Source organism: Paraburkholderia sp. GAS32, from assembly GCF_050434225.1.
Classification (GTDB): domain Bacteria; phylum Pseudomonadota; class Gammaproteobacteria; order Burkholderiales; family Burkholderiaceae; genus Paraburkholderia; species Paraburkholderia madseniana.
The window spans coordinates 1-113,054 of sequence record NZ_JBNPVS010000018.1; the positions used below are offsets into that span (position 1 = coordinate 1).

Sequence of the window (113,054 nt, forward strand, 5' to 3'; positions counted from 1 at the left end):
CTTGACCCCGCCATACGCTCTAGCAAGGAGATGCGGAAGAAATTGATCGACGCTTTGTAAGCGGCCTTGACAACTTCCTGCTCATAGAAGGGGGCATAGGCCCGAGCGGGCAGAAACGCGTCTACCACCTGCCGCATCTGCAGCCAAAGGAGGAGTTCACATGCAAGAGTTTGAGCGTATCAAGGTCCTGTTCGTTGCCGGGTTTGGACCAATCGTCCGCGATAAAATCGCGGGCCGAAACTTGTACGGTGAGACGTTCAACATCTCATTCAAGGAGGAGCCGGGCGGTTATCTGCATACTGAGGCTCTGAAAGGAGTTCAGAGTTTTGCCTTGTGGCCGCTCGAGCAGGCGGCACAGTCCTGCTTTGGCAAAGATTCCTGGCCGGACAACACGCCCGTTCCCCAGGCATGGCTCGAATTTGATGTCGAGGACGTTGAAGGAGCAACCGCGGAACTGGAATCGCGAGGCTATCGAATTCTCATCAAGAACAAGAAGGAACCCTGGGGTCAGACGGTCACACGATTTCTTTCTCCGGAAGGACTGCTGGTTGGCCTAACAATTACTCCGTCGATGCGGCACTCGTGAATATCACGGGGACCCGTGGTTTCCAGATGTCCGTTTGACCCGAACCAGGGGTGACGATGGAAGTGCCGTGTTGCGGATACTAACCGCTGGATAATTCGGCTGATGGAGCCGCAAGCCTGGTGCATGTGGTCACCCAAACGAATGGGTGCGTTAATTTTCTGAGCCTGTGGCTCCACGACTTAAGATAATGCTATTGCTGCCGCGACCGGTTTCGATAGTGACGACGCGCGTGGGTCTGCTCATGCACCAGCACCGCCGGTTGGGTCCGGACGGAGTGGCGTCTGCAGGAGCGGCGACGGCCCCCACATCTCGACCTTGAAATTGGTCGCGAAGGTCCGTAGTTCTTGCTCCAGCGCGCGCCATGGCCCGTCTGCGAACGTCGCCCAGTCGATTGTGGACCTCCAGCAGGTGGTCGTTCGAATCTGCGGGGCGCCCAGCATATTCCGGTTCGCGCGAAGTTCGACCAGACCTGGCTGCTGCACAATCGTTTCCGCCGCCTTCCTGGCCCATTCGGCGTAAGACTCCAGATTCACGCCTAGCTGCAGGTCGTACGTATTCGTCACCTCTATCATGGACGTCTCCTCACCGATGGAGTTGGGTTCCGGCAGGTACATGTCCACTGCCAGTTCGCCGGTATGGCAATGCGCCGCGTCTCTGATACTGCCTTCGTTCGCCCCAGCGGGTCAAGCAGCGCTTCCATGACAAAACATCGAACTTGCTCTCGGAGACGGCCGGAAACGGGACGCTTGGCTTCTCGTCGATTGATACGGACACGCTCGCATCCGCCCACGGGGGCAAGCCGCGGACGGCTGTCGTTCTGCTCGCTCATCTCGTTCTCTTTCGTCGTCGTGGCCGCGCTAGCTCGGCAGGTACGCCTGAAAGCCGCAAATCGCGCGGCACCGATGCCGCAGCGAGGATGAAAACCAATGCATCGCGCTGCTTACTGCCAGCCACAGACATCGTAGTGCTTTTCCGTCACGAGCCTAAGCAATCAGCCTACGTGCCATGGCCCGAGCTGATTAAGGAGTGTGAGCACCTGATGAAACCTACCGAGCATCTGCCGGTCCGCTACGAGGTAAAGGCGTTTCCCGAAGAAGTGCTTTTTCAGGCATGGTGTACTCGCTTCGATAAGGTTTGAAAAGGAAAGCACGCTCCTTAAACGTCCGGGATACACGGCATAAGGACACCGAGGCTAAACCGCAGGCAAAGCAGGCGGCGCAGAGACAGAAGTCAGATGCGCCGCCGGCAAGACGAAAGATGCCGATATCACCAAAACCGAAGCACCACGGAGGTACCGAAGCTCCAATTCGCGAGCGACCTGACCTTGGAATGGCCGCATGCCGGCAATTCTGAAAGGTCTTACTGGACAGTCTTCGTTGACATGCTGCTGTCTTCGTGGCGCATAGTGGACATGCTCATGCCACTCGTGGTGTCCGCGCTCTTGCTCATGTCGCCAGGAACCCGGTTCCACGGGCTCGAGACGGGCTCGCCGTGGTACGTCATCCCAGCGGTTGCGGCACCGTGAGCACCGCCGCTGCCATTTCCACCGTTGCCATTCCCGCCAGCCTGCGCAAACGTCGCGGCGCACGCGCAGAGTGACGCGACAGCGACACGCGCGAACAGAGCCCTCATCGTCAACTTGTCCATGGTATTTCTCCTGTGATGTCGACCCGTGCGTTAGCAGCGCCGAAGTCTCATATACCGCTAAAGTCTGACTGATTGCGCAGCGGCGGAGCGCAAGCAGCTACTCCCATCTGAACAGGGCAGACATTTGCTGCGTCCAGATGCGAGACATGTGAGTCAGTCGTGACTCAGCGCCGAAAATGACAACGCTGCGCTGAATTCGCACTTCTTGTCGTGCGCATTTGCCCTTTTACTTCGGCATCAGTACCTTATCGACCACCATGATGACGCCGTTGCTCTGGGTGACGTCGTAGGTCGATATGTCGGCAGTGTGGCCACTGGCATCCATTACTACGATGTTGTGCGGGCCGTTTTCACTGAACGTCAGAAGCTCTCCATTGACTGTCTTCAGTTCCGCCTTGCCGCCACCGGCCTTGATAGCCTGGTCGAGCTTGCGGAAGTCATAACGTCCAGGAACAACGTGGTATGTCAGGATGCTGGTCAACGTCGCCTTGTTTTCAGGCTTCACGAGCGTGTCGACTGTGCCAGCCGGCAGCGCGGCAAACGCCTCGTTCGTTGGTGCAAAAACCGTAAACGGTCCTGGGCTCTTTAACGTATCGACGAGGCCCGCGGCTTTGACTGCAGCGACGAGCGTGGTGTGGTCAGCCGAGTTGACCGCGTTGTCCACGATGTCCTTGCTCGGATACATCGCCTGACCACCGACCATGACCGTGTCGCTGGCCGCAAAGGCGCCAGAGACGGCTGCTGACAGTGCGACAGCGACGAACATAGGCTTGCATTTCATGGTGCACTCCCCAGAGTTGCCACGCGTAATTGCACGGCTCTGACCGCATATACGGGGAATACTCGCGCCTGGATTCAAAAACGGTCTGCATCCCGACGATGTAGCCTGATGTGTCCCTGCCTTGGGCCCGTCTTCGGGGGAAATTGCATCGACAAAGCTGATCGATCACGGTGCACGACTTGAAGACGCGGATGCGTTGACGAGCAACGCACGGCGGTGCCGTGCTTCCGGACCTTAAGCGGGGCGACCGGCCAGCAACCGCTTCGCGGTGTATGAAAGAACGCGCTCATCACGCTGATTCAACACGTCGATGCGGCTCGTCACGACTGCACGATTGTTTTTGGATGTGGGTTTCACTTCCTCGACTTCCACTATCCCATAGATCGAATCGTTGACGAGAACCGGACCGTGAGCCTTTAACGTCAGATCCAGAAGTGCCAGACCGGTGCCTTGTATCATCGTCTGGAATAACAGTCCTTCGATCAGGCCGCTCGTCAGCGCAGCGGGGACCGCACGGCCACGCATGGCGCCGTGCTCGTAGTCCGCGTCGATGAAAATGGCCTCGAGCATGCCGGTCACCGAGATGAAATTGACAAGGTCGGTTTCGGTTACCGTGCGACGATACGTGCGAAAGCGCTGACCGGCCTGAATCTCCTGCCAGTAGAAACCACGCCCCAGCAGTTGGGCGTCTTGTAGGGAACTCATATTTACTCCGGATGGGTAAGTGACTGTCGATCCCGCCCGCAGTCGGTTCTGCGGGCGATTGTCGGTTGACGGGACGTCGCGTTCGAATAGCAATAACTTTGCTATCGGGGAAGCTGTACTAGAACCTGACGCGCAAGCCAGCGGTAACGGCGAGCTGGTATTTCGAATTGGAGCCCGTTGGACCGCCCACGCTGTCGATCGTTGCGGTCAGGGCATCGCCCAGGGCCTTCTGATAGACCGCGGCGACATACGTTGTCGTAGTTTTGCTAAGCAGGTATTGCGCCCCCAGGTTTATCTGCGCCCAACGAGGGTGGGTCCCATCAGTAATGTTAGCTATTTTCGAGGCACCACCTACCTTTCCGTCGCTGTAAATGAATGCGACGCCAGCAAGAAAGGCCGGGGTAATCTGGTACTTTGTGTTGGCCTCATAGTTCGAAAGAGAAAAGCTCGAATGGTCGACGTACCGCAATTTGGCCACTGTATATGCGAACCCCAGCGTCGCTGCGTCCAACTGGTATGCCACGCCTGCGCCGGTGACGTCCTGGGTCTTGACCGGACGTGCATAGAAGATATCGGTGACGCTCGTGTAATCGCCGACGATGGCGCCGCCAGTATTGCTTCCTCCCGTACCCCCGGCCGAAGGGCTTGAGAGGTGCAGGTGACCAGCTCCCAGCGTTACAGGTCCCGCTGCGTAGCTCGCGCCGACGCTCCATGCGCTATTGTTTGAGAAGCCGGTGCCAGCTGAACCGGCAGCCTGATTGCTGAAGGCGTATAACCCTCCGAAGGCCAGCCCACGATAGGTGGGACTGGTGTACTTGACGGAGTTGTTGATGCGGAAGGTGGTGTAGAGATTGTCGATGTCACCGACGTGCGCGCCATATTGAGTCGCCCATTGTCTGGAAGAAACAAAAGGTCCGACGAAGTCGACGACCGAGTCGTACTGTCTCCCGAAGGTCGCGGTCCCCAGATCCTTGTTGACCAGTCCAACATATGCCTGGCGGCCGAATAAACGTGAACCTTGCAATAGCGTGCCGCTGGCGACGCTGAAGCCGTTCTCGAGCACGAAGATGGCGGAATTGCCGCCACCCAGATCCTCGACCCCGCGAAAGCCCCATCGGGACGGGGCACCGACACCGGATGTTTCCTGTATTTTGCGGGCACCGATGGCTCCGGGCCGGCTGGCCACGTTGTTCACATAACCGATACCTGCATCAACCAGACCGTAGAGCGTCACGCTGCTTTGCGCGCAGGCCGATGCGCTAGCCAGTCCGCTGGTCGCAAGAAAAATCGCCTTCCTCAATTCCATGTATTTCCCCATCGAAGCGTTATAGGTAAATATTGATTCAGCAATGTGCCGTTGGTCTCCTGGCGACCTGAGCGGCGGAACGGCTCACTTCAAAAACCCGCGGTGCTGGCATTTCACTGCCTGACACCGCGCACAAATCGAGGCAGCACCCGGACGGCCCTTCAGATCACCAAGTTTTCGCGTAATGCCGCGATTCGTTCATCGTCATAGCCCAGGACGACGCGCAGAACGTCAGTTGTATGTTCGCCAAGCTGAGGCGGGTGGATGAGCGCCTGAGGCGGCGTTGCGCTCATGTTGATCGGGTTGCGCACCACCTTCACGGTGCCGCCGGATGGGTGGGGCAGGTCGAGTTGCAGTCCGCGCGCCACCACCTGCTCGTTCTCGAATACCTCGCCGAGATCGTTGATTGGGCCGCAGGGCACGCTGGCAGCTTCGAGTGCAGCGATCCATTCATGCTTTCCGCGTACGCGGACCATCTCCGCGAGAATCGGCACCAGGGTCTCGCGATTGCGCACGCGCGCCGGATTGGTGGCGAAGCGCTCGTCGTCGGCCAGTTCCAGCCGGCCGCCGGCTTCGACAAATTTCCGGAACTGCCCGTCGTTGCCGACCGCGACGATGATCCAGCCATCGCTGGTCTGGAAGGTCTGGTAGGGCACGATGTTCGGATGCGCGTTGCCCCAGCGCACCGGCGGCTGGCCGCTGGCGAGGAAGTTCGAGCTAACGTTCGCGAGCATGGCGACCTGCACGTCGAGCAGCGCCATGTCGATGTACTGGCCTTCGCCGGTACGGTCGCGATGGGTGAGGGCAGTCAGCACGGCGACGCTTGAGTACATACCCGTCATCAGGTCTGTGATCGCCACCCCTGCCTTTTGAGGGCCGCCGCCAGGCAAGCCGTCACGCTCCCCGGTGATGCTCATGAAGCCGCCTATTCCCTGGATGATGAAGTCGTAGCCCGCACGCTGCGCATAGGGTCCAGTCTGGCCAAATCCGGTCACCGAGCAATAGATGATGTCCGGCTTGATTTCTTTCAGCGAGGCGTAGTCGAGGCCATATTTCTTCAACTGGCCGACCTTGTAGTTCTCCAGCACCACGTCGCTGTGGGCGACCAGCTCGCGGACAATGCGCTGCCCTTCGGGCGTCGCGATATCCACGGTCACCGAGCGCTTGTTGCGGTTCGCGGCGAGATAGTAGGCTGCCTCGCGCGTATCTGCGCCGTCCGGCGTCTTCAGGTACGGAGGGCCCCAGTGACGCGTGTCGTCGCCGACTTCGGGTCGTTCGATCTTGATGACGTCGGCGCCGAAATCGGCGAGCGTCTGTGCGCACCACGGACCGGCCAGCACGCGGGTGAGATCCAGCACACGGATATGATTGAGAGCGCCCATAATTGGTAAAAATATAGTCGTTTAGTAATGCTATTAATTTGGTATGAAGCGTTGCGCAGCGAGTGTCAAGTGCCCGGGCACGGAAGCCGATTTCTGGACTTAAAGGGTTACGCCGGGTTGGCTAAAATCCGGCGCAACGATCGGTTCGCTACGGGGTAGTACGGTCGCGGGCGGCAGCATCATCCCTCACTGGAAAGGAGAGGCTGATTCTTACGGGAAGCAATAGGCAAGATCACAACGAGCATGACCGCGGCCAATGCTTGCATGCACGCAGCGGTGACAAAGCCACTTGTATAGGTGCCGGTAGCTTCCCGTACGTACCCGGTAAGCCACGGCGTCAGAAAACCTGCGAGGTTCGCAACCGAACTGATGAAGGCCACTCCGACCGTGGCCCCACTAGCCTTCAGGTACCGCATCGGAATCTGCCAGAAAAGAGAGATGCCGGCACCTGTGCCTGCGAGCGCGAGGGCGAGCGTCACAAAGGTGGCGGTGCGACTGCTGTGCCACACGAGTACCAGCAGAAGCAGGCTCGCGACGCTCACCACAGAGGCAATCGAGCAGTGGTAGCGGAGGTCACCATGACGGCTCGCGTATGTGCAGAATGCAATGTTGCCGACAGCGCCAAGAATACAGATGGCCGCGATAGCGTTGCCGATCGCTGTGTAGCCACCAAATCCCGCATCCCGCAGAATGGTCGGAATGAAGAAGCTCAGCGCCGTATTGGCACTGAGGATGCAAAAATAGACGGCAACCAGTACCCAGACAACCGGATTGGCAAGCAGCGGTCGCTGGTGGTTCACTTCCGCAGAGGCGCGTTTGCGGTCGCGAGCGAGGTCGGCCCCGATGAGCAGCCGTTCTTCAGGGGACAGCCAGGACGCTGTCTCCGGCCCATCGGAGAGGACAAATAGTACGAGGCAGCCCAGCAGCAGGGTGGGGGCTGCCTGCACCAGAAACATCCAGCGCCAGCCCGCGAGGGACAACACGCCGCTCATATGTTGCAGCACGAAGCCGCCGGACAGGCCTACGGCGACAGTCGAACAAATAGCGGCCGAATGGAAAATGCTGAAGTTTCGGGTTCTCCGTTTCGTTGGAAACCATAGATTCAGATAGAGAATTACGCCCGGATAGAAGCCAGCCTCGAACGCGCCCAGCAGGAACCGCAGAAAGTAGAAGAGCGGCGCGCTACGGACGAACATCATTGCAATGCTGGTGAGTCCCCAACCGATGGCAATCACGGAGATCGTTCGTCTTGCACCGAGCCTTTGCTGAACTGTCGTGCTGGGTATGCCGAACACCACATAACCGAGGAAGAACAGTCCCGCACCGAAGCCGTACACCGTTTCACTGAAGTGCAGATCGGAAAGCATCTGCAATTTCGCGAACGCGACATTGGCACGATCGACCCACGCGAGCAGCCATAGCAGGAAGAGAAGTGGAATGATTCTCCATTCCGAAGCCGAATAGGCGCGTCGTAGCGTGATTTCGGATGCGTCGCTCAAGGCGTTCGTATCGGCGTCATAGAGCGAGTTCATGAAGTGTCTCCTTGGTGATATGCCCGGATCTGTTTGGCCGGTGTCATGACAGTTTCAGTGCGGGAGCGGGCGTTGTTGCCCGCGTTTCCGCGATGGTGCAGCAACGGCTTCTACACCACCGTTCGCGCGGGCAGTACTGCTCCGCGGTTCTCTCCGAACCCGATGCGCGCAAATCCGGGCCGCTCACACCAACCCTTCATGACGACCGCATCGCCGTCCTCCAGGAAGCCGCGCGTTTCGCCATTGCCCAGAGCGACGGGTGTCTTTCCTGCGGCAGTGAGTTCGATCAAGGCGCCAGCCTCAGCGGCCGTTGGTCCCGAGATCGTGCCGCTACCGAGCAGGTCACCGCTCTGCAGATTGCAGCCACCAATGGTGTGATGCGCGACCATTTGCGCGATCGTCCAGTACTGGTGACGGAAGCTCGTGTGCGACAGCCGTGCGGCAGGTGCCTGACTTGCACGCTGCCGCTCGGACTCCAGCCATACCTCGAGTTGGATGTCGATACTCCCTTCGCTGCGGTTGGCGGGCGCATCGAGATACGTCAGCGGTTGAGGCTCGTCTGCGGGCCGCTCCCACGCATGACGAAACGGCGCCAGCGCTTCCATGGTGACGATCCACGGAGAGATTGTGGTAGCGAAATTCTTCGCGAGAAACGGCCCCAAAGGTGTCGATTCCCACATCTGTATGTCGCGAGCGGACCAGTCGTTCAGCAGGCAAAGGCCGAACACATGTTGTTCGGCACTCGTGACGGGAATCGGCTCACCCTGCTGGTTGCCAACGCCGATGAAGATTCCCAGTTCGAGCTCATAGTCCAACCGCGCACACGCGGATACCTCAGGCACGCTGTGCCCCGCAGCAAGTCGTTGTCCAAGCGGTCGCCGGACTTCCTCGCCGGATATTCCAATGCTCGAGACACGTCCGTGATAGGCGATAGGCATCCACTGAAAGTTTGGCGACAGTACCGGGTCAGGGCGCAGCAGCTTGACGATGTTGCGGGCATGGTCGATCGACGTATAGAAATCGGTGTAGTCGCCGATGCGGGCTGGCAAGCTGTATTCGACCAGCGCCTGCGGAACGAGACACCGGCGCAGCACGTCGGTATCAGGCGTCGCCGACACGTTTCCCGCTGGCGCTTCGAAAAGCGCGAAGGCGGCGTGCCTCAAGGCTCGCCATGCGCCCGGGCCCATGGCGAAGAACTCGTTGAGCGAAGGTTGCGTGCAGGCGATGGCCGCCTGCATGGCGAGGCCGCTGAGGCAGCGTTCGCGAAGGAGGGCGGCCAGGTCGATGACCTGGTCTCCCAGCGCGATACCTGCGCGAAACGCCTCCGACTCTCCCTTGCGGCGAAAGATCGCGTAGGGGAGATTCTGCAGCGGAAAGTCGCAGTGAGGCTCATTGGCCGATGCAAGCCAGCTCTTGACAGCCGCATCGTGCGTACGGTCAAGGTTCATCGAATTCACCCCGCAGGCTCCGGCGGCTAAGCAGCACACGGCGTTGACGCAGTTCCTCGATCAAAGCGGGATCGACGTCGCGCTCGGCGAGTAACTCGACGTTGTGTTCGCCCTGGAAAGCAGGGACGCCAGGCGGCGGCAAGGTTGCGCTACTGAAGCGCCATGGCACGCCCGGCATGCGCATCGTGCCGCCCGAGCGATCGTCCACCTGGACAATCGCGCCCCAGTCTTGCGCCCACTCAGATTCCGCGAGGTCATTCGTGCTGCGGACCACACCGACAGCGAGGCCTTGTTCGCTCACCTGCGCCTGAAGTTCCTCCAGGTCGGTGAAGGTGAGAATCCAGGCGCGGACTTCGCTCAGCAGGGCATCGAGGTTCAGGCGGCGCAGTGGCGCGGTCGCAAAGCGCGGGTCGAGCAGCAGATCCGTTCGACGCATCATGGAGCAGTAGCGGACGAACATCGGCGAGTAGATGGGACTCGCGGCGATGGTCAACTGACGTCCGTCCGGTAGCTTGAAGATATGGGATTCAGGCGCGCTCAGCGCCGGTGGCTCGCCCTGTGTGTCAATCCCGGACAGTTGCGCGCCAGCGCGCTCGTTGACCGCGAGCATGGTCGCGGCCATCGCGACATCGACGTGCTGTCCTTCCCCGGTGCGGTTGCGATGCTGGATTGCGGCGAGCACCGCAATTGCGGCATGCAGGCCGGTGTAGACATCCGCATGGCTGCAGGCATCGTTCTTGAGTTCAGAAAGCGATTCGCCGTAGTGCTGTTGCAGAATGTCGGTCAAGCCGGTTTCCGCTTGCACCGTCGGGGCAAACGCGGGTCGGTTGCGCCACGGCCCGGTCTGTCCATAGCCGCTGATGGAAACGTAGACGACTCCCGGATTAAACTCGCGAACCTGCTCATAGCCAAGACCGAAGCGGTTGAGCGTGCCGGGGCGAAAATTCTCAACGATGACGTCGGCGTCGCGGCACATGTCGATCACGATTTCGCGTGCTTCGGGCCAGTTCAGGTCGATGCTGAGATTGCGCTTACCCGCATTCTGCTGCGCATAGTAGACCGACATCCCGTCAATGTGAGGCACGCCTCCGCGGCCCGAGTCGCCACCGGGCGGTTCGATCTTGGTCACGTCGGCGCCGAGATCGCGCAGTGTTTTGGTACACAGCGGGCCCGCGAGCACGCGTGTGAAGTCGATGACTTTCAGCCCGTCGAGTGGTGCGTTCATGATCAGTTCCCCTCGAATACTGCGGAGCCCGGACCGGTCTTCGCGAAGGACTGCAGACCGCGCTTCTGGTCGGCGCTTGCCCACATCATGTTGTTCACCTCGGTCTGCTGTGCATCGGCACCTTCGATGCCACGGCGCGCCGAAAGATTCGCCAATTTCTTGATACCGCCCAGGGCGACCGTGGGGCCGGCTGCAAGCTGGCGGGCCCATGACATCGACACATTCGGCAATTCGGCCTCGGCGACGACGAGGTTGATGGCACCCCAGCGTTCGAGTGCTGCCGGATCGTGACGCCGGCCGAACATTGCCATTTCTTTGGCGCGTGCCACGCCCACACGCTGCACGACTCTCTGAACGCCGCCGAGCAGCGGCAACAGACCGAGAGACGCTTCAGCCATACCGAAGAAAGCCGTGTCGGCCGCCAGGATCATGTCGCAGGTCAATGCCAGTTCGAAGCCACCGCCGAGCGCACCGCCATGCACGGCCGCTACCACAGGGATGCGGATATTCTCGAGGGCATCGAGCAGCGCCTCGAGGTTAGTCTGATCGCGGCGTCGCCCGCCCGCTGCGAATGCTGTCACGTCCGCGCCCGCGCAGAAGTGGCGCATGCCGCTACGCAGGAGAATCGATCGGCACCCTTCCTCGACGGCTCTGCTGTATGCGGCGAGCAGTTCCTGAATAAAGATATCGTCGAGCAGGTTGTGGGGCGGTTTTGCCATGGTGACGACGCCGACGGCGCCGTCTTTTTCAAAGAGAACGATGCTCATGTCTTATCCTGCGTGTTGGTCCGATGGGTTGCCGGACGAATTGTTACGAAGACTGTAAAAAATATAGGAATGCGAAATACAAGGTATATGCCTACCTTGAGAGCGTGTCAGGCCAGGCCGGTTTGCCGTTTTCAACGATCTGGCTGTGCGTTCCGCGCCTACGCCGCGCAAAAACTGTCCATGCCTTGTGCCGTGCGAATCAATGACTTGATCCTAACACTGATAAGTTGGTTTAAAATTAGGGTATTCCCGATGCTGGGGGAGAGGAGAGTGCGATTAGCATGTGCGCCGGGATATCGGCAAGCGGCGTGCGAGGCGTGTTGCGAAGCAGATTTGTACTTTTAATAGTCTGACCACTTTCATGGTGCCATCGTGAATTCAAAAGCATCGACTGACGTGTCCGTGCCATATCACCACGGAAATCTGCGTAATGCACTGATTGCAGAGGGGCGTCGCGCTTTGGAGGAGATAGGCGTGCACGAACTCAGTCTGCGTTACCTGGCACGTAAAGCAGGTGTGTCGGAGGCGGCGCCTTCTCACCATTTCGCCGGCAAGGAAGGCCTGCTGGCTGCCATTGCAGCAGATGGCTTTCGCGATATTGCGGCGCTGCGCGCCACAATAGCGGCATCCGACGAGACGGCGCTTTCGAAGGCATATCGGATGATGAGGGTCTATGTCGAGTTTGCCCAGCGCTATAACGGGTTATTCGAATTGATGGTCGGTCCTCGGATCGTCGCGCGCGATTCTTACCCGGAGCTCAGCACGGAGATCACGAAGTCGTTCCGGCTTTTCGCTTCGTCTGTTGAGCAATTTGCGTTGGAAAAGCAATGGGAAGAGCAATCGCTGACGCTCGTCACCCATGCTGCCTGGAGCGTGGAGCACGGACTCGCGACGCTGATCCTCTCAGATCGCATGCCTCGATCCGATAAACCGCTTTCAATCGATCAGGTGGTGGAGTTTTCAATCAGCATGTTCCTCAGTGCGGTTGCGGCAGGCGCATCGAGTCTCGAAGAGGTCATTCGGCAACTCCCCGACTCGGAGACCGCGCCAAAGTGGGGGCTGAAGTCTGACCTGTGAATATGGCTCGGGGGAGCAGCTATAGTGGGTCGATGTTCGGTGATTCTTCCCAAACCACTTCCGTGCTCCAGTTGCGAATCAGTCTACGGGGCGTCAGCCCGCCGGTCTGGCGGCGCCTGCTGGTTCCCGAGCAGATTACGATCGCGCAACTGCATCATGTGATGCAGCTCGCCATGGGCTGGAACGACGCACATCTGCACCAGTTCGTCATTCGCTGCTGGCGTTACGGCGGGCATCCCGACGGCGCGCTGCAGTTCTTTGACGGTCCAGACACCCTGTCACTGGCTATGCGCACACAACAAAGTGTGCTCGCAGATCTCGCCATAAGCCTCGAGCTATCTGCAGCTCGCAGATTCAGTTCCAATGCGGCATAGTATTAGAGTTAGTGATACTGACTTGTGACATGCTGTTTTCCTGAAGTCGTCACCATACACTGGTTTCCAAGGTGCAGTCTGATTGAGCACCAGAACGAGACAGGAGACGATTGTGAACAAACAGGTGTTGCTGGAGGATTTACCGCTCCGCCCCTTTCACATAGGGGTGGCTTTCAGCGGAACAGGCGGGCAGTTCAGCGATGGTTTTGTGCTGGGGATTATCGGCATTGCCGTCAGCATGGCTGCCGGTCCGTTACATCTCAATGCCGTCTGGATGGGGTTGCTTGGAGCGGCGTCGCTGGCGGGGCTCTTCTTCGGCAGCATGCTGGCAGGCCCGATTGCGGACAAGTACGGCCGCCGGACGATTTTTGCGTTCGACATGCTGCTCTTCGCGGTCGTCTCGGCCGCTCAATATTTCGTGACGTCACCCGCACAGTTGCTGGTGTTGCGCCTCGTGCTCGGGTTCATCCTCGGCGCCGACTATGTGGTCAGCAAATCCCTTGTGACGGAGTACTCGCCGCGCCGCTATCGCGGACGTCTGCTTAGCGTGCTCGCTGCGGCGTGGGCAGCGGGGTATGTCGGTGCCTATCTTGCCGGCTTCGCCATGCGGGACATCGGCCCTGACGCATGGCGGCTCATGCTTGCCGCGAGCGGAATTCCGGCCCTGCTGATTCTTCCGTTCCGCCTCATCGTGCCTGAGTCGCCGATGTGGCTCATGAAACGTGGACGTGGCGACGAAGCGCTTGCGATCATCCGTCGCAAGTTCGGCCCTGACGTCATGCTTTCTAAGCCGGCTGGTGCGTCTCAACAGCATCGCGGTGCCTGGTCGGAGCTGTTCTCGCCGCGTTGGCGCAAGAACACCATCGTTGGCTGCGTCTTCTACACGTGCCAGGTCATTCCGTATTTCGCGTTGGGCACGTTTTCGCCGAAGGTTCTCGAGGCGCTGCAAGTAAAAGACAAGTTCGTGGGCGGCCTCGTCTACAACATCCTGCTCTTTGCCGGCGCCGTGATTGGCCTGTTGCTCATCGATAAGCTCTCCCGTCGCACGTTCCTCATCGGGACCTTCTACTTTGCGGCGCTTGCTTTGGCTGTGCTCGCCTATGCCAGCTTTGGACCCATCGGCACGATGCTGGCGTTCGGCCTCTTCGCATGCATTCTCTCGGCTGCGGCGAACCTCGAATTTGTCTATCCGCCCGAACTCTTCCCGACGCACCTTCGAGCATCTGGCGTTGGCCTCGCGGTCGCCGCGAGCCGCTTCGGTTCAGCCATCAGCACGTTTCTGCTGCCGCTCGCCGTTCAGCACGTCGGCATTCACGCTTCATTGGGTGTCTGTGTCGCGGTGCTGCTTTTCGGCGGAGTCTTCTGTCACATGCTGGCGCCCGAAACAGGTGGGGAAAGCCTCGCGGACGTAAAGTCCGACTCCGCAACCGATGACCAACCGATAGCTGAAGAGCGACATGACGCATCCATCGCTGCCTCAGCGTTGGGTAGCAGCAAGCCACGCATCTGATGCCCTTTGGAAGGCAGCGGCCCGGACGCGTGAACATAAGCCAGTACGCTTTTATCAGGACACGCCATGTCGCCGAACAAACCAATCGATATGCATGCGGTACAGGTCTTTGTCGCCGTGGCGGAAGCGGGAAGTATGTCTTCGGCGGCAACCAGGTTGGGCATATCTCAATCAGGCGTGTCGCAAATCATTCGGCAACTCGAAGAAGAACTGGGCGTCGTGCTGGTGAACCGCACGACCCGGCCGCTGGCGCTAACACCCTTTGGCATCGCACTTCGGAACCGGGGCACCGTGTTAAGCGAAGAGATTGCCAATCTGAAGGCACAGGTAGTCGAAGCCGGACGAGGCATCAAACCGGACTTGCGTATCGGACTGGTCGATTCGTTTGCGTCGACTTGCGGCTCGGTTTTCACCAAGAACCTGCTGGGGAAAGTGTCGCAGTTGTCGATACGTACCGGTTTGAGTCCCCAGCAGGGTGAAGCGCTTCTGCGCCGCGACCTGGACCTGATCGTCACGAGCGACCCGCTGGCTGACGCCAATGACGTGGTCCGGTACCGACTCTTCTCGGAGCGCTACCTTGTTATCACGCCGAGGGAGCTAAGAAAGCCTGTGCGAACCATCGAGGATGTACGCGCGCTTGGCAGCAGCTTACCCATCGTCCGGTTCAATCGCACATCACAGGTTGGATTGCAGATCGAGCGGTATTTGCGGCGGATTGAAGTACGGCTTCCAAACCGGCTTGAACTGGACAATGCCGATGCTTTGACCTCGATGGTTGCGGAAGGAATTGGATGGGCCATCACCTCGCCGATGTGTCTTCTTCAGGGTGTCACGCATGCGGGCAACGTTGCGACCCATGTGGTTGAAAAGTTGGGTCTCGAGCGCTCTCTTTATCTGGTAGCGCGCCGGGACGAATACAACGCTTTTTTTGATGATGCGTGCGAGACAGCGCGCGAAGTAATTGAAACATCATTCATGCCGAGGCTGAAAGCTCTCGGCGGAGAAATAGAGAAACTTATTACCGTTGGCGAAAGGAATTCTTATGAATAAGCTTACTCAAGGTGAACAGCGAGTTGAACGTGACTATGTCGGCGAGGTCACCATTCCCGCTAACAGGCTGTACGGCGTGAACACGGTTCGTGGCGTTGAGAACCTCACGGTTTCATCCCTGAATATCGCTCACTTCCCGCAGTTTCGCGACGCTTTCGCCCGGGTCAAGTGGGCGGCAGCTTTGGCCAACCGCGACAACGAAGTACTCACCAAAGAGCAATGTGAGGCTATCGTCAAAGCTTGCCAGGAAGTCATCGAGGGGCACTTCGACTCTTCGCTCGTGGTCGACCTGATGGAAGGGTCGGGCGGGACGTCCACCAACATGAACTTCAACGAGGTCATCGCCAATCGCGCCCAGCAGCTATTGGGTCACGCTGCCGGAAACTACGAATTGATTCATCCAAATGACCACGTCAACCAGTCCCAATCCACCAACGACGCCTATCCAGCGGCGTTGAAAATTGCGACATACGCTATGCTCGAACCGTTAATCAAAGAGGTCACGCAGCTTGCAGCTCTCTTTGATAGCAAAGCCGCCGAGTTCGCCGACGTGCTGCATCTGGGCCGCACCTGCCTGCAGGACGCCCAGCCGATGCGTCTGGGCCAACTATTCGGAGGCTATGCGTCTCTGACAGCCCGTTTGGCAGAGGAACTCGTGGCAGTCCGCGACAAGCTCCGAACACTGCCTCTGGGGGGCACCGCGATTGGCACCGGCTTCGGTGCTCCCGCGGGTTATCGTGCCGCCGTGTACACGCACCTTGGCAGCATCACAGGCGTGGAATACCAGGCACCGGGAAATTCGTTCGATGCAATGCAGAACATGGATGTGTTCTCGCGCGTTTCGGCTGAGCTTCGTACCTGTGCTGTATCCCTCGCAAAAATCGCATCTGACCTGACAGTCCTGTCCTCGGGCCCTGTCGGCGGCCTCGGAGAGTTGAAGCTGCCGGAAGCGCAGGCCGGGTCGTCCATCATGCCGGGCAAGGTCAACCCTGTCCTGCCGATGGCAATCATTCAGCTAAGTTTTGCGGTTGTTGGAAATGACGTTGCAGTTGCGCAGGCCGTGCAGTACGGCGAACTGGAAATCAACCATTTTGAGCCCGTGGTCGCGTCGCGCGTTTTCGACAGCATTGCGCTGCTCACAAACGGCATTCAGCGTTTCTCGCAGAAGTGCGTCAAGGGCATCAAGGCGGATGTTGCGCGTAACGAGCAGCATTTGATGGAATCCATGGCAGTTGCCACGGCACTGGTTCCGAAGATTGGCTACGCCCGAGTCAGCAAACTTGCGCGCCAATCCGTGGCTGAAGGTCGCTCTTTGATTTCGATTCTGGACGAGTCCGGAGTGCTTTCCACGCAAGACACCATCACGGCAATCCGCAACGCGTCGTATCCGGTGTTTGACGCATAAGCGTTCGCTGCGAGCGAGGAGCGAGCAGACCTGGAGCCATTCCGGGTCTGCTCGCCCTTGACTCTATATGAACGGCAGCATGCCAGCAAATGACGAGCTACTGAACTGCGGTCGAAAGACAAGACGCGCTAAAACTTCTCTATCCAGGGTCGCAGTTCAACCTCCCATGTCCACGCACTACGATGCTGGCGATGGATATGGAGGTATTCCTTGGCGATGGCGTCAGGGTCCAACCATTTGTCCTCATGGCTGGCATCGTCCGCTTGAGGACGGCTGCTCGCAATGCCGCCGTCGATGACGAAATGCGCGACATGAATATTTTTCGGAGCGAGTTCTCGCGCCATACATTGGGCCATCCCTCGCAACGCGAATTTGCCCATCGCAAATGGCGTCGAACCAGGCAGCCCTTTCACACTTGCCGTAGCGCCGGTCAGGAGGATGGTGCCGCTGCCGCGCGCCAGCATTCGAACGGCTGCGGCCTGGGCGACTAGAAAGCCACCGACGGCGGTCACTTTAAGCGCGTCCTCAAGTTTCTCTGGGTCGATGTCTTCGACTGCCGCGCGGTAGCGGCCACTCGCGTTGTACACAACGAGGTCGGGCGCGCCGAATGCGTCTTCTACGCGGTCAAAAAGTGCGGTGACATCGTCCGGTTGACTGGCGTCGCAACGTAAGGGCAGAGCGCCCGTCTCGCCGACGAGGTCCGTCAGCTTGCTGGTATCGCGGGCAGCGAGCGCAACCTGCATGCCCTCTGCTGCGAACAGTCGCGCGAGCGAAGCACTCAATCCCTTTCCTGCGCCCACAATCAAAGCGGTCTCAGTTCGACTCACGGTTCCTCCGGATTCAACAGGGACTGGAACTGCCACGTATGAGCGAAGTTAGCAATTCCAGCGTGTGTGACTGCATCCGTATCCACACACCCTAACTTTTTAGCGGGGTGGGGTGCGGGATGCACGCTTCGTCATATTGTCTGCCGGCAACATGCCCGGCAAGGCCTCCACAAAGAAATCCGCTTGCAATGCGGCCCCAGCCTGCACGTCGTACTGTGCAAAGTCGCGCACACCGGCGGCCAGCAGAACTTCGTCGTCGAGGAAGAAGTTTCCTGTGCACTCTTTGGCCGGGCGCGTCACGATGTAGTGGGCCGCGTCAGCGACTATCTCAGGCGTGCGACATGCTGCAATCATGTCCTTGCCGCCAATTTCATTTTGCACAGCAGCGGTCGCGATCGCTGTTCGAGGCCATAGCGAATTGACGGCGACACCCCGGTCTTTGAACTCGCCGGCAAGCGCCAGGGTGAACAGGCTCATTGTGTATTTGGCAATGGTGTATGCCGGAAAATCGCTAAACCATTTTGCGTCCTGGACCAACGGAGGTGACAGCGTGAGGATGTGCGGGTTCGGCGCATTGAGGAGGTGCGGCAGGCACGCTTGCGCGCATACGAACGTACCTCTGCCATTGACCCCATGCATCAGGTCGTACCGTTTGACGGGTGTGTCCAGCGTGCCTGTCAGTCGAATGGCGCTGGCATTGTTCACGAGGATATCGATGCCGCCGAACAAAGCAACGGCCTCGGCGACTGCCGCCTTCACGCGTTCTTCGTCGCGAATATCCACCACCAGCGGGAGCGCCTTGCCGCCGGCAGCTTCAACAGCCGCAGCCGCCGTGTGAATCGTGCCTTCGAGACGCGGGTCTGGCTCCGCGGTCTTGGCGCAAATCACGACATTGGCGCCGTCGCGTGCGGCTCTGAGTGCAATCGCGAGTCCGATGCCGCGACTGCCACCGGACATGAATAGTGTCTTGCCAGCAAGGCTCATGGTCGTCTCCTGATGATTTACAGCAGCATACGCTTCTGCCGTCATCGGCGCGCAGGGGAGCGCTGCAGCCTACGCGTCGCCGCAAACCTCCTCCAGCATAGGGATCCCCGCCAATCCGCGATGGGCTTTAGCGAGCGCCATTGTCTGGCATTTTGCAATTGTGATTTCACGCTATCGGTCTAGAAAAAAGATAGGCCAGATCTAAACTCCTATCGAAACTGTAGCGAGGTGAAGAAATGTTGAAGCTTATCGAAGGTGCGGTGTTGCTAGGTGCGCTGATGCTGTATTTGGTGCCCGCAATGATTGCAGACGCCAGAGACCGCGAAGACGCCTTTGCGGTGACCATGGTGAACATCCTGCTTGGATGGACCGTTATCGGTTGGTTCGCGGCGCTGATATGGGCGCGGCATCCGGTCAGCGATCGTCGTTTGAAGCAGTTCGCAAAACGGGCACAACGGGCGGTTGCACGAGTCACGATAGATGCCATAGTTGCTCGCGCTGAAGGCCGTGCTGGGTCAATTCCCTTGTTCAACCCGCGTTTGGTGCCGGTAGTGGCGCGCATCGCAGCAAGCAGCCGTTACCAACACAGAAGTTAGTCGGTGACGTGGGCCGAGCGTGAATGGACCGTGCTGACATTCGAGAGGTGGGCGCCGTATTGCGCCCGGCTTTCAGACTTGCTTGTTGATTGACCGGGGCGTCGACGCTCTAGTCAATCGAAGAAATTTTTCTGGAGATTGAAATGGATATGCCTGTTACCGAGGAGCAAGTTCGTACGCTTGCGTTCTATCTGTGGGAGAAAGAGGGAAGTCCCGAGGGACGTTCCCAGGAATATTGGGCAAAGGCACGGCAACAGCTAGGCGCAGATCGCGTGCTGGCAGAATCGGATTGAGATGTTAGTTCGGTGTGACCAGAGCACCTAAGCGGAGGTCCACGTGCTCGGAACGTTGACGCTGTTCCACGTATTCAACCGGAAGGGAGGATAATTGGACGCGTCATCGAGCGCATCGTGAGACCGAGCGAAAGGAGCGACGACGTGCGAAATCAATCTACCGAATGGTCGAGCAACGACGTCCCGGCTGGTGACCGCACAGACGCCTGGCAGTCGGTGCTCAGTCACAGCTACAGGGAGTGGCAAGTCCCTCATCGTCTGCCTGCTACGTTCTACGCCCACGTCAAACATCATGATTTCGCGGGAGCCGGGATTGTCGAGACGGTATGCGACCCTTGCAAGGGTCAACGCACGCGAGGGCAAGTTCGCCACGATGATGAACTGTATGTCGGAGTGCAACTCACCACGGGTGGGCGCGAACGATTCAGGATTGGCGATTCAGGCGTGGAGGTCGCGTCCGGCGATGTAGTCGTCTGGACGACTGACCAGTCCATCGAGTTCGAAGTTCTCGAGCGCCTGCATAAGGTGACGCTGATGATTCCATGGTCGGTTATGCGGGAGCGGCTACCGGAACGCAAGCAGCCGCCGACAGGAGGCAAAATCGAAAGCCGCACAGGCGTCGGTTCATTGCTGGCTGTGCACCTGCTGGCCCTTTCAAATGAAATCGCAACACTCGACGAAAGCGTTCAGGGTTCCGTCAGCAGGTCTACGCTCGAACTGCTGGGTATCGCGCTATCCGGCCAGCAACCGTCAGCAACGTTCGACGCCAGCGCGGCGATGCTCAGACGTGTGCAGGACTTCATCCTGCAACATCTGCACGAAGACGACCTGAACCCGACCCGGATTGCCGAGGCAAATCACATTTCGCTGCGTTACCTGCACATGCTGTTTCAGCGTAGCGACATGACCGTTTCCGGGTGGGTTCTGGACAGGCGACTGCACGCCTGCAAGCAGGCGCTGACGGACCCGGCCTACAACCGGCAACGCATCTCGGAGATAGCGTTCCGCTGGGGTTTCAATTCAACCAGCCATTTCTGCCGTGCGTTCAAGGAGAAGTACGGCGCCTCGCCGGGTGATGTTCGCAGGACTGTGGGCGTTGGTTCGTTGGACGAGTTGACATGACAAACGCGGACCGGAGCTAGCCTTTTCGCTCAATCCGCGTGCCTGTTGTTGCCTGCATGCACTTACACGTAATGCCCCGAACGCTCCAGAACTTCGATTTTGTAGCCATCGGGGTCCTGAATGAAAAAGAACCGGGCGAGCATCTCTTCGCCGCGCTTGAATTCCTTCACGGGCGTGGGATGGATACCGAGCTGCGTCATGCGCTCATGCTCATTTTCAAGCTCTGGAACGGCTACAGCGATGTGCCCATAGCCGTCACCATGCGTGTATGCCGGCTCGCGGCCTTTGTTCCACGTCAGCTCAATCTCGAAGTCATTCTCTTCGTTGCGAAGATAGACCAGCGAGAAGTCGGGGAACTCAAGGCGGTGACTTGTCGACAACCCGAGCGCGTCCTGATAGAACTGCAGCGAACGCTCAAGGTCGTGGACCCGCACCATGGCGTGAATGATTTTGGCCAATTTTTACTCCTTTGTTGCGTAATGCGCGACGCAGTTGCCGAGCTGCGCCGCGAGCGTTCAGTTAAACCGGGAAGCGACAGAGCGTCTCACCGCCGTCGATGCGGATGTGGTCACGGACGAGGTCACCGATAAGTCACGCATGAGTCAGGCCGAAAAAGACGTGAACGTCTGAACCGCAATTTTCCCGTCTCTAACGTAAAGGGTGTCTGTTGCGAGTGTGACCCACGGCTTTGCCTCCCAGGCGAGGTACGCTACGTTGCCGATTGTGCTCATGCTTGTAATCTTGAACGCCGGCCAGAACGCTGGGTCTGCACCGTCAAGAAATGCCTTGAAGAAGCTCGCGATCTCGTCGCGACCACGGAAGGTCCTGTCCGGCGTAACGATGGCGGAGCTGTCGTCGTAATCCTTGAGAATCTCCTCAACGCCTTGAGCGAACGCACCGAGATGATGGTCCAGAACCTGCCTGGTTGCTGTTTCTGCCTGTTCAGAGAGATTTGACATGTCGAGTATCCACGAGAGGAGCAACGGGATGTATCGGTAACGATGGTCGTTGCCGATACATGACGTAGACAGCAGTCCCTTCAGCCCGCGTATGCACGTTGGGCTTCGTCCCAGGTCACCACGACGATCGGCGTGCCATCTTCCTTGATGAAGGATAGTGGTCCCAGGAACGTCATGTAGAACTCGCTGTCGACCGGGAACGCGGTTTTGTCGTGACGAGCATTGGCAGACTCGTAACCGTACGCCGGTGCGACGACCGTGTCGCCGCCGTGCTCGCTACCACCGCGGACGTCCATGCGGCCCTTCGTCAGCAAATATTCGCCCGGCCCGACGTGAAAATGCGCGTTGAAGGACGAGCCTGCGGGGCAATCAAAAATTGCGGTCCATGCACCCATTTCGGGGGAGGCGTGAAGCATCTTCCAGCGGATTCCTCCTTGCGAGAGCGCATCCGGGAAGGGCTTCCACGGAATCTCATCGATTTGAACCGCTTCTTCGCGAACCTTTGGTTTGATGTCCATCGTCGTCTCCAGATTTCGCCAAACCGAATTCGAGTTCGGCGTGGTTTGTGGGTGAATCAACGATATCGCAGGAGAGCGCCGGAGGATTGCACGGTAGTGCAAGACGAGTTGCCTGCCAGCGCACCGGAGGACTCAGAACGCGTCTTATCGGTTTAATTACAACGCGCTTCACGTCCGCCTTCTCGACGACTGCAACAGCAATGTCGTCCTCGACGCAGGATTTTTCGTTGTGTGCAAAAATCGGCGCGCGCGGCCTACGTCCATACGGTTTACGGCCCGTAACAAGGACAGTTGGCCGCATCGATAAAGGTGACGAGGAGTAGACAATTGATTCAGCGTATCTCCGCTTTTTTCACTCAGGTGGTGCATCGGGTGTTGCCCGATCCCCTGATTTTTGCCATTTTGCTTACCGGCGTTACCTTCGCGCTCGCGCTTGGTTTGACGCCGAAAGCGCCTGCCGACCTCGTGATGCTATGGGGCTCCGGATTCTGGAACCTGCTCGCATTTTCGATGCAGATGGCGATGATTCTTGTAACGGGACATGCGCTGGCCAGCTCGGGACCCGTCAAGCGAGTGCTTGTCGCGCTAGCGAGCTCTGCCCGGACGCCCGGGCAAGGGGTGATGTTGGTGGCGTTTGTGGGCGCCGTTGCCTGCGCCATCAACTGGGGATTCGGTCTCGTTCTGGGTGCGATGCTTGCACGAGAGGTCGCCCGACGCGTCAAGGGAACCGACTATCGGCTGCTCGTGGCGAGTGCCTACATGGGTTTCCTGACCTGGCATGGTGGCTTGTCTGGCTCTGTGCCGCTCGTTGCCGCCACCAAGGGCAATCCGATGGAGAAGACCGTCGGTCTGATTCCGGTTTCGCACACCATCTTTACGGGCTACAACGCGTTTATCACCATCGGCCTCATTATTCTTTTGCCAATACTGGCAAGACTCATGATGCCGAAACCCGAAGACGTGGTCACGGTAGACCCGGCGCTATTGCTGGACCCGCCGAGTGTAGAACGCAAGCTTGCTCCCGACGCGACGTTCGCTGAGCGAATGGAAGAAAGCCGTGTACTGGCCATCCTCGTGGCAGCACTCTGCGCCGTCTTCCTCGTCATCCGGTTCATCAACAAAGGCTTCGCACTGGATATCGACACCGTCAACCTGGTGTTCCTCGCAGCGGGCATCGTTCTTCACAAGACCCCTATGGCGTATGCACGCGCGGTAGCGGCGGCAGCGAAGGGCGCGTCCGGCATCATGATTCAGTTTCCGTTTTATGCCGGTATCCAGGCGCTGATGGACCACTCGGGCCTGGCGGGCGTCATCACGAAGTGGTTTGTCGATATCGCCAACGTTCACACGTTCCCGCTGCTCGCGTTCCTCAGCTCGGCACTGATCAACTTTGCCGTGCCATCCGGTGGTGGTCATTGGGTCGTGCAGGGCCCATTTGTTATGCCGGCCGCGCAAGCGCTCGGCGCAGACCTTGGCAAATCTGCGATGGCGATTGCTTACGGTGAGGCGTGGACAAATATGGCGCAACCGTTCTGGGCTCTTCCGGCGCTTGCCATTGCAGGGTTAGGCGTTCGTGACATCATGGGCTACTGCGTCACCGCGCTTCTGTTCTCGGGCGTTATTTTTGTGGCCGGCATGTACCTGTTCTGACAAAAGGCGGCCCGTCTCGATGTGAGGGGGACCGCCACACCGTACGTCTACCCGTGGCTATCGACCCACGCTCGTGCCCAGTCAAGTCCGGCATGCTGGGCTTGCTCTTCGGTATCGAAATAGCCAAGGACGCCGGATGCTTCAACGAGCTTGTTGTTTCGAGTGATCGTGCCGCTCGCCGCGTACCGTTCCGGCTGGAGCACGCCTTCCTGCTGCAGGATGGCGTGCCCCCACACGCTATAGCCGTTGTAGCTCTCCAATTCCATCAGCGAGTGACCTCAGCCGACATGCCGCGAGAATCAACCCGAAGCACATTTCCTTCGGGCGTGAACTGGCGCGGAATCTCCGACATATCGGGTTCGTCTGTCGGCGCGGTTTTCTGTATGTGGCTTTGCTTCGCCAGGAGCCTGGGTGCGGATGTCGGCGTGCGCCGCGCATGCACATCCACCGCGTGAGCAACGACGGGTCGATGAACCGCGAGCTTGCGTGCAGCACCGACCCTATGGGGAGCGGTTGCACGGGCCTCCGGTGGATTCCAGACTTCAGTGTAGCTAGCCGCGTACACGGCCGGCGTGAGCGTCGCCATCAGTACGGCCAATGCAATACTTTTCACGCTTTCTCCTTGTCTGCTTTCCGTTGCAGCCACTCTTTGCAACCAAGCCCCTGTCCGACGCAGCCGCCATCGCAGCCGGGACAATAATGCCGGTCTCGTATGTCAGCGCTGACGTGCCAGACATTGTCGTTCGCTGGACTTGCTGTGCCTACAGCGGTGCCGTTTTCGCAGGCATAGAAGGCTGGCTCCCCAGATTTTCCGCGGCTGACTGCATCGTCAATCGCCTTGTCGCCAAAGGCTGAGCGCAATTCTGCGATGAAGGCGGCCATCTCGGGCATTGGATGGACGGGCCTGCGAACGCGTACATCCATGGGTCACCCTCGATTAAAAGTGCCAGTTCGTTGCTGTGAAATTGCGCCTGCGGTACTGTATAAATATACAGGTTTTTCGTGCGCCGTGTCCACCGGTACCGTTCCGGGACGCATGCTGCGCTATACTCATCCGATGGAAACGAACCCGATCTTGCTGAACCTGTATCGTTGGTGGCACGCCTGACCCAGGCGGCCCGTTTTCACACGTACATCTACAACGTGATGCCGCCAGTCCTGGCGGCATTTTTGTTTTTGCGCGCGCATGACTGGTGGTGTCCCCAAACACTGAGCTCACCATGTCACAGGCGAAACAACCCGTTATCCTCACCGGCGACCGCACAACCGGTCCCTTGCACCTCGGTCACTACATCGGCTCGCTGCGCACCCGCGTGCAGCTTCAAAACGAAGCGCAGCAGTTTTTGCTTCTCGCCGATGCGCAGGCGATGACGGACAACGTCGGCCGCCACCAGAAGGTGACCGACAACGTCATCGAAGTCGCGCTGGACTATCTGGCTGTCGGCATCGACCCTGCCAAATCAACTATCGTCATCCAATCGCAGGTGCCCGAACTCGCGGAACTGACGCAGTATCTGCTCAATCTCGTGACCGTTGCGCGCCTCGAACGCAACCCGACCATCAAGGCGGAAATCGTGCTCCGCGGGTTCGAGCGGGATATCCCCGCCGGCTTCCTGACGTATCCGGTCAGCCAGGCCGCCGACATCACTGCGTTCAAGGCGACGCGCGTGCCGGTCGGTGACGACCAGTTGCCGATGATTGAACAAACCAACGAACTGGTGCGCCGTTTCAACAGCACGGTCGACAAGCCGGTGCTGGTCGAATGCGAAGCGGTGCTTTCGCACGTCGCGCGGCTGCCGGGCATCGATGGAAAAACCAAGATGAGCAAGTCACTGGGTAACGCCATTACGCTGGGTGCGAGCCCGGACGAAATCACCAAGGCCGTGAACAACATGTACACCGACCCTAACCATCTGCGCGTCAACGACCCGGGCCAGGTTGAAGGCAACGTTGTGTTCGCGTTTCTGGATGCGTTCGAACCGGACGTGCCGATGGTCGACGAACTCAAAGCACATTACCGCCGTGGTGGGCTGGGCGACAGCGTGGTCAAGCGCGCACTCAACGATCGGCTGCAGGTGATGCTCGCACCCATTCGGGAACGACGCCGCGAGTTGGCGACCGACCGCGCCGAGGTGCTGAACGTTCTGCGTCGCGGAACCATGCGCGCTCGGGAAGTGGCGGGTGCGACGGTATCAGAGGTGAAGGGTGCGCTTGGTTTGAATTACTTTCAGAACTCACAGTAGAAGATCAGCAAGCCGCGCAGCTGTAACCCGGCGCAGACCGGGCGTCGCGCGGTCGTCCTAGTCCAGTCATAGCTTTGGCGGGGCAACGTGATGTATTGTCACATTCAGTTGATATACAGGACGGGCAATCCTCGAAGGAGATTGATTTGACCGTTCGAAAATCAACGTTGTACGTCGAGAGTGCAACAAAGCATCCATTTGAGAGCTGCTTCGTCGACCTTGGCGGGCACTCCGCAGAGCGGGCCCTCACTGCGCTCACTGCCGCAGTCAATGCGGCTCAACGTGAAATGAATGCTTTTGACTGGATTGCAGACGCGCTTCCCGGCGCGACGCTCAAACCGGCCCTGGCATTCGGCACAGTTGGCGAACTGTATCGGTCATACACGAGACCCGCCGAGCTGGGACGCCTGAAAGGCGTGTTGCGGTCCTGACCAGGGCATTCCAATATGTCCCGCATTCGAACGTAGGCGTCTATAGTGGAGTCATCGCCCCGCCAGGGGCGAGCTTCCTTTTCAGGACCGACGCATTGGACGGGGGACGGCACTATGCCTGCTGATTCTGGTTTGGCTTACGACCCGCAGGGACAAACGCCTGGGTCATTGCTGACGCTGGTTGGATATCTCGAACTCTCGCTGGATGAGGGAGAATGCGTCGTCATGATGCGCCGCGGTACAGACGTCTGCGCTGTCTACATCGGCGACCCAGCGGACGAGGACAACGAGTTGACTGGTCACGGAACTATTGCAGTGGGCGTGGCTGATGAGATTCTCGAACTGACTCACGCCGGCTTGAACCGGATAACGGTCGGCGACCAGACGTACCGGTTCGTTCGAAGCTTCACCCACATCGCAGACGTCGGAGCAGTGATATTTGCGCCAGCGTAGGCTTGTGAGCAACCTCTCTTCCTGCCTTTGCGGCATCGCGCGCCGGCTTTGCCAGCGCGTCCGCTTTCATCCCCGGAAGCCCGGTCCCGAACCACTCCACTGTCCTTTGGAGATGGGTGACATACGAACGCATCTGTCACGGCGTGGTCTCACCTGTCAACGGTGAATGTTCCACCGCAAACCAATCTTAATCAGGCCCCGATGCGTTCGACTTTCACTAAATGGCTGTTCATCGTCTACGTTCTCGGTAGCGGGACACTTTATTCAATGGCCATACTGCTCCTGTTCCCTTTCGTCGGCAGAGCTGGACGATACTGGTTGGCAAAACAATGGTGTCGTGCACTGGTGGCGGTGATGCGCTGGCTGCCGGGAGTCTCATGTTCGATAGAAGGGCTTGAACATATCCCTGAAGGGCCGGCGATACTACTGTGCCGTCACGAATCGACCTGGGAGACACTCGCATTTCTTGCGCTCTTTCCACGGCGCATCAGTTTTGTTTTCAAGGACGAGCTTCTTCGCATTCCGTTTTTTGGATGGGTGCTGCGTGGCCTTGACATGGTTAGCCTGAACCGCGGCTCCGCTCGACAGGCTCATCAGGCTGTGACGCAGGAAAGCGCTGAGAGGCTGGCGAAGGGGGATGTCATCGTCATTTTCCCGGAGGGGACCCGGGTGCCACACGATGCGCCGTTGAGAATGACATCGGGAGGCGTTCGATTGGCTTGCGCGACTGGCGTGCCTGCTGTTCCGGTGGTTCTCAACGCGGGCAAAGTCTGGCCGGCGAAAGGCTGGCCCAGCGGCCGCGGACAAATTCGTGTGGTTGTCGGCCCGGCATTCTCTCCTCGGGACCTGTCACAGCAGGAACTGGGGCGAGCCGTCCACGAGTGGATGAAAGACGAACTGCTGCGGCTTTGATACCGTTCCAGTCGTCGTCACACTCGCGCAGTCGCGGCGCTGCTGTTTGCATGCTGCTGTTTGCATGTTTTCACATGCGAACCAAAGCGACCTATCCTTAAGGGACCGCGAGCAATAGTCTCCCGTTTCCTTTCTTCCGGAGGAGGTGCGTCATGTCGATGTCTGCCACTCTTGAGGAGTGCCTGCGCAGCAAGGGCTCCCAGTACGAAATCGTGCATCATCCGCACAGCCATTCCAGCATCGAAACCGCGGCGGCGGCGCATATTCCCGGCGATCGCCTCGCCAAAACCGTGTTGTTTGAAGACGAACACGGCTATGTGGCGGCTGTGCTGCCATCGACCTACGCCGTGCGGCTGTCCGAGCTTTGGGCACAGACCGGACGCCACCTCCTGCTGGCCAAAGAGGTCGATCTGCGGGAGCTGTTCAAGGATTGCGACGTCGGAGCGCTTCCGCCAGTGTGTACTGCCTATGGCATGTACACCTATCTTGACGAGAGCCTCGCCCGTCAGCCGGACGTCTATTTCGAGGCCGGCGATCACGAAGCGCTGATTCACATGGACACGGATCAATTCCTTGATCTGATGGACCGGGCCGAGCGGACACGCTTCGCTCGTCGCATGGCGGGCACGCCGAGTTGAACGGCGCCCGTCGGGTGCGGCAAGGCTTGCGCAGCGCAGCATAAAGCGCGCTGCGTTACCGAACCTTTGCGCGAGGCAGATCATGCAACGCAGCGACGCGGTCCTGAAGCAGGTGATGGCAGCCTTCGAACGTGAATCACACCTGAAGCTCCGGAATCATCCCATTCATATGAGCTTCGACGACGGCGCCCTGACCGTGGCGGGCGAGGTGCCGGATATCGCATCCAAGAAACGCCTTCTTCAGTTGACCCAGATGCACTGCGATGGAACGCGTCTGGTCGACCAACTGCGTGTTACCGCCAACCCGGCGGTCGGTGATGGCGAGCTACGCACGCGTCTTTGCGAACGGCTGGCGCAGACGGTGGAGTTTCGCAACTGCGTGATCTGTGCGCGCGTCAAGGGCCAGCTGGAAGTGCTGCACGGCACCATGGACGAGGCGGGCAACGACGGCAGCGGCGTCGTCGAAGTGACGGTCGAGGACGGTGTCGTGACCTTGACGGGCCAGGTGGGCAGCCTGTCCCACAGGCGCCTCGCGAGTGTGATTGCCTGGTGGGTCGGCGGCTGCCGCGACGTGGTGAACCTGCTGGAGTTGGTGCCCGCCGAAGCCGACGGTGACGATGAGATTTCCGAGGCTTTGCACCTGGTGCTCGAAACCGATCCGCGTGTGCGCGCCGGGCAGATCACCATCAATGTGGAAAATCACAGGATCACGCTAGCAGGTTGGGTGGCGACCGAAGCAGAAAGACGGCAGGCGGAACAGGACGCCTGGTGTCTGGATGCGATCGATGGCGTCGTCAATCGTATTCAGGTGGGGGCCTGATCTGACTGCAGGCTCGTTTTGTAATCCGGACGTTACTGCTTTCCATAGAACGGCGGGCGTGACGGGAAATGAGTGCGCGCAAGATTTTGTCGGGCGTTGCGATGGTTGCGTTGTCCGTGGGATGCCTCGCTGCTGACGCGGCGAGTTCGTGTTCTCCGGCGTTCTCCGAGGTCGATGTCAAAAACGGCCTCAAAGTACAGGTGGATTGCGGACTCCCCGGTCAAACCCTCAATCGCCTGACCATCCAGTTGAATCGCGTGGTGAAGGGCGCCAAACTCTCCGACGCCCAGACGGTCTCGCTCGCGAGCGCAACCAACGTGATACTAGGCGTGGCGTATGCGCAATCGGGCCGTGTTGGGCGCAAGACCGATACCGCGTTCTCCAACGTCAAACCGCTAGTCGAGCGCCTTGCCGGGCAAATCAGGGCGCAGCCCGACGTAGATCTCGCGGCCGAAGCCCGGCAATGGGCCGCACGTTATGAGAATCTGCTGCGCAGATTCTCGATCGCACGAAGTCCCGATCCTCTTGAATTGCACATCGACGAAGCGCTAGCGCGCTTTGATCTGGAGAGTGCATCTCAGTTGCTGCCCCAACTGCTTGCCGAACAACAGGGAACCCCGCAGGTGTTCGCGGCGCGTTCTTATGAGGCTGGCGAGATTGAATTGCTGCGCTTCGCTCCGCAGAATGCCCTGCCGCATCTGGAAAAGGCCTACGCGTTGCAACCGGAAGATAGCAGCGTGGCGACCGCGCTTGCCGACACTTTGCAAGAGCAACGCGAGTTTGAACGTGCGGAACCGATTTACCGCACGCTGTTGTCGCGCTATCAGTTGCTGGCGCGGGAGAAGCCTGCCGCCTACCAGCCCCAGATTGCGCGCACGTTCGGCAAGCTTGGCAACCTCTACGTTGGGCTGCAACGACCCAAGGAAGCGGAGGCCGCCTATCTGCGGGCGCTGGAGACCTATTGGCTGCTGGCGAAACAGAACCCGGTGGCTTACGGGCCCGCTGTGGCACAAACGTTCGACAACCTCGGCGTGCTATATCGCGATACACAGCGCCTGCAGGAAGCGGCGGATGCTTATCGCGAAGCACTGGACATCGATCGTGCGTTGGCCTATCGCGACCCCGCGACCTACAAACCCGATATGGCGACGACGCTCAACGACCTCGGCATCCTGTACGGCGCCACACAACGTATGAGCGATGCGGAGCAGGCGTATCGCGAGGCGCTGAGCATCCAGCGGGTTCTGGTGCGGAGCAATCCCGCAGCCTACCGCCCGGCACTCGCTCGTACGTTCAACAATCTCGGGAACCTTTATAGCGCGATGCAGCAACTCCGCGAAGCCGAGCATGCCTACAAGGAAGCGCTAACGATCCGGCAGCAGCTTGCCCGGGAGAGTCCGGCACTCTATCGGCCCGATGTCGCGCGCACGCTGACCAATCTTGGCGCGCTCTATCGCGCCACACAACGGCCGAAGGAGGCGCAGCAAGCTTATCAGCAGGCCTTGCAGATCTATCGTGCGCTCGCGGGGGAAACCCCGACTGTCTACCAGCCGGACGAAGCGCGGACGTTGAACAATCTAGGTGTCCTTTTCAGTCACAGCGGGCGCCCACGCGAGGCTGAAGACGCTTACCGGAACGCGCTGGACCTTTACCGGACTCTGTCGCGAGATGCCCCGGCGGCCTACCGTCAGGATGAAGCGCGGACACTCGGTAACCTGAGCGCACTTTTGAGCCAGACTCAACGACCGCTTGAGGCCGAGGAGATCCGGCGTGAAGCAGCCCGTCTTCTCGACACAACGGAAGCGCCGTAGATCGCACCCACAATATAAAACGCGATCAGTGTGTGCATGACGAGCACCGCAGCGGCGAGCCAGCTCATGAGTTATCTTTGGCTATTCACGGAGGTCATTCGAAAGACTGAGATGCCCTCCATAGGGTCCAGTGTTTCGCGCCAGGGGGCACGCTCAAGCAAGCGGATCGTGTCTTCATAACCTACGGCCCAGCGTCGCTCGATGCCACTCGACGAAAAATCGATATCCCTGTTCAAATCGTTGTTATCGAATGCCGGCGCGTCGAGTTCCAATACTTGCATCGTCGTGCCACAGCCCCAGCCGAGTAGCGCCTGAACCTCCGGCGTATTGCGTTTCTCTTCGGGGATGTGTTGGCTGAGTTCGCGAATCACGTGACGCAGCCGGTGGATCTGCTTCTGTCGATCGAGGTGGCTTTCCGCGCGACTCGAGTACTGAATGTCACGCTGCCGGCTCATGACTTGCAGGATGGACTCGGGCTCCGGGCCGCTTGATGGCCACAACTGCACCGAAAAAATCACCGAGCTGTTCCGCGGCCGATCATCGAGCACGGCTTCTAGCGGCGTGTTCGAGTAGATGCCGCCGTCCCAGTACGATTCGCCTTCCAGTCGCACCGAAGGGAAGCCGGGTGGAAAAGCGGCGGATGCCATCACGTGCTCGACGTCCATCGGCGCGTCGCGATTGGTGAAATACCGCATACGTCCGCTGCAGACATTGACCGTGCCGACTGTCAGCCGCGTCGCCTTGCGATTCAGGCAGTCGAAATCGATCAGCGAAGACAGGGTTTCACGCAGTGGCTCGGTCGAATAGAATGCCGCCCGCTCCGGTCCAACGCGCGCCTGAATATTCGCCCATGACCCGGGTTGCGGGGTGAAGAACGACGGCACGCCTTGCGTGACGATTGCCAGGTCGCGCGACCAGTTGGCGAGCCCTGGCAACAGCCAGCTTGCCGCATCGACGCCACGGCGCGCCACGCCGTTCCAGAACTGGGTTAATCGCGCAATGCGGTTCTCGGGCAGATTGCCCGCGATGATCGCGCCGTTTATCGCACCGATCGACGTGCCGATCACCCAGTCGGGTTTGACCTTGCGGTCATGCATTGCCTGATAGACACCAGCCTGATACGCGCCGAGCGCACCGCCTCCCTGAAACACGAGGACCACTTGTCCGGGAATGTCTGGGGCGGCCTCCGACTGGCCTGCCGCATTAGCGTTGCGTTTGCCGTGTGTCTTGTTGCCCATTGCAGGTCTCCCGGACAAATGCTGCGGTGCCGGTGATTTTGCCACGGGTGAGGGCGGCCTGGCGCTGCGGTTTTCCCTTTTTACTGTCGTGGGGAGCTTGCGGGCGGCTTCAGGATTCTGCCGCCTGAAAGGCATGAACCTTTATTGTCCGGGCGTGACGGACTGGACCCGATTGCGTCCCGCACGTTTCGCGCCGTAGAGCGCTGCGTCCGCCGCCTGCACGAGTGCGTTGGGCGTGCTCAGCGTGCTCTGCGCGTTCTGCTCGTTCGTCGCGCACCCCGCACTGATGGTGACCTGACCGCCGGGTATTGGCGCCGTCAGGCCCAACTGCATGATGGCGAGCCGGGCCTGCTCGGCAATGACCGATGCTTCTTCCGATCCCGTGTTGGGTAACACCACGGCGAACTCTTCACCGCCGTAACGGGCGACGAAATCGCTCGACCGGCGTGCTATTCCTGCCAGCGCTTTCGCAATTGCGCTGAGGCAAGCGTCGCCGCGAAGATGGCCGAAGGCGTCGTTGTAATCCTTGAAATTGTCGACATCGATCATGACGAGCGAGAGCGGCTGACCGTTGCGTGTCGCACGGTCGAATTCCCTGCGAAACTGGTCTTCAAAGTAGCTACGGTTATAAATGCGCGTCAGGGCGTCGCGTGTGGACGAGTGCAGCAGGGAAGCGTGCGCCTCGGACAGTTCGCGGTAGAGCACGGTCACTTCCCAGACCAGCACGCATACCAGCACGCCGGGAGCCAGCATGCTGAAGATCCGCGCGACGTACCAGCCAAGGGTGAACTGGGCCATGCTCAATAGATTCAGACTGGCGTCCGCTAGGGAGGCGAGCAGGGCAATGGTGACCCATAGATCGAGCACGGTCCGCAGGCGTCCTTTGAACAGGACCACGGCGATCGCTAGAGCGTCAAGCAGGCAGATGACGAGTCCGGTTCGGCCACCTAAAAGCGCGTTCGTCTCGGAAGCCGCATGAAAAGGCGCGGACAGATTCGCATGAATGGCAAAGACGCCAAGCGCTGCGGCAAGCGCAGTGGGAACACCGAGTAACGCCCACGTCCAGAAATCGATGTGAGGCAGCCCGATCGGCTTGCTCGGGAGGCGGTCGCGTATGAGCGCTGCCAGGATGACGAGCAGCGGAAATCCTGCATGCCAGAAAACCCACATCCACGCCGCGCTCTGAGGCCCGGCGCCGAACAGTCCGGTGCGCGTGAAAACGCCAGGGAACATCAGCAGCTGCAAAGCGACGGTAATCGCCGTGAACGCGTACGCGCCGCCTAGCGCGCCGAGCATCGGCTGTTGCGTCACGCTAAAGCGGGCGCCGAGAAGAAACGCGGCGATTCCCGACGTGGTGAACACCGTGAGCGCACACATCGGCATGAAGGGCGTGATTGCCGGCAACGGCTGGTGCGCACGCTGACCCGCAATCGCGAATGTGAGCAGAACGAGCAACGCACATGTACCTGCAAAAACGGCCTGTTTGCGCGTTGCCGGCCCTATAAGCAAGCTGTCCATTCTGACCCGTTTGGTTGGTGTTCTGGTCGCCTCAGTGCATTGGTATCGCCAAAGGCACGACGCATATGCCGTGCCCGACGATACATCGCGGAGTTTGCCATGAACCGCGTCGATGCTTTACCGGCAAGGCGCGATGGAGCGTCGCAGCCGTTAAGAACCTATTGTCCTACAGATCGGCCCCGATAATCGAGTCGTCAGCGTTCGCGATAGTGCCCGGCCATATGGTCGACGAAAGCTCGCACCTTGGGCGCGACATACCGCGTTTGCGGGTAAAGGGCGTAATAGTGGCGCATGCCGAGAGAGTAGCCGGGCAGCAGGTGGACGAGGCGGCCGCGAGCCAGATCGGTCTGAACGGTATGCCGCGTGAACGCGGCGATGCCCACACCTGCCAGTGCAGCGGAGTAAAGCGCGGAGCCGTCAAGGTCTGGCTACGGTCCGATCCGTTCTCCGAAAACCATTCCACAAAAGCTTGTTTGCGATTCCGTATCCAGGTCGCTAGATTCATTAGTATCGCAATGAATCGACGGAGGTCGCATGGTCACACTTTCAGCGACGCTAATCTGGAGCGGACTGCGGCATCCCGTGCGAAGCCTGCAGAAGCAATTGTCAAAACGCGCGCCTGTTACGTCTGAGCAATCCTCCGACGTGAGCGCTGCCGCGACCTATACGTCCCCATCGCCCGAACGACTCGAACGCATTGCGGCTTACGCGCGCTGCGGCTATTTCCATATGGAATACACCGCTGGCATGTTTGTCGTGCCGCTCGAGATCCCACGGGAATAACGCGCGTGCCGGCGGTGGCGCGGCAAATCCGCGGCGCACGGACCTAGCCTGGTTGCTTCAAGCCGGAGCATCCGAACCGATGCTTCTTTAGAAATGACAATTAATTGGTTCGGCTTCGGCTGGCTCTCTTTCATAGTGTCTCCTGATGGCTATAGGCGGTTGCAATCGCAGATGGCTTTGACCAGCGCGTACTGATTCGCGCCATATTGAAGGAGACGTCATGACGCTTGAACTCGCAGAAGGACCCACCCACGCGCTGCTTGAAGCCGCCCGTTCGAGAGCCGCGGAAGCCGGTTTGCCCTATGCCGGTGGCCTGTCGCCACAGGATGCGTGGGCACTCGTCCAGGCAGGCGACGCCGTGCTGGTGGACGTGCGCACCGCCGAAGAACGCAAATTCGTCGGACTAGTACCGGACAGCCTGCATGTCGCGTGGGCGACGGGCACGAGCCTGACGCGCAATCCGCGCTTCGTGCGTGAACTGGAAGCGAAAGCCGGCAAGGACGCCCTCGTGCTGCTGCTGTGCCGCAGCGGCAACCGCTCGGCACTGGCCGCCGAGGCCGCGGCGAAAGCCGGCTTCACGCAGGTATTCAATGTTCTGGAAGGCTTTGAAGGGGAGCTGGACGGCGCGCAACGGCGCGGCGCCAGCAATGGTTGGCGCTTTCATGGGCTGCCATGGATTCAGGACTGACAGCCTGATCGTTCACACTGCACTTTACGGGGAGTAACCGCTGTGGCTGTGTTTGATGTCGATGAAATTGTTCACGCGCTTCAGACGGTCCGCCAGCAATGGCGCGAAGTGCAGAAGCGCTCGCTCGAGCCGGGCGGGCGCGAATTGCCAGGGCGCGAAGCGCTCTCGGAGATCATCGAGACGCTGAAGGGCGTGCTTTTTCCGATGCGGCTCGGACCACCCGATCTGCGTCAGGAAAGCGAAAATTTCTACGTCGGCCATGCGCTCGACGCCGCGCTGCATGCATTGCTGAGTCAGGCGCGTCTGGAGTTTCACTACCGCAGCCGCCATCAACCGCCGCCCGCCGCCACGATCGAGGCGCAGGCCGGCGTCGCGGTGCGCGCTTTCGCGGCGCGCTTGCCGGCGATACGCAGCTTGCTCGATAGCGACGTATTAGCCGCGTTTCACGGCGATCCGGCGGCGGGCAGCGTGGATGAAGTCCTGCTGTGCTACCCCGGCGTGCTGGCAATGATCCACCATCGGCTCGCGCATGAGTTGTATGGGTTGGGGCTGCCGCTGCTGGCGCGCATCATCGCCGAGCTCGCGCATGCGCAGACCGGTATCGACATTCATCCTGGGGCGCGGATCGGCGCGGGGTTCTTCATCGATCATGGGACGGGCGTGGTGATCGGCGAAACGGCCATCATCGGCGAACGCGTGCGGGTCTATCAGGCCGTCACGCTGGGCGCGAAGCGTTTTCCGCGCGACGCACAGGGACATCTGGAAAAGGGCCATGCACGGCATCCGATCGTCGAGGACGACGTCGTGATTTACGCGGGCGCCACCATTCTTGGACGCGTCACGCTCGGGCAGGGCGCGGTAATCGGCGGCAATGTGTGGGTCACGCAAGACGTTGCGCCCGGTTCGCACGTGACGCAGGCCGTGTCGCGCAACGAAGGCACCGGCGCCGCCGCGGTCCGCGAGCGGCCGCCGCGCGATCAGGCAGTCGCGGAGCCCGCCACGGCCGGGTCGGCTCGATGAGCGTGCTCGTCAGGGACTTCGGCGCCGCGGTGCGGCGCTTTCGTGAGGCGTCCGGCTGGTCGCAGGAGCAATTGGCCGAGCACGCCGGACTCAACCGGTCTTATGTCGGCGAGATCGAGCGCGGTTCTGCGATCGCGTCGATTGTCACGCTCGACAAGCTGGCCCGTGCTTTCAACGTGCCGGTCGAACGCCTGCTCAGCCATTCGTCCGATGGCGTGAGCGTTGCCGCACGCCCGCATTCCACACTCATCGATCCTGCGTCCGCCCGTTAGACCGCTGCGTTGCCGTCTATAGCATGTTGAACGGCCAGGGGCGTCTTCCCATAATCACTTTCGTTCATAAGCTTTCCTGTTTTTCTTCTATCAATCCTGGAGCTTCAGATGACAGCAACAGTCGGCGGCCTGACGGCGCTCGGCGATACCGCAGCACGGCAACTAGCCAATGCCACCAAAACCGTTCCGCAACTCGCCACGATCACGCCCCGCTGGCTCACGCATCTGCTGCAATGGCTGCCGGTCGAGGCGGGCATCTATCGTCTGAACCAGGTGAAGAATCCTGAAGCCGTCAAGGCGGCCTGCACCGCGCGTGAAGATGAAAGCATTCTGCCGCGCACATTCGTGCCGTACGAAGAGCAACCGCGCGAGTACTTCCTGAATGCGGTCAGCACGGTGCTCGACGTGCACACGCGGATCTCGGATCTGTACAGCAGCCCGCACGACCAGATCAAGGAGCAATTGCGCCTCACGATCGAAACGATCAAGGAGTTGCAGGAAAGCCAGTTGATCAACAATCCGGACTACGGCCTGCTTGCGAACGTGGCCGAAGAACAGCGCGTGTTTCCGCTGACCGGCGCGCCGACGCCCGACGATCTCGACGAGTTGCTGACCAAGGTATGGAAAGAGCCTGCGTTTTTCCTGACGCATCCGCTCGCGATTGCCGCCTTCGGTCGTGAATGCACGCGCCGTGGCGTGCCGCCGCCGACGGTCAGCCTGTTCGGCTCGCAGTTCCTGACGTGGCGTGGCGTTCCTCTGATTCCGTCGGACAAGGTGCCGGTTGCCGACGGCAAGACCAAGATTCTGCTGCTGCGCGTGGGCGACAAGCGCCAGGGCGTGGTCGGCCTGTTCCAGCCGGGCGTGGCCGGCGAACAGGGTCCGGGTCTGTCGGTTCGCTTCATGGGCATCAACAATCATGCGATCGCGTCGTATCTGATCTCGCTTTATTGCTCGCTCGCGGCGCATTCGCCGGACGCGCTGGCAGTTCTCGATGACGTGGAGATCGGCAAGTACCATGACTACCCAGACACCTACAAGTAAGCCCATGGATAGCGTCCTGCCGCACGATGTGCCGACGGGTCCGCCCGCGGGTTTGCCTGATCCGGCGACGTTAGCGTCGCTGGCCAATGCGTTCTTCTCGGCGCTGCCGGGCAACGCGCCGCAGGTAGGCGGTGCGCCCGACGTGGCCGCCACGCTGCCGTTCACGGCGCCTGTGACCAGCGAGATCAGCAATCCGGCCCCGGCCGGTTCGCCGCTCGCGGGTCCCGGCGGCGCGGGCACTGGCGTGCCTGGTGCAGCGTTGCCGCAGGGGCATGTGCCGGGGGGCAACTTGTTGCCTTCAGCGCCGACGCATGTTCTGTCGTTGGGGAATCGCGCGCCTGCGTTGGCTCCCCATGCAGTTGCGCAGAACGGCTTGCCGGATAGCGCGGTGACCGTTGCGCCGGCACTCGATCCGCGCTTTGGCGGGGCGGCGCTGGGCGTGCCTGAAGCACACGGTGCGCAGCGTCCGTCCGCGGGTGGTGCAGCGCCTGCGTCGTCCGCCTCAGCGTCGCCTTACTATTTCCTCGGCGAAACGGCGCAAGCCCGGACATCGACAGTTGCGTCGCCGGATATCGTCGTGCCGGGTTGGAACGAAGTCAGCGCACAATCGCTCGGACTCCCTGGTGTCGATCAGCCGCTCGCCGAGCAGCGCTTCCCGTACGACAGGCCGGCAGCATCGCAAGCGGCGCCAAGCGTCAGGCCGGCAGAGCACACCGGCAACTCGCACTATTTCCTGAATCTGAATGAGGGATCGCGGTTTCCCGGGCACACTTCCGCCAAGACGGATGGCGTGCCGCATGCCGGGCCGTCAGCGCATCCGCCGTTCGATGTGAATGCGATTCGCCGGGACTTTCCGATTCTGCAGGAACGTGTGAACGGCCGTCAGCTCGTGTGGTTCGACAATGCCGCGACGACGCACAAACCGCAGGCGGTGATCGATCGGCTCGCATATTTCTATGCGCATGAAAACTCGAACATCCATCGGGCTGCCCATGCGCTGGCCGGCCGCGCCACGGATGCGTACGAAGCCGCACGCAGCAAGGCGCAGCGTTTCATCGGCGCGGCCTCGCCGGAGGAAATCATCTTCGTGCGCGGCACCACTGAAGCGATCAACCTGATCGCGAAGACGTGGGGCGTGAAGCATGTCGGCGAAGGTGACGAGATCATCGTCTCGCATCTGGAGCATCACGCCAACATCGTGCCGTGGCAACAGCTTGCCGCGCAAACCGGTGCAAAGCTGCGCGTGATTCCGGTCGACGACAGTGGCCAGGTTCTGCTCGATGAATATCGGCGGCTGCTCAATGACCGAACCAAGATTGTGTCGGTCACGCAGGTGTCGAACGCGTTGGGCACGGTGGTGCCGGTCAAGGAGATCGTCGAGCTCGCGCATCGGGCAGGGGCGAAGGCGTTGGTCGACGGTGCTCAGTCTGTGTCGCACATGCGGGTAGACGTGCAGGCGCTCGACGCGGATTTCTTCGTGTTCTCGGGTCACAAGGTGTTCGGTCCGACCGGCATCGGCGTGGTCTACGGCAAGCGCGCGATTCTGGAGGATATGCCGCCCTGGCAGGGTGGCGGCAACATGATCGCGGACGTCACCTTCGAGCGCACCGTATTCCAGCCTCCGCCGAATCGTTTCGAAGCGGGCACGGGCAATATCGCGGATGCGGTAGGACTGGGTGCTGCGATCGATTACGTTCAGCGCGTGGGCATCGAGAATATCGCGCGCTATGAACATGACCTGCTGGCGTATGCGACGAGCGTGCTGCAGCCCGTGCCTGGTGTGCGCCTGATTGGCACGGCGCGCGACAAGGCCAGCGTGTTGTCCTTTGTGCTGAAGGGCTACGAGACCGAGGAAGTAGGGCAGGCGCTTAACGAAGAGGGCATCGCCGTGCGCTCGGGACATCATTGTGCGCAGCCGATCTTGCGGCGCTTTGGCGTGGAAGCCACGGTGAGGCCGTCGCTTGCGTTCTACAACACCTGCGATGAAGTCGATGCGCTGGTGTCGGTTGTGCGTCGGCTGTCTTCGCGACGCTAATGAAAAACGGCGGCCGTTTATAACGGTCGCCGCTTTCCTACGCCTGCATTCAGGCAATTCCCGCCAGATAATCCCACGGATAGATCCCCTGCGCGTGTCCGTCGCTGAACACGATCTGCACGCCGTAGCCCATCGGCTGCACGTCGACAATCGCGAGGCGCGGCTCGATTCGCGCCACCTGGCCCGAACGCGTCAAGCGACGGCATGTCGAGCAAGGGCACCGCTCCCTCAGCGTGGCGTTGTCGATCCACTGCGTTTGGCCATCGCGCCACGTCAGGGACAGTCGCCCCGTCGCGGCATGAATCGTCACGTGTTCGGGCGCGTTCATCAGTGCGCCCTTTCAATCTGTGCCAACGCTATACGTGCGGCCTTGCGTACTTCCGGGTCGGGATCGGTCGCGGTTGCGTGCAAGGCCGGCAACGAGGCTGTGTCGCCCAGTTCGCCAAGCGACAATGCCGCTTCCTTGCGCAGATTGCTGATCGCATGCGTGAGCAACACGGCGACCGCAGTGCTCGCGGTAGCGTTTGCGTTTGCATTGCCGAGTTTGCCTAACGCGCGGACTGCCTGCAGACGGACTTGCCAGTAGTCGTCGTCGAGCGCCGCGATCAATGCACCCTGTGCGCTCGGCGCGCGCAGTTTGCCGAGTGTGGCCGCCGCTTCTTCACGGACCTGCCACGCGGCATCGCACAACGCGCTCAGCAACGCGGCGATGGTTTCGTCCGTCGCCGCGGCGCCAATGCCCAACGCGCCGATTGCCGCGCGTCGCACGGTGGCGCTCGCATCCTGCGCGGCGATGGCGGTAAGAGGGCCAAGCGCGCGCTCGCTCTTCAACCAGCCGAGCACGCCCACGGCTTCGAGCCGCACATCATCTTCGCTAGCGCTCAGTGCGGCCAGCGCGGGTTCCAACGCACCCGCATAGCGTAATTCGCGCAGGCCGCGAAGCGCAGCCTGGCGCACGAACGGATCGTCATGCGTGGTCCACGGCGCGAGCAGTGGCCCGGATTCAGGGTCCTTCAGATTGGACAGACTCTGCGCGGCTGCGTCGCGGACATCTTCAGCACGATCTGCCAGCGCTTCGCACAGCGCCGTTACCGCGTCGGCGCGCTCCCATGCACCGAGCACCTCGGCGGCTTGCGCCCGAACGTCCGATGATGTGTCGGTGCGTAACGCAGCGACAATCGGTCCGAGCAAGGCTTCGTCTTCGAGGTCGGCGAGCGCAAGGAGAGCGATGCGGCGCACGGCGGCGTCCGCGGACGCGAGGCGTGGCAGGAGTGCTGCGGCCTCCGGATCGAGGGAATCAGGGTCGAACGTCAGCGGAAGCGAAATATCAGTCATGAGTTGAGTGGTGTCTTGAGGATTCGCTACTAGCGCAGCAGATAAGGAATGTCGACCCTGACCGCATCGGTCGGGCAATCCTTCTCGCACGGCATGCAGTACCAGCATTCGTCGAACTTCATGTACGCCTTGCCTTTAGTCAGGTCTATCGCGAGCAGGTCGAGCGGGCATACATCCACGCAGACCGTGCAGCCTTTGTCGGCGATGCATTTGTCTTCGTCGATCGTGACCGGCGCTGCGCTGCGCTGGAAAATGTTGTGCGGTGTCGTAGACATGGTGGCTCCTCAGGCGTCCGCCAGCGCGGGCTCGCCGATGCGCAGGTTCTGATAGGCGTGACTCTCGTGGCTGTCGAGCGGCACCACGTACGGCTCGACAGCGCGTTTTTCGCTGACCATGCGGCCCGCTGCATCTTTCTTCAGATGCGTGTGGCAGAACCACTCCGCGTCATTACGCTGCGGATAATCGACGCGATGGTGGTACAGCCCCCAGCGGCTTTCCGTGCGATACAGCGACGCGTGGGCCGCCATTTCGGCGCAGTCGCGAATCGCCCGTACTTCCGCGGCGCGCATCAGTTCGTGCGGATTGTCGGCTTTGATCTGGTCGATGTCGGTGGCGATTTCAGCGAAACGTTGCAGGCCGATTTCCATCTTGCGCGTGACCTTCGGCGGCTGAAGATAGTCGTTCACCATGCGGCGCAGCTTGTATTCGACTTGCGCCGGCGCAAGCCCTGTCTCGCGTTCGAGCGGCGCATAGATTCGCGCCCGTTCGGCTTCGATCTGCTCGGTATCGAGCGCCGCATGCTCACGGCCGTCGACGTATTGCGCCGCGTTTTGCCCCGCGAACCAGCCGTAGGTGAATGCGCCGAGCATGTAGTTGTGCGGTACCGCGGCCATGTCGCCGGCGGCGTAGAGACCGGCGACCGTGGTTTCCGCGCGCTCGTTCACGTAGACGCCGGATGCGCTATGGCCGCTGCAAAAACCGATCTCCGAGATGTGCATCTCGATCATCTGCTGCCGGTAATCGGTGCCGCGTCCCGCATGAAATCGTCCCCGGCTCGGGCGCTCATTCGTGTGCAGAATCTGCTCGATGGTTTGAATGGTTTCTTCGGCGAGATGGTCGAGCTTCAGAAACACCGGTCCGTTACCGCTTTGGAGTTCCTGATAGAACTCCCACATCATCTGGCCGCTCCAGTAATCGCATTCGATGAAACGTTCACCCTTGCCGTTCGCGGTGAAGCCGCCGAGCGGGCCCGTCACATAGGCGCATGCGGGGCCGTTGTAGTCCTTGATCAGCGGGTTGATCTGGAAGCACTCGAGGTTCGCTAGCGCTGCGCCCGCGTGATAGGCCATCGCGTAACCATCGCCGGCGTTGGTGGGGTTCTCGTAGGTTCCCATCAGGTAGCCCGAGGACGGCAAACCGAGCCGTCCCGCCGCCCCACAACTGAGAATGACAGCCTTCGCGCGCACCACATAGAAATCCGCCGTACGACAATCGAAGCCCAGTACGCCGCAAGCGCGCCCTTGCGCATCGGTCAGAACACGCGTGACGACGATGCGATTGGTGATCGCAATGCGTGCGCGTTTGAGCTGCCGGTAGAGCACTTTCTTGATGTCATGGCCTTCCGGCATCGGCAGAACATAGGAGCCAATGTGATGCACTTTCTTGACCGCATAGTCACCTGTGCCGTCTTTTTCGAACTTCACGCCCCAGCGGTCGAGTTCTTCGATGGTCTCGAAACTATGCCGGGCGTAGGCGTAGACGGCTGACTGATCAACGATGCCGTCGTTGGCGATGGTGATTTCCTTCGTGTACTGCTCGGGCGTGGCGTGGCCTGGGATGACGGCGTTATTCAACCCGTCCATGCCCATCGAAATCGCGCCGCTGCGTTTGACGTTGGCCTTTTCCAGCAGCAGGACCTTCAGATTCGGATTCTGTTCTTTTGCTTTGACGGCAGCCATCGGACCGGCGGTGCCACCTCCCACGACGACCAGGTCGTACTCGATCACGTGCGTATTCATTTCGTGTTCCTTTTGGTCTTCTTCTCTTTCTGCCTGTCGATGCGAAAGCGGTACTGAAACGCGTCGCCGCGAAAATAGAGGTATTCGTAATCGATCGGTGTGCCGTCCGCGCTATGCGTCAGACGTTCGATGCGAAGCACCGGGCTGCCTTCTTCAACGTTCAGGGCTTCGACGATTTCATCGTCGGCGAGAATCGCGTCGATGGAGACGTCGGCGTGGCCGAGCGGCACCGCGCAGTCGTTCTCGAGAATCAGGAAGATGTCGCGCGTGACGAGATCGGCGCCGGCCAGGCGTTTGCCCAACGCTTCCGGCACCCACGTGATTTCGAGCGACACCGGCTCGCGATTGAGCATCCGCACGCGACGGATTTCGGCGACCTTCGTGCCTTCGGGCAGTTGAAGCCGGCTCGCGATGTGCGCGGTGGCGGGAATGAAGCGGATATGTTTGAGCTGGTTGACGATCTCATAGCCCATCGACGACATCGCTTCGGCGAAACCTTGCAACGCACTGACGTTCTGGAAGGCCTTCGGCTTGGAGACAAAGGTGCCCTTGCCGTGCAGTTTGAAAACGAGGCCTTCCTTTTGCAGATCGCCGAGCGCTTGCCGCACGGTGATACGGCTGACGTTGAACCTAGTGCACAGGTCGTTCTCAGACGGCATCTGCGAATGGGCCGCATACGTGCCGTCGAGAATGCGCGAGCGCAAAGCAGTCTTTATCTGCTCGTAGAGCGGCGGGGCGGAGAGAGGCAGCACGTTGGCCGGGTCGGGTTTCTGCATGATCTGTGGGTTGTCTGTACTTGTTATGACAAGTTGCATCACAGTCTAGTGAGGGAGCCTTGAGGGGCGAACGAAGATTTTGTGCTTTGTATTTCTGCGGAACAGCTTTTGGCGTGTCCGATAGCGCCGGAGCCCCGGCACATCGCGTTCGGCGGGCGGGTGCCAGGTGGTGGGCGGTGGCAAGCAGCGTCGGCGAAGGACGATTAAACTGACCCGACCTGTTTGCGATGGAGCTTGCTAAATGTCACGTCAGCTTCGCCTCGGCGCTTTCATGCGTCCCACGACAATTCACACCGGCGCATGGCGCTATCCCGGCGCCTATCCCGACGCCAACTTCAATTTTGCGCACCTGAAGCGCTTCGCGCAGACGCTCGAGCGTGGCCGCTTCGACGCGTTCTTCATGGCCGATCACCTCGCGGTGCTCAACATGCCGCTCGACGCGCTCAAGCATAGCCACACCGTCACGTCGTTCGAACCGCTGACATTGCTGCCCGCGCTGGCGGCGGTCACGGAACGGCTCGGGCTTATCGCCACGGCGTCCACTACGTTCGACGCGCCTTATCACGTCGCGAGGCGCTTTGCCTCGCTCGACCATATCAGCGGTGGCCGCGCGGGATGGAATCTCGTGACGACGTCGAACCCCGATGCCGCGCTCAATTTCGGTCTCGACGAGCATGTCGAACACGACGAGCGGTACCGGCGCGCCCGCGAGTTCTTCGACGTGGTGACCGGGCTCTGGGACAGTTGGGCCGATGATGCTTTTATCCGCGATACGGAAACCGGCACCTTCTTCGATCCGGAGAAACTGCATGTGCTGAACTACAAGAGCGAGAACTTCTCGGTGCGCGGCCCGTTGAATATTGCGCGCCCCGTTCAGGGATGGCCCGTCATCGTGCAGGCAGGTTCATCGGAAGCGGGGCGCCAGATTGCCGCTGAAACCGCCGAGGTGGTGTTTACCGCGCAAACCCTGCTGGCTGACGGCAAGCGCTTCTATGCCGATGTGAAAGGCCGGATGGAAAGACTCGGGCGTGAACGCGACCACATGAAAATACTTCCGGCCGCCTTCGTGGTCGTCGGCGATACCCTGGAAGAGGCGGAGGAGATTCGGGCGCGGCTTGACACGTTCGTGCACTACGAGAGCGGAATCGCTTCGTTGTCGATTGCATTGGGGCACGACGTGTCCGGTTTCGATCCGGACGGCCCGCTGCCCGAGATTCCCGAAACCAATGCGAGCCGGACAGCACGGCAGCGGGTGGTTGAATGGGCGCAGCGCGACGGGCTGACAATTCGTCAACTCGCTCAACGCATCGGCGGATACTCGGGGCTCGAGATGGTGGGCACGGCGAAAATGATCGCTGATCAGATGGAGCAATGGCTGGTGGAAGAGGGCTCTGATGGGTTCAACGTGATGTTCCCGTATCTACCGGGCGGTCTTGACGACTTTGTTGACAAGGTCATTCCCGAGTTGCAGAAGCGCGGTTTGTTCCGGCGCGAATACGAAGGCGCGACGCTGCGCGAGAATCTGGGCTTGCCACGGCCTGAGAACCGCTTTTTTGCCCACGTGAAATAACCGGACCACAAATTGGCTTACTTCACGGCGCGTTTGCGCGCCGAGGTGACGCCCGGGATCTCATTCGTGTGTTCGCCGGTCCGAGCAGTGACTGTGCAAGCCCGGGTCCCGGTATCCAGCGTGTTGAAAAGAGCGCTTACGCGGTTGCGGCCACTTCCCGTGGATGCAGGTGGCGGCTGACAGGCCGTCGCAACCGGAAGTGTTCACGCAGCGTGCTGCCCTCGTATTCGGTACGGAAAAGACCACGTTGCTGCAGAAGCGGAACCACGCCATCGGCGAAGTCCTGCAAGCCACCGGGCAGAACATCCGGCATCAGATTGAAACCGTCGGCAGCGCCGCCTTTGAACCAGTGTTCGATATCGTCGGCGATCTGTTCCGGCGTGCCGACGACGACGCGATGTCCGCCACCGCCCGCAAGCGCGCGGATCAACTGACGCGCCGTGTATCCATGGGTCCGTGCTTGTGCGAGCGTTGCGTTGAAGAACGTGTGATTGCCATTGCCGTTGCCGGGCAATGAGAGATCTTCCGGCAGGCGCTCGTCGAGTTTCAACCGGTCGACGCTAATGCCCAATATGCCGGCCAGCCGAGTGAGGCTATAGCTCCACGGAATCAGGTCGACCAGATCATCGCGACGGCGCAGGGCCTCGGCTTCGGTTGCGCCGATGATGGTGGTGAGACCGGGTAGCACGCGAATTGCGTTGTTGCCACGTCCCCATGCCGCAGCGCGAGATTTCAGTTCGCGCGCATAGGCGGCTGCTTCGTCGAACGACTGCGATGCCGAGAACACGGCTTCCGCGTGCCGGGCCGCGAGTTCGCGTCCGTCGGCTGAGCCGCCGGCCTGAATCAGCACCGGATGACCCTGTGCACTACGCGGCAAGTTGAACGGACCATCGACACTGAAGTATTTGCCGCGGTGATCGATGCGATGCACCTTCGTGGTGTCGATGAAGCGGCCGCTCGCCTTGTCGCCGATAAAGGCGTCGTCTTCCCAGCTATCCCACAGCGCCTTCACCACCTCGGTGAATTCGGCTGCGCGCTCGTAGCGTTGCGCGTGATCGGGCACCGCCTCACGGCCGAAATTGCGGGCTGAGCCGAGATCGGCGGTCGTCACGATGTTCCAGCCGGCCCGGCCCGCACTGAGCTGATCGAGCGTGGCAAAGCGGCGCGCGATGTTGTACGGCTCGTTATAACTCGTCGACGCCGTGCCGATTACGCCGATATGGGTTGTGGCCGCAGCAATGCCGGCGAGCAATACGGTCGGCTCCAGCGCGGTGATCGGGCGGAAGTCGATCTGATCGGCAATCGAGGCGTTATCGGCGAGAAACACGGCATCGAATTTCGCCGCCTCGGCAATTTGCGCGACGCGAACGTAGTGGGCGATATCGACGAAGGCGCGCGGATCGGCTTCGGGCGTACGCCATGCGGAAGGGACAAAGCCGGAGTGGAGGATGTTGACGTTCAGATGAAGCTGGCGCGGCGGGTCGGTTCTCATGGTCTTTTCGAATGCGGAAGCAGCCAGCAACGAACGGACGAACGCTCTGACCGATTTGCCCATTGTCGAATAGCGAATCGCTTGAGACCACGAATGAATTCTGACATCGATATGCCGGTGAAGACTAAGCGTACGGCAATGTCTCTCTCTGGTGACGGTTCGCCATGCGCGACGCTTTGCATATCAGAACAAATTGGTTTTCCGCGAGTCCCGCTCAGGCAGACAATCGTTCCTGGGTGACGGTATGCAATGCGTCGCCATTGCCGGAGCATGTCGCGGCTGCAGTGGGTCCGCTTGGCCGGACCCGCCGGAGAAACAATGAAACGTCTGCCCTTGCTCAATTCGGGTATATGAAGGCTCCCATTAACTTGACCCGCCCACCGCTTCCCGATCGTACGGAAAAGCTTCCGCGTTCGAGCGAGCCGATCCTGACTGCCTCTGCGCTCACGAAGCGCTTTGGTGCAACCGTCGCGCTATCCAACCTCGATTTCTCGATCCATCCCGGCGAAGTCGTCGCGTTGATGGGCGCCAACGGCGCGGGCAAGTCGACACTCGTCAAGATCTTAAGCGGCGTGTATGCGCCCGACGGCGGGACCTTGACGCTGCTGGACAAGCCGTATCGACCTACGTCACCCCAAGCGGCTAAACAACTCGGCATTGCCACGGTGCACCAGTCGATTGCCGACGCGGTCGTACCGGCGCTCTCGATCGCGGACAACCTGCTGCTCGACCGCTTGTGCGATCCAGCGTCGCCATGGCGTGTGCCGCCCGCGGCGCGCCATGAGGCTGCGAGGCCGCTTGCCGAGCGGGTCGGGCTGGATGTCGATCTGTCCGCACCGCTCGGGTCGCTCTCGCTCGCGAGTCAGCAGCTCGTGACGCTGGCGCGCGCACTGGCTTCGCGTCCCAAGCTGCTGATTCTCGATGAGCCCACTGCCAGTCTTTCTGCCGCAGAAGCGGAACGGCTGTTCCTGCGGCTCGAGCCATTGCGTGAGGAGGGTGTCGCTATCCTGCTGGTTTCGCATCGGCTGGGTGATCTGCGGCGCATGGCGGACCGGGTAGCGATCGTGCGCGACGGACATCTCGTTGCCGATCTGCACCCGCCAATCGATTTTGACGCTGCCGTCGAGACGATGATTGGACGGCCTCTGCCGCAAGGCCGAACTCAGAACGCGAAATACGCAGCTTCGCTCGAACCCTGTTTCAGCGTGCGCGATTTTCAATTGACGCCGGCCAGCCGCTCATTCGATCTCGACGTCCAGCGCGGCGAGATCGTAGCGATAGCGGGGCCGGTGGGTGGTGGCAAATCGCGCTTCGCGAGAGCGATCTTCGGTGCGACCCACGCAAGTAGTGGTCAGATGGTGCTCGACGGCAAGCCATGGTGTCCGCGTTCGCCAGCCGATTCAATTCGCGCCGGCGTGTTCCTCGCCGGCGAGGATCGTTGGCGCACGTCGTTGTTTCCCGACAGCGTGCCGTTCGCATCGATTGCGGGGACGCTCAGCTTTCCGTTTCTGTCGAACTGGTTCAGGCGCGGCGTGGTACGCGAGGCCGCAGAGCGCGGTGCCGCGATCGAAGCGATCAGAACCTTCGGCATTCGTTGCACCGGCCCCGACGATCGCCTGACGCGCCTGTCCGGCGGCAATCAGCAGAAAGTCGTTCTCGCGCGCTGGCATGTCGAACGCGCGCGCTTGTTGCTGCTCGACGAACCGTTTCAGGGCGTCGACGCCGGCGCGCGCGCCGACATCGTCGATACCTTGCGGCGACATGCCCACGAACGCGCGACGATTGTGTTCGTCAGCGATCTCGAAGAGGCGTTGGAGATTGCCGATCGCGTCGTGCGTTTCGATCGTGCGACGCTCGAGCGCCCAACTGTTCAACCAATCCATGACGCGAGCTCTGAACTTCATTAATGAAACCCCTCACACCTTCTATTACCGGCCAAGTGAAATCCGGCCGACGGGCGCAGTCAGCATGGCGTAGTTTGCGCGATCACATGGAGCGTACCGGCATCCTGCTCGTGCTGGCGATTCTGATTGCCGTGTTCGCCATCAGGGAACCCGCCTTCCTGAACATCGACAATCTGTTCAGCATCCTTCAGGCAGTATCGATTGTGGCATTGCTCGGCATTGGCGTGACGATCACGTTGGCGGCGGGCGGCTTCGATCTCTCAGTGGGCAGCGTGGCCGCTTCGGCTCAGATGGCGGCGAGCTATGTGCTGATCGTCTGGCATGGCAGCGCGCTGGCGGCCGTGGCCGCATGCGTCGCACTCGGCATCACAGCCGGTTTGTTCAACGGCTTGCTGATCACGCGGCTGCGCGTGCCGGACCAACTGGCGACGCTCGGCACTCTGTTCCTGCTGGCCGGTCTGCAACTGATTCCGACGGGCGGCCGCTCGCTCGCAACCGGTACCGTGTTGCCCGATGGCACGGAGGCGAGCGGGATATTCTCCGATGCGTTTCTGGCATTGGGGCGTCTGCGTCTTTTCGATGTCGTGCCGCTGCCTGTCCTGATTCTCATTGCGTTGACGGTGCTCGCCTGCATCGTGATGGAGACGACGCGCTGGGGCCGCGTGATCTATGCGATCGGCGGCAATGAAACGGCCGCGCGGCTGGCGGGTGCACCTACGGCGCGCTACCGGATCGCAGCTTATGTAGCCTCAGGGGCGATTGCGTCGTTGGGCGGCGTGCTGATCGCCGCGCGGGTCGGGCGAGGCGACGTCAGCGCCGGACACTCCCTGCTGCTCGATGCCGTGGCGGCTGCGCTAATGGGTTATGCGGTGTGGGGCGCGAAGCGACCCAACGTGTTCGGCACCGTAGTGGGAGCGGTGTTCGTCGGCGTGCTACTCAACGGCCTGACCATGCTGAATGCGCCGTACTACATGCAGGATTTCATCAAGGGTGTGTTGCTGGTCCTTGCGCTGGCGTTTACGTTCAGTGTTGGACGGCCTGCGGACTCACGCGGCTGAGGCCACCGGGTCGCCGAAATGTCGTTTGCCATCCGAAGGAATATCGATTGCCGAATCGTTCAGTTTGCGCATGCGGTGTCCGCTGATAGATTGAGCGCACAGTCATTCAAGCGGAGATTCCCATGGCAGAGATTGGCGAAGCGGCTTCATCGAATACCCGCGACGAGAGTAGACACGCGGTCCGTGTGATCGCCGATGATGCGCAGGCCATCGCGGTGGCGCACGAGCTTGCCGGTCGCCTCGCGCAAGGCGCGGCCGAGCGCGATACCGAACGCCGCTTGCCGCACGAGGAGATCGAGTGGTTCTCGCAATCCGGGCTGTGGGCCATCACGGTGCCGAAGGCTTACGGCGGAGCGGGCGTGTCGTTCGTCACCTTGACGGAAGTCATCAAGATCATTGCAGCAGCGGATCCGTCGCTCGGGCAGCTACCGCAGAATCACTTCGGCCTGGTCGACGTGATCGCGCTGACTGGCACGGAAGAGCAGAAGAAATATTTCTTCGCCCAGGTGCTGGGCGGCAAGCGTTTCGGTAACGGCTTTTCGGAGAAGGGCACAAAAAACGTGCTCGATCTGAAGACGAGCGTGAAGTGGGACGGGAGCGACTACGTCGTACAGGGCACCAAATTCTATTCGACCGGCGCGCTATTCGCCGACTTCGTCCCCGTACTGGGGCTCGATAGCGAACGCAAAGGCTGGCTCGCCTATATTCCGAAGGGCACACCGGGGCTGACCGTGATCGACGACTGGTCGGGCTTCGGTCAACGCACTACGGCAAGCGGCACAGTCGTGTTGGAAAGCGTACGCGTGCCGTCCTCGCACGTGTTGCCGGCGCATCGCGTGTCCGATTTTCCAACGCTCAACGGTCCGATTTCGCAGATCATCCAGGCCGCCATCGATGCCGGCATCGCGAAGGCGGCGCTCGACGACACGCTGACGTTCGTGCGCTCGCGCTCGCGGCCGTGGATCGACAGCGGGGTCGAGCGCGCGAGTGACGATCCGCTGACCGTGCGGGAGATCGGTCATTTGCATATCCAGTTGCACGCCGCCGAGGCCTTGCTCGAACGGGCCGCGCGCGTGATCGACGAGATCGCCGCGAAGGCCGAAACGACCGAAGACGACGTGGCGCGCGCATCGGTTGCCGTGGGCGAAGCGAAAGTGTTGACGACGGAAATCGCCTTGCTGGCTGGCGAAAAACTGTTTGAACTCGCCGGTACGCAGTCGACGCTCGGCGAACACAATCTCGACAGGCACTGGCGCAACGCGCGTGTGCATACCCTGCATGATCCGGTGCGCTGGAAGTATCACCTGGTCGGTAACTACTATCTGAACGGCGTCAAGCCGGCACGCCACCCCTGGAATTGACGCCAGGCGCACTCCTTAACCGAACCCGATCATGGCCAGAGAAATCCGCCTTAACGCATTCGACATGAACTGCGTGGGGCATCAGTCGCCAGGCTTATGGGCGCATCCACGCGACACGTCGTGGCGTTACAAGCAACTCGATTACTGGACCGACCTCGCGAAACTGCTCGAGCGTGGCAAGTTCGACGGTCTTTTCATTGCTGACGTGCTGGGCATCTACGACGTTTTCAACGGCAACGGGGAAGCCGCGATTCGCCAGGCCGCGCAAGTCCCGGTCAACGATCCTGTTCTGCTCGTCTCGGCGATGGCGAACGTGACCGAACATCTCGGCTTCGGCGTGACCTGCTCGCTCTCGTATGAGCACCCGTATCCGTTCGCGCGGCGCATGTCGACGCTCGACCACCTGACCAACGGCCGGGTTGGCTGGAACATCGTCACTTCGTATCTGGACAGCGCCGCACGTAATATCGGCTTGCCGGCTCAGGCTAATCACGACGAGCGCTATTCGCTTGCCGAGGAATATCTCGAGGTCTGCTACAAGCTGTGGGAAGCGTCGTGGGAGGACGACGCCGTGGTGCGCGATGTTGTGCGGAAGGTCTTCACCGAACCGTCGAAGGTTCATCCCATCAACCACCGTGGGCAGTATTTCGACGTGCCGGGCATTCATCTTTGCGAGCCGTCGCCTCAGCGCACGCCCGTGCTCTACCAGGCGGGCGCTTCGAAGCGTGGCAAGGACTTTGCCGCGCAGCACGCCGAGTGCATCTTCATCGCTGCCCCGTCGCGCACGATCCTGAAGAACTTTGTCGCCGATATTCGGGCACGCGTAAAGTCGTTCGGTCGCGACCCACACGACGTGTTGATTTTCAACCTGCACACAGTGATCACGGGCAAGACGTCGGCGGATGCACACGCGAAGCACGCCGACTATCGCCGCTATACAAGCGACGAGGGCGCGCTCGCGCTGATGTCGGGATGGACCGGCATCGATCTGTCGAAGTACGACCTTGACGAGCCGCTGCGCTATATCGAGAGCAACGCGGTGCAATCGGCCGTGGAGGCTTTATCGAGCGCAGATCCGACACGTGTGTGGACCGTGCGTGAGATTGCGAAGTGGGGCGGCATTGGCGGACTCGGACCGCTTTCAGTGGGAAGTCCGCAGGAGATCGCCGACGAGTTGCAGTCGTGGGTCGAGGAGACCGACGTCGACGGATTCAATCTCGCTTATGCATTGACCCACGAGAGCTTCGCGGATTTCGTCGACCTGGTCGTGCCCGAACTGCAACGACGAGGTGTCTACAAGACCGACTACACCAACGGCACGCTGCGCGAAAAGTTGCATGGCGGTGGTCCGCGATTGGCCGAACCGCATCCCGGCGCCGCCTATCGCACGCACACTTCGGCCCATGCCGGATAGCACCGCGCCTACTCAAAAAACGTCGACTAACAGGTTGGAGATCATTGATGAAATCGTTTCTTCGTCGCAAGCTCGATGTGAGCCTTACGTTCCGCACACTCGCCCTGGCGGCCACAATGCTGGCCGGCGCCGTAGTGCACGCGGCTCCGCTCAAAGGTGCGCCCGCACCGTTCGACAAGGGTGGCGTGAAGATCGCGCTCGTCAACTATCTGTCGACGGGTGATTTCTTCCAGGCCTATGAAGCCGGTGCGCAAAAGCAGGCCAAAGCGCTCGGCATCGATCTACGCATTTACGAAGGCCGTCAGGATGCGGCCGAACAACGTGAACAGATCCAGCAGGCGATCAGCCTGGGCGTATCGGCGATTATCGTGAATCACGGCTTGCCCGAATCGCTTAAGGACGTCGTGCAGCGTGCCTTGGATAAAGGCATCAAGGTCGTCGCGTTCGATGTCGACCTAGGCAATCCGAAGGTACCGCAGATCGAGCAGAGCGATCGCGATCTGGCAGCGTTGCTGCTCGATCAGGCGGTGAAAGATAACGGCGATACCTTTGCCGCCGGCTATGTATACGTAGCGGGTTTCGCGCCCCTCGACCGGCGCGATGCCGTATGGCGTGACTTTAAGGCCGCCCATCCGAAGGTTCAGGAGAAGGCGCGCTGGGGTACGGTGGACAATCCGATCGCGCAGTCGGTGGCCAACCAGGCTGCTGCAGCCTATCGTGCTCATCCGGAGATTCGTGTGGTGTTCGCGCCTTACGACGAATTCGCACGCGGCGCGAAGCTCGCTGCGGACGAGGCGAACCTGTCGTCGAAACTGCGTATTTACAGCGCCGATATTTCGACCTCCGATATCGAGGCGATTCGCGCGCCGAATAGCGCGTGGGTGGCGACCGCGGCGACGAATCCGGCGGTGGTCGGTGCGGTGTCCGTACGGGCCGCGGCATTGCTTCTCGCGGGGCAAGCGCCCGAGCACCGGATTGTCGTCAAGCCGACGCTGATCACACGCGACGATCTGGTGAAGAACAACATCAGGACGATCGCCGAACTCGGCGATAAATTCCCGGCATTCCGTTCGAGCGACGCCGCCACGGCAGCGTGGATTCCGGCGGCGGAGTGAACCTCGTTAAGGGCCGCACGGGGTTGTCGTGCGCAATCGCGTCGCGAGCACGTCAAATACGAGGCTGGGCTTCGCAACGCGGCCGCCCAGCCGGCGAGCTCGACGCGAGATCTCGCCGTCAATCATCTCCTTTGGACTTCCATGAGCAAACGTAGCGGACACCTGCGCCTCGGCGCTTTCCTTTACCCTGCCGGACACCACATTGCGGCGTGGCGGCATCCCGAGGCACAAGCGGACGCCGGCGTTAACTTCCGTCACTATGTCCGACTCGCGCAAGCGGCCGAGGCCGCGAAGTTCGATCTGATCTTTCTCGCCGACGGCGTGGGGACACGCGGCGACAACGTCGACTTTCTGAGCCGCACGGCGCACAGCTACGTGGCTCAGTTCGAGCCGATCACGTTGCTGTCGGCGCTGGCGGCCGTGACTGAGCGCATCGGTCTGGTCGGCACCGCCTCGACGAGTTTCAACGAGCCGTATCACATTGCCCGCAAGTTCGCGTCGCTCGATCACATCAGCGGGGGGCGTGCGGGTTGGAATCTGGTCACCTCGTCGAGCGAGCATGAAGCGAAGAACTTCAACCGTGACAAGCATTTCGACCACGCCGAGCGTTATGCACGCGCCGCTGAGTTCGCGGAAGTCACAGGAGGTCTGTGGGACAGTTGGGAAGACGACGCGTTCGTCCGCAACAAAGCCGAAGGGCGTTTCTTCGACCCCGCCAAACGGCATGTGCTGGATCACAAGGGACGTTTCTTTCAGGTCAAGGGACCGCTGAACGTTGCGCGTTCTCCGCAGGGGCATCCGGTCGTCGTGCAGGCCGGGTCGTCCGAAGCAGGCCGGGACCTCGCAGCGAAGACCGCCGAAGTGATTTTCACGGCGCAGCAAACGCTGCAGGACGCGGCGGACTTTTATGCGGACGTGAAGGGACGCATGGCGGCTTACGGTCGTCATCCGGACGATCTGAAGATCATGCCGGGCGTATTTCCGATTGTCGGCCGCACCGAAGGTGAGGCGAGAGAGAAGTTTGAGCAACTGCAGTCGCTCGTTGATCCGAAGGTCGGACTTGCGCTCGTATCCGGGCTGACCGGTGGGTTTGATCTCTCGGACTATCCACTCGACGGGCCGATCCCTGAGCTGCCCGAAACGAATGCGAGCAAGAGCCGTCAGGTGTTGACGATCGAACTGGCTCGTCGCGAGAACCTCACGATCCGCCAGCTCTATTTGCGGGTCGCGGGCGCGCGCGGCCATTGGCAACTCGTCGGCACGCCGGCGCAGATCGTCGATCAACTCGAAGAGCGCTTTGTGAATCACGCCGCCGACGGTTTCAACGTGATGCCGCCCGTGCTGCCGGAGGGTTTGACCGATTTCGTCGAACTGGTATTGCCGGAGTTGCGGCGACGCGGGTTGTTCCGCGAAGACTATGAAGGACGCACGCTGCGCGAGAACCTGGGATTGCGGCGGCCGGAAAACCGCCATTTTTCTGTACACCAATCCGGCGCTTAACTTTCCACAATTCGTTATTTCCTCCCTGCGTGGCAGTCGCCTACGCTGAAACGATAGATGCATGCGCCTGCCGCCGCCACGCGTTGCGTGCAGCGGCCATAGCCTACTGGTATCTCCATCGGCAGAGGCGCAGCGCGTGGTCGCAGGCAATCGATTTGCGGCCGTTCAACGAATCGTTTTAACGTGATGAGGATGCGAACATGAGCGATATCGTCATCGATGCACCGGTGTCTGCCGCGACGGTCGAGGCAGAGTTGAACTACCTCGAGTTCACCGGCGAGAAGCCGGTGTCGTACCAATACGAACCGCCGCCGGGCGTTCCGAAGCGCAGTGGCGTGTACCGGCCGCATCGGGTGAGCATTTCAAATGCCCGTGTCGCGCCGCCGCCTGGCGCGTTGTCGCTCGATCGTAACGGCTTCGAACTGCATCGGCACGCTAGCGCGCTGAACGATTTCTCCGATCCGGCAAAGATCGAATCTGTCTACTATCGTGAAGCGGAGCAGTTGCTGAAACAGGCCACCGGCGCTCGCCGGGTGGTCGTGTTCGATCACACGCTGCGTGACGGCAATCCTGAGCGCAGCAATGGTGTAAGGGAGCCCGTCAAGTACATCCATAACGACCAGACTTTTGTGTCGGGGCCGCGCCGGGTGCGCGATCATCTGCCGACAGGTGAAGCGGAGCGGTTGCTGCAAGGCCGTGTGGCAATCGTGAACTTGTGGCGTCCGATTGGAGAAACGGTGCAATCGTCGCCGCTCGCGCTATGCGATTCGCGCAGTATCACGCTCAACGATCTGGTGGCATCGGACCTGGTTTATCCCGACAAGGTCGGCGAGACGTATGCGTTGGTCTTCAATCCGCGGCACCGCTGGTACTACTTTCCGCATATGTCACCCGATGAATTCCTGTTGCTGAAGATTTACGATTCGGCGGGCGACGGCATTGCGCGTCTCACGGCCCACACGGCATTCGACGATCCCACGTCGCAGGCCGATGCGCCGCCGCGCCGGAGCATCGAATTGCGCACGCTGTTGTTCTTTTGAGCGCCGGCGTTGAGCGCACCGGCATGCCGTGAAATGCAGGGCAGCCGATAGCGGGACGTGTCCGCTGCAGCATCGCAGAATCTGCAATATCGAAAGCGTGAATTCTTGTTTGTTTGTGACGCAACGTTTGGTTAGCATGCGGCGTTTGGGTCGTTGCATTACCTCTTTGGTCGACACAGCTTTTGTTTTTCGTCGAGCGAGGTGAGCGTAACGCTTGCCCGGTGCGTTTTCACAGCTCTCACGCCTTCGACATGTCAAGCCTCCATGCATCCAACGCCGGCCAGCAGGCCACCGGCGTGACACGACGGCTGGCCGCCGCGATCGCTCAGGCGTCGCCGTCCCGCGACGCCGCTGTCATTGCCGCCGCAAGACGCGGCATTCTCGACTTTCTCGCCGCTGCATTTGCCGGTGCGAGCGACAGCGGCTATCAAAAACTCCTGTCAGTCAGCGCCAACGACTCGCGCGGCGAAGCGTCGGTGATCGGCAGCAACGCCCGTGCATCGGCGCAGCAGGCTGCGTTGCTCAACGGTTACGCGGGGCACGCGCTCGATTACGACGACGTGCATAGCAGCGTAAGAGGCCATCCTGCGACGGTATTGCTGCCTGCGCTGTTCGCGCTGGCACAAACACGCGGCAGCAGCGCGCTCGACTTGCTCGATGCCTACGTCGTTGGCGTCGAAACGATGGCGCGGCTCGGTCTCGCGCTCGGCAGCCGACACTACGAGCAGGGCTTTCATAACACCGCGACATTGGGCGCACTTGGCGCGGCAGCCGCTGCGTCTTATCTGTTGAAGCTTGATGCCGGTGCCGTAGAGAACGCGCTGGGTCTTGCCGCCACGCAGTCAGCCGGCCTACGCCTGCAGTTCGGCAGCGAAGCGAAACCCTTGCATGCCGGGCTCGCCGCGCGCGCCGGTTTATTCGCCGCCGAACTCGCGGCAGCGGGACTGCAGGGCTCGCCGGAGGCACTGGATGGACCGGTCGGCTTTTTCGCCGTGTTCAGCGGCGGCGCCGCGCAACCCGAACGCGTGCTCGACGGTTGGGGCGCACCCTGGCAAATCGCAGTCCCGGGTCTGTACTTCAAGCCGTGGGCGTGCTGCACGGCGACGCACTATGCCGTGCATGCCGCATTGACGTTGCGCGACACATACCGTCTCACGCCGGACGACATTGCCGAGGTGGCGGTGATATTTCCGCCTGGCGGCGACACACCGCTTTCCAGACATTTGCCCTCGACCGGTCTCGAAGCGCGTTTCAGCGTCGCCTACGCAGTCGCGGCCGCGCTGACGGATGGTTCGCCCAGCGTGGCTACATTCGCCGATGTGCCCGTGCGCGACGACCTGATTGCACTCGCGCGGCGCGTGGCAAGCCGTCACGATGAAACCGCCGCGCGCGCGTCGACCGATCCGGCCACGCGTTTCTCGACCGTCGAGATCGCATTGCGCAATGGGACGGTACTGAGCCATAAGACCGACCGTCTCTACAGCGCGGAGGATCTGGCCGCGAAGTTCGCGGACGCCACCGGTCATGACGAACGCCTCGCTTTCATCCCCGCGCATATCGACACGATGCAGAGCACCGCCGACCTCGCTTCCCTTTTCAATGTCTTCGCACAGATCCACGTATGAGCACGAATAACAGCAGTACCCGCAGGCAGATGCGTCTCGGGCTCTTCATTCAGGGCGCGGGACACCACGTCGCCGGCTGGCGGCATCCTGACGCGCAGGCGGGCAGCGAGAATCTCGCGCTGATGCAGCGCATCACGCAAACCGCCGAACGTGCCAAGTTCGACATGGTCTTTCTTGCCGATGGCCTCACCAGCGGCCCCGATGCGCATCCGTCGATGGCGATGCGGCTCGAGCCGCTGTGCCTGCTGTCGGCGCTCGCTATGGGCACGCGCCACATCGGTCTCGCCGCTACCGCGTCGACCACGTATAGCGAGCCGTATCACGTCGCGCGCGCGTTTGCATCGCTGGATCATCTGAGTAGCGGGCGGGCGGCCTGGAACGTCGTAACGACTTCGTACGACCGCACGGCCGCGAATTTCACACGTGGCAATCACCCGGATCACGCGCTGCGCTATGAAATGGCGGGTGAGTTCGTCGACGTCGTCAAGGGACTATGGGACAGTTGGGATGACGACGCGGTGCTCAAGGACAAGGCGCGTGGCGTCTACTTCGATCCTGCCAAGGTCCATACGCTGGATCACAAGGGGCAGTTCTTCGCCGTCAAAGGTCCATTGAATGCGTCGCGGCCGCCACAGGGGCATCCCGTAGTGATTCAGGCCGGATCGTCCGGACCGGGGCAGGACCTGGCCGCGCGCACGGCGGAAGTGGTGTTTACCGCGCAGCAGACTATTGAAGAAGCGCAGGTCTTCTATCGCGATCTGAAAGGCCGCTTGCCGAAATTTGGCCGTGAGGGCCAGCAGTTGCACGTGATGCCGGGCGTGTTTCCTGTTATCGGCAGGACGGAGCAGGAGGCGAAAGACAAATACGCACAGTTGCAGGAATGGACCGATACATCGGGCGCGTTGTCACTGTTGTCCGATCGGCTGGGGCACGACGTGTCGAAGTATCCGCTCGATGGTCCTCTGCCGGAGTTGCCGGAATCCGATCAACTCAAAAGCCGTGCCAAACTACTGACCGATCTCGCACGCCGCGAGAATCTGACTTTGCGCGAGCTGTATTACCTGGTGGCCGGCGCGCGTGGGCACCGCATCGTATGGGGTACGCCTGTGCAGGTGGCGGATGCGCTCGAAGAGTGGTTCACGGGCGAAGCGGCCGACGGCTTCAATATCATGCCTCCGTATTTCCCGGGCGGTCTCGACGACTTTGTCGAACTCGTTGTGCCGGAGTTGCAGCGGCGTGGGTTATTCCGCACCGAATATAGCGGTACGACCTTGCGCGATCACCTCGGTTTGCAGCGGCCTGTTAGCCGCTATGCGGGGCAGTGAGATACAAGCAGTAAAACGCGGAAAACAAAACGCGGCGTCTGCTCAGCAGACGCCGCGTTTTTTTCAAGCTTGCATCCCGACCCGCGCCGTACTGGCAGGTCCAGATCGTTCGAGATCGTCTAGATCGCGAAGTGGCGCAGATCCAGTGCCAGCGGTGTGCGGGGCGCCGCCGCATGGGCAGTCTCCGGCGCGGACGGGGTATGCGCCAGAAACTCACGCGTACGCGGATTGACCGGCGCGCGGAACAGCGCGTTAGCCGGGCCATGTTCGACAATCACGCCGGCCTCGGGGAAATACACCGCATCGCTTACTTCCTCGGCAAAGCGCATCTCGTGCGTGACGAGCACGCAGGTCATGCCGTCCCTCACCAGATCGCGGATCACGGTCAGCACTTCGCCCACGGTCTCCGGATCCAGCGCCGAGGTCACTTCATCGAAGAGGATCAGATCCGGCTGCATCGCAAGTGCGCGTGCAATCGCCACGCGCTGTTGCTGACCGCCCGACAGTTCACCCGGATACGCATGGGCCTTGTTCTCGAGGCGGACCTTCTTCAGCAGATCGTAAGCGGTGCGAGTGGCGCTGGCTTTGTCGCGCCCCAGGATGCGCACGGGCGCGACAACCAGATTGTCCAATACGCTCAGATGCGGAAACAGGTTGTATTGCTGGAACACGAAACCGACGCGCTTGCGTAGTTCGATCTCGTCGCGTTCAGAGGCGAGCCGGTCGACGCGGATACCGTCGACTTCGATCTCACCGTGTTGGGGACGCAATAGCCCGGTAATGGAGCGCAGAATCGTCGACTTGCCCGACCCGGATGGTCCGATGATCGACACGGCCTGCCCGCGGAACACGTCGAGGTCGATACCCTTGAGCACCGGCGTCGAGCCGAATGACAGATGCACATCGCGCAACCGGACTAGTGGGCGCACGGCCGCAGCAGCGGCTGCGGATGCGGATGCGGATGCGGGAGCGAGCGAGACATCAACTGAAAGCATAGCGTTTCTCAAGAAGGCGGGTGAAGCGCGCGATCGGGTAGCAGTAGGCGAAAAACAGCCCGAGCACGGTGAAATAGACGAGGACCGTGAAATCCGCGCGCGCCACGGTATTGCTCGCCACCTGCGCGGTGTCCAGCAGATCGTGCACACCCACCAGCGACGCGAGCGCGGTCGCCATCGTGATGCTGGCGTACAGGTTCATCCACGGCGGCAGCATCCGCTTCACGCATTGCGGCAGGATGATCCAACGGAACACCTGGGTTCGGCTGAACGCAAGCGAACGTGCCGCGTCCCACTGTGCATGAGGGATCGACTGGATCGCACCGCGAAAGATCTCGGCGAAGTTGGCGCTGGCCGGCAGCGCGAGTCCGAGCGTGACCTTGAACCAGTCAGGAAACGGCACGATGTGTTGACCGAGCGCGATTTCGAATGGGAACACGTAGGTCGAAAAATAGATCAGCACGAGCAATGGGGCATTTCGAAACACCTGCACATAGCTGCGGACAATCAGACGGACGCCCCGGATCGGCGACAGCAGCAAGGGGCCGAGCGCAAGACCGGCGAGTGTGCCGAGTGCAATGGCAAGCAGGCTGATTTCGATGTTGACCCACAGAGATTTGCCGAGCGCCGGCGCCCACGTGATGAGTGCGGCGAGTGCGGGATAGCTTGGGCCATGCGCGATCTCGTGTTCGGCGAGCGCCAGCAGGGCGGCGACACCGACCACGCTGGCAAGGGCAAAGAGGGAACGGTACCGCCCGTCCCGCGCGGGCACGATGATGGATTCAGTGGCCATAGCCTGGCATCCTCAGACGGACTTCGAGCCAGCGTCCTGCGCGATTGATCGCAAAGGTCAGTGCACCGAAGAACAGCAGGATCAGGATCATCAACTCGAGCACGTTGTCGCGCTGTGTCCAGATCATGATCGATGCATACGTGACGTCGCCGACGGCGATTGCGGAAGCGACGGTGGTCATCTTCACCAGGTCGACCATGTTGTTGACGAGCGCAGGCAGGGCGAAGCGCAGCGCGAGCGGCAACTGCACGCTCCAAAGGCGTTGGCGGCGGCTGAAACCGAGCGACTGGGCTGCTTCGAGCGTGGTGCGCGGCACCGCTTCGATACCGGCGCGCAGGGCTTCGGCATGAAACGCGCCCTTGTGCAGCGAGATGACGATCGCGCTCCAGATGAACGGCGTCAGCGGATTGCCGCCCAGATTGCGCAGTGCCTCGCTGAGCAGCATGTTGATCACCAGAAAGGCGCAGAAAAGCTGCACGAGCGTCGGCGTATTGCGCGTGATCTCGACGAACACGCGAGCGGGGCGCGCGAGCGCCGGACGCTGGGAAGTGACTAGCGCCGCCAACACCACACCGGCGCCAAGACTGCCGAGCGCCGTAACAAGCGAGAGTTCCAGCGTGACCAGCATGCCATGCAGGAACGACGCGAGTTCGTCAGGCGCGAGAACGAAACTGTAGTTCAGCCCGATCCTGCTGATCGCATCAACCACGCTCGCGGCGGCGTGCGAGAGCACTTGAGTCGACTCGCTCATGCACCTTGCGCCTTGTACTTCGCATGCAGATCGAGCACGGCTTGCGAGGGCTGCATGCCGTTCTTGTGCTCGACGTCGATCAGCCAGCCGCTGCGATGCCAGTCCTGCACGATTTTTTCGAGCGCGCTCTGCGTATCCGTTTCACCCTTGCGAACCCAGATTACAGACGGCGATGGAATCAGCTCGTTAGATACGGGAATCGTATAGTCCTTCCAGTCCGGATTGCGCACGACGAGCAGGCGCAGCGTAGGGGCAACGTGAACCGCGGCGACGCAGTTATTGCCGCGCAATGCGAGAAGCGACTCCGGTTGGCCGCGAAACGCCTTCACCTGTGCGCCATATTCTTCGGCGAGCGGCTTCGTATAGTTGCTGCCCTGCGAGACGCAGACGGGCTTGCCGCGCACGTCGTTCCAGGTCTTGATGCCGCTGTCCTTGCGGGTAATCAGCGCACCGCCGATTTCCTCGAACGGGGTGGGCGGATAGGAGAAAAGCTCGGCGCGCTCCTTGGTGACTTCCATGTTGGCGATCAGGGCATCGACCTTGCCTTGCTGCAGGAACTGCACGCGATTCGACGGTTGGACCGGCGTCAATTCCACGTCGACGCCGAGGCGTTTCGCGACGTCGTTCGCGAGATCGATATTAAAGCCGAGCGGTTTCTGTGTGGCGGGGTCCAGCGAGCCGAACGGCGGCCCGGACAGGATCACGCCGATGACGATCTTGTGCCGCTGATGAATCCGATCGAGTGTCGTATCGGCGTGGGCGGCACTGGCGCCCAATGCTGCGAAAAGCGTTACGGCGCGCAATGCGCGCTGGAGGGTGGGGCGGGTCGGTCGGCTGAACATGAAAGATAGGCGGAAGTCAGGTTGGATCCTGATATCGCTCCGGTCGATCGGTGTGACTTCGTTGCTATGAGGCCACCAGGACTTGCCGGAGGAGAAATACAGGACGCGATTCGGGACTGCCTATTCTCGGCATGTGTGACGCCGGAAAGAACCAAGGATTTTTCATACCGTTATCTGATTCGCGCATTTATGCAGACGCGAGCGTCGTTGAAACGGAGAAATGGATGTTGTGGCGGATTTGACCGGCTATGCACCGGTTGTGTGTGCCGCGCTATATCCGGCTGACACGTTTGCTCCTGTTGCAGCACGCCGGCATGCTGTGGAAAGCATGCCGGCGTGCTTGTGCGGCTAGCGCGTTGACGCTCAGAATCAGAAATCCAGTCCCGGCCCACCTGCGCCCGGACCGCCAGGCTGGCCGGCTGCCGGCGCATCCTTCGGTGCTTCGTGAACGGTGGCATCGGTGGTCAGCAGCAGACCCGCAACCGAGGCCGCGTTTTGCAGCGCCGTACGCGTGACCTTGGTCGGATCGAGCACGCCCGATTCCACGAGGTCGCCGTATTGGCCGGTCTGTGCGTTGTAGCCGAAGTTGCCCGTACCGTCGGCCACTTTCGCGACCACTACGCTGGCTTCTTCACCGGCGTTCGTCACGATCTGGCGCAGCGGTTCTTCGAGCGCGCGCAGCACGATCTTGATGCCCGCATCCTGATCGGCGTTCACACCTCTGAGTCCGCTGATGGCCTGCTTCACGCGGATCAACGCGACGCCGCCGCCCGGCACGATACCTTCTTCGACCGCAGCGCGCGTGGCGTGCAGCGCGTCGTCGACACGGTCTTTCTTTTCTTTGACTTCGATCTCGGTCGCGCCGCCCACCTTGATGACCGCCACGCCGCCCGCCAGCTTCGCCACACGTTCCTGCAGTTTTTCCCGGTCGTACTCGGAGCTTGCTTCCTCGATCTGCGTGCGGATCTGCTTCACACGCGCTTCGATGTTCTTGCTGTCGCCGGCGCCGTCGATAACCGTGGTGTTCTCCTTGCCCACCTCGATGCGCTTGGCTTGACCGAGTTCCGCAAGCGTCGCTTTCTCGAGCGACAGCCCGGTTTCTTCGGCGATCACCTGGCCGCCGGTCAGAATCGCGATGTCTTCAAGCAGGGCCTTGCGGCGGTCGCCGAAGCCCGGCGCCTTGACCGCGACGGTCTTCAGAATGCCGCGAATGTTGTTGACCACGAGCGTAGCCAGCGCTTCGCCCTCGACGTCTTCCGCAATGATCAGCAGCGGGCGCCCGGCTTTGGCGACCTGTTCCAGAATCGGCAGCAGATCGCGGATATTCGATACCTTCTTGTCGTGCAGCAGCACGAACGGGTTATCGAGCACGGCAACCTGTTTGTCCTGATCGTTGATGAAATAGGGCGACAGGTAGCCGCGATCGAATTGCAGGCCTTCCACCACGTCGAGTTCATCGTCGAGCGACTTGCCGTCTTCCACGGTAATGACGCCTTCCTTGCCGACCCGGTCGATCGCTTCGGCGATACGCTGGCCAATCGACTCTTCGCCGTTGGCCGAGATCGTTGCGACCTGAGCGATTTCCTTGCTGGTCGTGGTCGGCTTGCTGATCTTCTTCAGCTCGTCGATCGCGGCGATCACGGCCTTGTCGATGCCGCGTTTCAGGTCCAACGGGTTGAGGCCTGCCGCGACGTATTTCTGGCCTTCACGCACGATGGCTTGCGCGAGCACGGTCGCGGTGGTGGTGCCGTCGCCGGCGGCGTCGCTGGTGCGCGAGGCAACTTCCTTCACGAGTTGCGCGCCGATGTTCTGCACGCGGTCCGGCAATTCGATTTCCTTGGCGACCGAGACGCCGTCTTTCGTCACCACCGGCGAGCCGAAGCTGCGTTCCAGCACCACGTTGCGGCCCTTCGGACCGAGCGTGACCTTGACCGCGTTGGCCAGAATGTTGACGCCTTCTACGAGCTTCGAGCGGGCGACGTCGCTAAAAATGATTTCTTTTGCTGCCATGGTTTGATGCTCCGTTCGTTATTGCGTGACGACTGCGACGACATCTTCTTCGCGCAGCACGAGCAATTCGTTGCCGTCGACTTTGACCGACTGGCCGGCGTACTTGCCGAACAGCACACGTTCGCCGACTTTCAGGTCAGGCTCGATGCGTTTGCCGTCACTATCGCGCTTGCCCGGCCCAATGGCGATCACTTCGCCCTGGTCCGGCTTTTCGGCGGCGCTTTCGGGAATGACGATGCCTGAAGCAGTTTTGGTTTCCTGGTCGAGACGCTTGACGATCAAGCGGTCATGCAAGGGACGTAGACTCATGGTTCGACTTCCGCGATTGAAATTTGGCACTCGTCGTTGGTGAGTGCTGACCGGAATCGAGTATAGAAAGATGCCGTGCGACGCTCCAATAACGGATTCATCGATCCTTATCGGCGAATGGCATTTCAGAAACGCGCATATCCATAGCTTGATTCGCTGGTTTTGCAAGGTGGGCCGCGTCCCTATACTGATCCGTCGAATCGGCACGTCCCATCGGGATGCCGATACACGCTCACAGGACAAACAGCCGGATCAAGCCTGATCCGCGCGCTTATACAAGGAATGACGGCATGCAGGTCTCTCAGGAAAGCACGGCACGTGCGCGGCTTCAGGCGGCGCTCACCGCGTTGCCGGCGCTCGCTAAAGCGATCGGTGAAGATGCCGCGCAACGCGAGGTGCGGCGCGAGTTGCCGTTCGACCGCTTCGCATTGTTTCGCGAATCGGGGCTCGGCGTGCTCCGTTTTCCGGTTGAATGGGGCGGCCTCGGCGGTTCGCTGGAAGACCTCTTCCATGTGATCGCCACGCTGGCTGCGGAAGAGTCGAATGTCGCGCATGCATTGCGGATTCATTTCGATCTGACCGAACAGTTGGTGCTGTCACCGCGCTCCGCCTTCAACGACACGCAGATCGAACGCGTACGGGAAGGGGCGATCTTCGGCGGCGCGTCGACGGAGCTTGGCACATCCAGGCCCGGTGAAATCGTCACCAGGCTGGTGCGCGACGGTGAGCACTTTCGCGTAACGGGCAAAAAATATTACTCGACCGGCACGGCGTTTTCCGACTATGCGCGCGTCAATGTGCAGGACGAGAACGATGAGAAGGTGTCGATTGTCATCCCGGTCTCACGTGAGGGCCTGCAGGTGCTCGACGATTGGGACGGGATGGGGCAGCGCATGACGGCGAGCGGCAGTCTCGTGCTCGACAACGTGCAGGTATTTGCCCATGAAATCGCAACACGCGGCTATACGAGTCTCGCAGGCCGCCATGGCAGCGCGGTGCGGCAATTGCATCTGGTAACGGTCGCGGCAGGTATCGTGCGCAACATTCTTGCGGATGCACGGCGCTACGTGACGCAATACGGGCGCCCGGTGCTGCATAGCCCGGCACCCTCGGCGCGCGAGGACGGTTTCGTGCAGCAGGTGGTAGGCGACCTCGCGGCGCACAGCCTCTCGATCGACGCGCTGGTCGTGCAAAACGCACGCGCCCTGGACCGCTCGGCAAATGCAATCCGTAGCGGCGCAGCCAATGCGGAAGACCTCGTGCTGGAAGGGTCCTTGGCTACCGCCAAAACGCAACTGGTGGTCAGCAAGCTGGCGCTCTATGCGGGCGAGCGCCTGTTTGAAATCGGCGGGGCATCGGCCACGGGGCGAGCGCACAATTTCGACCGTCACTGGCGCAATCTGCGCACGATCTTCAGCCACAACCCGTTACTGCATAAAGCACGCGTGATCGGCGATTACGAGTTGAACGGCGTGACCACGCATCTGACTGAAGGGCGCGTTTTCTGAAATTCCTGGAAAAAACGCTGCGATCCATTTACCCATCATCCAATGACTGAATGCCATGAGCCGAGATCTGCTTTTGCTGTTGGAACCGGGCTTTACCGATCCGAACCACCCTGGTGAGCGCTTTATCTGTCCGGATGGCGCGCCTATCGAAGGTTTGCTGGCGAGCGACCCTGCGCTTAACGCACGCCTGGACATTCGCCGTCTGCCGTTTCCGCGTCCGCGCGCGGCGGTCGTGGAGGCGCTCGATGCCGAGCACCAGAGTCTGCCGGTGTTGATTTTCGGCGACGATCAGCCTGCGCCGGCAGATGCCCAGACGCTGGGCGAGAAGCGCTTCGAAACGGATACGCGCCGGATCCTCGACCTGCTTGCGCAGCGTCACGGTTTCCCCAAGGTGCATTGACGCAGCGGCTGCAAGCCGGCTTGGCGCAGTAACGGCAGTACGCGCTCACCTAATAAATTGAGGTCAGGCCGGAAATCGAAGAAACTCAGCTGCACGCCGTCGACGCAGATGAGGGCGCAGCCAGAGTTGAGTAAGTCACCGCGAGCCTCAGTTCAACGCGACTGCCGCCGCGGCGCTCACCGGCGAGCCTTCGATCGCGACCGACTGCGCACCGTCCGGGCCAACCGGCACATCGCCCACCAGCGTCGTGCGATACAACTGCCGGTCGAAGTCGAGATCGAAAATATCTGTGGGGGCGAGGTGAGCGGTCGCGCGGTTGTCCCAGAACGCTACGCTGCCGGCCTCCCATTTGAAGCGAACGGTGAACTCCGGCCGCGTCACGTGTTCCCAGAGAAGTTCGAGCAGCACCTGGCTTTCGCGCGGCGTCACGCCGACGATCGACTTCAGGAAGCTAGGGCTGACATAGAGCGCCCGCTCGCCCGTTTCCGGATGCACTCTGACGAGCGGATGCTCGGTAACGAGAATGCGTTGTTCGACGGCTTTGACGAATGCTTCCGTTCCGCTTGCGCCGGCTGGCGGCGTAAAGCGATGCAGTCCGCGCAGGCCATCGACGAACGTGCGCAACGGCGCGGAAAGCTTCTGATACGCGGCCACCAGGTTGGTCCACTGCGTATCGCCGCCGTAAGGCGGAATCGTCACGCCGCGCAGGATCGACGCCCAGGGCGGATTGACCGCGGCCGTCACATCCGTGTGCCAGCCGGTCCAGGGGCGCTGCAGCGCTTGCCCCTCAAAACGCGTTGCCTTGCGGTACTTCGAGATCGAATAGATTTCCGGATGGCCGTCGACATGGCCGAACACCGGATGTCCCAAAGTTAACTCGCCAAACTGTGCCGAGAAAGCGACGTGCTGTTCGTGCGTCAGGAACTGCTCGCGAAAGAACACGACGCGCCACTTAAGAAGCGCCGCGCGAATGTCCGCGATCTGACGTGTATCCAGTTTCTGTGTGAGATCGACACCGTGGATTTCTGCGCCGATATGCGCTGAAAGCGGGTTGACCTGAATCGACTGTACTTCCTGCAATGCGGCTGCGCTCATGCGAGGCTCCTGGCGAAGAGAACGTGTTGCGTCAATATCCCGCTACGGCGGGTAGCTGTTTTGTCTCGGCGGTATAGCGGTTTGCAGGTCGCGGCAGCCCGAGATTCTCGCGTAGCGTGCGGCCCTCGTATTCAGTGCGGAAAAGTCCGCGCCGTTGCAACTCCGGCACCACCAGTTCGGCGAATTCCGTCAACCCGCCCGGTAACCACGGCGACATGATGTTGAAGCCATCCGCGCCTTCTTCTTCAAACCACTGTTGCAACTGGTCCGCGATGCTTTGCGGCGTGCCGACCACCTGCTGATGGCCGCGAGCGCCGGCAATGCGTAGATACAGATCGCGGATCGTCAGGTTTTCGCGCCGCGCGAGATCGAACAGCAAGCGTTGACGGCTCTTGCCACCGTTGGTTTCCGGCAACTCGGGCAACGGCCCGTCGACGGGATACTGGGAAAGGTCTACACCGCCCGACATATTCGACAACAGCGCCAGACCGACCGTCGGATGAATCAGGTCCTGCAGCGCGGCGAACTTCGCGTCGGCCTCTTCCTGCGTGCGGCCGACAATCGGAAAAATGCCCGGCATGATCTTCAGATGATCCGGCGAGCGGCCGTATTTCGCGAGGCGGCCTTTGACATCGCGATAGAACGACTGCGCTTCATCGAGTGTTTGATGCGCGACGAAGATCACCTCCGCGGTTTGCGCGGCGAGCTCACGTCCCGCTTCCGATGCGCCGGCCTGGACGACGACCGGCCATCCCTGCGGCGAACGCGCGACGTTTAGCGGTCCGCGCACCTTGAAGTGCTTGCCTTTGTGACCGAGCACGTGCAGTTTGTCCGGATCGAAATAGACGCCGCTTTCCTTGTCGCGGATAAACGCGTCGTCTTCCCAACTATCCCAGAGGCCTGCGACCACATCATAGAACTCGCGCGCGCGTTCATAGCGGACCGCGTGCTCCGGATGGCGTTCGAAATTGAAATTGAGCGCTTCGGATTCGGTGCTCGATGTGACGAGATTCCAGCCCGAGCGTCCGCCGCTCAGATGATCGAGCGAAACGAATTTGCGCGCGAGGTTGTACGGCTCGTTGAACGTGGTGGAGACCGTGGCGATCAGGCCCACGTGTTTCGTCACGACCGAAAGCGCGGACAGCAGCGTCAACGGCTCGAAATGATCGGCGCGCGCCGTGCGGGATAGCGAGGGTAGATTCGTGTCGCGTACGCTCACGCTGTCGGCGAAAAATATCGTGTCGAATTTGGCGCGTTCGGCGATCTGCGCCAGTTCCGCGTAGTGTGCGAAGTCGAGTCCGCCACTCGCGTGTGCATCCGGATGCCGCCATGCGGCGATATGGTGGCCTGTCTCCATCAGGAAGGCGCCTAGTTTGATCTGCCGCTTCTGGCGATTTTCACCGCTCATCGTTCTCTCCGCGAAGGGTTTGTGTGTATGGGGGATGCCGCGGGTGTCACCACGCGAGCCGCCATTCGGTGATCGGTGGATTCGCTACTGGAATGCGCGTGCCGCCGTGTGGCGTGTCATCGTCGTGAGGCTCATGGCGCGCGGCGTCGTACTCGGCGAAGTCGGCCAGCACTTCGTCGCGCAAATGAATGAAGCGGGGATCGTTACGCTCGCGTGGACGCGGCAGAGCGACATCGACAATCCGTTTGATGCGGCCCGGCCGCGGCGCCATGGTGACGACGCGGTCGCCGAGGTAGAGCGCTTCGTCGACGTCGTGCGTGACGAGAATCATCGTGATGCGTTCGTGTTCCCAGATGCGTTGCAACTCGTTTTGCAGGCGGCCGCGCGTGAGCGCATCGAGCGCGCCGAACGGTTCGTCGAGCAGGAGCACGCGCGGGCGGTTCACGAGACCGCGTGCGATCGCCACACGCTGCGCCATGCCGCCCGATAACTGATGCGGATACGCATTCTCGAAGCCGTTCAGGCCGACGAGCGCGATATGCTGCGCGACCGCATCGCGCTTTTCTCGTGCCGACAGCGGCGCGTTACGCAACGCGGCGAGAATGTTTTGCGACGCCGTGAGCCACGGAAACAGGCGGTGATCCTGAAACACGATGCCGCGCTCGAGCGAGGTATCGCGCACCTTTTCTCCGGCAACGACGATGTCGCCGCTGTAATCGGTGTCCAGTCCCGCGATCAGCCGCAGCAAGGTCGATTTACCGCAACCGCTCGAACCGAGCACGCTGACAAATTCGCAGGGGCGCACCCGCAGGCTGATGTCGTCGAGCACCGCAAGCGATGTGCCGCCTTGCTGCGTATAGCGCTTGCTGACGTGGAGAATGTCGATGCTGTCGGAAAGCGTGGAGGAAGTCATGTGCGGACCTTGATCTGTAATCTGTGTTCAGTGCAAATTCAGTGCATAGCCGGTGAATATCGGCTGCGTGCTTATCGAGCGGCCGCCTGTGAACGGCGCGCAAAGATCGCTCGCTCCACCGCGCGCGCCAGCGCGTTCAACGCCCAACCGGTCACACCGACCACGATCACGCCGAACAGCACCAGATCCATGCGGAACTGCTCACTGCCGTCGATCAGCGTATTGCCGATCCCGCTGCCTGCCACCAGCAGATATTCCGCGCCAAGGGTGGCGAGCCACGAATAGATCAGCGCGAGATAGAGTCCGGTGAAAATCGACGGCAACGCGGCCGGCAGAATGACAGCGCGGATCAATTGCCAGCGCGAATAGCGAAAAGCGCGCGCGACTTCGATGTAGGCGCGCGGCACGGCGTGAATACCGTCACATGTATGCGCGGCGACCGGCAGCAACGCGGCGAGCGAGAGGAACACGACTTTCGCTGCGTCGCCGAGACCGAACCACACGGAAATCAGCGGAATCCATGCAAACAGGGAGATCTGCTTGAACGTGTCGAAGCTCGGGCCAATCATGCGTGTGGCGAGCCGCGAGAAGCCGAGCACACTGCCAAGCAACAGGCCGCCAAGCGTGCCGATCACGAAACCGCTCGCTTCACGCGCGAGCGAGGCGGAAAGGGCCTTGAAAAGCGCGCCGCTGACGATTTGCTGCCAGGCGGTGGCCATCACCTGCGCGGGGCTGACCAGCAAGCCGCTCTTGACGACGTGTGCTTCCGAGATCGCCCACCAGATCGCAATGGCGACGATGGGCAAGACGGCGCCGCGCCAGTCGACGCGTGTGAGCAGGGGCCGGCGCGCACGCGCCGCGCGCTGGAAGGAGGCGGGCACGTTACTACCGCAGTCACAGGACGCATCGGCTGACTGTTTCGATCCGGCAGGCCGCTTAAAGAGAGCAAGACTCATCGTGGATACCTCATATGCGGTGCGTGGCAGCAATCGGCGCCATTACCATTACTCGCGAAACGCCGACGGTTGACCGCGCCGCAAACGCGCTTCGAGCGCGTCGAGCGAACGATTCATCGCGTAACCGATGGCCCCGACCACGACCACCGAGGCCATCACCAGGTCGAGCTGGAACAGTTGCCGGCCGTAGACGATCAGATAGCCGAGCCCTTCGGAAGAGGCCACCAGTTCGACCACCACCAGTGCGAGCCAGGCCTTGGTGAACGCGAGCCGCACGCCGGTGGCGAGCGTCGGCACGGCAGCGGGCAGGACGAGATAGACGATCCGTTGCCAGCGGTTGTATTCGAAGACGCGCGCGACTTCATCGAGCGAGGCGGGTGTCTGGCGGAATCCTTGCAGCGTGCTCAATGTCACGGGAACAAGCGCGGCATGTGCGATCAGGATGTATTTGAGCGGCTCGCCGACACCGACGAGCAGCAGTAGAAACGGCAGCCAGCCGAGCACCGGGATCTGCACGAGCGCATTGAAGCTCGGCAACACGTAGGCCTCGAAAGTGCGCGACAGGCCGAGCGCCGCGCCGAGCACATAACCGACCAAGGTGCCCGCAACGAAGCCGAGCAGCACGCGCTGGAGACTGATGAGCGTATTGCTTGCGAGATCGCCGTTGCGTGTCAACTCGACAAAGGTGTCGAACACCCGCTCAGGTGGCGGCAAAATCTGCGGCGCGATCCAGCCGCGCTCGCAACCGGTCGCCCATAAGGCGAGCAGGACGACTGGCAATACCCACGGCGCGAGATGCCAGGCGAGTGCGCGCAGGCGCGCATTGCGATAGAGCGGCGCGCGCGGCGCCGCGGCGGCGTGGCCGAGCCGTTCGCTATCGACCGGAAATGCGGTTTCGCTCATCGTGATCGCTCCCGTTTTAGCTGAGCGGCTTGCCGGCAGCGTCGTAGCGAGTCCAGTAGTGGTCGAGTTTTTGCGCGCGCAGCGCGTTGTCGAGATATTTCGTCTCGAACCAGCCGTCGACCTGGACGGGTTGGCGGATCAGTTTGAGTTTCAGCGCATCCGCCGCGACCGCTTTATAGCGCGCGACGACAAACGGGTCGATCAACGGCGAATTGCGGTCTTTCAGACTTTGATTCGCGAACTCGGCCTGCCATGAGGAATAGGGCACGCCGCTTTTGGCCCACAGCTTGAAGAGCGCGTCGCGGTTCGCCTCATCCGACGACCATTGCGCGCCCTGAACGAACACGTTGACGACGCGTTGCACGACATCCGGATGCGCGTTATCGAAATCGTCGAGTACCAGCAGATGCGCTTGACGCGTGAATTGCGGCCCATCGTTCTGCGATTCGTAGACGATTTTCGCGAGGCCCTGGTCGCGCAGCTTGTACAGGTGGTAGTCGTTGACCGACGCGTCGATCCCCTTGGACGCCAGCGCGGCGAGCGAGCTGGCGGTGTCGAGATTGATCACGCGCAGGTCGCGCTCTTCGAGCTGATTGGCGGCGAGCGCGTTGTCGGCGACCAGTTGCAGATTGGTGCCGCGAAAGATGGAGACGCGGCGGCCTTTGAGGTCCTTGATCGAACGCACGTCCGAATCCGTGGGCACGGCGATCTTGATACCGGTACGCACGCCCGAGGCGAGCAGGAGGTGAGTCTTCAGGCCGTTGGCGCGGGCGAGTACTGCAGGCAGATCGCCCTGAAAGGCGAAGTCGAGTGACTTGTCGGCAATCGCTTCATTCACGGCCGGGCCGGCGCCTTTGAAGAACAGCCATTCGACCTTGATGCCGTCGGCGGCGAATTCCATTTCGAGCGACTGCTGCAATTGCACGGTCGCCGCGGGGGTGCCGCCGAAGGTAGGCGGGTCGCCCGTGCCCTGCTGCGCAACGCCGATCCGGATCACGGCGGGTTTGTCAGCATAGGCGTGAACCGCGGCAAGCGACAGGGTTGCCACGGCAACGAAAGATTTCAGCAGACGGAAATAGCGCATGCGGCGATACCGATGGATGGAAGAGAATGGAGTGCAAATGCTCAGATGGGCAGAGAGCTGGCACTACACGTTAGATTCGCGTGCCTTCGAATCCAACCAATCATTGCTGATAAGAAAATCTGCAGTAGTTCGAACCACGTTGCCTAAAAGGGTCCGTGCGGCACTGGCGCGGTGCAAGTGCGTGATTCCCGATTTGCATAGTTAAATTCGTTGTTTTGCGTGCGTGGATTGCATGGCTACCATGCGACGCTTCAGCCATTCATGCGAACGCGAGATCATGTCCACTGTTGCTTTTCCATCTACCGTCGCCGACCCGCAAGCGCCTGCGGGTAACACAGCGTCTCCCACTGTCATCCGTAGCGCACAGGATGTTTCGCGCATCGTCAATGCGGGCGCTGCAAAGGGCAGTAACGCACGCATCGTGATTGCGATCGCCCTGGGTGGAGTCTTTCTCGATGCTTACGACCTGACGTCGCTTGCTTACGGGATCAAGGACATCGCGCGCCAGTTTTCGCTGTCGCCGGTTCAGGTGGGATTCGTCTCGTCGGCGATCACGTTCGGCGCGATCCTCGGCGCGCTGTTCGGCGGGTATCTGACTGATCGCATCGGCCGTTATCGCGTGTTCATGGCCGATATGCTCTTCTTCGTGGTGGCGGCGATCGCAGCCGGTCTTGCGCCGAATGCGTGGGTGCTCGGCGGGGCGCGCTTTCTGATGGGCTTCGGCGTGGGGCTCGATCTGCCGGTGGCGATGGCGTTTCTCGCCGAGTTCTCGCGGGTGGCGGGCAAGGGCAACAAGGCGGCCAGTGTCGCCGCGTGGTGCCCCGCATGGTACGCGGCCACGAGCACCTGCTATCTGCTGATTCTCGGGCTGTACGCGATTCTGCCCGAGCATCAGCTTGGTTGGTTATGGCGTCTGACGCTCGCGTTCGGTGCGGTACCGGCCATCGTGATTATTCTCGTGCGCAGCCGCTATATCAGCGAATCGCCTGTTTGGGCAGCGAATCAGGGCGATCTCGAGGAGGCCGCGCGCATTCTGAAGCGCTCGTATGGCGTCGACGCAGTGGTTGAACGAAGCGCGACGCCGGTCAAGGCGCCGCGTGCGGCATCGTGGCGCAACTATGGGGTCCTGTTCAACGCCACTTACCGGCGCCGCACGATTCTTGCCGCGGTGATCGGCAGTGCTTCATCGTTCGGTTACAACGCGATCATTTTCGGCTTGCCGGTGATCATTACCAGCTTCTTTCATCAGGGGCCGCTTACGACGATCATCGCGGCGCTCTCGCTGAATCTGGCATTTGCGTTTGTGGGTGGGCTGATCGGCGTGCGCACCGCACCGACCGTCGGCGCGTGGAAGATGACCGTGCTCGGACACTCGCTGCAGTTCGCCTCGCTTATTGGGCTCGCGCTGATCGGCAAACCGGGCAGCGGCGCGCTTGTGGTGGTCGCGATCCTGTTGCTCGGCGGCTATCTGTTCGGGCAAGGTTTCGGACCAGGCTCCCATTCGATGACCTATGCGTCGCTGAGCTATCCGACCTCGCTGCGCGGAATCGGCGTGGGTTTCAACCAGACCTTGGTGCGTTCCGCGTCGACGGTCTCGCTGTTTCTGTTCCCGGTTCTGGCTGCGGCGTTCGGTACGAAGGTCTTCTGGCTGATCGCCATTGCGCCGCTGAGCTCGCTGCTCGTGCTGCTGGCGATCCGTTGGGAGCCGTCGGGGTACGACATCGACGCCGAGGACTACGCGGATTCAGGGGTGACGTCACGAGCGTAGGGTGCCTCGAAACAAATAAGCAAAGCGAAATTTGTTGGTTTGGGTAAGCCTGCGGCGCCGCGATACTTGATCGTCCGATGCTCACGCCATTCGATTTCGACGCATCCGTCTGCTGTTCAACTCCCAGACCGAAACCGACACCATGACGCAATCCGATCACCCTGATCAGCCTGCGCTCGACACACTGCGGCTGATTGGTCCCGCACCCGAGAACTGGGTCCCGCCGCGCGATGGCATCGACCATAACGTGGTGGTTGTCGGCGGTGGACAGACCGGCGCGGCGTTCGCTTTCGCCTTGCGGCGCGCCGGCATCGGTCAGGTCAGCGTGATCGACGCCGCTGCCGATGAAGGCCAAGCGGGCGTCTGGTTGAATCGCGCCCGCATGAACAAGCTGCGCACCCCTAAATCATTGGTGGGCCCCGAGGCGGGTCTGCCGGGGCTGAGCTTTCAGGCATGGTATGAAGCGCGCTTCGGCGCCGCTTCGTATGCGGAGATCGACCGGATTCCTCGCACGCGTTGGGCAGAATATCTCGCGTGGTACCGGCATTTCCTCGAAATTCCGATTCGCTACGGCACACGGCTTACGCGAATCGAACCTGCGGGTGAGCATTTTCGTTTGCATCTGGAAGTACGCGATGGCGCCACGGTGCGCAATATCGTGGAGACGGCACGCAAGATTGTCCTCGGCAATGGTGTTGCAGGTAACGGCGGGCCGAACATTCCTGCTGTGCTGAAAAACCTTCCGCCGACACTTCGTGCCCACACCTCCGAGGCGATCGATTTCGCTGCGCTGCGCGGCAAATCCGTGGCGGTGATCGGCGGCGCGGCGTCCGCATTCGATGCGGCAGGCACGGCGCTCGAAGCCGGCGCAGGGCAGGTGCATCTGTTCGTGCGGCGTGAGCGGATTGCGTCGGTGCCGGTGACCCGCACGCGCGCTTATCCCGGCGCGTACGACAACTATTTCCATTTGCCAGACGCGATTCGCTGGTCGCAGGCGCGGCGCTTCCGCGTTGCCGGTTCGACGCCGCCAGTCGACGCCCTGGAGCGCGTCACGCGCTTTCCGAACTTTCATCTGCATCTCGGCGCGCCGTGGACACATGCAAGCGTCAGAGACGAGCGTGTGGAGACCGACGTGGCGGGTGAGTCGTTCGCATTCGATTTCGTCATTGCCGGCACGGGCTATGTGATCGATCCGGCGCTGCGGCCGGAGTTGGCGCAGATCGCCGGGCATATCCGCCTGTGGCGCGATCAATACGTGCCCGCCGCGAGCGATAGCGACGACGCGCTGGGCGCGCATCCGTATCTCGGAGCCGCGCTCGAATACCTCGAGAAGGTCGAGGGCGAGGCGCCTTATCTGAAGAACATCCACGTCTACAACCCAGCGGCCTTCGTCAGTTTCGGATTGCCGGTCGGTGACGTGCCGAGCATGAAGCGCGATATTCCCGCCGTGGTGCAGCGAATCAGCCGCGATCTGTTTCTCGCCGATCTGGACGCGCATGAAGCACGGATTCACTGCGATATCGCCGCCGATTTCGACGATTCAATCTACGCACAGAGCGTCTGGCAGCGCGACAGGGTCGACATCGCGTGAAGTGGACCCCAGCAAGCGCACGGTCACGATAGTTCAACAAGGCGAGAGGCAGGAGCCGCTATGTCCACGCAGTTCGAATCGTTCACAACAGGAACGCCGGCCATCGGCACGGACGTCGTTGACATCAACCGCGCCGTAACACGGCGTGGGCTCTCACGCAGTGTTCTGATTGCGGGCCTCGCTGCCATAGCGTGGTTCGGCAGCGCGGCGCTGACCGAATGGTGGCCGAGTGCCGACGACTGGCCGTATACGAAAGAATTCATCGCGTTGAAGCTGGTGCTCGCGGCATTTGCTGTTGCGACGACCGTCGCGGGATGGCGCAATCCGTCCACTCAGGCGACGACGCCCACGCGCACCAGCGCATGGCTTGGGGCAATGCCATGGTTGCTCGCGCTGGCGCTCGGCGTGAGCGCATGGGAAGCGATCACCGCACAACTCGAGTGGCTGCCGCGGCCCTTTTTCGCGCCACCGCAAGCGCTGATCGGCGTCTACGCCGAAGACTACCCGCGGCTTGGTTCGAGCGTCGTTCATTCGTTTGGACTACTCGCCTATGGCTACGTGTTAGGCGCGGCTGCTGGCTTCGTGACTGGCGTGAGCATTGGCTGGTCGCAGGCCGTGAGCTACTGGGTTCATCCGGTCCTGCGCCTGATCGGGCCACTGCCGGCTACCGCGTGGTTGCCGCTGGCGTTCTTCTTCTTTCCGTCGAGCTTCAGCGCGAGTGTGTTCCTGATCGCGCTGGCGACCGCTTTCCCGGTCGCAGTGCTGACCTGGTCGGGCGTAGCCGGCGTCAACTCGGCCTATTACGACATCGCGCGCACGCTCGGCGCGCGGCCCGCTTTCCTGATTCTGCGCGTGGCGATTCCGGCGGCGCTGCCGTCGGTCTTCGTCGGCTTGTTCATGGGTCTTGGCGCATCGTTTTCGGTGTTGATCGTCGCGGAAATGATGGGCGTGAAAGCGGGGCTCGGCTGGTATCTGCAATGGGCCCAAGGCTGGGCAGCCTACTCGAATATGTATGCCGCGCTGCTCGTAATGGCGCTGATGTGCTCCGGTCTGATCACCTTGCTGTTTCGTGTGCGTGATCGCCTGCTGGCCTGGCAAAAGGGATTGCTCAAATGGTAGCCGTACCCGAAGTGTTGAATCAGTCGGCCGCTGCTCGGCCGGTCCGCGACGGCGCGCGCATTGACGTGCGCCACGTCAGTCATCAATTCGCGCTGCGTGGCGCCGCGTTGCCGGTGCTGCACGACGTCAGCTTTACGGTCGAGCCGGGCGAGTTCGTCGCGCTGCTCGGCCCGAGTGGTTGCGGCAAGTCCACCTTGCTGCGGCTGGTCGCTGGACTCGATACGCCGACGCAGGGCAGCGTGCAGGCAGATGGAGCTGCAATTGTCGGTCCCGATCCGTCGCGTGTGGTGGTGTTTCAGGACCCGACCTTGTACCCATGGCGCACAGTGCGCGGCAATGTCGGGGTCGGTCCGCAGGCGCAGCGCGAACGCTTCGCGCGACGCAGCGGTCCGCAAGAGAAGCAGGCGCAGCAACGGATCGACGCCGCACTGGAGTTAGTCGGCCTTAGTGAATTCGCTGAAGCGTTTCCGCATCAATTATCGGGTGGCATGGCGCAGCGCGTGGCGCTGGCCCGCGCGCTCGTCAACGATCCGGCGCTGCTGGTGCTGGACGAGCCGTTCGGCAAGCTCGACTCCCTCACACGTATCCGCATGCAAGGTGAACTCGCGCGGCTCTGGCTGGACGCCCGCTTTTCCGTGTTGCTGGTGACGCACGACGTCGAAGAGGCGCTCCTGCTCGCCGACCGCGTGATCGTTTTCAGCGAGCGGCCGGCGCGTGTGGTCGCCGAAGTGCGTAACGACGCGCCGTATCCGCGCCATCGCGACGATCCGAAACTGGTGGCGCTGCGCCGCGAGGTGCTCGCCCAGCTCGGACTCGACACCTGAACGAATAGAACAATCGATAACGACCAGAGGAACAGTCAACCATGAATCCCTACGATGAATCTCCGCTGAGTCCGGCCCGCCGCGCGTGGTTGCGCAAGACGGCCTGGACCGCGGGCGCGGCGGCGCTCGGTGGTGCGTCGCTGATACCGGGAACGCTCGCGTTTGCTCAAACGCCGCAGGCTCCGCTTAAGCCCCTCAAGCTTTCCTGGAACGCGGGCGCGATCTGTACCGCGCCTGTTGCCGTTGCTGTGAAGCAGGGCTTTTTCGAGCGACACGGTTTACAGGTGGAACTCGTGAATTTTTCAGGGTCGACCGATCAGTTGCTCGAAGCAATCGCGACGGGCAAGTCCGATGCGGGTGTCGGCATGGCGCTGCGTTGGATCAAGCCGCTGGAGCAGGGCTTCGATGTGAAACTGACGGCCGGGATTCACGGCGGGTGCATGCGTTTGCTGGCCACGCGCGCGTCGGGCATCGTCGATGTGGCGGGACTGAAGGGGCGTACGATCGGCGTGAGCGATATGGCGAGTCCGACCAAGAATTTCTTCGCCATCGTGTTGAAGAAGATCGGCGTCGATCCGGAGCGCGATGTGAACTGGCGCCAGTATCCGGCGAACCTGCTCGGCGAAGCGCTGAAGAAGGGCGAAGTGCAGGCGATCGCGGATGGCGACCCGACGATCTGGTCGATCCGCGAATCCGACCACCTGTATGAGGTGTCGAACAATCTGTGCGGTGAATATCAGACGCGTTCGTGCTGCGTGCTCGGCGTGCGCGGTACGCTGGTGCGAAAGGATCGCGCCACCGCGCAGGCGTTGACGCAGGCGCTGCTCGAAGCGACGGAGTGGACTGCGAATCATCCTGCGGATGCCGCCGCGATTTTCTCGGTCTATACGCCGTCCGCCGATGTGAGCCAGTTGGCGGCGATGCTCAAGAGCCATACCGATCGCCACCATCCGGTTGGGGATGCGTTCAAGAAGGAGATCTCGCTTTATGCCGACGATCTGAAGGCGGTCGGCGTGCTTAACAGCGGGACTGATTCCAACCGTCTCGCGGATCGGGTGTTCTCGAACGTGCTGGCTTAACGGCGCCCCGTATCCGTCTGATATGCCGTCTGCGTCGATCGATAGTCGAATTTATCGTTTGGCCATGGCGGAAGGCATCGTTACGCTAATCGGCTTGCCTATGATGCGCCGACGCCATGATGAATCCGCACAACTCCCCGCCGTCGCGCGGCCGCCGTCGACTGCTGGGTCGCCTGGCGGCCGGCGGCCTGGTCGCTTCTCAAGCTGCTACCGCAAGTGAATTGCTCAAGCCGCTCGCGGTCGCGCAATCGAGCCGCGTGCCCGGTGCGCCCGTTCTCGAACATCCATACGGTGTGCCGTCACCGTATGAGGCGAATGTCGTGCGGCGGAGTGCGCGCGCGTGGCCACTGCCCGGCGCGGCTTCGTCGATGACGCCGCTCGCCGATCTGCACGGCACGCTCACACCCAACGGCCTGGTCTACGAACGTCATCACGGCGGCGTGCCCGACATCGACCCCGATCAGCATCGGCTGGCCATTCACGGCCTTGTACGCACGCCGAAACTGTTCACGATGGACGATCTGCTGCGCCTGCCGTCCGAATCGCGGATTCATTTTCTCGAATGCTCCGGTAATACCGGCAATGAATGGAATGGCCCGAGCGGCATGCCGGTGCAACTCACGCATGGTTTGTTGTCGTGCTGCGAATGGACCGGGGTGCGTTTGTCGACTTTGCTCGAAGAGGTGGGCGGTGTGACGGCGTCCGGCAACACAAGCGGCGGCGGCTGGTTGCTGGCCGAAGGCGCGGACGCCGCTGCGATGACGCGCAGCTTGCCGCTCGAACGGATACTCGATCGCGCGCTGGTGGTCTACGCGCAAAACGGCGAACGCTTGCGCCCCGAGAACGGTTATCCGTTGCGTCTGATCGTTCCCGGCTTCGAGGGCAATACGAACGTCAAGTGGCTGCGCCGGCTGAAGGTGGTCAATGCGCCGTTGCAAACGCGCGAGGAAACGTCGAAGTACACCAGCCTGCTCGCGAACGGCACCGCGCGTCAGTTTGCGTTCGAGATGGACGCGAAGTCGGTGATCACGCGGCCGTCGCCGGGACATCGTCTCACCACGCACGGCTATTACCCGATCACCGGTCTGGCCTGGTCCGGACGCGGGACGATCCGCAAGGTGGATGTGTCGACCGACGGCGGCGCGACGTGGCGTCCCGCGCGTCTGGACGGTGCGATCCTGGATCGTGCGCTGACGCGCTTTCAGGCGGACTGGCGTTGGGATGGCGGCGCTGCCGTGATTCTTTCGCGCGCCACCGATTCGACCGGCTATGTGCAACCGACCCGTGCCGAACTCGTCGCCGCGCGCGGCCTGAATTCGCAGTATCACTACAACGCGATCCAGCAATGGCGAGTGGATGCAAGCGGCGAGGTGCGTAATGCGTGATGGCCGCCGTTTGAGAGGTATGCCGGCGCGAACGGCACGGACCGCGCTGGCTGTGCTGGTGTCGCTCTCGGCGCTGGCATCGTGCTCATCGATCGCGCCGGGTGACCAGAGCGCCAGGTCGATCCACGAGATCGGCACGCCGCTCACGGATCAGGACCTCGCCGCCTGGAACATCGACATCGCGCCGGATGGCCGCGGCCTGCCTGCGGGCAGCGGCGACGTCGCCACTGGCGCGCACATATTCGCCGCGAAATGCGCGGCGTGCCACGGCGCGCATGGCGAGGGCGGTCTCGGCGATCAACTGGTCGGCGGGCAGGGCACACTGACCAGCGCGAAGCCGAAGCGCACCGTGGGCAGCTACTGGCCCTATGCGACGACGCTGTTCGACTATATCCGCCGCGCGATGCCTTACAACGCGCCCGAATCGCTTTCCGCCGACGAGGTGTACGCGCTCAGCGCATTTCTGCTCAACCAGAACGGCATCGTGCCGGCGAATACGCGGCTCGACGCAGCCTCGTTGCCGCGTGTGGCGATGCCCAATCGTGGCGGTTTCGTGGCTGATCCGCGTCCGGGGCAGCTATGAGGCGCTCGCGCTGATCGGATGGTCCGGGAGCGGGCCCGAAGCGACGCTAACTGATATTGCCGGCTCGCTCATGCAGTCGTTTTATGCAGTGGCGTCAAGCGGCTGGTGCAGCAGGCGCATTCGGCGTGTATTTCCGCAGCCGCTGGGAAATCAGATGCGAAGGCTTTTCGATCATCCGGTAAAACGCATAACTGATGGCGAATGCCAACGCCACCTGTACGAACCATGCGAATCGGGACGTCTCGTCGAATCGGGTCATTTCCAGCAGGGCGAGCGCCATCTTGTGGCAAAGATAGAGGCTATAGGACCACGCGCCAAAAGTAGCCAGTCTGGACCAGACGCCGCTTCTGGACGGCGTGGCAGTCTCCGCCGCGATCCAGACTGCCGCCAGGAACTGAAATAGCGGAAGCGTGATATCGGGCGTAATCAACGGCACAACGGCCGGTTTGAGATTCGATTCGGACAGCAAAATCATAATGGCCGCCCCGGCCGCGACAATTACCACTCTCAGCGCAACCAGGTGATTCGCGAGAAAACGGGTGCTTCGATCAAGGCCGCGCTTGATCATCAGGGTAAGCGGCGAATATGCGCCACGGATGTGGAACTGCTCCGCGTTGCGCTGAGTCTCCGCGATCAGGCAGCCGAAGATCCATCCAGCCGCATACAGTAAAGCCGTACCCGGAACGCCATACGTCTCAATGACGCAGCCGTGGCAAACCGGGTGCCCGATCAGACGAACCACGGCCACCATCACGCCTGCCGCAACCGCGCAGCCAACGATCATTTCGCCGATGTAGCGAAAGCGGGCGCGCAGGAGCGGATAAGCGGCGTAATACACCATCTCGCAGTAGAGCGACCACAGTACGGATTCCAGATAGTCCTGTCCGGTCGGCAAAGGTTGAACGAGGCACAGCAGGATGACCAGCGGTAATCCAATGCGGATGAATCTGGATGCGTAATAGTTGATCGGCTTTAGCGTCACATCCTTTTGATATGCGTTGTGGATGCAATAGCCGGAAATGACAAAGAAGACGATGACGGCGGCAGGGCCCGCGAACAGCGCTGTCGAGCCGGACCACAATGCGCCGCCGAGGATGGCGAGTTGATGAGACAGAAGTTCTTTAAACGCGGGGGGCTTGAAGTGATACATCAGGACCCAGAAAGCCGCGAGGAATCGAATCGCGTCGATCTTTAGCGACTTATTCAGATTCGCGGACGCTGACAAATTCAAGGTGATCGCCATTTTTGCCCCTTCTTCTATTCAGGCTGCGGCGATCTTACGTCTGTCATCAACAACAAAAATCGAAAAAAATGGGGAAATAAATGTCCCACCAGGCCTCAGTAAAATGCAATGCCGGACGATTGTTTTTGTCAGCGTCAGGGGCGGGTTTACAGCAATAGTTTGCGGCACTGACACAGGTTCTAGCTCGAATAGATTGATGCGGGCACAATTCAAAGCTAGGCTCTTTCGAAACCGAACAATAATTCGAGGCATAAGGATCCAATGACTCCATCGGAAAGCATTGACCAATTGATCGCAGGCATCACGGACTGGCGTGGCAAAACGTTCGCCAGCATCCGCAAGACCATCCTCGAAGCCGACCCGGAGATCATCGAGGAATGGAAGTGGATGGGAAGCCCGGTGTGGTCCCGCGACGGAATGATCGCGGTCGCCAACGCCCACAAAGGGAAGGTGAAGCTGACCTTTGCCCACGGGGCGAATCTCCCGGATCCCGACAAGCTTTTCAACGCGGGCCTCGACGGCAACGCGAGACGGGCGATCGATTTTTTCGAGGGCGATAAGGTCAATGGACCCGCTTTAAAGAAACTCGTGCGTGCCGCTATCGAGTACAACCAGACCAAATTGAAGAAAAATGCGCCTGCGAGTACTCGAGCTAAAGCACATAAAGCTAATGAGGCGTGATGCAATAGCGCTATCTGGGGGAAGCGCTTAGGCCGATTAATCTGATTGGAATATGTGTAGCGTTCAGCGCGACAGCAACGAAACGGTTGCGATGCCCAGGATCGTCATGACGAGCGAAGCCGCCACGTGAATGACGATCTCGCCTGCCGCCCAGCCGAGCCGGCCGTCCTGCAAGCGCTGCACGACTTCCGCTGAGAACGTCGAGAAGGTCGACAGGCCGCCCATCAAGCCCGTGATGATGAAGAGCCGCCATTCGGGCGCGATCTGCGGCGCCCGTGCGAACCCCGCGACCGCGACGCCGATGACATAGCCGGCGATCACGTTAGCGGCGAAGGTGCCGAGCGGCATACCCGTGAACAGGCCGTTCAAACGGATACCGAGAAACCAGCGGAACAGTGAGCCGAGCGCGCCGCCAATGCCGACCGCGAGAATGGACAAATACATGCAAAAGTACTCTGACGTAGCCAAAAGGTCGACAAACCGGGCTCGAGCGGGTGGCGTGATGCCGCGTCCGCAATCGTCCGGGCGAAGCAGGCATCATCAGCCATTGAGGGCGGTTAATGGAGAATGCCATCTCCAGCGCGCCAGTCTAGCATTGGCAGGGCATTGGGGACAGGTAAGAGCCATCGCGGCGCGCATGTGCACTCTGCGTGGTTTGGGGCGTGATCTAGAATGAATCGAGGGCCTGCGAGCATCTGCCGTGGGCCACTGCAACGCCGCAACTGCGCGGGAGGCCGACATGACGAAGGGCTACCAGCTCACGTTCTATACGGAGAAGAACCGGCGCCACGGCCATCAATCGGTCGTGGAATGTCTGCTGTCGATCGCGAAGCTCGTCGGCATTCATGGCGCGACCGTCGTAGCGGCGTCCGAAGGGGTCGGCCACGCAGGCGCACGGCACGCAGCGCGCTTCTTCGAACTGGCGGATCAACCGCAGATGGTGATCTTCGCGGTCACCGAAGGGGAGGCGGAAGCCTTGCTCGAGGCGGTGCGAGCGGGCAGCGTCCCGGTGTTCTACACGCGTTGCCCGATCGAATTCGGCCTGATCGGCGAGCATGGGGACGTGAAACATCCGGCACGCCGCTGACCCTGGTTTGCAGTTAATTTGCGGTCAATTAGCGGTTAAGCCATCAGCCGACGCTTGCATGCTCCGGCGTCGCCGAAATGCAAATCCGCACCGGGATGGGATTCGCACCGATCGCTCCCGATCCGGTAGTGCACCATCCTTTGCACCTCGGACAACGATGAAAGTAAAATGTAAGTGCGCAACGGTTTCATACTGGTCCTAACGTTCCAAATCGGGGCACAGCATTCGATTTGATTTACGTTTAATTCAAAAGCCTGACGTTTTATGCGGATTCGTTGCACCCGGGTTCGTATTTGGCGGCACAAGCCTGGTCGGTGGCGCGCCGTCTTTGTCTTCCTGCGCAAACGCCGACATAATGTGCCGTCCCGCGCACGATCTGCCGGCCATCGACTTCCAATGCGCACGCATGAGACTGACCACTAAAGGCCTGTTGCTGATCGCAATTCCGGCCGTCTTCGAACTGGCGTTGCTGTCTGGACTCGTCATGGCGCAGGCCGACGCGACGCAAGCCGAACGGTGGGCCATCCATAGCGAAGACGTGCTGCGCCAGACCATCGCGATTCTCGATCCGGTGCTGAGTGAGTCCGTGGCGCTGCGCGGCGCGGTGCTTACCAACGATACCCGCTTTACGACACCGGTCACCTTGTGGGTCGACGTCGACCGTCGCATCGATCAACTGGCCGAGCTGGTTGCCGACAACCCGGCGCAAGTCGAGCGCGTGGTGCAGGTGCGCCAGGCCGTGCAGGGGTATCGGCAATGGTCGGACCGCGTTCAGGACATGCTGCATTCGGGGCGGCGGCGTGATCTGCTCGATCGCTTCCGCGAGCTGGCCTCGGCCGACGTGCTCGATCGCTTCCGTCAGCAGGTGGTGGCTTTCCAGGCCGAAGAGCGGCGCCTCGACACGTTGCGCTCGAATGCCGCCGACGCCGCGCGTGAACGGCAACAGACGCTGATCGTCGCGGCCGTGTTCGGCTCCTTGCTATTCGTCGCGCTGGCCGTGTGGCTGTTCACGCGCGGCGTGCGCGGCCGGCTTGCGGTGCTGTCCGATAACGCCGGGCGCCTCGCGGGCAACGAGCCGCTGGCGCCGATCAGCCCGGGGCGCGATGAAATCGCCCGGCTCGATCTGACCTTGCATGAAACCAGCCGGCGCCTGCTCGAAGCCGAGCGCATCCAGGCGCGTTTCCAGTCCGATCTGGCGCGGCGCACCAGCGAACTGGCGCGCATCAACGAGACCTTGCGGCAACAGACTCAGGAAAACGAAATGTTCATCTACAGCGTGTCGCACGACCTGCGTGCGCCGCTGGTGAATCTGCAAGGCTTCTCGAAAGAACTGATTCGCGCGTGTGATGAGCTGCGCGTGGCCTTGCGCCAGTCGTCGCTCGCGGCAGAACCGCGGCAGCGCATCGAAAGGGTGGTCGACGAGGATATCGGCGAGGCGCTGCATTTCCTGCAGACCGCCGTGCTGCGGGCATCTCATATCATCGACGCGCTATTGCGGCTGTCGCGTGTCGGCCGTGTGGAGTACCGGCGGCAAAAGGTCGAAGTGCGCGATATCGTGCCGCGCGTGGTCGATGCCATGCAAGGGTCGATCCGGGCGCGCCGGGCGCATGTCATCGTCGAGGATTTGCCGGCGGTGTGGGGCGACCCGACCGCGCTCGAACAGGTGTTCGCGAATCTGATCGGCAATGCGGTCAATTATCTGGATCCCGCGCGCGAAGGCCGGATCGAAATTGGTACGACGCCGGCACCGCCCGGTGTGCATTCGCTACGGATTTTCTACGTGCGGGACAATGGCCTGGGCATTCCGGCGGTCGCGTTGCCGCGGCTTTTCAATGCCTTTCAGCGGCTGCACGGCAATGTGGCGGCGGGTGAGGGCATCGGCCTCGCGCTCGTGCGGCGCGTGGTGGAACGGCACGGCGGACGCGTGTGGGCGGAGTCGAAAGAGGGCATTGGCACGACGTTTTACCTGTCGCTGCCTGAAGCCGACGTGCGGACGGCGCAACTGGCGGTTGAAACGCATGCGGCGCTGGCGGACGGGGTTCACGCGGTTCGTGCTGTGCGCGAGGGCCTCGGCGATCGTGATGGCCTCGCCCCGCGCGGCGGCGCGCCGGCGCATGCCGCCAATGCCGCCAATGCCGCCAATGCCGCCAATGCCGCGCCCGGTATCAGTACGCGGTAAAGAGCCGGCGCGGCTTGAGGAGTTTGCTGCCGCGTATCGACCAGTAGCAGCCGCAGACGAGCAGGATCGCCACGCCGGTCAGCGCCTCGCGCGGCGCCGGGTGCAGGCCGGGCAGGCCGTCCAGGGCGAACAGGCCGTGCGCGACGATCAACAGCGCCGCCCACAGCGAACACGCCGCTTGCACCAGCATGCGTGTGCCAGTCAGACGCCGCGCGCGGTTTTCTCGCGACCAGTTGGCCGGCGTACGCGCGCAGAAAAAAGCAATCGCCATCAACGTGACGGCGAGCATGACGATCCAGTCAGTCAGTTCCATCGAAAGGGGCTCCCAAGTCAACCGGCGACTATAGGAAAACCTTGCGTTGCGAACTATCGGACGAGTCTCAAATATGGGTGTGTTTTGCGAGCGCGCAGTGCCGCGAGGGCAAGGCGCTCGCTTGAGGATCAGAGTTCGATCCGGGTGCCGAGCAGCACGAGGAACTGACGCAGCCACTCAGGGTGAGCGGGCCATGCGGGGGCAGTGACGAAATTGGCGTCGGTGATCGCCGCATCGACCGGAATGTCGACGTACTCGCCGCCGGCCAGCTTTACTTCGGGTGCGCAGGCCGGGTAGGCGGAAATGCGCTTGCCGCGAATCACGTCGGCAGCAGCCAGCAGTTGCGCGGCGTGGCAGATCGCGGCGATCGGCTTGCCTGCTTCGGCGAACTGCCGCACGAGCTCGATCACCTTGTGGTTGAGTCGCAGGTATTCCGGCGCGCGGCCGCCTGCGATTGCCAGCGCGTCGTATTGACGCGGATCGGCGTCCTCGAACGTTGCATTGAGCGTGAATTGATGGCCGGGTTTTTCGGTGTAGGTCTGGTCGCCTTCGAAATCATGAATCGCGGTCTTGATCTTGTCGCCCGCTTTCTTGTTCGGGCAGACGGCGTCGACTACGTGGCCGACTGCCTGCAGTGCCTGAAACGGCACCATCGTTTCGTAATCCTCGGCGAAGTCGCCGGTCAGGAACAGAATCTTCTTTGCTGCCATCGCATGCCTCCTATTGATCAACGGAACACATCGAACGCTCAGGCAGTCTACTCCAACACGTTTGACAGAACCGCGACGGAGTACGCAATGAAGTATTTCGAATGGCGCGTACTGCACGCTGACGATGCGGCGGCGCTGGCGCAATTGTTTCGAGCCGCAGCCAGGCAGCTTCGAGTCCGCGGGCTTCCGGGTGCTCGTCGAGGAGAGCGTGCCGCGCAACGGCGTATCATGGGCCCGTTTTCGCATGCGGAAGCCGCTCGATGCGGCTCACACTTAAATATGACTTTATCCATTCGTTCGCCGTTGTTGCGCCGCGTCGCGGTTGTTGCCCTCGTGTTCGGCGGCCTCACGGCTTGTCAGAAGAACGATGCGTCGGCGCAGGTCGCCGGCAAGCTCAACGATGCGGCGCAAGCCGCCGGTCAGAAGCTCGATCAGGCGGCCAGCTACGTCGGCCAGCAGGTCGATGCGACCAAGGCCGCCGCGCAGCAGAACCTCTCATCGGCGTCCGCGCCGTCGATCACGATCGATCCGGCCTCGCTGGCGTCGAGCGCGCAAGCCAACCTGCAAGGCGCGGCGAGCGCGACCAATGCGCAACTCGGCAAGGCGGCGGCGCTGACCGGCCAGGGTCTCGAGACGGCGGGGCGCAAGCTGCAGGAATGGTCGGCGCAAAGTTCGGCGTCGGCGGCGGGCGTTTCTGCTTCGGCGTCGGCATCGAGCGATTCCAGCGATGCGCAAAAGCAGATGGACAAGTGAGATGGCGGCCGGTGCGTCCGGCCGTTCGTTTGTCCGTTTGACAGTCGGATTAAATGTAATTACTATGGTTACACATAGTCGTCGCCGGGCAGGTTTGCTGTGAATACGAGTAGCCGGTTTGCATTTGCAGTGCATGTGCTCGCGCTGCTGTCGTTGCAGGAGGGCGTGCCGCTCTCGTCGGAGATGATCGCGGGCAGCGTGAATACGAATCCTGCGTTGATCCGGCGTTTGCTGAGCATGCTGGCCGATGCGGGCCTCACGACCTCGCAACTCGGTGCTGGCGGCGGCGCGCTGCTCGCCAAGGCGCCTGACGAGATCACCCTGCTTCAGGTGTATCGCGCGGTAGACGACGCGCAATTGTTCGCCATGCATCGCGAGGAGCCGAACCCGGCGTGCATGGTGGGGCGGCATATCCAGGTCGTGCTGCGCGGCATTATCGACGAAGCGCAGCAGGCCATGGAAGCGTCGCTCGGTGCACGCACGCTGGCTGATGCCACTGCCGACCTGATGCGCGCTGAACGGGCGCTGGAACGCAAGCGGCGTTCGCATGGCTGATGCGGCGACGAGTGTGGCAAAGAAAGTAGCAATGAGGCGGTATCGAAGGGCGCGCCCGGTGTAGACGGAACCTGCGCACCTGAGAACGGACGGGGGCTTACGCCCCTCTTTTTTCCACGTTATATGTAATCAACGTAGTTACACATAAGCTAATGACAGGAGCATTGAAATGAGCAAACAGTTGAAGATCGCGTTGTTCGGCGCCACCGGGACGATTGGTTCGCGGATCGCCGCGGAAGCTGCCCGCCGCGGGCATCAGGTGACGGCGCTGGCGCGCAATCCGGCGCACGTGCCGGCCGACGTGGCGAATTTCAAAGCCGCGCAGGCCGATCTGCTCGACGCCGCGAGCGTCGGCGCCGCGGTGCGTGGCCACGACGTGGTGGCAAGCGCATATGCGCCGCCGCACGACGATCCCGCGGCGGTGTCCAAGGCGACCCATGCGCTCGTCGACGGCGTGCGCGCAGCGGGCTTGAAGCGTCTCGTGGTGGTGGGTGGCGCGGGCTCGCTCGAAGTGGCGCCGGGTAAGCAGCTTGTCGACACGGACGGTTTCCCGGACGCCTATAAAGCGGTCGCACTGGCCCACCGCGATGCACTCAATTACTACCGCGGCATCACGGACCTCGACTGGACGTTCTTCGCGCCGGCCGCGCTGATTGCGCCGGGCGAGCGCACCGGTACGTTCCGCACGGGCGCGAACACGCTTCTGGCCGACGCCGAGGGCAATAGCCGCATTTCCGCGGAAGACTATGCGATCGCCTTCGTCGACGAATTGGAGCAGGGCCGTTTCGTCCGTCAGATCGCGACGGTCGCTTATTGAGTCTTGACGGAGTGCCGGACCGCGCGCGGCTCCTGTCGTGCCTGGTCCGTTGCGCGCGCCCTGGCGGCAGTTCGAGGGGGTGAAGGCAGCCCGCCGTTCCTCGAACTTGCGCAAGCGTCCTAACATTCGGTTACGCATGTTCGGGCGCTGGTGGTGAAACTGCGGCTACACTGGCGTCTCCCGTTTTCTTACGGATCGCCATGCAGTCATGCCCATTGCGGCGTGAGTCCGGGGCCGCGCCGTCTAACGGCGGGCAACTGGCGACTCGCGCCGTCTTTCATTTTCCTTCCAGTCGTATCGGGCGCGCCATTCGTGCTCATGTCGCGGCGTGGTTCGGCGCGTGGGCGGCCACGGTCTGCCTCGTACTGACCCTCGGCATCGGATGGATGCCTGCGACCGCCCAGGCCGCCGGTGCCGGCACGCCGGTCATTCCGGCCTTGCAGAGCCTGATCAATAGCGCGACGGCAACGCCGGCGTCTGCCGCCTCGGGTGCCTCGGCCGCGGAAGCGGCCTCCGCGCCGTCGCCCGCGAGCCAGGCGGAACTGACGCGCTCGCTCGACAGCGTGATCACCACGCTCGACAACGACAAGCAGCGCACCGCGCTCGTCGCCCAGCTCAAAAAGCTGCGTGACGTGTCGCAAAACGCTGCGCCAGCCGCGCCCGCGTCCGCGACCGCCCAAACGAGTGCTGGCTTGCTCGGAGCGATCGCGTCGGGCATCGCGTCATTCGAATCCAATGTGCATCAGGGCCGCACGCCGGTGCGCTATTGGGGCGGGAGATTCAACGCGGCCGGCAACGAGCTCTACACGATCATTTCGGGCCAGGGGCAAGAAGGCTTCTGGCGCATCGTCTTTGCGATGATTGCCATGCTGGCCGGCTGGGGCGCGTGCGCCGGCGCGCTGATCTACGTGCAGCACCGGCTATACCGGCGCTTCGGTATCCTCATGGGGCTCAAACCGAATCCCACCACGCGCGAGCTGCTGATCTTCGCGCTGCGCCGGGTCGGCCCGTGGATCATCGCCTTTCTCGCCGCGTTGCTGTTCGTGCGCGCGATGCCCGATGCGCTCGGCCGCACCCTCGGCCTGGTGGTCGCCTATGCGATCGTCGCGGGTGCGGTGTTCTCGGCGATCTGTCTGATCATGTTTTCGCTGTTCGGCTCAGGACATCGGCGGGTTGCGGTGCACCTGCTGATCGAACACGCGCGGCGCGTGCTGTTCGTGGTGGGCATATGCGCTGCCCTCGGCGATGCGGCGGTCAATTACGACGTCGAGCATCAGCTCGGATCAAATCTCGCCGCGCTGATTTCGACGGCCGCCAACATGACGGCCGCCGTGCTCACCGGCTATTTCGCGCTGGCATTCCGCCGGCCGATCGCGCATCTGATTCGCAACCGGCCTTACGAGCAGCGCCACGATCACAGGGCCGCGACCGACGCGTTCGACGTGCTCGCCTCGCTCTGGCACTTGCCGGTGCTGGTGCTCGCCGGCGCGTCGGTGGTCGCCACGCTCGGCGGCTCGGGCTCCAGCGAAAACGTACTGCAGATTTCGGTGGTCACCGCACTGTTGCTGGTGTTCGCATTTTTCCTTTCGGCCATCGTGCTTCGTGTGACGCGCCCGCGCAGCCACCGCGCGCGGCGCCGCTCGCCTTATCTGTCGCGCCTGCTGCGCTTTTGCGGCACGCTGCTGACGCTGTTCATCTGGCTGTTCTTCTTTGAGCTGGCGGCACGTTTATGGGGCGTGTCGCTCGCGGAAGTCGTGGAGAAAAACGTTGCAGCGCGCGGGATTGCGCACGCGGTGACCGCGATCATTGCGACAGTGTTCATTTCATGGCTGCTGTGGATTCTGGTCGACACGGCAATAACCGAGGCCCTCAATCCGGGTGGTCCGCGCAACAAGTCGCGCAATCCGAGCATGCGGGCGCGCACGATGCTGCCGCTGCTGCGCAACGTGCTGCTGGTGACGATCATGACGATTGCCGGCATCGTCACCGCGGCGAACCTGGGCATCAATGTGACGCCGCTCCTGGCCGGCGCCGGTGTGATCGGCCTCGCGATCGGTTTCGGCGCGCAGTCGCTCGTGACCGACCTGATCACGGGGCTGTTCATCATCATCGAAGATACGATCTCGGTCGGCGACTGGATCGACGTGGACGGCGGCCACGCGGGCACCGTCGAGCATCTGTCGATCCGCACCGTCCGCCTGCGCGACGGGCAAGGCGCGATCCACGCGATTCCGTTCTCGCAGATCAAGATCGTCAAGAACCTGTCGCGCGACTTCGCCTATGCGGTGTTCGAAGTGCGCATGTCGTTCTCGACTGATGTAGATCAGATCACGCAACTGATTCGCGAAGTCGGCGCCGATCTGATGGCCGACTTCCGCTACCGGCGCGAAATGCTCGGACCGATCGAGGTGTGGGGGCTCGACCGCTTCGATCCGAACTGGATGGTCGTGAAAGGGCAGATCAAGACGCGGCCGTTGCAGCAATGGAGCGTGGCGCGCGCCTTCAATCTGAGGCTCAAACGCAAGATGGACGAAGCCGGCATCGAGATTCCGGTGCCGCAGATGCGGGTGTACACGTCGTCGAAGGATAGCGAGGGACAGCCTTTGCCGGACGATGAACTGCCCGAGGTCGGCCCGCATGGGCATGGGCACGCGCATGCTGAGGCGGCGGCTGCCACGCGGACCGCGCACGCTGCGATGGCGGTGGCGCGCGATGTGTCGCACGAACCGCGTCCGGCACCGCCGCCGACCGGGCAGACCGCGCCGATTCCGCCGCAGATTCCGACGGCCGGAGAAGCGGGTGGTAAAAACTGATTGGGCTGGATGCGAGGCGAGGCTAGCGGACCTTGGCACGGTCCGCGTCCGCCGTTCGCGTCTTTAGGCAGAGCCTACTGGTTTCAGACGAGCGCCGGCGCGTCGGCTGCGCGCACGATGTCGTTGACGTGCGTGGCGATCTGCGCGCCTGCGACACCGTAGATATGCAGCGAGACGGCAGGCGCGTCGCTGCAATTACCCAGCCGGTGAATGCCGCCCTTGCCGCCGCGTACAAACGACACAGCTCCGGCATTGCGCGCCTGGGTACGCGTGGCGCTTGCGCAGTGCTGCGCGCCATTCCATTCGAAGACCGTTTCGCTCAGCGTGCCGTCGAGCACCGCGTAGCCGCACCACGTGTGGTGCGCATGCACCGGGCTTGCCTGGTGCGGCAGCCACACCAGCGCGGCGATCGCATAGCGGCCGTGCGGATCGGCGGCCAGCAGATGACGGCGGTAATTTTCAGTGGAGCCTTCGCGTTGCGCCGAGGTGAGCAAATCGGGATTCGCCGCGGCTTCGGCCAGCGCGATGCGCATGCTGCGCGCGAAGAAGGTCGAATCGGACGGTTCGGGAAATTTCACGCAGGCTTCGAACATGGCGTCGAGTGCGTCGCACAGGTGCGTAAGCGGCGCGGTGCGGTGCGCGCGCGAGGGCGTTTCATTCGCTCCGGCAAACTGTGCGGCATGGGCTGAGGAACGGGCGGCGGGTGTTGAACGGAGGTCTTGGCTCATGATCGCGGCGCAGCGGCATGGCTGCTTATCGGCTATTTTTGGATAGACATATTTATACCGGTTTGCCCGGAGAAAGAGTTTCCATATAATTCCCCCTGAAGTCTTAAAAGTAGAATAATTTCCTATGGGGGTGTGAAGATGGGAATGGATATCATCGATCGGAAGCTTCTCGAGCTGCTGCAGGAAGACGCAACCATGCCGATCGCCGAACTGGCGCAGCGCGTGAATCTGTCGCAAACGCCGTGCTGGAAGCGGCTGCAGCGTCTGAAAGAGACGGGTGTGATTCGCGCTCAGGTGGCGCTGTGCGATGCGCGCAAGTTAGGCGTGGGTACCACCGTATTCGTCGCGGTGCGCACCAACCAGCATACCGAGGCCTGGGCGCAGACCTTTACGCGCGCGGTGCGGGAGATTCCGGAGGTGGTGGAGGTGTACCGGATGAGCGGCGAAACCGATTACCTGCTGCGCGTGGTGGTGTCCGATATCGACGACTACGATCGCGTCTACAAGCTGTTGATCGCCGCCGTGCCGTTGTACGACGTGAGTTCGAGTTTCGCGATGGAACAGATCAAGTACTCGACGGCGCTGCCGGTGCGGCCTTCGGCGGTGGTGGAGGGGCGCTGACTGCAAGCCGTGTGCAAGCTCAGTGGGCGTAGAATGCCGCCTTCCCAGACACTATCCGCGACTGCCTCGCGAACCGAGCCCGCCTCATGAACAAACCGCCGCGCAAGAAGAACCCGACCTTTGGCATTGCTGTTTTCATCGTCGTCGCGGTACTGCTGGTGATCGCCACGCTCTTCTATAACGCCATCACGGAAAAGCGCGAATTCGATCGCGAGAACGCGCCGGCGCCGACGATTTCATCGGACGCGGTGGCTGCAGCGGCCGCCGCTACCGCAGCGAAGCCGGCAAGCGGCGCCGCGCAATAAGACGACCCGAGCGTTTCACTCGTCCGGCAGGCGAATGACGCTCGCATCCTTGCGAATCTGCGCCGACGCCGTCAGCATCTGCTTGCATTGATGGGCGAGCAATTTCATGTCATGCACGGCATCCGCCGAGTGGTCCGGCGATTTCTCCGTCCCGACCACCATCGCATCCAGCTCACGCGACAATTGTTTGATCTGCTCGGCCTGATCGGCGGGCGGGGCGCTGCCGGCTTCGGCTTCGGTCAGATTGTCGCGGACCGCGCTCAGGGCACGTTGCAAGGGCTGTAGCGAGACGTTGTCGGCCCGCTGCGCGGAGGTGCGCAGCAACGGCGCCGCCACCGTGATCTGCGAGGCGAGCACGTGGCTGCGCACCAGCAGGTCGTTCAATTCCGGCACGAACTTCTGCGCGGATTTCGGTTCGAGCATCATGCGCTGGAACGCCTGGCCCAGATTGGCGAACGCCACGTGGACGTTCTTGCGCGCGAGCCGGTAGCGGTAGTCGCGATCGAGCGCTGTTGCAGCGGCTGCGGCGGCGGGGGATGCCCCGCCGACCGGCTTGGCGGTCGGGTTGCTGATCGTGGTGGTGCCGGCGCCGGTTGCACTGGTGATCGCGCCGGGGCTTGCGCCAAAGCTGCTTGCATCTGTGGTTGCACCAGCACTTGCGCCGGCTTTGGGAGCAGCGTTGCCGCCCGCATTCGCTCCGGCGTTGGCCATCGCAAGCGCGGGCGTGCCGAGCTCGATCGCCGGATCCGCCATTGCCGCGGCGGGCGCAAACGCGCCGGCCTCCGTCACCGTAGCGACCACCGCGGCGGCCGGCTTGCCGCTCCACCACCAGCTCGCTTCCAGGTATTGCCGCGTCGCATTGATCATGTTGTTGACGAGCTTGCCCATCAACCGGTATTCCCAGTAGGGGAACAGGTGGCTCGCCGCAATGGCGATCGCGCAGCCCACCACCGTATCGATTGCGCGTTCGCCGATGATGCGCATGCTGCCCGGCGCGAGCAGATGGAACATGAGCAGCACATACGAGGACGTGAACACGACGCTCGCGGTGTAATTGAACAGCAACAGGCTGTAGCTCATCACCATCGAGGCGAACATCACCACCAGCAGGATGTGCGGCTCCTTGACGAAAATCATCAACGCGATGCTCGCCGCACAGCCGATCAGCGTGCCGACTATCCGCTGCCCGTTGCGCTGCTTGGTCAGCGAATAGCCGGGCTTCAGGATGATGACGGTGGTCATCACGATCCAGTATGCGTTGGTGAGCGGCAGCAGACGCCCTAGCCAGAAACCTACGGCGACCGCGATCGTCACGCGTAGCGCATGGCGGAAGCTCGGCGAGGCCATCGTCAGATTCGAGAAGATCTGCCCGAATGGCACACGGCGGCTCGATACGAAGCGGGAGAGCGCCTTGTCGAGCCGCAGTTCGGTCTCGGTCGCGCTCGGATCGCTCGACAGGCTTTGGTGCATCCTGTCGATCAGGCGCGTGGCGCTCCAGATGCGCCGGAAGGTGGACGATACCGCCGAATAAGCCTCAGGATTTTTGGCAGCCAGGTCCTGCTTGCGCATCAGTTCGATCTCGAACTCGATGGCGCGCAATTCGGCCTTTACATTGATGCGCGTACGCGGCGGCTGGTTTTGCAGCACCGCGAGTCCGATTTCTTCGAGATCGGCCGCGGATTTGCGAATCAGATCGCGGTAGAACACCAGCAGGTCGGAGCCACCAAACGTGCTGCGCACCAGCGAGTAGTCCACATGCGTGCCGACAAACAGCTCGTGCAGATCGACGGTATTGATGAACAGATTGAACAGCATTGCCCGGCGCGGTTCGAGCCGGCCGGCTTTCAGCTTGGGCAGATTGCGCAACACGATATCGCGTGCGGCATCCTGACGTTCGACGGCGGTGATCTGCTTGTCGACCAGATTGCGATAGCACTCGTCGAGATCGTTATTGAGATCGTAGAAGGCGGCGCGCGCGAGCAGATAGTCCGCGCAAGCGAACACGCTTTCGGCGAGCGCCTGCTGTTCGATGCGGTGCATCATCCAGCGGCTCACGAAGGTCGACCAGTACGTGTACCAGAGACCACCGACGAGAATCCACGATGCATTGACGAGCGCCTGCATCGGCGTGAAATGCTCTTCCAGCGTCATGATCATCATGAACAGCGTGGCGAAGCTGATCTGCGGCCAGCGGTTGCCGTACACGACGATCAACGAGAGCACGAAGGTGAGCGGCACGACCGTGCACCACAGCGCCACCGGGTTGACCGTGGCGATGCCGGTGGCGAGCGCGGACAGGAAGCCGATCACCGTGCACGCCAGCATCTCGTTGTGCTTGTACTTGAGCGGGCCCGGCATATCGACCACACAGGCGCCGAGTGCGCCGGTCGCGATCGTGAAGCCGAGTTCGCGGTCGTGAAATACGATCAAACACAATATGGCCGGTAATGACACGCCGACTGCGATGCGCAGGCCGCCATAGAAGTACTGGCTGTAGAGGAATTTTTTTATTTCAACCGAATAGCGCATCGACTGCCTGGATTCTTCCGTTCACTGAGAAAACGCGGTTGAAGGGGTCGACCCGGAGGCAGGCCCAAACTGCCGTCGAGTCTAACTGATTTTGAGCCTGATCTGACCTCGTCCGTTCGGCCAGGTTCTGCCCTGGGAGCGCGTTTGTTATGCTGTCGCTTCAATGTCTGCCGCGGCCCGGGTGTTCCGCTCGCGTCGCCTGCTTTCCCAGGATCCATGCTCCAACTCTTCTACTCGAACCGCTACGAAACCCTTGTCGGCGCGCTGCTCGACGACTTGGCGCAAGCGCCGTCCGATCCCTGGACCGCGCAGCCCGTGATCGTCCCGAGCGCGGCGGTGCGGCGCCGGCTCGAGCTCGACATCGCCGCGCGCCAGGGTATCTGCGCGAATGTCAATTTTGGTTACCTCGCGCAGTGGCTGTGGGCGCAAATCGGCGGCGTGATCGAAGTACCCAAGCATTCGCCGTTCGCGCCGGACCAGCTCGTCTGGCGCTGCTACCGGTTGCTGGGAGAGGCGGATGAAGCACTGCCGTGGAATGCTTCGCCACGTCTGCGCACTTATCTCGATGCGGCGGATGCGTCGATGCGCTACGAACTGGCGCGGCGTGTGGCCACGGTGCTCGACCACTATCTGACCTATCGCCCGGAATGGCTGCTGGAATGGCAGAAGGGCGGTTCGATCTTCGCGAGTGGCGCGGCGGACGACAAGGGTCCGCGTCTCGTTGGCGCGAGTGAAGCGGCGCGTGAGGACGAGCGTTGGCAAGCCGCGCTGTGGCGTGCCGTGCTTGCCGAAGTGGCCGGCGACGCGCAAACGCCCGCAGCCGCCTTGCCGCCCGCTTATCGCTTTCTCGAGGAAATCGGCACGCTCGATCTCGAAGCCATCTCGAACGCGCAGTGGCCTGAAGCGGTCAGCGTGTTCGCGCTGCCGACCATGCCGCCGCTGCACGTCGCCTTGTTGCGCGCGTTGTCGCGCTGGGTCGACGTGCGTCTGTATGTGATGAACCCGTGCCGCGAATTCTGGTTCGACGTCGTCAGTGCGGGCCGTGTCGAAGCGCTCGATGTCGCCGGCCAGCTCGATTATCAGGAAGTGGGTCATCCGCTCCTGGCCGAGTGGGGGCGCCAGACCCAGGCGCAACTGCATATGCTCCATGAGTTGACCGAGAGCGCCGCATCCGGCGAGACGGGCGACTTCACCGAGAATCCGGAACCGAGCTGGCTCGCTGCCGTGCAGAACGGCATCCTCGATCTGCGGGCGGAAACGGACACGGACGAATTGCCGATCGAAAACGGCATTGAAGTCCATGTGTGCCACAGCCTGTCGCGGCAGCTCGAAGTGCTGCACGACCGCCTGCTCGGCTGGTTCGATGAGTTCGACGATCTGCAACCGTCCGACGTGCTGGTTGCGGTGTCCGATCTCGCGGCCGCCGGGCCATTGATCGATGCGGTATTCGGCACCGCGCCGCCTGGCGATACTCGCCGCATTCCGTACCGGATCACCGGCTTGCCGCCTTCGCAGGCCAATCCGGTCGCGCGTTTGCTGCTCGATTGGCTGGCCTTGCCTGAGCGTAGCGTGGGTGCGCCGGATCTGATCGAATGGCTGCGGGTCGATGCGATCGCCGCGCGCTACGGGATCGATGCCAGTGCGCTCGAAGCCGCGCAGGAATGGCTCGCGGCAGCCGGTGCGCGTCGCGGGCTGGTGCCTGTCGAGCCGACGGGCGAGCACGTGCCTGTCGCGCGTCATACGTTCGCCGACGCGCTGACCCGTCTGTACCTCGGCTACGCGATGCCGGACGGCGGCGAACCGGTCGATGCCTGGTTGCCCGTTGAAGGCGCTGATGGCTCGGACGCCGAGCTTCTCGGCCGCCTGTCGCGTTTCGTCGACGATATCGAGACCTTCGCGCAGCGCTGCTCGATCGACCAGACACCTGCCGAATGGACGCAACTGCTGCTCGAAACTCTTGCGCAGTGCTTCGACAGCGGCGTGGCGTTTGCCGATTCGCTGGCGGCAGTGCGCGACGCCATCGACAAGATGGGCGACGCGATGCAAGCGGGCGCAGAAGATGTTGTGCTGCCGGCCGCGGTGGTGCGCGGCGCGCTCACCGAGGCGCTCGACGACCCGGCGCGCGGCGGCGTGCCTTGGGGCAGCGTGACGTTTTCGTCGCTGACCAGCTTGCGCGGTTTGCCGTATCGCATCGTCTGCCTGCTCGGCATGGATGACGGCGTGTTGCCGAGTCTCGCCCGTGCCGACGAATTCGACCTGATGGCCGCGTTCGGTAAAGCCGGTGACCGGCAGCGCCGCGACGACGAACGCAATCTGTTCCTCGATCTGCTGCTGGCGGCGCGCGACCGGTTGTTTATCGCCTATACGGGCCGCAGCATTCGCGACAATGCGCCGTTGCCGCCAGCCGCGCTGGTCGATGAATTGCTCGATCACCTCGCGCAAGTGTCGGCGGGGGAAGGGGCGAGTCCCGCGGAAATCGAAGCCGCACGGCATGCGTTCATCATCGATCATCCGCTGCAGGCGTTCGCGTCGGATTATTTCTCGTCGCAGCATGGCCTCTTCACTTACGACGTGGATCGCGCGGAACTGGCCAGTTTGCTGGCCGCGCCGCAGCATCCGGCCGCCGCGCCGTTCTTCGATCAACCGTTGCCGCCCGAAGAGACGGCCTCGGTCGCATTCGACGAATTCGTGCGCTTCTGGCGTCATCCGGCGCGGGCGTTGTTGCGCGACCGTCTGGGCATCGTGTTGTCGGATGCGCAAGGGGAGTTGCTCGACACCGAGCCGTTCGAACTCGATTGGGCTGGACGGGACGCCCTGGCGGAGCGGCTCCTTCCGGTACTGCTGGACAGCGATACCGAAGACGATAACAGCATGTTCGAGCGCGTGCGCCGCGTTGCCGCGGCCAGTCCCGAACTGCCGGGTGGCGCGACCGGCGCGGTATGGCGCTCGCGCGAACTCGGCGCGCTGCGCCAACTCGCCGACAGCGTGCGCCGCGAAGTTGCGTCGGGTGTCGAACGGTTACCGTTCGTGCTCGATATCGCGCCGCGCTGGCCTCACAGCGCCGACATCGCCGATACGCTCTTCGGCACTCATGACGCGGCGCTCCGCAAAGCGGCCGAAACACCGTTGCAACTGCATGGCACCTTGAATTTGCTGACCGAAACAGGACAAGTGATTTTCCGCTACGCCAAGCCTACTGCGCGCGACTATCTATCGGCGTGGCTTGCGCATCTGGTGTATTGCGCGGCGCAGCCGAACGGTCCACGCCGTACGGTTTGGCATGGCAGCGGCGAGAGCTTCGAGCTCACGCCGGTCGCCGCGCCGCTCGATGAACTGGCGCCGCTAGCCGCATTGTTCAGAGCAGGACGCATGCTGCCGCTGCGCTTTTTCCCGAAGAGTGCATGGATGAAAGTCAGCGAGAGCGATTCCGCGGCGCAGGGTGTGTGGATCAATGATCGGGTGCGCGGAGAATCAGATGACCCCGCCTTGCGCATCGCGCTGCGCGGCACGCCGCTTTCGCTCGAAGAACCGTTCGGCAGTCTCGCCTCGATCGTATTCAAACCGCTCGTGCAGCATCTGCGGAGCGCATCATGAGCGGCGCCGTTCACCATCACGCGCTGGTTGCTGAAGAGCTCGACGTCTTCGCCTGTTCGCTCGACGGCGTCAATCAGATCGAGGCGTCGGCGGGAACCGGCAAGACCTGGAACATCTGCGCGTTGTATGTGCGGCTGCTGCTCGAAAAGAACCTGAACGCCGATCAGATTCTCGTCGTGACCTTTACCAAGGCGGCGACCGCGGAGTTACACGAACGGATTCGCGGGCGGCTCGCGGAACTGGACCGGGCTATCGATACGGACGACGACGGCGGCGATCCGTTCATCCAGCGTCTCTTTGAAACGACGCTGGCGCCCGAGCGCGGCATCGATCGTGAGACCGCGTTGAAAGTCGTACGCCGCGCATTGCGCACGTTCGATCAGGCCGCGATTCACACCATCCACGCGTTCTGTCAGCGTGCGTTGCAGGAGGCGCCGTTCGCCGCGGCCATGCCTTTCGCCTTCGAAATGGAAGCCGACGACGCTGCCTTGCGTTTCGAAATGGCGGCCGATTTCTGGCGCGAGCAGGTGGAACCGGTGGCTTATGCGCATCCTGCGTTTGCCGCATGGCTGGTGGCCAAACGCGCTGGTCCCGCATCGCTCGATGAGCAACTCGCGCGGCGCCTGAAGAAGCCGTTGGCGCAGTTGCGCTGGGGCAAGGTCGATTCAGGTGGAAACAATGCCGATCCGCAAGCGGGTTTCGATGCTGCCTGCGCGATGTGGCAGGCGGAGCGTGACTCGATCGTCAGTCTGCTTGGACAAGCGCAAGACCGTCTGAGCAAGACCTCGCACAAGCCCGAACTCGTGAGCGCGGCGATTGCCGCGTGGACCGAATATTTCGCTCAGGGCGATTGCCATGCGCCGCCGCCAAAGGCGGCCTTGAAGCTGACGGCTTCGGCGTTGAAGAAGGCGACCAAGGTTAAGTTCGAACCGCCCGAGCATCCGTTCTTCGAGCACGCCGAAGCGCTGTCTGCCGCCGTGATCGCGGCCGAAGCCGCACAACGCGCGCGCTGGCTTTCGCTCGTCGAAACCTGGCTCGACTACGCGCCCTCCGAACTGATAGCGCGCAAACGCACGCGCCGGGTGGTGTCGTTCGACGATCTGCTGTCCAACCTGTATCGCGCGCTCGCGGCCAACCCCTGGCTCGCCGAGGCTTTGCGCACGCGTTATCCGGCCGCGCTGATCGACGAGTTTCAGGATACCGATCCGTTGCAGTTCGCGATCTTCAGCCGCATCTTCGCGCCGGCTGGTCCGCTGTTTCTGGTCGGCGATCCGAAGCAGGCGATCTACAGTTTCCGCGCGGCGGATCTGCATACCTATCTGGCGGCGCGCGAGGCGGCATCAGCGTGCTACACGCTCGCGGTCAATCAGCGTTCGACCGCGCCGATCGTCGAGGCCTGCAACCGGCTGTTCGAAGCCAATCCACAGGCGTTCGTGCTCGACGGTCTCGACTATCAGCCGGTGCGGGCTGGTGAGCGGCGGCGTCTGCCGTTCTCCGAACCCGAAGCAAACGCTGGGGACTTCCGCATCTGGACTTTGCCGCAAGGCGACGCCGCGTTGACCAAACGCGAAGCGCAGCGCGCGGCGAGCGAAGCCTGCGCCGCTGAGATTGTGCGGCTGTTGCGTGGCGCACGCGAAGGGTCGGTGACGATCGGCGATGCGCCGCTTGCGCCAGGCAATATCGCGGTGCTCGTGCAAACGCACAAGCAGGGCAGCCTGATCAAGCGGGTGCTGGCGTCGTGGGGCGTTGGCAGCGTGGAACTGGCGCAGGCTTCGGTGTTTGCCACGCTCGACGCCGAGCAGATTGAACGCGTGCTGGCCGCGGTCGATACGCCGGGCGATCTGCGCCGGCTGCGCGCCGCGCTCGCTACTGATTGGCTTGGCCTCGACGCCGCCGCGCTGTGGCGCCTCGAGCAGGTCGCCGACGCACCGGCACCGGCCGATGATCCCGCACATGCCGCGGACGCGATGGGTTGGGTCGAGCGTTTCTCGCGCTATCGCACGCTATGGCACGAGCGCGGCTTCGCCTTGATGTGGCGCACGCTGATGCGCGAACTGCGCGTCGCACAGCGGTTGGTGGCCGGGCCGGACGGCGAGCGCCGTCTGACGAACGTGAATCATCTGGCCGAACTCGTGCAGGCGCGTGCCGCCACGCAACCCGGCATTGCGCCGACGTTGCGTTGGCTCGCCGCGCAACGCACGCAAGGTGGCGGCGAAGATGCGCAGTTGCGGCTCGAGTCGGATCGCAATCTTGTGCAGATCGTCACCGTGCATAAATCGAAAGGGCTGGAATATGCGGTCGTGTTCTGTCCGTTTCTGAACGACGGTGCGCTGCGCGAGCCGCCGTCCTCCGGCTTGCCCGATGCACGCGAGTACCACGACGAAACGGGTGGTGCAGTGCTGCACTACGGTTGCGATGACGAGGAAGCCGAACGCGCGTCACGTTACGCGGCGCGCGAACAGGCGGCGGAACGGGCACGGCTCGTCTATGTGGCGCTGACGCGCGCGGTGTACCGCTGCTATCTGGTTGCAGGTACTTATCTGTCGTCGCGCTCTACCAAGGAGTCGCGGCGCAGCGTGCTGAACTGGCTGGTGGGTGGCAGCGGTCACAGCTTCGACGATTGGCTCACCGACCCACCCGACGAAGCCGCCTTGTCATCATCGTGGCAGGCGTTGGCGGGCGGTCCGATCACGTTGCAGGCATTGCCGAAAGTGGAGCGCCGTGCGCCCTTGGAAAGCCTCCAGGACAGCGGCGCGCGGATGCAGGCGCGCGCCAATCGGCGGCCGTTGCGCGATCAGTGGCGCATGGCCAGCTTCAGCGGCCTGATCGCCGCCGGCAGCAAAGCCGAGGAGGCGCATACGCCGGTGGAAGAGGTGCGCCCCGATCACGACGAGATCGCCGACGCGCTTGCGCCAACGCCGTTAGCGGTGCCGCAAGCGCCGTCCTACGCTGAGGACGACATTCTCGCGTTTCCACGCGGCGCGGCGGCGGGCGAGTGTCTGCATCGCATGTTCGAGCTCGCGGATTTCACCGATCCGAAGACATGGCCGGATGCCATCCGGGGCGCGTTGCGCGAGCGTCCGGCGCCGGCAGTGCCCGAACTCGCGGCACGCTTGCCGGCCATGATGCATAACCTGATCGCGGACGTAGTGACCACCGAGCTCGTGCCCGGCATGGCGCTCGCCAGGTTGAATCCGCAGCGCCGTCTGAACGAACTCGAATTTCTGTTTGCCGCGCCTTCGCTCGATTTTCCGGCGCTGCGCGAGCTGCTGATCGAACACGGGTATCCCGACGTTGCGCTGGAACCCGGCGTGTTGCGCGGTTTCGTCAAAGGATTTATCGACATGCTCGTCGAGCACGACGGACGCTTCTGGATCGTCGACTGGAAGTCGAACCATCTGGGCGACACCGCCGCCGACTACGCCGCGGCACCGCTCGAAGCGGCCATGGCGAGCCACGCGTATCACCTGCAGGCGCTCCTCTATACGGTGGCGCTGCATCGCTATCTGAAAACGCGGGTGCGCGACTATGCGTACGACACGCACATCGGCGGCTATCTCTATCTGTTCGTGCGCGGTGTTCGTCCGCAGTGGCGCGATGCGGATGGAGCGGCGGGCGTTCACATGCGGCGGCCTGCATTCGAACTGGTGGCGCTGCTCGACGCGGCGATGATCGGAGGTGTCGCATGAGCACGTTCGAGCGGAACTCTTCCACGCCGCCGGAGCTTGACGACATCGGGGTGAATTTGCCCGCGCCCGCCGATTTCAGCACCGCGCTTGCCGAAGGGTTCGCGCGCCGCATCGGCACCTTGGCGCGGCGCGGCGGCGCGTCGGGCGAGGCGGTGAAGTGGGCGGCGCGGGCCGCCTTCGCCGCGAGCCGTACGACTGCCGAGGGGCACGTGTGCCTGCCGCTTGCCGTGCTGGCGCGCCGCTTCGATGCATCGAGCGCGGATGTGCGAGCGGCGCTGTTCGCAAGCGGCATGGTTAGCGACGGCTCGCAAAGCGCGGCGGCGTTGCGCCCGCTGGTGATCGATGGGCAAGAGCGGCTGTATCTGGCGCGCTACTACGACTATGAGCGGCGTCTCGCACGCTCGCTGGTTGCGCATGCGGGTGCAAATGCAGGCGCCAGTGCAGGCGTAGACGCGAACGCTACCGCTCAAACGTTGCACGAGCGTCTGCTGCGCTATTTCGGCCCGCCGCAGGACGACGAAGTCGACTGGCAACGTGTCGCCGCAGTCATGGCGCTGTCCGGGCGGTTGACCATCGTCAGCGGCGGCCCAGGTACCGGCAAGACGACTACGGTGGTTGGCGTGCTTGCCTGTTTGCTGGATGCGCGGGCCGATCTGCGAATTGCATTGGCGGCGCCCACCGGCAAAGCCGCGCAACGCATGCAGGAAGCCTTGCTCGCACGTGCCGGCGATTTGCCGCCCGAACTCGCCGCGCGTTTGCCGCAGACGTCGTACACCTTGCATCGGCTGCTTGGTTCAGGGCCGGGTGGGCGCTTCCGGCATCATCGCGACAACCCGCTGCCTTACGACGTCGTCGTGATCGACGAGGCGTCAATGATCGACGTTGCGATGGCGGCGCATTTGCTCGATGCCATTGCGCCGCAGACGCGTCTCGTGATGCTGGGTGACAAGGACCAGCTCGCTGCCGTCGAGGCTGGTGCGGTGTTCGCCGAGCTCAGCGCGCGGCCTGCTTTTACGCAGAACGGACTGCAGCGGATTGCTGAGGCGCTTGGCATTGAGGCGGCGCGGTTGTCGGAAGCATTGCCGGATGTGTCGAGCGGCTTCGACGAAGGGCCTGACGATTTTTTCGCGCAAACGGGTGCGCCAGACGATTTCGATACGCCGCCTGACGACTTGTTCGTCTCAGCACTACCTTCGTCCCCCCCAAACCCGCTCGCCGACTGCGTCGTCTGGCTCGAGCGCAACTATCGATTCGGCCTCGAATCGCCGATCGGCCGTTTGTCGCTCGCGATTCGCAACGGTGCAGCCGGCGCGGCGCTCGAAGTCCTGCGCATCGACCCGGCCGAACCCTGCGCGGCGGCGCTGTACGAAGATACGCATGCGACGCTTGCCGATCGCACCGTCGTGCGGCTCGCCGCAGGTTTTGCACCGTACGCGGATGCGCTCGCCGAAGCCCTAGCCGCCGATACACCGGACCCATTGCCGCTCTTCGACGCACTGAACCGCTTTCGAATTCTGTGCGCGACCCGCTCCGGGCCGCGCGGGGTCGATCAGGTGAATGCCGCAGTGGCCGCACAGGTGCGGCGCGCGGCGGGTGTGACGCTGGCCGTAGGTGCGCAGTGGTTCGCCGGACGCCCCGTTATGGTGACGCGCAACGACTACGCGCTCGGACTGTTCAACGGCGACATCGGCATTGCGCTGCCGGGTGCGGGCGGTGCGTTGCGCGTGTATTTCCGTACCGGCGACGGCGGTCTGCGTGCCGTGTCGCCTGCTGCACTGCCGCCGCACGATACGGCATTCGCGCTCACGGTTCATAAGTCGCAAGGCTCGGAGTTCCAGCATGCGGTGTTGATGTTGCCGTCGGTGTTCAGCCGCGTGCTGTCGCGTGAACTCGTGTACACGGCAATTACCCGCGCGCGTGAGCGTGTCGAAGTGATTGGCGCGCGCGCCGTGCTGGCGCAGGCCATCGCGACGCCGACGCAGCGTGATTCGGGCTTGGCCGCGCGAATTGCGGAGGCGTGGCGCGTCGCCTAGCGGGATGACGTGGGCAACGCGCGTATTCGCTCGCGGGCCCGGCCAAACCCCTCATCCCGCGATCCCGCCCGGTTGCACGCGCGCTTCGACCCGGCTGCGCATGGTCTTGCGATACCACAGCGTCCATAGCGTCAAGGCGCCGTAAATGCCGTAGCCGATGAACGGCGAGACCACCAGAAAGCGTTCGATCGGCCAGGTGAGCGCCATCCAGGCGCGCAGCGCCGTTTCACCGGTCAGGCCGACGCCCCATACGAGCGTCATGAGCCGCATTGCACTGACGAGAGCAGGCCGCTCGCGCCACAAGGTTTCGAAGCGCTCGGCGCCGCCTTCCATTTCACGGGCGACGGTGGCGCGCGCGAGATAGAAGATCAGCGGACGGCGCATCGGCAACGACAGCAGAAACACCACGCCCACCGCGCCGGACACCAGCGATTCCCGCAGCAACAGCATGCGGGGGCTGCCGCCCAGCGCCATCGCCGCGACCGACAGCACGATGCCCGCCACGACCATGACGCTGAGCGCGTCGACGCGTCGAAAGCGCACCAGTTCGATCAGGCTCCAGACGATCGGCGGCACGGCGGACGCGATCAGCGCGCCGGTCTCGCCCAGGTGCGGCAGCGCGAAACGGTAGGCAAGCCATGGCAGCAGAAAGTTGACGGCCAGTTCCAGCACAAAACCCGGACGGAGTTTCATATGAATTTACGCTGTAAGCGAAAACGGCAGTATCGGTGAACCGGCTGTGTCGATGCAAATAGTTTTTCGCATCGGCGGCCGTTGCCGATAGTCCGTAGTCGGTAATCGACTGTGCCCTGGGTACACTTGCGTCTCTAGCTCAATCCCATCATGACATCCCGTTATCCGATCCCGCCGAACGAAATCGAATTGACCGCAGTGCGCGCGCAAGGAGCGGGCGGTCAGAACGTCAACAAGGTCTCAAGTGCCATCCATCTGCGTTTCGACGTGCACGCTTCGTCGTTACCGGACGTGCTGAAAATGCGCCTGCTCGCGCTGTCCGATCATCGGCTTACGCGCGACGGGGTGGTGATCATCAAGGCGCAGCAGCATCGCACTCAGGAGATGAACCGCGCGGCGGCGCTCGCGCGGCTCGACGAGCTGATCGAAAGCGTCAGCGTGACGCGTAAGCCGCGCGTCGCGACCCGGCCGACGCGCGCGTCGAACCGGCGTCGCCTCGACAGCAAGGCCAAGCGCAGTGAGATCAAATCCGGCCGCGGGCGGGTGGAGGATTGACGGGATTAAAGGGATTTAAGGCGGCGGGGCCGAGGCGCTAAATCCCGGCAGAGCGACAAAAGTGCCCTCAGACGCACCCGAGGAGTCTCACGATAACGCGCGCCAGCCAACGGTCGCTCAGGCTCAGCGTTTGCCCCCGCGTCCGCCAGAACGCGTATCGGCCGGCGACGTCGTCGGCACAAAATCGACGCAAAGCACATGTGTGCCGTCATGCTCGAAAGCGATTGCCGCGGTATAGCAGTCCTGGCCGTCCGCGAGCGAGTAGTGCGGCCCCATCATGGCGACGCGCCCTGGCGCGGCGAGCGCATGCTTGAAATACGCGCGCCGCGACCAGTTGCTGCGCGTATCGGTGTAGAGCGGCGCGAGCCGCAGCGGAGGTGGCGGCAGCGAGGCGGCCGAGACCGACGCTTGCGTCTGTTCGCCTTGACCGTCGGTGACGAACACGCGGCGGGCTTCGGGCAGATGCCACACCTTTTGCGCCGCCTGCCGCAGATCGCCGGTGGCTTTGAATGTGTCGGCAGCGGCGAGCACGGATTCGGCGAATCCTTCGAAACCGAGCCGCTGGTGGCCGGCATGGGCCTGTTCATAGGCGGCGAACTTGCTCCACATCGACTCGATCAGCGCCGGCACCCGGGCACACGCAGCCTGCACCGAACCCTTCGGCTGGCCGAGCCAGAAACCTTGCACGAAATCGACGTCGGCCTGCATCAGAATCATCAACTCTTCGTCGGTTTCGACGCCTTCGGCCAGTACCAGCGTACCGGACTGGTGGAGCATCGCGATCAGGTGGCTGATCATCGAATCGTCGCCTTCACGCTTGCCCGCGCGCGCGACCAGCGAGCGGTCGAGTTTCACGATGTCGGGGCGAAACCGCCACACGCGGTCGAAGTTCGAAAAACCGGTGCCGAAGTCGTCGATCGCGATCAGGAAGTCGCGCGGCTGCGATGCCGCGAGCATGCTGGCGACGGCGGATTCATCGTCGGCGGGTTGTTCGAGTACTTCGATGACGATGCGTTCCTGCGGCAGGCCGAAGTGCGCCGAGAGCTCATCGATGAAGGTGCGCTGCGGCCAGCCGGTTTCGAACACCTGTGGGCGCGTATTCAGAAACAGCCACCCGGTGCTGATGCCCTGTTCCATGAAATTCGCCACGTGCAGGCAGCGGGCGATGCGGTCGAGTTCACGTGCGTCGGCGGCCGAGCGCGTGCCGGAGAAAAGCACTTCCGGCGATACCGGCAAGCCGACCGGATCGAACGCGCGCAGCAGGCCCTCGTAGCCGACCACGCACTGATGCGTGACCGACAGCACCGGCTGGAACACGCTGTGCAGGGTCAGCGCGCGCCATGTCGCGGTCCAGCCGGACTCGTCCCGGACCAGGTGCGGGAGCAGGCCGCTAAGGGTCAATTCTCTGACGGTCGGCATAAGGGCGGGCATAAGTGCGGGCATAGTGACGTCGCGGCAAGCGGGTGACGGGGCGCGCAGACAGATTTGACGCGCAACGGATGCACAGCCCAGGCGCCGGCAGGGTCAGGCGGGCACAGCCCGGGAACGCGGAGAGCAATGCCAGCCATGCTGGGCTCCGGCGGGATTAGTCAAAACCAGTCTAGCAGTTCGAACTTCGCGTGAATGTGCGGGTTATCACAGACGCGGGATGTGGCCGGGCGCCCGGCAAACCGGCCGTGGTACAGCGGCCGGCCCCGGTCTCGTGGGCGTCTCGCGTGGGTTTCGCGTTCGTTTGCCGCGCGCAGGATCGATCGTTCGAATGAAATCAATCACGCGTATGAAGCCGAGGGTAGCAGGGCGGTGAGTGGCCGCCCGCCAAACTCCAGGCAAGGACGGTGCTCAGACATTTTGCGTCCGCGGAAGGCTTTGCATCAGGGTCATCCTGCCGTGGCCGCAGGAGCCTGCTCGGGGCGCGTGAGCGCCTGCAGGTTTGGCGGGCGGCGGGTATGCTGCTGCTTTTCCTGAACAAACGGAGCACAGGCATGGCGGAAATCGCAGTGGTCGCAATCTCGGTGGCAAAGCCGGGCTATGAAGAGCAATTGCGCGAAGCGCTCGAAGGCATCGTCGGGCCGACACGCAAGGAGCTGGGTGCGCTTCAATACGATCTGCATCGTGACGTGCAGGAGCCGCGCCGGTTCGTGTTTGTCGAGCGTTGGGAAAGCCAGGAAGCGCTGGCGGCGCATGCAAAATCCGCGCACATTGCGGCTTATAAGAAAGCGGTGGCGGATTGGGTCGAACACGCGGAAATTCGCGTCGTGTCGAAGATCGCGTAAGCGTTGAAGGGGCGAACAGCGGGGACGAAAAGCGGGGGCGAACAACGGAGGGAACTCCGAAGGTCGAACCCTGAAGCCCGAACAACGGCGAGTGAGCTGCCAGGCCGGGCACGGCCTGTGCGGTGCTCGCCGTTTATCTTTAGTGCGTGGCTTGCGGGACGTCGAGGATCAGGATGATGGTCCAGTCGGCATCGCCATCGTGGTGATACTGGCGTTCCGCGACAATGAACGGTTGCTGCTTGCCGTCCGGGCCAAGAAACAGCACGTCGCCTTCCATCGGCAGGCACTCGACGGGCGGCAGCGCGAGGAACGCTTCCTGACCGCCGCGCGGCATCAGTTTTTCGATTTTGCGAGATGCTGCTTCAGTCCATTCGATATCTAGCTGGATGTTGCTCATGCTGTCCTCCGCACCAAGGTGCGCACAGGTTAGGGGGATTCCGGCCGGGTGACGGTCGCTGGGCGCCGGTCGGTGCGCGACTTTAGCATAACGTCGGCCGGGCGCAGCAGGCCTGCAACAAGTTCATTAGACAACAAAAAAGCCGAAGCCGGCGGTGCCGGCTTCGGCTTTTCACCTTCGCGGCGAGGCCGCAGGTGATGCTGTCAAACTGCGCTCACGAACTGGCGGCTTCGGCCTTGGCGGCCTTCTTATGATGGTGCGGGGCCATCTTGTGATGTTTCTCCGGCATAGGCGCGCTTTCCATTGCTTGCTGGCGGTTTTGCAAATCTTGCGCGCGCTGCTCGACGTCGGCGGCCTTGGCCGGATCGGTGCTCATCATGACGCCGTTGTCCTGCGCATAGGCCGCGCCTGTTACGGCACTGAGGGAAACCAGGATCGCCAGGGACACTTTCTTCATTGTTACCTCCGCAGAGTGGTAATGGACCCGAATATTTGCCTGTCCAATCGGAAAGACAATGCATTCTAGCCAGCAATATCCGCTCCAGCGGACGTTTTGTAACTACAGTGACAATTAGTTACATCTTGTTACGTTCGGGCCACAGTCACTGTCGATGACGATCTCGCTTCAAACTCGACAATGCGTTGCCGATACAAAGAATATTCGCATCTCTAAATAAATTGCTTCGTTGGGAAGCGTGAGATTCAGAACCATCCGATTGCACGATAGACGTGAAATTGAGCGATTCCAATCAGTTCGTGCAGCGCAATCTCCGCATTCACCAGATTGTCATAGCGCGGCAGTACACCGGGATCTGCGTGCAGCGCGCTCGAGATCAGCGGCTGTGGCGTGAGGCCGAAACGATGGAAGTCGAGTAAGGCACGCGGCATCTGATAGGCGGAGGTGACGAGTATGAGGGAATCGTAACGTGACCGGTCGAGGATGGCAGAGACGTTGCGCGCGTTTTCGTAAGTCGTGCGGCTGCTGTTTTCCAGCACGATGTCCGCACGCGGCACCTGTTGGCGCAGCAAGTAGGGCAGATAGGTGTCCGCTTCGGTTGCGCTATGTCGCTGCGGATTGCCGCCGCTCACGATAACCTGACACGTGGCGGCCGTACGCTTGCAGGCTGCGTAGTTTTCCGCGCTCACGGCGATGCGCGCGAGCACGTCACGCGGTGGCACGAGTACATCGTCATTGTCGTAAATGGTGCCGCCGCCGAGCATGATTATCGCGGTGCGCGGCGCGAAGCGGGCGGGCGTGTCGGTCCGCCGATGCGGCTGTGCCAATTCCAGCAATGGAGCTGTGAGCCAGCCGGCGGCGAGCAGCCAGAACAGGGCGATCGCGCCAATGGCGAGAGGCCGGCGGGCGCGTTTCCAAAGCACGATTGCTGCAAAAAAAAGCGCTAATAAAGTGAATAGAATCAATTTAAATGGGGTAACGTATGACTTTCGGGACAAATTTATGGGCCTGCTATCGCGCCGCAGCGGTTGCATCGTCGGCCCGTAGACAGAACGCTAACATGGCGTTCAGACGGGGGTTCCGAAAACGAGACCAAGGCAGCACCTGGCGGAATTCGACCGCATGAAAGCGGCCAGTTTCCAGCCAAGGGCGGGTGCTATGCGCGTCACTGGTGGCGCGGTGATGTGTTGGGCATAGATGTGTCATAGCTGCACTTTAAGAAAGAAGTGAGATGACCACGTATTCCAACGAAGCGGTACTTGAAGCGCTGCGGCGGGCGCAATATCGCCAGGTCCCATGGGCCAGACGACCGGGTGTCTTCCAATATCTTCGCGCGCTAGGCTTGATGGACACTGTTCGGCAGCGCACCGTCGCACCGGCTCCGGGTTTTCACGCGCCGGTCGATATTGCCGTGCTCACCGAGCGCGGCAGGGCCGAGTTCGCGAGGCTTGCGCACGACGAACGCCTGTTGAGCTGGACCGCACAGCGAATGAACGACTACGTCGTCGCGACAGCCGAAGCGCGGCCCACAGCCGCTCTCGAAGCCCGGCCTTAAGGGCGGCGGGCAGGCGCTGGCGCTGTATTTCCCGGCCGCTCCACGCGGCTGGCGGTGATTTTATTGCTTCGCTTTATTGCCCAGCTTATGCGCCTCTGCACAGTGGGCGCCGCCCGCCCGTTGACGCAAAAAAAGCCCGTATCGCGAGGATACGGGCGTACCGGAATTACTACTGCCACGCGCTGTGCTAATGGCGTTGAATCAGACTGGCGCGGCGCCTCGTGGTTCCCTGACCGTTCAATTCGCCATACAGCGTGTTGTCTCGCAGTGACGATGGACGCCGGCTATAGCGAACAATGGCGGCGAACAACAGCGTTGATCCCGTGTGATTTGACACAAGCCGAGCCTGTCAGCGGCGCGGCGGCGCATGCCTACCGGCGCCGCGCAGGGTCTTCGCGCGGCGGTTCAGGCCGCGTGCGTACATTGCTCGCGATATCGCCGCGCAAGTCGCCACGCGGCGCAGGCGGCGTGAAGTCGCGGCTGCGTGGTCCGCTTTGCTGCCAGGCTTCAACGGTGGCCGTGTGATCCGGCGGCCAGTTCCAGCCTTGGGGGCGCTGCTGTGCGAGCGCCGGTGCGGCCATTGATGAAACGACAATGCCGCACAGAAGCAGTGACATTGGTTTCATGCTGAGCTCCCGTCAAGCCGATCGACTCAAGGCCTGTTTGCATACACATAAGGTATGCCGAGTGGCGAAAGCACGCTGTAAGCAATAGTAAATGGATGTTTCACCGGCAATCATCGCGCCGCTTCAGCCGTCTGAAGCGACTCGATGATGAACTCGGAGAAACCGGAAGGGACGACTCAGTTGGGCGCGCCGAGGAGCGGTGCCCATTGTTGTCGGTCGGGCGTCGATATACGGCGCACGGCGGGCGCACGGCGGCCCAGATACACGCCGGGCGCCCGCAGGCGCCCGGAGGCAAAACAATTCGCGTCAGGCCATCTTGACCGGCGCGCGCCACGATTCCGGATTGGTCCAG

At 61.8% G+C, this 113,054-nt stretch carries 108 protein-coding genes, 2 pseudogenes and 1 riboswitch (1 of these 111 running past the window's edge); of the genes and pseudogenes, 58 read left to right on the forward strand and 52 right to left on the reverse strand.

Annotation, left to right across the window (positions count from 1 at the left end; all coding sequences use genetic code 11):
• The first annotated feature begins 160 nt into the window (after positions 1-160).
• On the forward strand, positions 161-586 hold the full coding sequence (locus tag P3T25_RS21705) for a VOC family protein (protein WP_429358924.1): 426 nt from the start codon (positions 161-163) through the stop codon (positions 584-586).
• A 239-nt stretch (positions 587-825) separates the two neighbouring features.
• Here the strand turns inward: P3T25_RS21705 and P3T25_RS21710 are convergent, their stop codons facing one another.
• Positions 826-1,158: a hypothetical protein gene (locus tag P3T25_RS21710; RefSeq protein ID WP_154560150.1), complete on the reverse strand. Its 333-nt coding sequence runs from the start codon at positions 1,156-1,158 to the stop codon at positions 826-828.
• A gap of 344 nt (positions 1,159-1,502) precedes the next feature.
• On the opposite strand from P3T25_RS21710, the gene P3T25_RS21715 reads away from it, so the two are divergent.
• The gene (locus P3T25_RS21715) at positions 1,503-1,724 is read left to right on the forward strand and encodes a hypothetical protein (RefSeq protein WP_154560149.1); all 222 of its coding nucleotides are present in this window, start codon (positions 1,503-1,505) and stop codon (positions 1,722-1,724) included.
• Between the two features lie 221 nt (positions 1,725-1,945).
• Here P3T25_RS21715 and P3T25_RS21720 read toward each other — a convergent pair whose 3' ends face one another.
• The 9 genes from P3T25_RS21720 to P3T25_RS21760 form a co-directional block, all read right to left on the reverse strand.
• Positions 1,946-2,233: a hypothetical protein gene (locus P3T25_RS21720; RefSeq protein ID WP_429358925.1), complete on the reverse strand. Its 288-nt coding sequence runs from the start codon at positions 2,231-2,233 to the stop codon at positions 1,946-1,948.
• Between the two features lie 226 nt (positions 2,234-2,459).
• A complete protein-coding gene (locus P3T25_RS21725) occupies positions 2,460-3,014 on the reverse strand; it encodes a fasciclin domain-containing protein (protein WP_154560148.1) in 555 nt (184 codons plus the stop codon).
• A gap of 234 nt (positions 3,015-3,248) precedes the next feature.
• A complete protein-coding gene (locus P3T25_RS21730; protein WP_154560147.1) occupies positions 3,249-3,719 on the reverse strand; it encodes a MaoC family dehydratase in 471 nt (156 codons plus the stop codon).
• A 118-nt stretch (positions 3,720-3,837) separates the two neighbouring features.
• Positions 3,838-5,025, reverse strand: a complete 1,188-nt coding sequence (locus tag P3T25_RS21735) for a porin (protein WP_154560146.1) — start codon at positions 5,023-5,025, stop codon at positions 3,838-3,840.
• A gap of 161 nt (positions 5,026-5,186) precedes the next feature.
• Positions 5,187-6,407 carry a CaiB/BaiF CoA transferase family protein gene (locus P3T25_RS21740; protein ID WP_154560145.1) on the reverse strand — a complete coding sequence of 407 codons (1,221 nt, stop codon included), beginning with the start codon at positions 6,405-6,407 and terminating at the stop codon, positions 5,187-5,189.
• 179 nt (positions 6,408-6,586) lie between these two features.
• Positions 6,587-7,939 carry an MFS transporter gene (locus P3T25_RS21745; RefSeq protein WP_154560144.1) on the reverse strand — a complete coding sequence of 451 codons (1,353 nt, stop codon included), beginning with the start codon at positions 7,937-7,939 and terminating at the stop codon, positions 6,587-6,589.
• 110 nt (positions 7,940-8,049) lie between these two features.
• Positions 8,050-9,387: a fumarylacetoacetase gene (fahA, locus tag P3T25_RS21750; protein ID WP_154560143.1), complete on the reverse strand. Its 1,338-nt coding sequence runs from the start codon at positions 9,385-9,387 to the stop codon at positions 8,050-8,052.
• The gene (locus tag P3T25_RS21755) at positions 9,377-10,612 is read right to left on the reverse strand and encodes a CaiB/BaiF CoA transferase family protein (RefSeq protein ID WP_154560142.1); all 1,236 of its coding nucleotides are present in this window, start codon (positions 10,610-10,612) and stop codon (positions 9,377-9,379) included. Before P3T25_RS21755 ends, fahA begins: the two co-directional genes overlap by 11 nt.
• A gap of 2 nt (positions 10,613-10,614) precedes the next feature.
• Positions 10,615-11,379, reverse strand: coding sequence for an enoyl-CoA hydratase/isomerase family protein (locus tag P3T25_RS21760; protein ID WP_154560141.1), 765 nt, complete (start codon positions 11,377-11,379; stop codon positions 10,615-10,617).
• A 402-nt stretch (positions 11,380-11,781) separates the two neighbouring features.
• Here P3T25_RS21760 and P3T25_RS21765 point away from each other — a divergent pair, with 402 nt between their 5' ends.
• From P3T25_RS21765 to P3T25_RS21785, 5 genes are all read left to right on the forward strand, one after another.
• A complete protein-coding gene (locus P3T25_RS21765; protein ID WP_429358971.1) occupies positions 11,782-12,456 on the forward strand; it encodes a TetR/AcrR family transcriptional regulator in 675 nt (224 codons plus the stop codon).
• A gap of 32 nt (positions 12,457-12,488) precedes the next feature.
• Positions 12,489-12,830, forward strand: coding sequence for a plasmid pRiA4b ORF-3 family protein (locus P3T25_RS21770; protein ID WP_154560140.1), 342 nt, complete (start codon positions 12,489-12,491; stop codon positions 12,828-12,830).
• Positions 12,831-12,942: 112 nt separating this feature from the next.
• The gene (locus tag P3T25_RS21775; protein ID WP_429358926.1) at positions 12,943-14,340 is read left to right on the forward strand and encodes an MFS transporter; all 1,398 of its coding nucleotides are present in this window, start codon (positions 12,943-12,945) and stop codon (positions 14,338-14,340) included.
• Between the two features lie 66 nt (positions 14,341-14,406).
• Positions 14,407-15,390, forward strand: a complete 984-nt coding sequence (locus tag P3T25_RS21780) for a LysR family transcriptional regulator (protein ID WP_429358927.1) — start codon at positions 14,407-14,409, stop codon at positions 15,388-15,390.
• On the forward strand, positions 15,383-16,795 hold the full coding sequence (locus P3T25_RS21785; protein WP_154560137.1) for an aspartate ammonia-lyase: 1,413 nt from the start codon (positions 15,383-15,385) through the stop codon (positions 16,793-16,795). Before P3T25_RS21780 ends, P3T25_RS21785 begins: the two co-directional genes overlap by 8 nt.
• A 128-nt stretch (positions 16,796-16,923) precedes the next feature.
• On the opposite strand, the gene P3T25_RS21790 is transcribed toward P3T25_RS21785, so the two are convergent.
• Together P3T25_RS21790 and P3T25_RS21795 are read right to left on the reverse strand one after the other, a co-directional pair.
• A complete protein-coding gene (locus P3T25_RS21790; protein ID WP_308112632.1) occupies positions 16,924-17,658 on the reverse strand; it encodes an SDR family NAD(P)-dependent oxidoreductase in 735 nt (244 codons plus the stop codon).
• A gap of 63 nt (positions 17,659-17,721) precedes the next feature.
• A complete protein-coding gene (locus tag P3T25_RS21795; protein WP_429358928.1) occupies positions 17,722-18,606 on the reverse strand; it encodes an SDR family oxidoreductase in 885 nt (294 codons plus the stop codon).
• Positions 18,607-18,842: 236 nt separating this feature from the next.
• Here P3T25_RS21795 and P3T25_RS21800 point away from each other — a divergent pair, with 236 nt between their 5' ends.
• The 3 genes from P3T25_RS21800 to P3T25_RS21810 all read left to right on the forward strand — a co-directional run bounded on the left by P3T25_RS21800 (position 18,843) and on the right by P3T25_RS21810 (position 20,617).
• Positions 18,843-19,202: a superinfection immunity protein gene (locus P3T25_RS21800; RefSeq protein ID WP_154560134.1), complete on the forward strand. Its 360-nt coding sequence runs from the start codon at positions 18,843-18,845 to the stop codon at positions 19,200-19,202.
• Between the two features lie 143 nt (positions 19,203-19,345).
• Entirely contained in the window at positions 19,346-19,495 is a 150-nt protein-coding gene (locus P3T25_RS21805; protein ID WP_154560133.1) for a DUF2934 domain-containing protein, read from the forward strand.
• A 144-nt stretch (positions 19,496-19,639) separates the two neighbouring features.
• The gene (locus P3T25_RS21810; RefSeq protein ID WP_168435669.1) at positions 19,640-20,617 is read left to right on the forward strand and encodes a helix-turn-helix domain-containing protein; all 978 of its coding nucleotides are present in this window, start codon (positions 19,640-19,642) and stop codon (positions 20,615-20,617) included.
• Positions 20,618-20,679: 62 nt separating this feature from the next.
• Here the strand turns inward: P3T25_RS21810 and P3T25_RS21815 are convergent, their stop codons facing one another.
• The 3 genes from P3T25_RS21815 to P3T25_RS21825 form a co-directional block, all read right to left on the reverse strand.
• Positions 20,680-21,075 carry a VOC family protein gene (locus tag P3T25_RS21815; protein ID WP_429358929.1) on the reverse strand — a complete coding sequence of 132 codons (396 nt, stop codon included), beginning with the start codon at positions 21,073-21,075 and terminating at the stop codon, positions 20,680-20,682.
• 144 nt (positions 21,076-21,219) lie between these two features.
• On the reverse strand, positions 21,220-21,576 hold the full coding sequence (locus tag P3T25_RS21820) for a nuclear transport factor 2 family protein (RefSeq protein WP_154560131.1): 357 nt from the start codon (positions 21,574-21,576) through the stop codon (positions 21,220-21,222).
• Between the two features lie 80 nt (positions 21,577-21,656).
• Positions 21,657-22,196, reverse strand: coding sequence for a 2,4'-dihydroxyacetophenone dioxygenase family protein (locus P3T25_RS21825; protein ID WP_233464828.1), 540 nt, complete (start codon positions 22,194-22,196; stop codon positions 21,657-21,659).
• A 225-nt stretch (positions 22,197-22,421) separates the two neighbouring features.
• Between P3T25_RS21825 and P3T25_RS21830 the strand changes: the two genes are divergently transcribed.
• Positions 22,422-23,744, forward strand: coding sequence for a TIGR00366 family protein (locus P3T25_RS21830; protein ID WP_171928811.1), 1,323 nt, complete (start codon positions 22,422-22,424; stop codon positions 23,742-23,744).
• Between the two features lie 47 nt (positions 23,745-23,791).
• On the opposite strand, the gene P3T25_RS21835 is transcribed toward P3T25_RS21830, so the two are convergent.
• Genes P3T25_RS21835 through P3T25_RS21845 form a run of 3 tightly spaced genes read right to left on the reverse strand, consistent with a single transcriptional unit; the run spans position 23,792 to position 24,668 of the window.
• Positions 23,792-24,010: a hypothetical protein gene (locus tag P3T25_RS21835; protein WP_429358930.1), complete on the reverse strand. Its 219-nt coding sequence runs from the start codon at positions 24,008-24,010 to the stop codon at positions 23,792-23,794.
• Positions 24,010-24,357, reverse strand: coding sequence for a hypothetical protein (locus tag P3T25_RS21840; protein ID WP_429358931.1), 348 nt, complete (start codon positions 24,355-24,357; stop codon positions 24,010-24,012). Before P3T25_RS21840 ends, P3T25_RS21835 begins: the two co-directional genes overlap by 1 nt.
• Positions 24,354-24,668, reverse strand: a complete 315-nt coding sequence (locus tag P3T25_RS21845) for a hypothetical protein (protein ID WP_154560128.1) — start codon at positions 24,666-24,668, stop codon at positions 24,354-24,356. Before P3T25_RS21845 ends, P3T25_RS21840 begins: the two co-directional genes overlap by 4 nt.
• A 296-nt stretch (positions 24,669-24,964) precedes the next feature.
• On the opposite strand from P3T25_RS21845, the gene trpS reads away from it, so the two are divergent.
• The 7 genes from trpS (at position 24,965) to P3T25_RS21880 (ending at position 31,052) form a co-directional block, all read left to right on the forward strand.
• The gene (gene trpS / locus P3T25_RS21850; RefSeq protein ID WP_171928809.1) at positions 24,965-25,987 is read left to right on the forward strand and encodes a tryptophan--tRNA ligase; all 1,023 of its coding nucleotides are present in this window, start codon (positions 24,965-24,967) and stop codon (positions 25,985-25,987) included.
• A 95-nt stretch (positions 25,988-26,082) separates the two neighbouring features.
• Positions 26,083-26,418: a hypothetical protein gene (locus tag P3T25_RS21855; RefSeq protein ID WP_429358932.1), complete on the forward strand. Its 336-nt coding sequence runs from the start codon at positions 26,083-26,085 to the stop codon at positions 26,416-26,418.
• 114 nt (positions 26,419-26,532) lie between these two features.
• Positions 26,533-26,871, forward strand: a complete 339-nt coding sequence (locus tag P3T25_RS21860) for a hypothetical protein (protein ID WP_154560126.1) — start codon at positions 26,533-26,535, stop codon at positions 26,869-26,871.
• Between the two features lie 201 nt (positions 26,872-27,072).
• Positions 27,073-27,783 carry a lysophospholipid acyltransferase family protein gene (locus tag P3T25_RS21865; RefSeq protein WP_154560125.1) on the forward strand — a complete coding sequence of 237 codons (711 nt, stop codon included), beginning with the start codon at positions 27,073-27,075 and terminating at the stop codon, positions 27,781-27,783.
• Between the two features lie 152 nt (positions 27,784-27,935).
• Complete coding sequence (locus P3T25_RS21870) at positions 27,936-28,421, forward strand: aminoacyl-tRNA deacylase (protein ID WP_154560124.1); 486 nt, start codon at positions 27,936-27,938, stop codon at positions 28,419-28,421.
• Between the two features lie 82 nt (positions 28,422-28,503).
• The gene (locus P3T25_RS21875) at positions 28,504-29,241 is read left to right on the forward strand and encodes a BON domain-containing protein (protein ID WP_154560123.1); all 738 of its coding nucleotides are present in this window, start codon (positions 28,504-28,506) and stop codon (positions 29,239-29,241) included.
• Between the two features lie 68 nt (positions 29,242-29,309).
• Positions 29,310-31,052 (forward strand): tetratricopeptide repeat protein, encoded by a 1,743-nt coding sequence (locus P3T25_RS21880; RefSeq protein ID WP_429358933.1) that lies wholly within the window; start codon positions 29,310-29,312, stop codon positions 31,050-31,052.
• Between the two features lie 71 nt (positions 31,053-31,123).
• Here P3T25_RS21880 and P3T25_RS21885 read toward each other — a convergent pair whose 3' ends face one another.
• The 3 genes and pseudogenes from P3T25_RS21885 to P3T25_RS21895 all read right to left on the reverse strand — a co-directional run.
• On the reverse strand, positions 31,124-32,290 hold the full coding sequence (locus tag P3T25_RS21885) for a patatin-like phospholipase family protein (RefSeq protein WP_429358934.1): 1,167 nt from the start codon (positions 32,288-32,290) through the stop codon (positions 31,124-31,126).
• Between the two features lie 141 nt (positions 32,291-32,431).
• Positions 32,432-33,808, reverse strand: coding sequence for a sensor domain-containing diguanylate cyclase (locus P3T25_RS21890; protein WP_429358935.1), 1,377 nt, complete (start codon positions 33,806-33,808; stop codon positions 32,432-32,434).
• A 194-nt stretch (positions 33,809-34,002) separates the two neighbouring features.
• Positions 34,003-34,209 (reverse strand): annotated as a pseudogene (locus tag P3T25_RS21895) (LysR substrate-binding domain-containing protein); the annotation flags it as partial.
• Positions 34,210-34,342: 133 nt separating this feature from the next.
• Between P3T25_RS21895 and P3T25_RS21900 the strand changes: the two are divergent.
• From P3T25_RS21900 to P3T25_RS21925, 6 genes are all read left to right on the forward strand, one after another.
• Positions 34,343-34,591, forward strand: coding sequence for a hypothetical protein (locus tag P3T25_RS21900; RefSeq protein ID WP_154560118.1), 249 nt, complete (start codon positions 34,343-34,345; stop codon positions 34,589-34,591).
• A 220-nt stretch (positions 34,592-34,811) separates the two neighbouring features.
• Positions 34,812-35,279 (forward strand): rhodanese-like domain-containing protein, encoded by a 468-nt coding sequence (locus tag P3T25_RS21905; RefSeq protein ID WP_154560117.1) that lies wholly within the window; start codon positions 34,812-34,814, stop codon positions 35,277-35,279.
• A 42-nt stretch (positions 35,280-35,321) separates the two neighbouring features.
• Complete coding sequence (epsC, locus tag P3T25_RS21910) at positions 35,322-36,299, forward strand: serine O-acetyltransferase EpsC (protein WP_168435667.1); 978 nt, start codon at positions 35,322-35,324, stop codon at positions 36,297-36,299.
• On the forward strand, positions 36,296-36,571 hold the full coding sequence (locus P3T25_RS21915) for a helix-turn-helix domain-containing protein (RefSeq protein WP_154560116.1): 276 nt from the start codon (positions 36,296-36,298) through the stop codon (positions 36,569-36,571). The genes epsC and P3T25_RS21915 overlap by 4 nt, the downstream gene beginning before the upstream one ends.
• A gap of 108 nt (positions 36,572-36,679) precedes the next feature.
• Positions 36,680-37,612 carry a family 2A encapsulin nanocompartment shell protein gene (locus tag P3T25_RS21920; RefSeq protein ID WP_429358936.1) on the forward strand — a complete coding sequence of 311 codons (933 nt, stop codon included), beginning with the start codon at positions 36,680-36,682 and terminating at the stop codon, positions 37,610-37,612.
• On the forward strand, positions 37,587-39,647 hold the full coding sequence (locus P3T25_RS21925) for a family 2A encapsulin nanocompartment cargo protein cysteine desulfurase (protein WP_429358937.1): 2,061 nt from the start codon (positions 37,587-37,589) through the stop codon (positions 39,645-39,647). The genes P3T25_RS21920 and P3T25_RS21925 overlap by 26 nt, the downstream gene beginning before the upstream one ends.
• A 49-nt stretch (positions 39,648-39,696) precedes the next feature.
• Here P3T25_RS21925 and P3T25_RS21930 read toward each other — a convergent pair whose 3' ends face one another.
• Genes P3T25_RS21930 through P3T25_RS21950 form a run of 5 tightly spaced genes read right to left on the reverse strand, consistent with a single transcriptional unit; the run spans position 39,697 to position 43,776 of the window.
• On the reverse strand, positions 39,697-39,975 hold the full coding sequence (locus P3T25_RS21930; RefSeq protein WP_154560113.1) for a DUF971 domain-containing protein: 279 nt from the start codon (positions 39,973-39,975) through the stop codon (positions 39,697-39,699).
• Positions 39,975-40,982, reverse strand: a complete 1,008-nt coding sequence (locus tag P3T25_RS21935) for a HEAT repeat domain-containing protein (protein ID WP_429358938.1) — start codon at positions 40,980-40,982, stop codon at positions 39,975-39,977. The genes P3T25_RS21930 and P3T25_RS21935 overlap by 1 nt, the downstream gene beginning before the upstream one ends.
• Positions 40,983-41,011: 29 nt before the next feature.
• On the reverse strand, positions 41,012-41,257 hold the full coding sequence (locus P3T25_RS21940) for a 4Fe-4S dicluster domain-containing protein (RefSeq protein ID WP_030102639.1): 246 nt from the start codon (positions 41,255-41,257) through the stop codon (positions 41,012-41,014).
• Positions 41,258-41,266: 9 nt separating this feature from the next.
• On the reverse strand, positions 41,267-43,000 hold the full coding sequence (locus P3T25_RS21945) for a fumarate reductase/succinate dehydrogenase flavoprotein subunit (RefSeq protein WP_429358939.1): 1,734 nt from the start codon (positions 42,998-43,000) through the stop codon (positions 41,267-41,269).
• Positions 42,997-43,776, reverse strand: coding sequence for a GntR family transcriptional regulator (locus P3T25_RS21950; protein ID WP_171926895.1), 780 nt, complete (start codon positions 43,774-43,776; stop codon positions 42,997-42,999). The genes P3T25_RS21945 and P3T25_RS21950 overlap by 4 nt, the downstream gene beginning before the upstream one ends.
• A gap of 241 nt (positions 43,777-44,017) precedes the next feature.
• Between P3T25_RS21950 and P3T25_RS21955 the strand changes: the two genes are divergently transcribed.
• On the forward strand, positions 44,018-45,346 hold the full coding sequence (locus P3T25_RS21955; protein ID WP_429358940.1) for an LLM class flavin-dependent oxidoreductase: 1,329 nt from the start codon (positions 44,018-44,020) through the stop codon (positions 45,344-45,346).
• 136 nt (positions 45,347-45,482) lie between these two features.
• Here P3T25_RS21955 and P3T25_RS21960 read toward each other — a convergent pair whose 3' ends face one another.
• The gene (locus tag P3T25_RS21960) at positions 45,483-46,838 is read right to left on the reverse strand and encodes an LLM class flavin-dependent oxidoreductase (protein ID WP_429358941.1); all 1,356 of its coding nucleotides are present in this window, start codon (positions 46,836-46,838) and stop codon (positions 45,483-45,485) included.
• Between the two features lie 368 nt (positions 46,839-47,206).
• Here P3T25_RS21960 and P3T25_RS21965 point away from each other — a divergent pair, with 368 nt between their 5' ends.
• The 9 genes from P3T25_RS21965 (at position 47,207) to P3T25_RS22005 (ending at position 59,180) form a co-directional block, all read left to right on the forward strand.
• Complete coding sequence (locus tag P3T25_RS21965) at positions 47,207-48,745, forward strand: sugar ABC transporter ATP-binding protein (RefSeq protein ID WP_429358942.1); 1,539 nt, start codon at positions 47,207-47,209, stop codon at positions 48,743-48,745.
• A complete protein-coding gene (locus P3T25_RS21970; protein WP_154560106.1) occupies positions 48,745-49,800 on the forward strand; it encodes an ABC transporter permease in 1,056 nt (351 codons plus the stop codon). Before P3T25_RS21965 ends, P3T25_RS21970 begins: the two co-directional genes overlap by 1 nt.
• Positions 49,801-49,922: 122 nt before the next feature.
• Complete coding sequence (locus tag P3T25_RS21975) at positions 49,923-51,161, forward strand: SfnB family sulfur acquisition oxidoreductase (protein WP_171926891.1); 1,239 nt, start codon at positions 49,923-49,925, stop codon at positions 51,159-51,161.
• Positions 51,162-51,192: 31 nt separating this feature from the next.
• The gene (locus tag P3T25_RS21980) at positions 51,193-52,575 is read left to right on the forward strand and encodes an LLM class flavin-dependent oxidoreductase (protein WP_429358943.1); all 1,383 of its coding nucleotides are present in this window, start codon (positions 51,193-51,195) and stop codon (positions 52,573-52,575) included.
• 116 nt (positions 52,576-52,691) lie between these two features.
• Positions 52,692-53,690 (forward strand): substrate-binding domain-containing protein, encoded by a 999-nt coding sequence (locus P3T25_RS21985; RefSeq protein WP_233468866.1) that lies wholly within the window; start codon positions 52,692-52,694, stop codon positions 53,688-53,690.
• Positions 53,691-53,831: 141 nt separating this feature from the next.
• Positions 53,832-55,190 (forward strand): LLM class flavin-dependent oxidoreductase, encoded by a 1,359-nt coding sequence (locus P3T25_RS21990; protein WP_154560102.1) that lies wholly within the window; start codon positions 53,832-53,834, stop codon positions 55,188-55,190.
• A gap of 200 nt (positions 55,191-55,390) precedes the next feature.
• Entirely contained in the window at positions 55,391-56,230 is an 840-nt protein-coding gene (locus P3T25_RS21995) for a CmcJ/NvfI family oxidoreductase (protein WP_429358944.1), read from the forward strand.
• A 251-nt stretch (positions 56,231-56,481) separates the two neighbouring features.
• Positions 56,482-57,855 (forward strand): MmgE/PrpD family protein, encoded by a 1,374-nt coding sequence (locus P3T25_RS22000; RefSeq protein ID WP_429358945.1) that lies wholly within the window; start codon positions 56,482-56,484, stop codon positions 57,853-57,855.
• Positions 57,852-59,180 (forward strand): LLM class flavin-dependent oxidoreductase, encoded by a 1,329-nt coding sequence (locus P3T25_RS22005; protein ID WP_097392112.1) that lies wholly within the window; start codon positions 57,852-57,854, stop codon positions 59,178-59,180. Before P3T25_RS22000 ends, P3T25_RS22005 begins: the two co-directional genes overlap by 4 nt.
• Positions 59,181-59,299: 119 nt before the next feature.
• On the opposite strand, the gene P3T25_RS22010 is transcribed toward P3T25_RS22005, so the two are convergent.
• From P3T25_RS22010 to P3T25_RS22035, 6 genes are all read right to left on the reverse strand, one after another.
• On the reverse strand, positions 59,300-60,175 hold the full coding sequence (locus P3T25_RS22010; RefSeq protein WP_429358946.1) for an amino acid ABC transporter ATP-binding protein: 876 nt from the start codon (positions 60,173-60,175) through the stop codon (positions 59,300-59,302).
• Complete coding sequence (locus P3T25_RS22015; protein ID WP_429358947.1) at positions 60,162-60,968, reverse strand: amino acid ABC transporter permease; 807 nt, start codon at positions 60,966-60,968, stop codon at positions 60,162-60,164. Before P3T25_RS22015 ends, P3T25_RS22010 begins: the two co-directional genes overlap by 14 nt.
• Complete coding sequence (locus P3T25_RS22020; protein ID WP_171926884.1) at positions 60,958-61,719, reverse strand: amino acid ABC transporter permease; 762 nt, start codon at positions 61,717-61,719, stop codon at positions 60,958-60,960. The genes P3T25_RS22015 and P3T25_RS22020 overlap by 11 nt, the downstream gene beginning before the upstream one ends.
• Positions 61,716-62,561 (reverse strand): transporter substrate-binding domain-containing protein, encoded by an 846-nt coding sequence (locus P3T25_RS22025; protein ID WP_429358948.1) that lies wholly within the window; start codon positions 62,559-62,561, stop codon positions 61,716-61,718. The genes P3T25_RS22020 and P3T25_RS22025 overlap by 4 nt, the downstream gene beginning before the upstream one ends.
• Before the next feature lie 369 nt (positions 62,562-62,930).
• Positions 62,931-64,571 carry a chaperonin GroEL gene (groL, locus tag P3T25_RS22030; RefSeq protein ID WP_154560094.1) on the reverse strand — a complete coding sequence of 547 codons (1,641 nt, stop codon included), beginning with the start codon at positions 64,569-64,571 and terminating at the stop codon, positions 62,931-62,933.
• An 18-nt stretch (positions 64,572-64,589) separates the two neighbouring features.
• Complete coding sequence (locus P3T25_RS22035; protein WP_007177123.1) at positions 64,590-64,880, reverse strand: co-chaperone GroES; 291 nt, start codon at positions 64,878-64,880, stop codon at positions 64,590-64,592.
• Positions 64,881-65,170: 290 nt separating this feature from the next.
• On the opposite strand from P3T25_RS22035, the gene P3T25_RS22040 reads away from it, so the two are divergent.
• Both P3T25_RS22040 and P3T25_RS22045 read left to right on the forward strand, forming a co-directional pair.
• Entirely contained in the window at positions 65,171-66,388 is a 1,218-nt protein-coding gene (locus tag P3T25_RS22040) for an acyl-CoA dehydrogenase family protein (RefSeq protein ID WP_429358949.1), read from the forward strand.
• 55 nt (positions 66,389-66,443) lie between these two features.
• Positions 66,444-66,788 carry a DUF3088 domain-containing protein gene (locus P3T25_RS22045; RefSeq protein WP_171926882.1) on the forward strand — a complete coding sequence of 115 codons (345 nt, stop codon included), beginning with the start codon at positions 66,444-66,446 and terminating at the stop codon, positions 66,786-66,788.
• A 147-nt stretch (positions 66,789-66,935) separates the two neighbouring features.
• Here P3T25_RS22045 and P3T25_RS22050 read toward each other — a convergent pair whose 3' ends face one another.
• The 6 genes from P3T25_RS22050 to P3T25_RS22075 all read right to left on the reverse strand — a co-directional run bounded on the left by P3T25_RS22050 (position 66,936) and on the right by P3T25_RS22075 (position 73,147).
• Positions 66,936-67,883, reverse strand: coding sequence for a TauD/TfdA dioxygenase family protein (locus tag P3T25_RS22050; RefSeq protein WP_154560091.1), 948 nt, complete (start codon positions 67,881-67,883; stop codon positions 66,936-66,938).
• Positions 67,884-67,914: 31 nt separating this feature from the next.
• Positions 67,915-69,291 (reverse strand): LLM class flavin-dependent oxidoreductase, encoded by a 1,377-nt coding sequence (locus P3T25_RS22055; protein ID WP_429358950.1) that lies wholly within the window; start codon positions 69,289-69,291, stop codon positions 67,915-67,917.
• 46 nt (positions 69,292-69,337) lie between these two features.
• Positions 69,338-70,204: an ABC transporter ATP-binding protein gene (locus P3T25_RS22060; protein ID WP_429358951.1), complete on the reverse strand. Its 867-nt coding sequence runs from the start codon at positions 70,202-70,204 to the stop codon at positions 69,338-69,340.
• 71 nt (positions 70,205-70,275) lie between these two features.
• Entirely contained in the window at positions 70,276-71,160 is an 885-nt protein-coding gene (locus P3T25_RS22065) for an ABC transporter permease (protein WP_171926880.1), read from the reverse strand.
• A 48-nt stretch (positions 71,161-71,208) separates the two neighbouring features.
• The gene (locus P3T25_RS22070; RefSeq protein ID WP_171926879.1) at positions 71,209-72,063 is read right to left on the reverse strand and encodes an ABC transporter permease; all 855 of its coding nucleotides are present in this window, start codon (positions 72,061-72,063) and stop codon (positions 71,209-71,211) included.
• A 16-nt stretch (positions 72,064-72,079) separates the two neighbouring features.
• The gene (locus tag P3T25_RS22075) at positions 72,080-73,147 is read right to left on the reverse strand and encodes an ABC transporter substrate-binding protein (protein WP_429358952.1); all 1,068 of its coding nucleotides are present in this window, start codon (positions 73,145-73,147) and stop codon (positions 72,080-72,082) included.
• Positions 73,148-73,424: 277 nt separating this feature from the next.
• Here P3T25_RS22075 and P3T25_RS22080 point away from each other — a divergent pair, with 277 nt between their 5' ends.
• The 7 genes from P3T25_RS22080 to P3T25_RS22110 all read left to right on the forward strand — a co-directional run bounded on the left by P3T25_RS22080 (position 73,425) and on the right by P3T25_RS22110 (position 81,496).
• Complete coding sequence (locus tag P3T25_RS22080; RefSeq protein ID WP_171926877.1) at positions 73,425-74,915, forward strand: MFS transporter; 1,491 nt, start codon at positions 73,425-73,427, stop codon at positions 74,913-74,915.
• Positions 74,916-75,057: 142 nt separating this feature from the next.
• Positions 75,058-76,506, forward strand: a complete 1,449-nt coding sequence (locus P3T25_RS22085; RefSeq protein WP_429358953.1) for a SidA/IucD/PvdA family monooxygenase — start codon at positions 75,058-75,060, stop codon at positions 76,504-76,506.
• A gap of 60 nt (positions 76,507-76,566) precedes the next feature.
• Complete coding sequence (locus tag P3T25_RS22090) at positions 76,567-77,625, forward strand: ABC transporter permease (RefSeq protein ID WP_429358954.1); 1,059 nt, start codon at positions 76,567-76,569, stop codon at positions 77,623-77,625.
• Positions 77,619-78,449, forward strand: coding sequence for an ABC transporter ATP-binding protein (locus tag P3T25_RS22095; protein ID WP_154560082.1), 831 nt, complete (start codon positions 77,619-77,621; stop codon positions 78,447-78,449). Before P3T25_RS22090 ends, P3T25_RS22095 begins: the two co-directional genes overlap by 7 nt.
• 41 nt (positions 78,450-78,490) lie before the next feature.
• The gene (locus tag P3T25_RS22100) at positions 78,491-79,528 is read left to right on the forward strand and encodes an ABC transporter substrate-binding protein (RefSeq protein WP_154560081.1); all 1,038 of its coding nucleotides are present in this window, start codon (positions 78,491-78,493) and stop codon (positions 79,526-79,528) included.
• 116 nt (positions 79,529-79,644) lie between these two features.
• Positions 79,645-80,913, forward strand: coding sequence for a sulfite dehydrogenase (soxC, locus tag P3T25_RS22105; protein WP_154560080.1), 1,269 nt, complete (start codon positions 79,645-79,647; stop codon positions 80,911-80,913).
• The gene (locus P3T25_RS22110) at positions 80,906-81,496 is read left to right on the forward strand and encodes a c-type cytochrome (protein WP_154560079.1); all 591 of its coding nucleotides are present in this window, start codon (positions 80,906-80,908) and stop codon (positions 81,494-81,496) included. Before soxC ends, P3T25_RS22110 begins: the two co-directional genes overlap by 8 nt.
• A 94-nt stretch (positions 81,497-81,590) precedes the next feature.
• Here the strand turns inward: P3T25_RS22110 and P3T25_RS22115 are convergent, their stop codons facing one another.
• Positions 81,591-82,739 (reverse strand): acyltransferase family protein, encoded by a 1,149-nt coding sequence (locus P3T25_RS22115; RefSeq protein WP_154560078.1) that lies wholly within the window; start codon positions 82,737-82,739, stop codon positions 81,591-81,593.
• Positions 82,740-83,000: 261 nt separating this feature from the next.
• Here P3T25_RS22115 and P3T25_RS22120 point away from each other — a divergent pair, with 261 nt between their 5' ends.
• A complete protein-coding gene (locus tag P3T25_RS22120; protein ID WP_154560077.1) occupies positions 83,001-83,420 on the forward strand; it encodes a DUF1801 domain-containing protein in 420 nt (139 codons plus the stop codon).
• A 63-nt stretch (positions 83,421-83,483) separates the two neighbouring features.
• Here the strand turns inward: P3T25_RS22120 and crcB are convergent, their stop codons facing one another.
• Positions 83,484-83,864 carry a fluoride efflux transporter CrcB gene (gene crcB / locus P3T25_RS22125; RefSeq protein ID WP_154560076.1) on the reverse strand — a complete coding sequence of 127 codons (381 nt, stop codon included), beginning with the start codon at positions 83,862-83,864 and terminating at the stop codon, positions 83,484-83,486.
• An 80-nt stretch (positions 83,865-83,944) separates the two neighbouring features.
• Positions 83,945-84,007, reverse strand: a riboswitch (Fluoride riboswitch).
• Positions 84,008-84,159: 152 nt separating this feature from the next.
• Here crcB and P3T25_RS22130 point away from each other — a divergent pair.
• Together P3T25_RS22130 and P3T25_RS22135 are read left to right on the forward strand one after the other, a co-directional pair.
• Positions 84,160-84,507, forward strand: a complete 348-nt coding sequence (locus P3T25_RS22130; RefSeq protein WP_154560075.1) for a DUF190 domain-containing protein — start codon at positions 84,160-84,162, stop codon at positions 84,505-84,507.
• A 406-nt stretch (positions 84,508-84,913) separates the two neighbouring features.
• Entirely contained in the window at positions 84,914-86,686 is a 1,773-nt protein-coding gene (locus tag P3T25_RS22135; RefSeq protein ID WP_429358955.1) for a sensor histidine kinase, read from the forward strand.
• Here P3T25_RS22135 and P3T25_RS22140 read toward each other — a convergent pair.
• Together P3T25_RS22140 and P3T25_RS22145 are read right to left on the reverse strand one after the other, a co-directional pair.
• Positions 86,673-86,999: a hypothetical protein gene (locus P3T25_RS22140; protein WP_054034668.1), complete on the reverse strand. Its 327-nt coding sequence runs from the start codon at positions 86,997-86,999 to the stop codon at positions 86,673-86,675. The two genes, P3T25_RS22135 and P3T25_RS22140, sit on opposite strands and share 14 nt — an antisense overlap.
• A 128-nt stretch (positions 87,000-87,127) precedes the next feature.
• The gene (locus P3T25_RS22145; protein WP_154560073.1) at positions 87,128-87,709 is read right to left on the reverse strand and encodes a DJ-1/PfpI family protein; all 582 of its coding nucleotides are present in this window, start codon (positions 87,707-87,709) and stop codon (positions 87,128-87,130) included.
• A 279-nt stretch (positions 87,710-87,988) separates the two neighbouring features.
• Between P3T25_RS22145 and P3T25_RS22150 the strand changes: the two genes are divergently transcribed.
• The 4 genes from P3T25_RS22150 (at position 87,989) to P3T25_RS22165 (ending at position 92,647) form a co-directional block, all read left to right on the forward strand.
• Positions 87,989-88,462, forward strand: coding sequence for a hypothetical protein (locus tag P3T25_RS22150; RefSeq protein ID WP_166618177.1), 474 nt, complete (start codon positions 87,989-87,991; stop codon positions 88,460-88,462).
• A gap of 99 nt (positions 88,463-88,561) precedes the next feature.
• A complete protein-coding gene (locus tag P3T25_RS22155) occupies positions 88,562-89,017 on the forward strand; it encodes an Rrf2 family transcriptional regulator (protein WP_168435666.1) in 456 nt (151 codons plus the stop codon).
• A gap of 169 nt (positions 89,018-89,186) precedes the next feature.
• Complete coding sequence (locus P3T25_RS22160; RefSeq protein ID WP_429358956.1) at positions 89,187-89,834, forward strand: NAD(P)-dependent oxidoreductase; 648 nt, start codon at positions 89,187-89,189, stop codon at positions 89,832-89,834.
• Positions 89,835-90,034: 200 nt separating this feature from the next.
• Positions 90,035-92,647: a mechanosensitive ion channel family protein gene (locus P3T25_RS22165; protein WP_429358957.1), complete on the forward strand. Its 2,613-nt coding sequence runs from the start codon at positions 90,035-90,037 to the stop codon at positions 92,645-92,647.
• 83 nt (positions 92,648-92,730) lie between these two features.
• Here P3T25_RS22165 and P3T25_RS22170 read toward each other — a convergent pair whose 3' ends face one another.
• Entirely contained in the window at positions 92,731-93,375 is a 645-nt protein-coding gene (locus P3T25_RS22170; protein ID WP_154560070.1) for a cysteine dioxygenase family protein, read from the reverse strand.
• Positions 93,376-93,513: 138 nt separating this feature from the next.
• Here P3T25_RS22170 and P3T25_RS22175 point away from each other — a divergent pair, with 138 nt between their 5' ends.
• On the forward strand, positions 93,514-93,996 hold the full coding sequence (locus tag P3T25_RS22175) for an Lrp/AsnC family transcriptional regulator (RefSeq protein ID WP_054034665.1): 483 nt from the start codon (positions 93,514-93,516) through the stop codon (positions 93,994-93,996).
• A gap of 86 nt (positions 93,997-94,082) precedes the next feature.
• Positions 94,083-94,301 carry a hypothetical protein gene (locus P3T25_RS22180; RefSeq protein ID WP_408316637.1) on the forward strand — a complete coding sequence of 73 codons (219 nt, stop codon included), beginning with the start codon at positions 94,083-94,085 and terminating at the stop codon, positions 94,299-94,301.
• Positions 94,302-94,316: 15 nt separating this feature from the next.
• Here the strand turns inward: P3T25_RS22180 and P3T25_RS22185 are convergent, their stop codons facing one another.
• Entirely contained in the window at positions 94,317-96,830 is a 2,514-nt protein-coding gene (locus P3T25_RS22185) for an FUSC family protein (RefSeq protein WP_171926868.1), read from the reverse strand.
• Positions 96,831-97,046: 216 nt separating this feature from the next.
• On the opposite strand from P3T25_RS22185, the gene recC reads away from it, so the two are divergent.
• The 3 genes from recC to P3T25_RS22200 are packed head-to-tail and all read left to right on the forward strand — an operon-like array spanning position 97,047 to position 106,146.
• Positions 97,047-100,424, forward strand: a complete 3,378-nt coding sequence (gene recC, locus P3T25_RS22190) for an exodeoxyribonuclease V subunit gamma (RefSeq protein ID WP_429358958.1) — start codon at positions 97,047-97,049, stop codon at positions 100,422-100,424.
• Complete coding sequence (gene recB, locus P3T25_RS22195) at positions 100,421-104,113, forward strand: exodeoxyribonuclease V subunit beta (RefSeq protein ID WP_429358959.1); 3,693 nt, start codon at positions 100,421-100,423, stop codon at positions 104,111-104,113. The genes recC and recB overlap by 4 nt, the downstream gene beginning before the upstream one ends.
• Positions 104,110-106,146: an AAA family ATPase gene (locus tag P3T25_RS22200; protein ID WP_429358960.1), complete on the forward strand. Its 2,037-nt coding sequence runs from the start codon at positions 104,110-104,112 to the stop codon at positions 106,144-106,146. The genes recB and P3T25_RS22200 overlap by 4 nt, the downstream gene beginning before the upstream one ends.
• Positions 106,147-106,197: 51 nt before the next feature.
• Here P3T25_RS22200 and P3T25_RS22205 read toward each other — a convergent pair whose 3' ends face one another.
• The gene (locus tag P3T25_RS22205; protein WP_408516299.1) at positions 106,198-106,839 is read right to left on the reverse strand and encodes a VC0807 family protein; all 642 of its coding nucleotides are present in this window, start codon (positions 106,837-106,839) and stop codon (positions 106,198-106,200) included.
• Positions 106,840-106,989: 150 nt separating this feature from the next.
• Between P3T25_RS22205 and arfB the strand changes: the two genes are divergently transcribed.
• Complete coding sequence (gene arfB, locus P3T25_RS22210) at positions 106,990-107,394, forward strand: alternative ribosome rescue aminoacyl-tRNA hydrolase ArfB (protein ID WP_154565248.1); 405 nt, start codon at positions 106,990-106,992, stop codon at positions 107,392-107,394.
• 123 nt (positions 107,395-107,517) lie between these two features.
• On the opposite strand, the gene P3T25_RS22215 is transcribed toward arfB, so the two are convergent.
• Complete coding sequence (locus tag P3T25_RS22215) at positions 107,518-108,813, reverse strand: sensor domain-containing phosphodiesterase (RefSeq protein WP_154565247.1); 1,296 nt, start codon at positions 108,811-108,813, stop codon at positions 107,518-107,520.
• 563 nt (positions 108,814-109,376) lie between these two features.
• Here P3T25_RS22215 and P3T25_RS22220 point away from each other — a divergent pair.
• Positions 109,377-109,667 (forward strand): putative quinol monooxygenase, encoded by a 291-nt coding sequence (locus P3T25_RS22220; RefSeq protein WP_154565246.1) that lies wholly within the window; start codon positions 109,377-109,379, stop codon positions 109,665-109,667.
• A gap of 139 nt (positions 109,668-109,806) precedes the next feature.
• Here the strand turns inward: P3T25_RS22220 and P3T25_RS22225 are convergent, their stop codons facing one another.
• The 3 genes from P3T25_RS22225 to P3T25_RS22235 form a co-directional block, all read right to left on the reverse strand.
• Positions 109,807-110,064: a hypothetical protein gene (locus P3T25_RS22225; RefSeq protein WP_007182306.1), complete on the reverse strand. Its 258-nt coding sequence runs from the start codon at positions 110,062-110,064 to the stop codon at positions 109,807-109,809.
• A 214-nt stretch (positions 110,065-110,278) separates the two neighbouring features.
• A complete protein-coding gene (locus P3T25_RS22230) occupies positions 110,279-110,521 on the reverse strand; it encodes a hypothetical protein (RefSeq protein WP_093632441.1) in 243 nt (80 codons plus the stop codon).
• A 245-nt stretch (positions 110,522-110,766) separates the two neighbouring features.
• Complete coding sequence (locus tag P3T25_RS22235) at positions 110,767-111,486, reverse strand: YdcF family protein (protein ID WP_372342704.1); 720 nt, start codon at positions 111,484-111,486, stop codon at positions 110,767-110,769.
• 266 nt (positions 111,487-111,752) lie between these two features.
• Between P3T25_RS22235 and P3T25_RS22240 the strand changes: the two genes are divergently transcribed.
• Positions 111,753-112,076, forward strand: coding sequence for a hypothetical protein (locus tag P3T25_RS22240; protein WP_097392170.1), 324 nt, complete (start codon positions 111,753-111,755; stop codon positions 112,074-112,076).
• A 371-nt stretch (positions 112,077-112,447) separates the two neighbouring features.
• Here P3T25_RS22240 and P3T25_RS22245 read toward each other — a convergent pair whose 3' ends face one another.
• Both P3T25_RS22245 and P3T25_RS22250 read right to left on the reverse strand, forming a co-directional pair.
• Entirely contained in the window at positions 112,448-112,702 is a 255-nt protein-coding gene (locus tag P3T25_RS22245; RefSeq protein ID WP_154565244.1) for a hypothetical protein, read from the reverse strand.
• Between the two features lie 309 nt (positions 112,703-113,011).
• A pseudogene (locus P3T25_RS22250) lies at positions 113,012-113,054 on the reverse strand (transposase) (its annotated part continues 353 nt past the right edge of the window); the annotation flags it as partial.

Bases quoted from the DNA above. Each gene is read 5' to 3' on its own strand.
- P3T25_RS21705 (WP_429358924.1), top strand. From the start codon at position 161: ATGCAAGAGTTTGAGCGTATCAAGGTCCTGTTCGTTGCCGGGTTTGGA.
- P3T25_RS21710 (WP_154560150.1), bottom strand. From the start codon at position 1,158: ATGATAGAGGTGACGAATACGTACGACCTGCAGCTAGGCGTGAATCTG.
- P3T25_RS21715 (WP_154560149.1), top strand. From the start codon at position 1,503: ATGAAAACCAATGCATCGCGCTGCTTACTGCCAGCCACAGACATCGTA.
- P3T25_RS21720 (WP_429358925.1), bottom strand. From the start codon at position 2,233: ATGGACAAGTTGACGATGAGGGCTCTGTTCGCGCGTGTCGCTGTCGCG.
- P3T25_RS21725 (WP_154560148.1), bottom strand. From the start codon at position 3,014: ATGAAATGCAAGCCTATGTTCGTCGCTGTCGCACTGTCAGCAGCCGTC.
- P3T25_RS21730 (WP_154560147.1), bottom strand. From the start codon at position 3,719: ATGAGTTCCCTACAAGACGCCCAACTGCTGGGGCGTGGTTTCTACTGG.
- P3T25_RS21735 (WP_154560146.1), bottom strand. From the start codon at position 5,025: ATGGAATTGAGGAAGGCGATTTTTCTTGCGACCAGCGGACTGGCTAGC.
- P3T25_RS21740 (WP_154560145.1), bottom strand. From the start codon at position 6,407: ATGGGCGCTCTCAATCATATCCGTGTGCTGGATCTCACCCGCGTGCTG.
- P3T25_RS21745 (WP_154560144.1), bottom strand. From the start codon at position 7,939: ATGAACTCGCTCTATGACGCCGATACGAACGCCTTGAGCGACGCATCC.
- fahA (WP_154560143.1), bottom strand. From the start codon at position 9,387: ATGAACCTTGACCGTACGCACGATGCGGCTGTCAAGAGCTGGCTTGCA.
- P3T25_RS21755 (WP_154560142.1), bottom strand. From the start codon at position 10,612: ATGAACGCACCACTCGACGGGCTGAAAGTCATCGACTTCACACGCGTG.
- P3T25_RS21760 (WP_154560141.1), bottom strand. From the start codon at position 11,379: ATGAGCATCGTTCTCTTTGAAAAAGACGGCGCCGTCGGCGTCGTCACC.
- P3T25_RS21770 (WP_154560140.1), top strand. From the start codon at position 12,489: ATGTTCGGTGATTCTTCCCAAACCACTTCCGTGCTCCAGTTGCGAATC.
- P3T25_RS21780 (WP_429358927.1), top strand. From the start codon at position 14,407: ATGTCGCCGAACAAACCAATCGATATGCATGCGGTACAGGTCTTTGTC.
- P3T25_RS21785 (WP_154560137.1), top strand. From the start codon at position 15,383: ATGAATAAGCTTACTCAAGGTGAACAGCGAGTTGAACGTGACTATGTC.
- P3T25_RS21795 (WP_429358928.1), bottom strand. From the start codon at position 18,606: ATGAGCCTTGCTGGCAAGACACTATTCATGTCCGGTGGCAGTCGCGGC.
- P3T25_RS21800 (WP_154560134.1), top strand. From the start codon at position 18,843: ATGTTGAAGCTTATCGAAGGTGCGGTGTTGCTAGGTGCGCTGATGCTG.
- P3T25_RS21805 (WP_154560133.1), top strand. From the start codon at position 19,346: ATGGATATGCCTGTTACCGAGGAGCAAGTTCGTACGCTTGCGTTCTAT.
- P3T25_RS21820 (WP_154560131.1), bottom strand. From the start codon at position 21,576: ATGTCAAATCTCTCTGAACAGGCAGAAACAGCAACCAGGCAGGTTCTG.
- P3T25_RS21835 (WP_429358930.1), bottom strand. From the start codon at position 24,010: ATGGAATTGGAGAGCTACAACGGCTATAGCGTGTGGGGGCACGCCATC.
- P3T25_RS21845 (WP_154560128.1), bottom strand. From the start codon at position 24,668: ATGGATGTACGCGTTCGCAGGCCCGTCCATCCAATGCCCGAGATGGCC.
- trpS (WP_171928809.1), top strand. From the start codon at position 24,965: ATGTCACAGGCGAAACAACCCGTTATCCTCACCGGCGACCGCACAACC.
- P3T25_RS21860 (WP_154560126.1), top strand. From the start codon at position 26,533: ATGCCTGCTGATTCTGGTTTGGCTTACGACCCGCAGGGACAAACGCCT.
- P3T25_RS21865 (WP_154560125.1), top strand. From the start codon at position 27,073: ATGCGTTCGACTTTCACTAAATGGCTGTTCATCGTCTACGTTCTCGGT.
- P3T25_RS21870 (WP_154560124.1), top strand. From the start codon at position 27,936: ATGTCGATGTCTGCCACTCTTGAGGAGTGCCTGCGCAGCAAGGGCTCC.
- P3T25_RS21875 (WP_154560123.1), top strand. From the start codon at position 28,504: ATGCAACGCAGCGACGCGGTCCTGAAGCAGGTGATGGCAGCCTTCGAA.
- P3T25_RS21880 (WP_429358933.1), top strand. From the start codon at position 29,310: ATGAGTGCGCGCAAGATTTTGTCGGGCGTTGCGATGGTTGCGTTGTCC.
- P3T25_RS21885 (WP_429358934.1), bottom strand. From the start codon at position 32,290: ATGGGCAACAAGACACACGGCAAACGCAACGCTAATGCGGCAGGCCAG.
- P3T25_RS21890 (WP_429358935.1), bottom strand. From the start codon at position 33,808: ATGGACAGCTTGCTTATAGGGCCGGCAACGCGCAAACAGGCCGTTTTT.
- P3T25_RS21900 (WP_154560118.1), top strand. From the start codon at position 34,343: ATGGTCACACTTTCAGCGACGCTAATCTGGAGCGGACTGCGGCATCCC.
- P3T25_RS21905 (WP_154560117.1), top strand. From the start codon at position 34,812: ATGACGCTTGAACTCGCAGAAGGACCCACCCACGCGCTGCTTGAAGCC.
- P3T25_RS21915 (WP_154560116.1), top strand. From the start codon at position 36,296: ATGAGCGTGCTCGTCAGGGACTTCGGCGCCGCGGTGCGGCGCTTTCGT.
- P3T25_RS21920 (WP_429358936.1), top strand. From the start codon at position 36,680: ATGACAGCAACAGTCGGCGGCCTGACGGCGCTCGGCGATACCGCAGCA.
- P3T25_RS21925 (WP_429358937.1), top strand. From the start codon at position 37,587: ATGACTACCCAGACACCTACAAGTAAGCCCATGGATAGCGTCCTGCCG.
- P3T25_RS21930 (WP_154560113.1), bottom strand. From the start codon at position 39,975: ATGAACGCGCCCGAACACGTGACGATTCATGCCGCGACGGGGCGACTG.
- P3T25_RS21935 (WP_429358938.1), bottom strand. From the start codon at position 40,982: ATGACTGATATTTCGCTTCCGCTGACGTTCGACCCTGATTCCCTCGAT.
- P3T25_RS21940 (WP_030102639.1), bottom strand. From the start codon at position 41,257: ATGTCTACGACACCGCACAACATTTTCCAGCGCAGCGCAGCGCCGGTC.
- P3T25_RS21945 (WP_429358939.1), bottom strand. From the start codon at position 43,000: ATGAATACGCACGTGATCGAGTACGACCTGGTCGTCGTGGGAGGTGGC.
- P3T25_RS21950 (WP_171926895.1), bottom strand. From the start codon at position 43,776: ATGCAGAAACCCGACCCGGCCAACGTGCTGCCTCTCTCCGCCCCGCCG.
- P3T25_RS21955 (WP_429358940.1), top strand. From the start codon at position 44,018: ATGTCACGTCAGCTTCGCCTCGGCGCTTTCATGCGTCCCACGACAATT.
- P3T25_RS21960 (WP_429358941.1), bottom strand. From the start codon at position 46,838: ATGAGAACCGACCCGCCGCGCCAGCTTCATCTGAACGTCAACATCCTC.
- P3T25_RS21970 (WP_154560106.1), top strand. From the start codon at position 48,745: ATGAAACCCCTCACACCTTCTATTACCGGCCAAGTGAAATCCGGCCGA.
- P3T25_RS21975 (WP_171926891.1), top strand. From the start codon at position 49,923: ATGGCAGAGATTGGCGAAGCGGCTTCATCGAATACCCGCGACGAGAGT.
- P3T25_RS21980 (WP_429358943.1), top strand. From the start codon at position 51,193: ATGGCCAGAGAAATCCGCCTTAACGCATTCGACATGAACTGCGTGGGG.
- P3T25_RS21985 (WP_233468866.1), top strand. From the start codon at position 52,692: ATGCTGGCCGGCGCCGTAGTGCACGCGGCTCCGCTCAAAGGTGCGCCC.
- P3T25_RS21990 (WP_154560102.1), top strand. From the start codon at position 53,832: ATGAGCAAACGTAGCGGACACCTGCGCCTCGGCGCTTTCCTTTACCCT.
- P3T25_RS21995 (WP_429358944.1), top strand. From the start codon at position 55,391: ATGAGCGATATCGTCATCGATGCACCGGTGTCTGCCGCGACGGTCGAG.
- P3T25_RS22000 (WP_429358945.1), top strand. From the start codon at position 56,482: ATGTCAAGCCTCCATGCATCCAACGCCGGCCAGCAGGCCACCGGCGTG.
- P3T25_RS22005 (WP_097392112.1), top strand. From the start codon at position 57,852: ATGAGCACGAATAACAGCAGTACCCGCAGGCAGATGCGTCTCGGGCTC.
- P3T25_RS22010 (WP_429358946.1), bottom strand. From the start codon at position 60,175: ATGCTTTCAGTTGATGTCTCGCTCGCTCCCGCATCCGCATCCGCATCC.
- P3T25_RS22015 (WP_429358947.1), bottom strand. From the start codon at position 60,968: ATGGCCACTGAATCCATCATCGTGCCCGCGCGGGACGGGCGGTACCGT.
- P3T25_RS22020 (WP_171926884.1), bottom strand. From the start codon at position 61,719: ATGAGCGAGTCGACTCAAGTGCTCTCGCACGCCGCCGCGAGCGTGGTT.
- P3T25_RS22025 (WP_429358948.1), bottom strand. From the start codon at position 62,561: ATGTTCAGCCGACCGACCCGCCCCACCCTCCAGCGCGCATTGCGCGCC.
- groL (WP_154560094.1), bottom strand. From the start codon at position 64,571: ATGGCAGCAAAAGAAATCATTTTTAGCGACGTCGCCCGCTCGAAGCTC.
- P3T25_RS22035 (WP_007177123.1), bottom strand. From the start codon at position 64,880: ATGAGTCTACGTCCCTTGCATGACCGCTTGATCGTCAAGCGTCTCGAC.
- P3T25_RS22040 (WP_429358949.1), top strand. From the start codon at position 65,171: ATGCAGGTCTCTCAGGAAAGCACGGCACGTGCGCGGCTTCAGGCGGCG.
- P3T25_RS22045 (WP_171926882.1), top strand. From the start codon at position 66,444: ATGAGCCGAGATCTGCTTTTGCTGTTGGAACCGGGCTTTACCGATCCG.
- P3T25_RS22050 (WP_154560091.1), bottom strand. From the start codon at position 67,883: ATGAGCGCAGCCGCATTGCAGGAAGTACAGTCGATTCAGGTCAACCCG.
- P3T25_RS22055 (WP_429358950.1), bottom strand. From the start codon at position 69,291: ATGAGCGGTGAAAATCGCCAGAAGCGGCAGATCAAACTAGGCGCCTTC.
- P3T25_RS22060 (WP_429358951.1), bottom strand. From the start codon at position 70,204: ATGACTTCCTCCACGCTTTCCGACAGCATCGACATTCTCCACGTCAGC.
- P3T25_RS22065 (WP_171926880.1), bottom strand. From the start codon at position 71,160: ATGAGTCTTGCTCTCTTTAAGCGGCCTGCCGGATCGAAACAGTCAGCC.
- P3T25_RS22070 (WP_171926879.1), bottom strand. From the start codon at position 72,063: ATGAGCGAAACCGCATTTCCGGTCGATAGCGAACGGCTCGGCCACGCC.
- P3T25_RS22075 (WP_429358952.1), bottom strand. From the start codon at position 73,147: ATGCGCTATTTCCGTCTGCTGAAATCTTTCGTTGCCGTGGCAACCCTG.
- P3T25_RS22080 (WP_171926877.1), top strand. From the start codon at position 73,425: ATGTCCACTGTTGCTTTTCCATCTACCGTCGCCGACCCGCAAGCGCCT.
- P3T25_RS22085 (WP_429358953.1), top strand. From the start codon at position 75,058: ATGACGCAATCCGATCACCCTGATCAGCCTGCGCTCGACACACTGCGG.
- P3T25_RS22090 (WP_429358954.1), top strand. From the start codon at position 76,567: ATGTCCACGCAGTTCGAATCGTTCACAACAGGAACGCCGGCCATCGGC.
- P3T25_RS22095 (WP_154560082.1), top strand. From the start codon at position 77,619: ATGGTAGCCGTACCCGAAGTGTTGAATCAGTCGGCCGCTGCTCGGCCG.
- P3T25_RS22100 (WP_154560081.1), top strand. From the start codon at position 78,491: ATGAATCCCTACGATGAATCTCCGCTGAGTCCGGCCCGCCGCGCGTGG.
- soxC (WP_154560080.1), top strand. From the start codon at position 79,645: ATGATGAATCCGCACAACTCCCCGCCGTCGCGCGGCCGCCGTCGACTG.
- P3T25_RS22110 (WP_154560079.1), top strand. From the start codon at position 80,906: ATGCGTGATGGCCGCCGTTTGAGAGGTATGCCGGCGCGAACGGCACGG.
- P3T25_RS22115 (WP_154560078.1), bottom strand. From the start codon at position 82,739: ATGGCGATCACCTTGAATTTGTCAGCGTCCGCGAATCTGAATAAGTCG.
- P3T25_RS22120 (WP_154560077.1), top strand. From the start codon at position 83,001: ATGACTCCATCGGAAAGCATTGACCAATTGATCGCAGGCATCACGGAC.
- crcB (WP_154560076.1), bottom strand. From the start codon at position 83,864: ATGTATTTGTCCATTCTCGCGGTCGGCATTGGCGGCGCGCTCGGCTCA.
- P3T25_RS22130 (WP_154560075.1), top strand. From the start codon at position 84,160: ATGACGAAGGGCTACCAGCTCACGTTCTATACGGAGAAGAACCGGCGC.
- P3T25_RS22135 (WP_429358955.1), top strand. From the start codon at position 84,914: ATGAGACTGACCACTAAAGGCCTGTTGCTGATCGCAATTCCGGCCGTC.
- P3T25_RS22140 (WP_054034668.1), bottom strand. From the start codon at position 86,999: ATGGAACTGACTGACTGGATCGTCATGCTCGCCGTCACGTTGATGGCG.
- P3T25_RS22145 (WP_154560073.1), bottom strand. From the start codon at position 87,709: ATGGCAGCAAAGAAGATTCTGTTCCTGACCGGCGACTTCGCCGAGGAT.
- P3T25_RS22150 (WP_166618177.1), top strand. From the start codon at position 87,989: ATGACTTTATCCATTCGTTCGCCGTTGTTGCGCCGCGTCGCGGTTGTT.
- P3T25_RS22160 (WP_429358956.1), top strand. From the start codon at position 89,187: ATGAGCAAACAGTTGAAGATCGCGTTGTTCGGCGCCACCGGGACGATT.
- P3T25_RS22165 (WP_429358957.1), top strand. From the start codon at position 90,035: ATGCAGTCATGCCCATTGCGGCGTGAGTCCGGGGCCGCGCCGTCTAAC.
- P3T25_RS22170 (WP_154560070.1), bottom strand. From the start codon at position 93,375: ATGAGCCAAGACCTCCGTTCAACACCCGCCGCCCGTTCCTCAGCCCAT.
- P3T25_RS22175 (WP_054034665.1), top strand. From the start codon at position 93,514: ATGGGAATGGATATCATCGATCGGAAGCTTCTCGAGCTGCTGCAGGAA.
- P3T25_RS22180 (WP_408316637.1), top strand. From the start codon at position 94,083: ATGAACAAACCGCCGCGCAAGAAGAACCCGACCTTTGGCATTGCTGTT.
- P3T25_RS22185 (WP_171926868.1), bottom strand. From the start codon at position 96,830: ATGCGCTATTCGGTTGAAATAAAAAAATTCCTCTACAGCCAGTACTTC.
- recC (WP_429358958.1), top strand. From the start codon at position 97,047: ATGCTCCAACTCTTCTACTCGAACCGCTACGAAACCCTTGTCGGCGCG.
- recB (WP_429358959.1), top strand. From the start codon at position 100,421: ATGAGCGGCGCCGTTCACCATCACGCGCTGGTTGCTGAAGAGCTCGAC.
- P3T25_RS22200 (WP_429358960.1), top strand. From the start codon at position 104,110: ATGAGCACGTTCGAGCGGAACTCTTCCACGCCGCCGGAGCTTGACGAC.
- P3T25_RS22205 (WP_408516299.1), bottom strand. From the start codon at position 106,839: ATGAAACTCCGTCCGGGTTTTGTGCTGGAACTGGCCGTCAACTTTCTG.
- arfB (WP_154565248.1), top strand. From the start codon at position 106,990: ATGACATCCCGTTATCCGATCCCGCCGAACGAAATCGAATTGACCGCA.
- P3T25_RS22215 (WP_154565247.1), bottom strand. From the start codon at position 108,813: ATGCCGACCGTCAGAGAATTGACCCTTAGCGGCCTGCTCCCGCACCTG.
- P3T25_RS22220 (WP_154565246.1), top strand. From the start codon at position 109,377: ATGGCGGAAATCGCAGTGGTCGCAATCTCGGTGGCAAAGCCGGGCTAT.
- P3T25_RS22225 (WP_007182306.1), bottom strand. From the start codon at position 110,064: ATGAGCAACATCCAGCTAGATATCGAATGGACTGAAGCAGCATCTCGC.
- P3T25_RS22230 (WP_093632441.1), bottom strand. From the start codon at position 110,521: ATGAAGAAAGTGTCCCTGGCGATCCTGGTTTCCCTCAGTGCCGTAACA.
- P3T25_RS22240 (WP_097392170.1), top strand. From the start codon at position 111,753: ATGACCACGTATTCCAACGAAGCGGTACTTGAAGCGCTGCGGCGGGCG.
- P3T25_RS22245 (WP_154565244.1), bottom strand. From the start codon at position 112,702: ATGAAACCAATGTCACTGCTTCTGTGCGGCATTGTCGTTTCATCAATG.